The organism is Pinisolibacter sp. DMC100 (assembly GCF_056313705.1).
This window is the reverse complement of sequence record NZ_JBQUZT010000001.1, coordinates 1775513-1887209: the sequence shown is the minus strand read 5'-3', so window position 1 is coordinate 1887209 and position 111697 is coordinate 1775513. Positions and strand designations below refer to the sequence as shown.

105 protein-coding genes and 1 tRNA gene (1 of these 106 only partly in view) are annotated in these 111697 nt (G+C 70.0%); 53 read left to right on the top strand and 53 right to left on the bottom strand.

Annotated elements, in window-relative coordinates; translation table 11 throughout:
* The first annotated feature begins 181 nt into the window (after positions 1-181).
* Positions 182-2089: an ABC-F family ATP-binding cassette domain-containing protein gene (locus ACT541_RS08735; protein WP_476135940.1), complete on the top strand. Its 1908-nt coding sequence runs from the start codon at positions 182-184 to the stop codon at positions 2087-2089.
* Between the two features lie 35 nt (positions 2090-2124).
* On the opposite strand, the gene ACT541_RS08730 is transcribed toward ACT541_RS08735, so the two are convergent.
* From ACT541_RS08730 to ACT541_RS08695, 8 genes are all read right to left on the bottom strand, one after another.
* Positions 2125-2526: a DUF2023 family protein gene (locus tag ACT541_RS08730; RefSeq protein WP_476135938.1), complete on the bottom strand. Its 402-nt coding sequence runs from the start codon at positions 2524-2526 to the stop codon at positions 2125-2127.
* Positions 2505-2987, bottom strand: coding sequence for a flavodoxin FldA (gene fldA, locus ACT541_RS08725; protein ID WP_476135936.1), 483 nt, complete (start codon positions 2985-2987; stop codon positions 2505-2507). The genes ACT541_RS08730 and fldA overlap by 22 nt, the downstream gene beginning before the upstream one ends.
* A gap of 561 nt (positions 2988-3548) precedes the next feature.
* Positions 3549-3929, bottom strand: a complete 381-nt coding sequence (locus ACT541_RS08720) for a GlcG/HbpS family heme-binding protein (protein ID WP_476136070.1) — start codon at positions 3927-3929, stop codon at positions 3549-3551.
* A gap of 551 nt (positions 3930-4480) precedes the next feature.
* Positions 4481-5563 (bottom strand): glycosyltransferase, encoded by a 1083-nt coding sequence (locus tag ACT541_RS08715; protein ID WP_476135934.1) that lies wholly within the window; start codon positions 5561-5563, stop codon positions 4481-4483.
* Between the two features lie 182 nt (positions 5564-5745).
* Positions 5746-6324: a TetR/AcrR family transcriptional regulator gene (locus tag ACT541_RS08710; RefSeq protein WP_476135932.1), complete on the bottom strand. Its 579-nt coding sequence runs from the start codon at positions 6322-6324 to the stop codon at positions 5746-5748.
* Positions 6325-6527: 203 nt separating this feature from the next.
* Entirely contained in the window at positions 6528-7247 is a 720-nt protein-coding gene (locus ACT541_RS08705) for a cysteine hydrolase family protein (protein ID WP_476135930.1), read from the bottom strand.
* 150 nt (positions 7248-7397) lie between these two features.
* Positions 7398-7847, bottom strand: coding sequence for a DNA polymerase III subunit chi (locus ACT541_RS08700; protein ID WP_476135929.1), 450 nt, complete (start codon positions 7845-7847; stop codon positions 7398-7400).
* Between the two features lie 49 nt (positions 7848-7896).
* On the bottom strand, positions 7897-9396 hold the full coding sequence (locus ACT541_RS08695; protein WP_476135927.1) for a leucyl aminopeptidase: 1500 nt from the start codon (positions 9394-9396) through the stop codon (positions 7897-7899).
* Positions 9397-9796: 400 nt separating this feature from the next.
* On the opposite strand from ACT541_RS08695, the gene ACT541_RS08690 reads away from it, so the two are divergent.
* The 7 genes from ACT541_RS08690 to ACT541_RS08660 all read left to right on the top strand — a co-directional run bounded on the left by ACT541_RS08690 (position 9797) and on the right by ACT541_RS08660 (position 18124).
* Complete coding sequence (locus ACT541_RS08690; protein WP_476135925.1) at positions 9797-11008, top strand: LptF/LptG family permease; 1212 nt, start codon at positions 9797-9799, stop codon at positions 11006-11008.
* The gene (lptG, locus tag ACT541_RS08685) at positions 11005-12099 is read left to right on the top strand and encodes an LPS export ABC transporter permease LptG (protein ID WP_476135923.1); all 1095 of its coding nucleotides are present in this window, start codon (positions 11005-11007) and stop codon (positions 12097-12099) included. Before ACT541_RS08690 ends, lptG begins: the two co-directional genes overlap by 4 nt.
* 1 nt (position 12100) lies before the next feature.
* Positions 12101-14614, top strand: coding sequence for an LPS-assembly protein LptD (locus ACT541_RS08680; RefSeq protein ID WP_476135921.1), 2514 nt, complete (start codon positions 12101-12103; stop codon positions 14612-14614).
* A gap of 132 nt (positions 14615-14746) precedes the next feature.
* Complete coding sequence (locus ACT541_RS08675; RefSeq protein ID WP_476135920.1) at positions 14747-15700, top strand: SurA N-terminal domain-containing protein; 954 nt, start codon at positions 14747-14749, stop codon at positions 15698-15700.
* Between the two features lie 7 nt (positions 15701-15707).
* Entirely contained in the window at positions 15708-16742 is a 1035-nt protein-coding gene (gene pdxA, locus ACT541_RS08670) for a 4-hydroxythreonine-4-phosphate dehydrogenase PdxA (RefSeq protein ID WP_476135918.1), read from the top strand.
* Complete coding sequence (gene rsmA, locus ACT541_RS08665) at positions 16742-17593, top strand: 16S rRNA (adenine(1518)-N(6)/adenine(1519)-N(6))-dimethyltransferase RsmA (RefSeq protein WP_476135916.1); 852 nt, start codon at positions 16742-16744, stop codon at positions 17591-17593. The genes pdxA and rsmA overlap by 1 nt, the downstream gene beginning before the upstream one ends.
* Positions 17594-17656: 63 nt before the next feature.
* Positions 17657-18124 carry a VOC family protein gene (locus tag ACT541_RS08660; RefSeq protein WP_476135915.1) on the top strand — a complete coding sequence of 156 codons (468 nt, stop codon included), beginning with the start codon at positions 17657-17659 and terminating at the stop codon, positions 18122-18124.
* A gap of 18 nt (positions 18125-18142) precedes the next feature.
* Here ACT541_RS08660 and gmk read toward each other — a convergent pair whose 3' ends face one another.
* The 7 genes from gmk to fabD all read right to left on the bottom strand — a co-directional run bounded on the left by gmk (position 18143) and on the right by fabD (position 25213).
* Positions 18143-18814, bottom strand: coding sequence for a guanylate kinase (gmk, locus tag ACT541_RS08655; RefSeq protein ID WP_476135914.1), 672 nt, complete (start codon positions 18812-18814; stop codon positions 18143-18145).
* A 4-nt stretch (positions 18815-18818) separates the two neighbouring features.
* Positions 18819-19706, bottom strand: coding sequence for a YicC/YloC family endoribonuclease (locus ACT541_RS08650; protein ID WP_476135912.1), 888 nt, complete (start codon positions 19704-19706; stop codon positions 18819-18821).
* An 89-nt stretch (positions 19707-19795) separates the two neighbouring features.
* On the bottom strand, positions 19796-21064 hold the full coding sequence (mltG, locus tag ACT541_RS08645; RefSeq protein WP_476135910.1) for an endolytic transglycosylase MltG: 1269 nt from the start codon (positions 21062-21064) through the stop codon (positions 19796-19798).
* A 145-nt stretch (positions 21065-21209) separates the two neighbouring features.
* Positions 21210-22469 carry a beta-ketoacyl-ACP synthase II gene (gene fabF / locus ACT541_RS08640; RefSeq protein ID WP_476135908.1) on the bottom strand — a complete coding sequence of 420 codons (1260 nt, stop codon included), beginning with the start codon at positions 22467-22469 and terminating at the stop codon, positions 21210-21212.
* 349 nt (positions 22470-22818) lie between these two features.
* Positions 22819-23058: an acyl carrier protein gene (locus ACT541_RS08635; protein ID WP_476135907.1), complete on the bottom strand. Its 240-nt coding sequence runs from the start codon at positions 23056-23058 to the stop codon at positions 22819-22821.
* A 444-nt stretch (positions 23059-23502) separates the two neighbouring features.
* Complete coding sequence (gene fabG / locus ACT541_RS08630; RefSeq protein WP_476135905.1) at positions 23503-24240, bottom strand: 3-oxoacyl-[acyl-carrier-protein] reductase; 738 nt, start codon at positions 24238-24240, stop codon at positions 23503-23505.
* A gap of 10 nt (positions 24241-24250) precedes the next feature.
* Positions 24251-25213 (bottom strand): ACP S-malonyltransferase, encoded by a 963-nt coding sequence (gene fabD / locus ACT541_RS08625; RefSeq protein ID WP_476135904.1) that lies wholly within the window; start codon positions 25211-25213, stop codon positions 24251-24253.
* A 271-nt stretch (positions 25214-25484) separates the two neighbouring features.
* Here fabD and trhA point away from each other — a divergent pair, with 271 nt between their 5' ends.
* Positions 25485-26162, top strand: a complete 678-nt coding sequence (gene trhA / locus ACT541_RS08620; protein ID WP_476135902.1) for a PAQR family membrane homeostasis protein TrhA — start codon at positions 25485-25487, stop codon at positions 26160-26162.
* 115 nt (positions 26163-26277) lie between these two features.
* Here the strand turns inward: trhA and ACT541_RS08615 are convergent, their stop codons facing one another.
* Both ACT541_RS08615 and ACT541_RS08610 read right to left on the bottom strand, forming a co-directional pair.
* The gene (locus tag ACT541_RS08615; RefSeq protein ID WP_476135900.1) at positions 26278-28473 is read right to left on the bottom strand and encodes a methyl-accepting chemotaxis protein; all 2196 of its coding nucleotides are present in this window, start codon (positions 28471-28473) and stop codon (positions 26278-26280) included.
* Between the two features lie 283 nt (positions 28474-28756).
* A complete protein-coding gene (locus ACT541_RS08610) occupies positions 28757-29578 on the bottom strand; it encodes a class I SAM-dependent methyltransferase (RefSeq protein WP_476135898.1) in 822 nt (273 codons plus the stop codon).
* A gap of 403 nt (positions 29579-29981) precedes the next feature.
* Between ACT541_RS08610 and rpsF the strand changes: the two genes are divergently transcribed.
* From rpsF to ACT541_RS08570, 8 genes are all read left to right on the top strand, one after another.
* Positions 29982-30425, top strand: coding sequence for a 30S ribosomal protein S6 (gene rpsF / locus ACT541_RS08605; protein WP_476135896.1), 444 nt, complete (start codon positions 29982-29984; stop codon positions 30423-30425).
* Positions 30425-30670 (top strand): 30S ribosomal protein S18, encoded by a 246-nt coding sequence (rpsR, locus tag ACT541_RS08600; RefSeq protein WP_476135895.1) that lies wholly within the window; start codon positions 30425-30427, stop codon positions 30668-30670. Before rpsF ends, rpsR begins: the two co-directional genes overlap by 1 nt.
* Positions 30671-30844: 174 nt before the next feature.
* Positions 30845-31789, top strand: a complete 945-nt coding sequence (locus ACT541_RS08595) for a DUF2232 domain-containing protein (RefSeq protein WP_476135893.1) — start codon at positions 30845-30847, stop codon at positions 31787-31789.
* A gap of 35 nt (positions 31790-31824) precedes the next feature.
* Positions 31825-32385 carry a 50S ribosomal protein L9 gene (rplI, locus tag ACT541_RS08590; protein ID WP_476135891.1) on the top strand — a complete coding sequence of 187 codons (561 nt, stop codon included), beginning with the start codon at positions 31825-31827 and terminating at the stop codon, positions 32383-32385.
* 123 nt (positions 32386-32508) lie between these two features.
* On the top strand, positions 32509-33036 hold the full coding sequence (locus tag ACT541_RS08585) for a DUF2867 domain-containing protein (RefSeq protein WP_476135890.1): 528 nt from the start codon (positions 32509-32511) through the stop codon (positions 33034-33036).
* A 214-nt stretch (positions 33037-33250) separates the two neighbouring features.
* Positions 33251-33730: a MarR family winged helix-turn-helix transcriptional regulator gene (locus tag ACT541_RS08580; RefSeq protein ID WP_476135889.1), complete on the top strand. Its 480-nt coding sequence runs from the start codon at positions 33251-33253 to the stop codon at positions 33728-33730.
* Entirely contained in the window at positions 33727-34167 is a 441-nt protein-coding gene (locus ACT541_RS08575) for a hypothetical protein (RefSeq protein WP_476135887.1), read from the top strand. The genes ACT541_RS08580 and ACT541_RS08575 overlap by 4 nt, the downstream gene beginning before the upstream one ends.
* A 167-nt stretch (positions 34168-34334) precedes the next feature.
* Positions 34335-35825: a replicative DNA helicase gene (locus tag ACT541_RS08570; protein ID WP_476135885.1), complete on the top strand. Its 1491-nt coding sequence runs from the start codon at positions 34335-34337 to the stop codon at positions 35823-35825.
* A 16-nt stretch (positions 35826-35841) separates the two neighbouring features.
* Here ACT541_RS08570 and ACT541_RS08565 read toward each other — a convergent pair whose 3' ends face one another.
* Positions 35842-37068, bottom strand: coding sequence for an MFS transporter (locus tag ACT541_RS08565; RefSeq protein WP_476135883.1), 1227 nt, complete (start codon positions 37066-37068; stop codon positions 35842-35844).
* A gap of 136 nt (positions 37069-37204) precedes the next feature.
* On the opposite strand from ACT541_RS08565, the gene alr reads away from it, so the two are divergent.
* A complete protein-coding gene (gene alr, locus ACT541_RS08560) occupies positions 37205-38314 on the top strand; it encodes an alanine racemase (protein ID WP_476135882.1) in 1110 nt (369 codons plus the stop codon).
* A 4-nt stretch (positions 38315-38318) separates the two neighbouring features.
* Here alr and ACT541_RS08555 read toward each other — a convergent pair whose 3' ends face one another.
* Together ACT541_RS08555 and ACT541_RS08550 are read right to left on the bottom strand one after the other, a co-directional pair.
* Complete coding sequence (locus tag ACT541_RS08555) at positions 38319-38870, bottom strand: MOSC domain-containing protein (protein WP_476135880.1); 552 nt, start codon at positions 38868-38870, stop codon at positions 38319-38321.
* 66 nt (positions 38871-38936) lie between these two features.
* Positions 38937-39485 (bottom strand): NAD(P)H-dependent oxidoreductase, encoded by a 549-nt coding sequence (locus ACT541_RS08550; RefSeq protein WP_476135879.1) that lies wholly within the window; start codon positions 39483-39485, stop codon positions 38937-38939.
* A gap of 205 nt (positions 39486-39690) precedes the next feature.
* Here ACT541_RS08550 and ACT541_RS08545 point away from each other — a divergent pair, with 205 nt between their 5' ends.
* Entirely contained in the window at positions 39691-40074 is a 384-nt protein-coding gene (locus ACT541_RS08545) for a winged helix-turn-helix transcriptional regulator (RefSeq protein WP_476135877.1), read from the top strand.
* A gap of 10 nt (positions 40075-40084) precedes the next feature.
* Here ACT541_RS08545 and ACT541_RS08540 read toward each other — a convergent pair whose 3' ends face one another.
* A complete protein-coding gene (locus ACT541_RS08540) occupies positions 40085-40858 on the bottom strand; it encodes an isocitrate lyase/PEP mutase family protein (RefSeq protein ID WP_476135875.1) in 774 nt (257 codons plus the stop codon).
* A gap of 65 nt (positions 40859-40923) precedes the next feature.
* On the opposite strand from ACT541_RS08540, the gene radA reads away from it, so the two are divergent.
* From radA to ACT541_RS08510, 6 genes are all read left to right on the top strand, one after another.
* Positions 40924-42420 carry a DNA repair protein RadA gene (gene radA, locus ACT541_RS08535; RefSeq protein WP_476135874.1) on the top strand — a complete coding sequence of 499 codons (1497 nt, stop codon included), beginning with the start codon at positions 40924-40926 and terminating at the stop codon, positions 42418-42420.
* A 255-nt stretch (positions 42421-42675) separates the two neighbouring features.
* Positions 42676-43323, top strand: a complete 648-nt coding sequence (locus ACT541_RS08530; protein ID WP_476135873.1) for a CvpA family protein — start codon at positions 42676-42678, stop codon at positions 43321-43323.
* A gap of 90 nt (positions 43324-43413) precedes the next feature.
* Positions 43414-44883, top strand: a complete 1470-nt coding sequence (purF, locus tag ACT541_RS08525) for an amidophosphoribosyltransferase (RefSeq protein WP_476135871.1) — start codon at positions 43414-43416, stop codon at positions 44881-44883.
* Positions 44884-44932: 49 nt separating this feature from the next.
* Positions 44933-45661 carry an SDR family NAD(P)-dependent oxidoreductase gene (locus tag ACT541_RS08520; RefSeq protein ID WP_476135869.1) on the top strand — a complete coding sequence of 243 codons (729 nt, stop codon included), beginning with the start codon at positions 44933-44935 and terminating at the stop codon, positions 45659-45661.
* Positions 45662-45893: 232 nt separating this feature from the next.
* On the top strand, positions 45894-46451 hold the full coding sequence (locus ACT541_RS08515; RefSeq protein WP_476135868.1) for a manganese efflux pump MntP: 558 nt from the start codon (positions 45894-45896) through the stop codon (positions 46449-46451).
* Positions 46452-46554: 103 nt separating this feature from the next.
* Positions 46555-47046 carry a hypothetical protein gene (locus tag ACT541_RS08510; RefSeq protein WP_476135866.1) on the top strand — a complete coding sequence of 164 codons (492 nt, stop codon included), beginning with the start codon at positions 46555-46557 and terminating at the stop codon, positions 47044-47046.
* 37 nt (positions 47047-47083) lie between these two features.
* Here ACT541_RS08510 and der read toward each other — a convergent pair whose 3' ends face one another.
* From der to ACT541_RS08490, 4 genes are all read right to left on the bottom strand, one after another.
* On the bottom strand, positions 47084-48502 hold the full coding sequence (gene der, locus ACT541_RS08505; RefSeq protein ID WP_476135864.1) for a ribosome biogenesis GTPase Der: 1419 nt from the start codon (positions 48500-48502) through the stop codon (positions 47084-47086).
* Between the two features lie 7 nt (positions 48503-48509).
* Positions 48510-49862: an outer membrane protein assembly factor BamB family protein gene (locus tag ACT541_RS08500; RefSeq protein WP_476135862.1), complete on the bottom strand. Its 1353-nt coding sequence runs from the start codon at positions 49860-49862 to the stop codon at positions 48510-48512.
* Complete coding sequence (locus ACT541_RS08495; protein ID WP_476135861.1) at positions 49862-50530, bottom strand: tetratricopeptide repeat protein; 669 nt, start codon at positions 50528-50530, stop codon at positions 49862-49864. Before ACT541_RS08495 ends, ACT541_RS08500 begins: the two co-directional genes overlap by 1 nt.
* 247 nt (positions 50531-50777) lie before the next feature.
* Positions 50778-51347, bottom strand: coding sequence for an NnrU family protein (locus ACT541_RS08490; protein WP_476135859.1), 570 nt, complete (start codon positions 51345-51347; stop codon positions 50778-50780).
* Between the two features lie 132 nt (positions 51348-51479).
* Here ACT541_RS08490 and ACT541_RS08485 point away from each other — a divergent pair, with 132 nt between their 5' ends.
* From ACT541_RS08485 to ACT541_RS08475, 3 genes are all read left to right on the top strand, one after another.
* Positions 51480-51773: a DUF6156 family protein gene (locus tag ACT541_RS08485; protein ID WP_476135858.1), complete on the top strand. Its 294-nt coding sequence runs from the start codon at positions 51480-51482 to the stop codon at positions 51771-51773.
* A gap of 28 nt (positions 51774-51801) precedes the next feature.
* The gene (locus ACT541_RS08480; protein WP_476135856.1) at positions 51802-52458 is read left to right on the top strand and encodes a cation efflux transmembrane domain-containing protein; all 657 of its coding nucleotides are present in this window, start codon (positions 51802-51804) and stop codon (positions 52456-52458) included.
* Between the two features lie 73 nt (positions 52459-52531).
* Positions 52532-52873, top strand: a complete 342-nt coding sequence (locus tag ACT541_RS08475) for a Rieske 2Fe-2S domain-containing protein (protein ID WP_476135854.1) — start codon at positions 52532-52534, stop codon at positions 52871-52873.
* Here the strand turns inward: ACT541_RS08475 and ACT541_RS08470 are convergent.
* From ACT541_RS08470 to ACT541_RS08460, 3 genes are read right to left on the bottom strand one after another with little or no spacing between them, the layout of a single operon-like run.
* Positions 52865-54007 (bottom strand): acetyl-CoA C-acyltransferase, encoded by a 1143-nt coding sequence (locus tag ACT541_RS08470; protein ID WP_476135852.1) that lies wholly within the window; start codon positions 54005-54007, stop codon positions 52865-52867. The genes ACT541_RS08475 and ACT541_RS08470 overlap by 9 nt on opposite strands.
* Positions 54007-55527: an AMP-binding protein gene (locus ACT541_RS08465; RefSeq protein WP_476135851.1), complete on the bottom strand. Its 1521-nt coding sequence runs from the start codon at positions 55525-55527 to the stop codon at positions 54007-54009. The genes ACT541_RS08470 and ACT541_RS08465 overlap by 1 nt, the downstream gene beginning before the upstream one ends.
* Complete coding sequence (locus ACT541_RS08460) at positions 55524-55871, bottom strand: arsenate reductase (protein ID WP_476135849.1); 348 nt, start codon at positions 55869-55871, stop codon at positions 55524-55526. Before ACT541_RS08460 ends, ACT541_RS08465 begins: the two co-directional genes overlap by 4 nt.
* 137 nt (positions 55872-56008) lie before the next feature.
* On the opposite strand from ACT541_RS08460, the gene ACT541_RS08455 reads away from it, so the two are divergent.
* Positions 56009-56665 (top strand): lysozyme inhibitor LprI family protein, encoded by a 657-nt coding sequence (locus tag ACT541_RS08455; RefSeq protein ID WP_476135847.1) that lies wholly within the window; start codon positions 56009-56011, stop codon positions 56663-56665.
* Positions 56666-56792: 127 nt separating this feature from the next.
* A complete protein-coding gene (locus tag ACT541_RS08450) occupies positions 56793-57803 on the top strand; it encodes a glutathione S-transferase family protein (RefSeq protein WP_476135845.1) in 1011 nt (336 codons plus the stop codon).
* A gap of 56 nt (positions 57804-57859) precedes the next feature.
* Here ACT541_RS08450 and fdhD read toward each other — a convergent pair whose 3' ends face one another.
* Together fdhD and ACT541_RS08440 are read right to left on the bottom strand one after the other, a co-directional pair.
* Positions 57860-58690 carry a formate dehydrogenase accessory sulfurtransferase FdhD gene (gene fdhD / locus ACT541_RS08445; protein ID WP_476135844.1) on the bottom strand — a complete coding sequence of 277 codons (831 nt, stop codon included), beginning with the start codon at positions 58688-58690 and terminating at the stop codon, positions 57860-57862.
* Positions 58691-58693: 3 nt separating this feature from the next.
* The gene (locus tag ACT541_RS08440) at positions 58694-59800 is read right to left on the bottom strand and encodes an Mrp/NBP35 family ATP-binding protein (protein ID WP_476135842.1); all 1107 of its coding nucleotides are present in this window, start codon (positions 59798-59800) and stop codon (positions 58694-58696) included.
* Positions 59801-60272: 472 nt separating this feature from the next.
* Here ACT541_RS08440 and ACT541_RS08435 point away from each other — a divergent pair, with 472 nt between their 5' ends.
* On the top strand, positions 60273-61268 hold the full coding sequence (locus ACT541_RS08435; protein WP_476135840.1) for a LacI family DNA-binding transcriptional regulator: 996 nt from the start codon (positions 60273-60275) through the stop codon (positions 61266-61268).
* 4 nt (positions 61269-61272) lie between these two features.
* On the opposite strand, the gene ACT541_RS08430 is transcribed toward ACT541_RS08435, so the two are convergent.
* The 10 genes from ACT541_RS08430 to guaB all read right to left on the bottom strand — a co-directional run bounded on the left by ACT541_RS08430 (position 61273) and on the right by guaB (position 74628).
* Positions 61273-64440: an efflux RND transporter permease subunit gene (locus ACT541_RS08430; RefSeq protein ID WP_476135838.1), complete on the bottom strand. Its 3168-nt coding sequence runs from the start codon at positions 64438-64440 to the stop codon at positions 61273-61275.
* A gap of 25 nt (positions 64441-64465) precedes the next feature.
* Positions 64466-65578, bottom strand: a complete 1113-nt coding sequence (locus ACT541_RS08425) for an efflux RND transporter periplasmic adaptor subunit (RefSeq protein WP_476135836.1) — start codon at positions 65576-65578, stop codon at positions 64466-64468.
* A gap of 23 nt (positions 65579-65601) precedes the next feature.
* Positions 65602-66219, bottom strand: a complete 618-nt coding sequence (locus ACT541_RS08420) for a TetR/AcrR family transcriptional regulator (protein ID WP_476135834.1) — start codon at positions 66217-66219, stop codon at positions 65602-65604.
* Between the two features lie 264 nt (positions 66220-66483).
* Positions 66484-66957 carry a hypothetical protein gene (locus tag ACT541_RS08415; protein WP_476135833.1) on the bottom strand — a complete coding sequence of 158 codons (474 nt, stop codon included), beginning with the start codon at positions 66955-66957 and terminating at the stop codon, positions 66484-66486.
* Between the two features lie 577 nt (positions 66958-67534).
* Positions 67535-69106 (bottom strand): glutamine-hydrolyzing GMP synthase, encoded by a 1572-nt coding sequence (gene guaA, locus ACT541_RS08410; protein ID WP_476135831.1) that lies wholly within the window; start codon positions 69104-69106, stop codon positions 67535-67537.
* 88 nt (positions 69107-69194) lie between these two features.
* The gene (locus tag ACT541_RS08405; RefSeq protein WP_476135829.1) at positions 69195-70778 is read right to left on the bottom strand and encodes a glycosyltransferase family 39 protein; all 1584 of its coding nucleotides are present in this window, start codon (positions 70776-70778) and stop codon (positions 69195-69197) included.
* Entirely contained in the window at positions 70775-72094 is a 1320-nt protein-coding gene (locus ACT541_RS08400) for an RsmB/NOP family class I SAM-dependent RNA methyltransferase (RefSeq protein ID WP_476135827.1), read from the bottom strand. Before ACT541_RS08400 ends, ACT541_RS08405 begins: the two co-directional genes overlap by 4 nt.
* Positions 72091-72666 carry a hypothetical protein gene (locus ACT541_RS08395; protein ID WP_476135825.1) on the bottom strand — a complete coding sequence of 192 codons (576 nt, stop codon included), beginning with the start codon at positions 72664-72666 and terminating at the stop codon, positions 72091-72093. Before ACT541_RS08395 ends, ACT541_RS08400 begins: the two co-directional genes overlap by 4 nt.
* Before the next feature lie 37 nt (positions 72667-72703).
* Positions 72704-73126 carry an MAPEG family protein gene (locus ACT541_RS08390; protein ID WP_476135823.1) on the bottom strand — a complete coding sequence of 141 codons (423 nt, stop codon included), beginning with the start codon at positions 73124-73126 and terminating at the stop codon, positions 72704-72706.
* Positions 73126-74628, bottom strand: a complete 1503-nt coding sequence (gene guaB, locus ACT541_RS08385; RefSeq protein WP_476135821.1) for an IMP dehydrogenase — start codon at positions 74626-74628, stop codon at positions 73126-73128. The genes ACT541_RS08390 and guaB overlap by 1 nt, the downstream gene beginning before the upstream one ends.
* 344 nt (positions 74629-74972) lie before the next feature.
* On the opposite strand from guaB, the gene ACT541_RS08380 reads away from it, so the two are divergent.
* Both ACT541_RS08380 and ACT541_RS08375 read left to right on the top strand, forming a co-directional pair.
* Positions 74973-75317: a helix-turn-helix transcriptional regulator gene (locus ACT541_RS08380; protein ID WP_476135820.1), complete on the top strand. Its 345-nt coding sequence runs from the start codon at positions 74973-74975 to the stop codon at positions 75315-75317.
* Positions 75318-75321: 4 nt separating this feature from the next.
* Positions 75322-76698 (top strand): HipA domain-containing protein, encoded by a 1377-nt coding sequence (locus ACT541_RS08375; protein WP_476135818.1) that lies wholly within the window; start codon positions 75322-75324, stop codon positions 76696-76698.
* On the opposite strand, the gene ACT541_RS08370 is transcribed toward ACT541_RS08375, so the two are convergent.
* Entirely contained in the window at positions 76691-77083 is a 393-nt protein-coding gene (locus ACT541_RS08370; RefSeq protein WP_476135817.1) for a bacteriohemerythrin, read from the bottom strand. The two genes, ACT541_RS08375 and ACT541_RS08370, sit on opposite strands and share 8 nt — an antisense overlap.
* A gap of 229 nt (positions 77084-77312) precedes the next feature.
* Here ACT541_RS08370 and ACT541_RS08365 point away from each other — a divergent pair, with 229 nt between their 5' ends.
* Entirely contained in the window at positions 77313-77672 is a 360-nt protein-coding gene (locus tag ACT541_RS08365; RefSeq protein ID WP_476135815.1) for a hypothetical protein, read from the top strand.
* 66 nt (positions 77673-77738) lie between these two features.
* Here the strand turns inward: ACT541_RS08365 and ACT541_RS08360 are convergent, their stop codons facing one another.
* Positions 77739-78527 carry an RlmE family RNA methyltransferase gene (locus ACT541_RS08360; protein ID WP_476135814.1) on the bottom strand — a complete coding sequence of 263 codons (789 nt, stop codon included), beginning with the start codon at positions 78525-78527 and terminating at the stop codon, positions 77739-77741.
* 24 nt (positions 78528-78551) lie between these two features.
* Entirely contained in the window at positions 78552-79628 is a 1077-nt protein-coding gene (locus ACT541_RS08355) for a Ppx/GppA phosphatase family protein (RefSeq protein ID WP_476135812.1), read from the bottom strand.
* Positions 79629-80411: 783 nt separating this feature from the next.
* On the opposite strand from ACT541_RS08355, the gene ACT541_RS08350 reads away from it, so the two are divergent.
* Positions 80412-80485: transfer RNA gene (locus tag ACT541_RS08350), tRNA-Gln, on the top strand.
* Positions 80486-80730: 245 nt separating this feature from the next.
* Here the strand turns inward: ACT541_RS08350 and ACT541_RS08345 are convergent.
* Positions 80731-81063: a PepSY domain-containing protein gene (locus tag ACT541_RS08345; RefSeq protein ID WP_476135810.1), complete on the bottom strand. Its 333-nt coding sequence runs from the start codon at positions 81061-81063 to the stop codon at positions 80731-80733.
* A gap of 216 nt (positions 81064-81279) precedes the next feature.
* Here ACT541_RS08345 and ACT541_RS08340 point away from each other — a divergent pair, with 216 nt between their 5' ends.
* From ACT541_RS08340 to ACT541_RS08300, 9 genes are all read left to right on the top strand, one after another.
* Complete coding sequence (locus ACT541_RS08340) at positions 81280-81951, top strand: response regulator (protein WP_476135808.1); 672 nt, start codon at positions 81280-81282, stop codon at positions 81949-81951.
* On the top strand, positions 81948-83306 hold the full coding sequence (locus ACT541_RS08335; RefSeq protein ID WP_476135807.1) for a sensor histidine kinase: 1359 nt from the start codon (positions 81948-81950) through the stop codon (positions 83304-83306). Before ACT541_RS08340 ends, ACT541_RS08335 begins: the two co-directional genes overlap by 4 nt.
* Before the next feature lie 81 nt (positions 83307-83387).
* The gene (locus tag ACT541_RS08330) at positions 83388-83756 is read left to right on the top strand and encodes a hypothetical protein (RefSeq protein WP_476135806.1); all 369 of its coding nucleotides are present in this window, start codon (positions 83388-83390) and stop codon (positions 83754-83756) included.
* A gap of 38 nt (positions 83757-83794) precedes the next feature.
* The gene (locus ACT541_RS08325) at positions 83795-84265 is read left to right on the top strand and encodes a DUF2271 domain-containing protein (RefSeq protein WP_476136069.1); all 471 of its coding nucleotides are present in this window, start codon (positions 83795-83797) and stop codon (positions 84263-84265) included.
* Between the two features lie 14 nt (positions 84266-84279).
* On the top strand, positions 84280-86466 hold the full coding sequence (locus tag ACT541_RS08320; RefSeq protein ID WP_476135804.1) for a PepSY domain-containing protein: 2187 nt from the start codon (positions 84280-84282) through the stop codon (positions 86464-86466).
* Positions 86447-87418, top strand: coding sequence for an FAD:protein FMN transferase (locus ACT541_RS08315; protein WP_476135803.1), 972 nt, complete (start codon positions 86447-86449; stop codon positions 87416-87418). The genes ACT541_RS08320 and ACT541_RS08315 overlap by 20 nt, the downstream gene beginning before the upstream one ends.
* A gap of 191 nt (positions 87419-87609) precedes the next feature.
* Complete coding sequence (locus ACT541_RS08310) at positions 87610-88605, top strand: HlyD family secretion protein (RefSeq protein WP_476135802.1); 996 nt, start codon at positions 87610-87612, stop codon at positions 88603-88605.
* On the top strand, positions 88602-91343 hold the full coding sequence (gene rbbA, locus ACT541_RS08305) for a ribosome-associated ATPase/putative transporter RbbA (RefSeq protein ID WP_476135801.1): 2742 nt from the start codon (positions 88602-88604) through the stop codon (positions 91341-91343). Before ACT541_RS08310 ends, rbbA begins: the two co-directional genes overlap by 4 nt.
* 3 nt (positions 91344-91346) lie before the next feature.
* The gene (locus tag ACT541_RS08300) at positions 91347-92471 is read left to right on the top strand and encodes an ABC transporter permease (RefSeq protein WP_476135800.1); all 1125 of its coding nucleotides are present in this window, start codon (positions 91347-91349) and stop codon (positions 92469-92471) included.
* 219 nt (positions 92472-92690) lie between these two features.
* Here ACT541_RS08300 and ACT541_RS08295 read toward each other — a convergent pair whose 3' ends face one another.
* The gene (locus tag ACT541_RS08295; protein WP_476135799.1) at positions 92691-93923 is read right to left on the bottom strand and encodes a lytic murein transglycosylase; all 1233 of its coding nucleotides are present in this window, start codon (positions 93921-93923) and stop codon (positions 92691-92693) included.
* Positions 93924-94188: 265 nt separating this feature from the next.
* Here ACT541_RS08295 and modA point away from each other — a divergent pair, with 265 nt between their 5' ends.
* Entirely contained in the window at positions 94189-94995 is an 807-nt protein-coding gene (gene modA, locus ACT541_RS08290; protein ID WP_476135797.1) for a molybdate ABC transporter substrate-binding protein, read from the top strand.
* Positions 94996-95079: 84 nt separating this feature from the next.
* On the opposite strand, the gene ACT541_RS08285 is transcribed toward modA, so the two are convergent.
* Positions 95080-95730: a DUF2478 domain-containing protein gene (locus tag ACT541_RS08285; RefSeq protein WP_476135795.1), complete on the bottom strand. Its 651-nt coding sequence runs from the start codon at positions 95728-95730 to the stop codon at positions 95080-95082.
* 246 nt (positions 95731-95976) lie between these two features.
* Between ACT541_RS08285 and ACT541_RS08280 the strand changes: the two genes are divergently transcribed.
* The 5 genes from ACT541_RS08280 (at position 95977) to ACT541_RS08260 (ending at position 100480) form a co-directional block, all read left to right on the top strand.
* Entirely contained in the window at positions 95977-96843 is an 867-nt protein-coding gene (locus tag ACT541_RS08280; protein WP_476135794.1) for a xanthine dehydrogenase, read from the top strand.
* Positions 96840-97820 carry an ABC transporter substrate-binding protein gene (locus ACT541_RS08275; RefSeq protein ID WP_476135793.1) on the top strand — a complete coding sequence of 327 codons (981 nt, stop codon included), beginning with the start codon at positions 96840-96842 and terminating at the stop codon, positions 97818-97820. The genes ACT541_RS08280 and ACT541_RS08275 overlap by 4 nt, the downstream gene beginning before the upstream one ends.
* A 3-nt stretch (positions 97821-97823) precedes the next feature.
* On the top strand, positions 97824-98651 hold the full coding sequence (locus ACT541_RS08270; protein ID WP_476135791.1) for an ABC transporter permease: 828 nt from the start codon (positions 97824-97826) through the stop codon (positions 98649-98651).
* Positions 98651-99382 (top strand): ABC transporter ATP-binding protein, encoded by a 732-nt coding sequence (locus tag ACT541_RS08265; RefSeq protein WP_476135790.1) that lies wholly within the window; start codon positions 98651-98653, stop codon positions 99380-99382. The genes ACT541_RS08270 and ACT541_RS08265 overlap by 1 nt, the downstream gene beginning before the upstream one ends.
* Positions 99383-99631: 249 nt before the next feature.
* The gene (locus ACT541_RS08260; RefSeq protein WP_476135789.1) at positions 99632-100480 is read left to right on the top strand and encodes a DUF2336 domain-containing protein; all 849 of its coding nucleotides are present in this window, start codon (positions 99632-99634) and stop codon (positions 100478-100480) included.
* A gap of 12 nt (positions 100481-100492) precedes the next feature.
* Here the strand turns inward: ACT541_RS08260 and ACT541_RS08255 are convergent, their stop codons facing one another.
* A complete protein-coding gene (locus tag ACT541_RS08255) occupies positions 100493-102952 on the bottom strand; it encodes a glycosyl hydrolase 2 galactose-binding domain-containing protein (RefSeq protein ID WP_476135787.1) in 2460 nt (819 codons plus the stop codon).
* A gap of 82 nt (positions 102953-103034) precedes the next feature.
* Positions 103035-104021, bottom strand: a complete 987-nt coding sequence (locus ACT541_RS08250; protein WP_476135785.1) for a DUF1839 family protein — start codon at positions 104019-104021, stop codon at positions 103035-103037.
* 48 nt (positions 104022-104069) lie between these two features.
* Here ACT541_RS08250 and ACT541_RS08245 point away from each other — a divergent pair, with 48 nt between their 5' ends.
* The gene (locus ACT541_RS08245; protein ID WP_476135784.1) at positions 104070-104207 is read left to right on the top strand and encodes a hypothetical protein; all 138 of its coding nucleotides are present in this window, start codon (positions 104070-104072) and stop codon (positions 104205-104207) included.
* A gap of 47 nt (positions 104208-104254) precedes the next feature.
* Here ACT541_RS08245 and ACT541_RS08240 read toward each other — a convergent pair whose 3' ends face one another.
* From ACT541_RS08240 to ACT541_RS08230, 3 genes are read right to left on the bottom strand one after another with little or no spacing between them, the layout of a single operon-like run.
* Entirely contained in the window at positions 104255-105217 is a 963-nt protein-coding gene (locus ACT541_RS08240) for an amino acid--[acyl-carrier-protein] ligase (protein ID WP_476135783.1), read from the bottom strand.
* A gap of 5 nt (positions 105218-105222) precedes the next feature.
* Positions 105223-106413, bottom strand: a complete 1191-nt coding sequence (locus ACT541_RS08235; RefSeq protein WP_476135781.1) for an acyl-CoA dehydrogenase family protein — start codon at positions 106411-106413, stop codon at positions 105223-105225.
* A 4-nt stretch (positions 106414-106417) separates the two neighbouring features.
* Positions 106418-106663, bottom strand: a complete 246-nt coding sequence (locus ACT541_RS08230; protein ID WP_476135779.1) for an acyl carrier protein — start codon at positions 106661-106663, stop codon at positions 106418-106420.
* A 489-nt stretch (positions 106664-107152) separates the two neighbouring features.
* Between ACT541_RS08230 and ACT541_RS08225 the strand changes: the two genes are divergently transcribed.
* Positions 107153-107662, top strand: coding sequence for an EF-hand domain-containing protein (locus tag ACT541_RS08225; RefSeq protein WP_476135777.1), 510 nt, complete (start codon positions 107153-107155; stop codon positions 107660-107662).
* Positions 107663-107761: 99 nt separating this feature from the next.
* On the opposite strand, the gene lepB is transcribed toward ACT541_RS08225, so the two are convergent.
* Both lepB and ilvD read right to left on the bottom strand, forming a co-directional pair.
* The gene (gene lepB / locus ACT541_RS08220; protein ID WP_476135776.1) at positions 107762-108688 is read right to left on the bottom strand and encodes a signal peptidase I; all 927 of its coding nucleotides are present in this window, start codon (positions 108686-108688) and stop codon (positions 107762-107764) included.
* A 76-nt stretch (positions 108689-108764) separates the two neighbouring features.
* Entirely contained in the window at positions 108765-110621 is a 1857-nt protein-coding gene (ilvD, locus tag ACT541_RS08215) for a dihydroxy-acid dehydratase (RefSeq protein WP_476135774.1), read from the bottom strand.
* A gap of 231 nt (positions 110622-110852) precedes the next feature.
* Here ilvD and ACT541_RS08210 point away from each other — a divergent pair, with 231 nt between their 5' ends.
* A protein-coding gene (locus ACT541_RS08210) for an AEC family transporter (RefSeq protein ID WP_476135772.1) crosses the window boundary here: on the top strand, positions 110853-111697 show its 5' portion. Its footprint extends 97 nt past the window's final position; only the first 845 of its 942 coding nucleotides appear in the window; the start codon lies at positions 110853-110855; the stop codon falls past the right edge of the window.

The window sequence follows — 111697 nt, the reverse complement described above, 5'->3', positions numbered from 1 at the left end:
ACGAGGGCAGATTCGGGGCGAATCGGTTCGCATGATCGCCCTCCACCGGCCTGTCCACGACGGAGACGAGGCTGTTGCCGTCAGGCCACGGGCACGCCACGAAGGGGTCGCGTGCGGCCTCATAGCCGATCGGCCGACGCCGCGGTCGACGCCTCGCGTCGTCTCGGTTAGAGAAGTGGCCATGCTCGTCGTCCAGGACCTCACCTTCCGCATCGCCGGCCGCACCCTGCTCGAGGGGGCGTCCGTCGTGATTCCGACCGGCGCCAAGGCCGGCTTCGTCGGCCGCAACGGCACCGGCAAGACCTCGCTCTTCAAGATCCTGACCGGCGACTGGTCGGCGGAGAGCGGCACGGTGCAGGTGCCCAGGGGCGCCCGCATCGGCCAGGTCGCGCAGGAGGCGCCGGGTTCGGCGACCTCGCTGATCGACTTCGTGCTCGCCGCCGACAAGGAACGCGCGAGCCTGCTCGCCGAGGCCGAGACGGCGACGGACGCCGCCCGCATCGGCGAGATCCACGCCCGCCTCGCCGACATCGGCGCCCATTCGGCCGAGGCGCGTGCGGCGACCATCCTCTCCGGTCTCGGCTTCGACCATGCGGCGCAGCTTCGGCCCTGCTCGGAATTCTCGGGCGGCTGGCGCATGCGCGTGGCGCTCGCGGCGGTGCTCTTCTCCGAGCCCGACCTGCTGCTCCTCGACGAGCCGACCAACTATCTCGACCTCGAGGGCACGCTGTGGCTCGAGGAATACGTCCGGCGCTATCCGCACACCGTCGTCGTCATCTCGCACGACCGCGACATGCTGAACGCCGCCGTCGACATGATCGTCCATCTCGATCAGGGCAAGCTCGTCGCCTATCGCGGCGACTACGACGGATTCGAGCGGCAGCGCCGCGAGAAGATGATCCTGACGCAGAAGATGAAGGAGAAGGTGGACGCCCAGCGCGCCCACATGCAGGCCTTCATCGACCGTTTCAAGGCCAAGGCGACCAAGGCGCGGCAGGCCCAGAGCCGGATGAAGGCGCTCGCCAAGCTCCAGCCGATCGCCGCCCTCACCGACGAGAGCGCGCTTCCCCTCTCCTTCCCGCAGCCGGTGACGAAACTCGCCCCGCCGATCGTCGCGCTCGACGACGTCGCGGTCGGCTACGAGCCGGGCAAGGCGATCCTGAGGAAGATCACGCTGCGCATCGATCCCGAGGATCGCATCGCGCTGCTCGGCTCCAACGGCAACGGCAAGTCGACCTTCGCCAAGCTGCTCGCCGGCAAGCTCGAGCCGCAGGGCGGCCGGGCGGCGCGATCTGGCAAGCTGTCGATCGCCTATTTCGCCCAGCACCAGATGGACGAGTTGCGCCCCGAGGAGACGCCGTTCCAGCACGTCGCCCGCCTGGTGCCCGACGAGCCGGAAGCCAAGGCGCGGTCGCGGGTGGCGCGGATGGGGCTGTCGACCAGCCGCATGGACACGCCGGCCAAGGACCTCTCGGGCGGCGAGAAGGCGCGCCTCCTGCTGGGTCTCGCGACCTTCGCCGGGCCCAACCTCCTCATCCTCGACGAGCCGACCAACCATCTCGACATCGACAGCCGCGAGGCGCTGATCCGGGCGATCAACGAATACGAAGGCGCCGTCATCCTGATCAGCCACGACCGCCATCTGGTCGAGGCGACCGCCGACCGGCTGATGCTGGTGGTCGACGGCACGGTCAAGGAGTTCGAGGGTGACATCGAGGACTATCGCAAGCTGGTGCTCGAGGGCTCGAACGGCTCGAGGAACACCGACAAGGGCGGCGACGCCGACGACAAGGGTCGCGTCTCGGCCCTCGATCGTCGCCGGGCCGCCGCGGCGCTGCGCGAGTCGCTGGCGCCGCTCCGCAAGAAGATCAAGGACGCCGAGGCACGCATCGAGAAGCTCCAGAAGGAGCTCGAGAAGCTCGATCGCGAACTCGCCGCCCCCGACCTCTTCACCCGTGACGCGGCGCGCGGCACCAAGCTGATGAAGGCGCGGTCGGACGCCGAGAAGGCGCTGGCCGAGACCGAAGAGACCTGGCTCGAGCTCTCCGCCGAACACGAAGAGGCCGAGCGCGCGGCGCTCGACGAGTGAGGGCGAGAGGGCCGCGGGCCCTCCCCCGCCCGACCTCAGTGCACGAGGCCACGTCCCGCGTCCGCGGTGTCGACCGGTTCGACGCGGCCGCCTTCGGCGCGGGCGAGATAACGCAGGCACTGCTGCTCGCGGTCGTAGCCGAGCAGGATCCCCAGCATGAAGTCCTGTTCGGGCGTGAGGTCGCAGAGCGGCCGGGCGAGCAGCGTCGTGGCGGTGGCGACCGCCGACGGGCGGCCGAAGACCACGTTGACCTTGGCTCGGCACAGGTTCTGGACGTGATGGGCGACGCCGGAGGCGACCAGCTCGGCGATCACCGGCGCGGCTTCGTCCCGCGTCAGCGTCATCATCGCCAAGGGGCGGAGCCCCTTGGACAGTTCGTAGAGATGATGGTGACAGATCTTCAGCGTCGCCGCCTTCAGAGCAGACCGGCAATCCATGCCTCGATCCTCGGATTGGTCTTGGAAGACTGGGTGTCGGGGTCGAGCGCCAGACCGACGAAGCGGCCGTCGCGCTCGGCGGTCGAGGCGATGTGGGAATAGCCGGCGGTGTCGGTGAAACCGACGACCGTGGCGCCGCGCTCGACCACCAGGTCGTAGAGGATGCCCATCGCGTCGACGAAGCTCTCGGGGTAGGTCTCCTGATCACCGGTGCCGAACAGCGCGACGCGCCGGCCGGCGAGCTCGGCCGCCCGCAGCTTGCCGAGATGGGCCTCCCAGTCGGTCTGCAGGTCGCCGTTGCCGTAGGTCGGCGAGCCCAGGATCAGCAGCGAGCAGCTCTCGAAGTCGCTCCTGGTCGCGTCCTTGACGTCGATCGATCGCCCCTGGGCGCGCTTGGCGATGCGGGAGGCGATGCCCTTGGTCGCTCCGCCGTCGGAGCCGTAGATCACGTTCACGCTCATTCCGTCGTCTCTCTCTGCTCGGGCGACGGCGGCCACGTCGCGGCAGCCGTCCTGTCGTGGGCAGATCGAGCTTCGCAATGTTGCGAATGAGTTGCAAGAGCAAAAATGATACAGAACGGCGCCGTGGACGGGCGGGAGCGCGGGAGCGACTCGGGCTTGGAACCTGCGCCGAGCGGATGGCGCGCTCGACACGACATCTGCGCTGCGACTCTCGCGCCCTGCTCACATCTCGATTCGACGGGCGGATCTCCATCGTCCCCTCCCCCCATGAGGGGGAGGGACAGGGAGGGGGGTAAAGGGCCTCTCCCCGCGCGCGGAGCCGAGAGCGAACCGAAGCTGCCCCCCCCCCTCTCTGTCTCTCCCCCTCGAGGGGGAGAGGACCGGAGGCGAGCGTCATCGGACAGCAGGCGCTTCTACGAAAGGAGCCGATGCGAGCCCCCTCGCACCGGCGGCTCGCATGGACGAGAGGTCGAAAACGACATCGGGCGCGGGGGCTCTCGCGCCCCGCGCCCGACGATGGTTAGGGTCGACCGGCTCGGGGCCGGTCGTCTCTGCGTCGGATCACTGACCGGCGACCGCGGCACCCGCCTGGGCGACGGCCATGTCGTTCTCGACCGACGAGCCCGAGACGCCGATGGCGCCGATGATCATGCCGTTCTTGTCCTTGATCAGCTCGCCGCCGCCGAAGACCACCAGACCGTCGTTGGTCACTTCGATGCCGTAGAGCGGCTGGCCGACCTGAGCCAGCGCGCCGAGGTCCTTGGACGGCATGTTGAAGAGGCGAGCGGTCTTGGCCTTCTTGATCGAGATGTCGACCGAACCGAGGAAGGCGCCTTCCATGCGGGCGAAGGCCTTCAGGTTGCCGCCGGCATCGACGATCGCGATGTTCATCAGCGTGTCCTGCTGCTTGGCCTTGGCCTTGGCGGCGTCGATGGCCTTCATCGCCTGCTCGAGCGTGATGTCGCCGGGCAGGACGAGCTTGGAAGTGTCGGCAGCGAGCGCGCCGAGGGTCGTCGCGGCGAGAAGGGCGAGAGTGGTGAGACCGATCTTCATCATGGGGATGGCTTTCCTTGTCGGGACGATGCCCTGATCCGACGTCTCGACGATTCGTCTTCCGCGATCGTCTGCCCACCGATCGCCGAAAGGTTCGGACACGCGACCGTCGCGTCGTTCCCACGACGTCCAGGTCGGTCTCTTCTTCCATTGCCCAAATCGAATCGACACGTCTTCTTTGCGAAAGACGACGTTGTTCGCCGCCGCCCTCCGTTCTTTTTTGTCGCATACGGCCGTCTTCGCCGCTCGACAGCGTCGGTATAGGCCCGAGACCGCGACGAAAGAATGCGTCATCTTGCCGGATGTCGCGAATTTGTACTTTCGGTCGGCCTTGCCGAGACACGACGCGAAGAAAAATCGACTGCAATCCATGCAGTCTATGCATGTCGCAATTTGCGAAATTCTGGATTTTTGGAAATCGACGACGATCGCCGGCGGTTTCAGCGCAGCGGACCGGCGATGACGCGCTCGAACAGCGCCTCGTAGCGGTCGACGGCGGCGGCGACGGAGAATTCGCCGGCGCGTGCCATGCGCGGCGCGGGGTCGCCCGGATCGGCGAGGCTTGCGTCGAGCGCGCGGGCAAAGGCCTCGACGTCGCCCTGCGGCACGATGACGCCCAGTCGGGGATCGTCGAGAATCTCGGTCGGGCCGTCGCAGGCGGTGGCGACGACGGGAAGACCGTGGGCCAGCGCCTCGACCACGACGTTGCCGAAGGCCTCGACCTCCGACGACAGCGCGAAGCAGCGCGCCCGGCCGTACCATTCCCAGGGGGCGGCGACGTAGCCGGGCAGTTCCAGCCGGTCGGCGACGCCGAGACGGACCGCTTCGGCCAGAATCGCCTCGCGCTCCGGTCCGGCGCCGAGGATGACGAGACGGGCGTCGCGATCGCGCATCGCAGCGAAGGCGCGGACGAGGAAGGGGAAGCCCTTGACCGCGACGAGGCGGCCGACGCCGACGACGATCTTGTCGCGGCGGGCGAGCCCCTCGGCAGTCAGCCCCGGGTCGGTGCCTTCGACGGCGATCGGGTTGTAGATGCGGACGCAGCGAGCGGCGACGGCGTGCCAGCGCTCGATCACGTTGCGGCGCAGGCCGTCGGAGACACAGACGGCGGCGAGCGACCACCAGGTCCACAGCCGCGCCAGCATGAAGTGCAGGAAGCCGAAGAGCCGCGATTCGTTGGCGAGATAGCCGTGGAACGAAGTCACCACCCGACGCCGGCCGAAGGGCAGCGAGGCGAGCAGCGCCTTGATGTCGGACCCGCCGATCGCCGAGATCACCAGTTCCGGATCTGTCTCGGCGATCAGCGCACCGAGCGCCAGCACCGAGCGGAAGTGGCGGACGCCGAGCACCCGCACCTTGACCTCCGGCGCGATGAAGCCGCGGTTCTCCGAGGCGTCGAAGTCGAGCGCCAGCGTCACGTCGTGGCCACGGCGCGCGAATTCGGAGGCGAGAACGGCCCATACCCGTTCCGCGCCGCCGCCCGACAGCGATGTCGTGTAGAAGACCAGTCGACGCCGGATCATCGTCCCCGCCCGGGAGGGCGCCTCGTGCATGCCGCGTTGCGCGACGGGCGGCGATCCGATGGCTCGGTGGCTCAGTCGGCCCGTACGAGATCGAATCTAAACCGCGGGTCGGCGCGCCACAACGTCGAAGCTCGACGCGTCGCTATCGATTCGAATTGTTGGTTTCCGTTTCATGCTCTCGATCAACGACCGGCGAGGAAGGCGGCGACCAGACGGCGGGCGAGATCGGCCGGCGGCGTGGCGGTGACGAAGCCGAGCTTGTTCTTCTGCGCGAGCGCCGCGATGCCGTGGACGGAGGCCCACAGCACCTCGACGTCGGCGCGCGCCGCCGCCGGATCGCTGCCGCCGAGGAGGGGCGCGGCGACCGCCGCCACCGAGGCGACGAGGCGTTCGATGCGCGCGACGTGCCAGGCGGGCGTCGGGCGATCGTGGCCGGGCTCGTGTTCGAAGACCAGCGCCCAGATCCGGCCCTCGCGCTCGGCGAAGACGACGTAGCGCAGGGCGATCTCGATCAGCGCCGCGGCCGGCTCGGCCGGGAGCGGCGGACCGAAGAGCGCCGCCTGCATGTCGTCGACGACGGAGGCCGCGACGTGCAGCACGAGGTCGTCGAGATCGACGAAGAGATTGTAGAGCGAGCCGACCGAACAGCCGAGCTCGCCGGCGACGCGGCGGGCGGTGAGCGCCGGGATGCCGCCTTCGGCCACCGCGGCGCGGGCGGAGGCGACGGCGCGGGCGCGCATCTCGTCGTGATCGTGGGGCATGCGGCGGGGCATCGGCGGGTCCTCTCGAGGCCGCCATCATGGTGAGCGCCGTTCACCACCGCAAGGGGCGAAACGGGCGCCGTCGCGGGAGGGACGGCGCCCGTTCGGGGGACCCGCGACGCGGCGGGAGGGTCGTCGATCGTGCGTCGCGGGGCGCGCGGTGCGTCCGGGCCTGCTCGGGGGATGAACCCGGACGCCCGGTCTCAGAGCCCCATGGCCTTCAGCGCCTCGGCCGTGGTCAGTACGCCGTTGGCGATCATCGAATAGTCGACCAGCGCCGCCTTGTAGGCGTCGGCACCGGGCGCGCCGACCGCGTCCTTGACCACCCAGACGCGGAAGCCGTTCTCCATCAGCGCGCGCATGTGGCTGTCGACGCAGAGGTTGGCGACCATGCCGCCGAGCACCACCGTGTCGATGCCGCGCGAGCGCAGCTGGTAGACGAGGTCGTTGCTCTCCGGGCCGTACATCTTGTGCGGCGCCACGACCACGGTCTTGCCGTCGTGGATGTAGGGCTTGTAGCGGTCGAAGAAGTCGGCGCCCGAACCCTCGAAGCCCTTGGGATCGGCGAGGGCGGTGCGATGCAGCGCCTTCATGTCGAGGAGCTGGCGCTGCAGCGCGCCGGCGTTCTTCCAGGTGCCGTCGAGCTCGGTGTAGACGAGCGGATCGACCGCCAGCGTCATGCCGATCTTCTTGGTGCCGGCCATCAGCTTCTCGATGTTGTCGACCGTGCCGAGCTCGGCGAGGTTCTCGGCGAGCAGCTTGTGGAGCTTGCCCTTCTCCGAGAGGAACTCGTTCTGCGGATCGGTGATGAGGACGGCGGTGTGTTCCCTGTCGAACTTCGGCAGGGGCGCGTCGCCCGCCATCGCCGCGGTGGCGAGGACGACGGGCAAGGCGACCGCGACGGACTGGAGCAGCTTCTTCATGACGTGACCTTTCGCTTGGCTCGCCGGACGCGGCCGTCGCCCGGCATGCGAGAAGGTCTAGGCCCGTCACCCCTCGTCGGGATGTGACCGAAGTTCCGGTGCGACGCCGACTTTGGGCGCGCGACCGACGGTCGCGGCAAGGCGGAGGGCTCAGCCCTTCTTCGCCCAGCGGCCGCGGTCGTCCTGTATCCAATAGGTCGGGGCGACGCCCGCCGCCTTGACGGTCTTCCAGTTCTCGCGCGCATCGACGAGGGCTTCGGGGTCGTTGCCGTCGAAGAGGAAGACGAGGCGCTGGTAGACCGTCCAGTCGCCCGGCGGGGCGGCGCGGTCGACGAGGAAGCGCACGGCGGCGCCTTCGGCCGGATCGGCCTCGGCGGTGAGCCGGACGGCGGTCTCGGTCAGCTCCTCCGGGCGGATGCCGTGGGGCAGGAAACTGTCGTCGGAATAGGCCCAGAGATGGGCGTCGAGCGCGTCGCGGCGCTCGACCGATCCCGCCTGCACCACCGTCTTCCAGCCGCGTTCCAGGCATTTCTCGAGCAGACCCGGCAGGGTCTCCTCGAGGCTGCGGGTCTGGAGATGGTAGAAGAGGACTTCGGTCATCGCGGGCTCCGAGGGGGCCGGGAGGCGGAGACCGCCTCCCGAACCCGCCTCACTTCTCCCAGTGGTCGGCGACGAGGCGGTCGAGCAGGCGCACGCCCCAACCCGAGGTCCAGGCCTTGTTGAGGTCGGTCGCGGGCGAGCCCATCGCCGTGCCGGCGATGTCGAGGTGGGCCCACGGCACGTCGCCGACGAAGCGCTTGAGGAACTGCGCCGCGGTGATCGAACCGGCGTCGCGGCCGCCGGTGTTCTTCATGTCGGCCCAGGTGCTGTCGATCAGCTTGTCGTACTCGGGGGCGAGCGGCATGCGCCACACGGTCTCGCCGGTGGCGAGGCCGGCGGCGGTGATGTTGCCGGCGAGCGTGTCGTCGTTGGAGAAGAGGCCGGCGTTGATCTTGCCGAGCGCGATCAGGATGGCGCCGGTCAGCGTGGCCAGGTCGACGATCGCCGCCGGCTTCACCTTCTCCTTGACGTGCCAGAGCACGTCGCAGAGCACGAGACGGCCCTCGGCGTCGGTGTTGATGACCTCGATGGTCTGGCCCGACAGCGACTTGACGATGTCGCCGGGGCGCTGGGCCCCCGCGTCGGGCATGTTCTCGACGAGGCCGATGGCGCCCACCACGTTGGCCTTGGCCTTGCGGGCGGCGAGCGCGTGCATCAGGCCGGTGACGACGGCGGCACCGCCCATGTCGCCCTTCATGTCCTCCATGCCGGCGGCCGGCTTGATCGAGATGCCGCCCGAATCGAAGACCACGCCCTTGCCAACGAAGGCGATCGGGGCGGCATCCTTGTCGCCGCCGTTCCAGCGCATGACCACCACGCGCGGCGGACGCTTGGAACCCTGCGCGACGCCGAGGAGGGCGTTCCAGCCGGCCTTCTTCATGTCCTTCTCGGTCAGGATCTCGATCTCGACACCGAGCTTCTCGAGCTTCTTCGCCCGGTCGGCGAATTCCTCGGTACCGAGCACGTTGGCGGGTTCGCAGATCAGATCGCGGGTCAGGGTGACGCCGTCGGCGATCGCCTCGCCGCGCGCCTTCCAGGCCTTCTTGGCGGCGGCGTGGCCGGCGAGCGCCACGGTCAGGGCGAGCTCGACCTCGGGTTCGTCGTCCTTCTTCTTCGCCTTGTAGCGGTCGAAGGCATAGGCGCGCATGCGGGCGCCGAGGGCGACGTCGACGGCCTGCGCCGCCTCGACGGCGACGGCGTCGGCGCGCTCGAGCAGGACCGTCGCGGCGGCGGCCTTGAGTTCGACGAGCCTGCCGGCGATCACGCCGCCGAGGCGCAGCCAGTCCTTCTCGACCCATTCGGCCGGCTTGCCGATGCCGACGAGCAACACGCGGTCGAGCTCGGTACCGACGGGCGCGACGACGTCGAGGGTGGCGAAGCCCTTGCCCTTGAAGGCGGCCTTGGCGACGGCGCGACCGATCGCCCCGCCGATCGCGGTGTCGAGGGCCGCGGCCGTCGGCGACAGGACCAGATCCTCGGCGACGAGGGCGACGAGGACGCCGGAGGCGGGAGCCTTCGGTTCGGCGAACGAGATCGAGGGACGAGACATCGAGGCGACACTCCTGGGAAATCGACGGGCCCGGCGCGAGCGGCCGGAGAGAAGTCCGAGGCCGAAGATCGGCCGGAGAGACGAGATCGGCCGGAAAACCGGTCGGGAGGCGGCGTCGCGCCGCGAGGCGGGCGACGAGTTCGATGGAATGTGGCGCGCGCGAGCCTCCGGGGCAAGCGTCTCGCCGCCGATCGCGCCGCGCGCGACGACACGGGAAAGTCGGGTTTGCCGCGTTAACCATGTTTCCAAGCGATGCGTTAGGCATTCTCGGCGTTTGATCGATCCTTGGGGACAGACGACGTTCCGGGGTGAACAAGCCGCGCGAAGCGGCTATGTCGTCTCGGTGGAGGCCGCGGCGCGCGATCCGTGCCGGCGGACGGTGGAGGACGAACGGAAGAGAATGAAGCTCGTCGAGCGCTACATCTTCCGTCGTGCGGCCGGCGCCTTCCTGATGTCGCTCGGGGCGCTGATCGGCGTCGTCTGGGCGACGCAGGCGCTGAGGCAGATGAACCTCGTCACCGCCAAGGGCGCCGCACTTCTCACCTTCCTCAAGATCACCGCCCTCGCCCTGCCCTTCCTGACGATCGTCGTCGCCCCCTTCGCGCTGTTCATCGCCTGTCTCCAGACGCTGAACTCGGTCAATTCCGACAGCGAGCTCGTCGTCCTCAACGCCTCCGGCGCATCGCGATTCGTCGTGCTGAAGCCGCTCCTGGCACTGGCGGGGATCGTGGCGGCGACGATGATGTTCCTCTCGGTGTGGGGCTCGCCGACCTCGCTCCGGGTGCTGCGCGAGAACCTCGCCCGGATCAACGTCGACCTGGTCGCCAACATCGTCCAGCCCGGCCGTTTCATCTCGATCGACAAGAACCTGACCTTCCACATCCGCGCCCGCGCGCCCGACGGCTCGCTCGGCGGGCTGTTCGTCGAAGACGCGCGCGATCCGGCGGTGTCCTTCACCTACATCGCCGACAAGGCGTCGATCATCGAGATGTTCGGCAAGACGCTGCTCGTCATGCGCGACGGCGTCATCCAGCGGCGCGCCACCTCGGACGGCAATCTGTCGCTGATCGACTTCCAGTCCTATGCCTTCGACCTGTCGGCGCTGACGCCGACGACCTCGGCGCCGGTCTTCCGTCCCTCCGAGCGCTCGACGCCGGAGTTGTGGACGGCGGGCGGGCCGAAGCCGGACGACTATGCCCGCAACAACGCCGGCCGGCTGCGCTCCGAGCTGCACGACCGGCTGACCCAGCCGTTCCTGCCGATCGTCTTCGCGCTCTTCGCCTTCCTGGCGCTCGGCGACGCGCGCACCACGCGCGAGAATCGCGGTCTGCCGATCATCGGCGCGATCGTCGCCGTCGGCGTGCTGCGCGGCCTGCATTTCGCCGCGACCTCGGCTGCGGGCGCCTCCGACGCGGCGCTGGCGATCCTGTGGGTGCTGACGCTCGGAACGATCGGCTGGTGCGTCTTCGTGGTGGCGACCGATCGCCGCGTCGAGGCGCCGGCCTTCGTCGACCGGGCGATCGACGCCGTCGGCGAACGGGCGTCGGGCCTCGTCGGCCGGATCGTCGAGAAGCTCGGCCTCTCCTCCAACCGCGAGGAGGACGCGCCGTGATCGGACCGACGCTCGGACGCTATTTCGCCAAGCGCACCTTCCTGGCGGTGGCGTCGATCTTCGCCATCGCCTTCCTGATCGTGTTCCTGTTCGACTTCCTCGACATGGTCCGCGCCAACATCGACCGGCCGAACTTCCGCTGGGGGACGGCGCTCGCCGCCTCGCTGTTCCGGGTGCCGGCCTTCTCCGAGCAGGTGCTGCCCTTCGCCACGCTGTTCGGCATGATGGCGGGCCTGCTCGCGCTGTCGCGCAAGCTCGAGTTGGTGGTGGCACGTGCCGCCGGCATCTCGGTGTGGCAGTTCCTCGCACCGCCGCTCGCCGTGGCCGTGGCGCTCGGCATCGTCGCGACCGTCGCCTACAACCCGGTCGCCGCGCATCTGAAGGGCCGGTCGGAGGAGTTGCAGGCCGAGCTCGCCGGCAACGCCCAGCGGCGGTCCGAAGACAACGCCCGCGAGGTCTGGCTGCGTCAGAGCGGCGAGGACGGCGAATCGATCGTCCATGCCCGTCAGGCGACCCGCCGGGGCCTGCACCTGTCGGGTGTGACGATGCATGTCTTCGACGCGCGCGGGCATTTCCAGAGCCGAATCGAAGCCGCCGTCGCCGACCACGAGCCCGAGGGCCGCTGGCGTCTCTCCGACGTCGTCGTCTCGCGTCCGGGCGAGGCTCCGGAGCATCACGACACCTGGCTCGTGGCCACCCGGCTGAAGGCCGAACAGATCGGCGAGAGCCTCGTCGAACCCGACACCGTGTCGTTCTGGGCACTGCCGTCCTTCATCGAGACGGCGCGTGCCGCCGGTCTTCCAGCGTTCCAGTTCGAGCTTCAATATCAACTGCTTCTCGCCCGGCCGCTGCTATTGGTCGCAATGGTCCTGATCGCCGCGACGGTTTCCTTGCGAGTGTTCCGGTTCGGCAACATAGGACGCATGATTCTCGGTGGCGTCGCGTCCGGCTTCGTGCTTTATGTCGCCGGAGAGGTGGCTCGGGGAATGGGAGGCGTGGGAATCGTCCCACCTGTCCTGGCTGCCTGGACACCGGCTGTGGTCGCATCTTCGATCGGTTTCACGATTCTGCTTCACCAGGAGGACGGCTGACATGACCCGCACCGTCCCCGACGGTAGAACCGTGTCGATCGTCGCCCGCCGGTCGGCCCGCCTCGCGGCGGGCGTCTCGACGCTTCTTCTCGCGCTTCTTCTCGCCCATCCGGCGACCGCCGCCTCGTCCAAGGGGACGGGCGGATCGCTGAACGTGGCGCCCAAGGTCTCCGCGCCGAGCCTGCCGCCGGGCGATCGCATGGTGCTCGAGGCCGATCAGGTCGTCTACGACGACAAGGCCGACACGGTGACGGCGATCGGATCGGTGGCGATCTACTACCGCGGCAACGTGCTGACGGCCCGCCGCGTCGTCTATGTCCGCTCGTCGCAGCGCGTCGTCGCCGAGGGTGACGCCCGCATCGTCGACAAGGACGGCAACGTCATGACGTCGCCGAAGATCGACGTGACGGAGGGTTTCTCCGACGGTTTCGTCGAATCGCTGCGCATCGACACGATCGACCGCTCGCGCTTCGCCGCCGAGAGCGCCAAGCGTTCCGAGGGCAACAAGACGGTCTTCGAGAAGGGCGTCTATTCGGCCTGCCAGACCTGCGTGAACGAGCCCGACAAGCCGCCGTTCTGGCAGATCAAGGCGGCCAAGATCATCCACGATCAGCAGGAAAAGACGATCTACTACGAGGACGCCAAGCTCGAGCTCCTCGGCACGCCGATCGCGTGGGTGCCCTTCTTCATGCATCCCGATCCGTCCGAGCGGCGCAAGACCGGCTTCCTGCTGCCGCGCGTGATCAATTCCAATTCCCTCGGTCTCGGTGTGCAGGTGCCCTTCTACTGGGCGCCCACGGCGGATTGGGACGCCACCTTCTCGCCGGTCGCGCTGTCGCGGCAGGGTGTGCTCGCCGACGTCGAGATGCGTCACCGCATCGATTCCGGCCTGATCACCGCACGCGGCTGGGGCATCTCGCAGATGCATCCGGAGGCCTTCGTCGCCACGTCGGGCGATCGTCGCGAGCGCGGCGCCTTCAACACCACCGGCACCTTCTCGCTCTCCGACAAGTGGAGCTGGGGCTGGGACGTCACCGCGGTCTCCGACCGTCGCTTCCTCGACCAGTATCACCTGACCACCAGCGCCCAGGACCGTTCGATCTCGACGGTGTTCCTGCGCGGCGAGGGGATGAAGTCGTGGTTCGAGGCGCGGGCCTATCGCTTCACCGTGCTGAACGACGACAACCCGCTCGATTCGGCCGGCAACAACATGCTGTTCGGCGCCGGCACCCAGCTGCAGGACAAGCAGCCGGTCGTCCATCCGGTGGTCGACTGGGACAAGGTGGCCGACAATTCGGTGCTCGGCGGCGAGCTCTCGCTCAAGGCCAACCTCACCAGCCTGTCGCGGTCGAAGACCGACATCGACACCGCCGGGCGGGTCTACGGCATCGCCGGCACCTTCTCGCGCGTTTCGGGCATCGTGGCGTGGCGACGCCAGTTCATCGATCCGTTCGGTCAGGTGTTCACGCCGTCGGTCAATCTGCGCGGCGACGTCTTCTACAACCATTCGAACGACGAGCAGCGGGTCGGCTTCGTCACCGACGGCACGCTCGGCCGCGTCACGCCGACCGTCGCCTTCGACTATGCCTATCCCTTCGTGATGGGCACGACGATCGGCGCCCACACCTTCGCGCCGATGGCGCAGCTGGTGCTGCGGCCGAACGAGCAGTGGTCGGCGCGCCTGCCCAACGAGGACGCGCAGAGCGTCGTCTTCGACGACACCACGCTGTTCCGCGCCGACAAGTTCTCCGGCTGGGATCGCGCCGAGGGCGGCACCCGCCTCAACGTCGGCGGCCGTTATTCGTTCCACGGTCCGGCCGGCGGTTCGATGTCGGCACTGTTCGGCCGCTCCTACCTGCTGTCGGGCACCAACTCCTTCGCCTATCCGGGCTACGACCAGTTGCTGTCGGAAGCGGCGGCGGGTCGCGCGGTGCCGCTGACCGCCTTCGGCTCGGGCCTCGAGACCAACGTCTCCGACTGGGTCGGCGGCCTCGCACTCGACAGCTCGATGGGCTTCCGGGTCGGCGCGCAGGCGCGTCTCGATGCCCGCAGCCTCGCCCTGCAGCGCTCCGACATCCAGGCATCCGGTGCCTCCGGCCCGCTGTCGGCCTCGGTCACCTGGGCCTACAAGCGGACGCCGCGGCAGATCTTCGATCTGCTCGACGCCTATGCCGCCTCCGGTGCCTACGGCACCACGCCGGTCGCCATTCGCAACTCGCTCAAGGCCGACCGCTCGGAGATCCAGACCGCGGGCAACCTGCGCCTGTCGCCGACCTGGCGCCTGTTCGGCGGCGTGCGCTACGATCTGGTCGACCGGGCCATGGCGGGCGCCAACGGCGGCATCGGCTACGACAACGACAGCTTCTCGATCTCGCTGGCCTATTCGGAATCGACCTATTGGTCGGTCGATTCCGGCCTGCTCAAGCAGATCCACGACCAGACGATCTTCCTCCGCTTCGGCCTGAGGACGCTGGGCGACGGCAGTCTGTCGAACAGCCTCGCCTCGTCCAACTGACCGAACGGCGGATCGACCACACATCCGCCATTTCCGCCTTGCAGGAAGACGGTCGGACCCGCAGACTTCGCATCGCCGTCGGCCATCGGCCGCCGGCGGTTGTGTCGCGTATCGCCCCGAGGAAGCATTTCGATGTCGAGAGCCCGCCGTCCGTTCGTCGTCGCCGCCGTTGTCGCCGCCCTGGCCGGCGGACTGATCGCCGCGACCGTCCCTGCGCGGGCGGCGTCGCAGATCCGCGTCGTCGTCAACAACGAGCCGATCACCTCCAACGAGATCTCGGAACGCGCCCGCCTGATGCAGCTGACCGCGCGCACCTCCGCCGCCTCGGTCGAGCGCATGGCGATGGAGGAGCTGATCGACGACAAGCTGAAGCTCCAGGAAGCCAAGCGCGTCGGCGTCGCGGTCTCCGACGCGCAGGTCGAGGCCGCCTTCGCCTCGATCGCCTCGCGTCTGAAGATCACCCCGGCGCAGCTCGCCCAGGGCCTCGGCCAGCGCGGCATCAGCCCGAAGAACCTCAAGGATCGCCTGCGCGTCCAGATCATCTGGCAGCAGCTGGTCGTCGGCCGCTTCAACCGCACCGTCCAGATCTCCGATTCCCAGGTCGTCGACGCGCTCGCCAAGAAGGAAGGCACCTCCAAGGAGAATGCCGGCAAGAACGACGGCAAGACCACCGAGTACACGCTGAAGCAGGTCGCGCTGCTGATCACCAAGGGCGGCAACGACGGCGGTCGCATGAAGGAAGCGGAGGCGCTGCGCGCCCGCGTCACCTCCTGCGACGGTCTGGTCGACGCGGTGAAGGGCGTGCCGGAGGCGCTGGTCAAGAACCTCGGCAAGCGCACCGCCGAAGAGCTTCCCGAACAGTTCCGCGGCCTCATCTCCGACGTCGCCGTCGGCCACCTGTCGAAGCCGCAGCGCTCGCCGGTCGGCATCGAGATGGTGGCGGTCTGCGAGAAGCGCGATCTCTCGGGCGACTTCCAGATCCGCAACCAGGTCGAGGACGAACTGCGCGCCAAGGAGGGCGAGGTCTTCGCCCGTCGTTACGTCAACGATCTGCGCCGCATCGCCATCATCGACTATCGCAAGTGAGGCTGTCTTGGCCGAGCGTCCCGCGGGCGGTCGACGCCCTCCCCTCGCGCTGACCTGCGGTGAACCGGCGGGCATCGGCCCGGACCTGACGGTGCTGGCCTGGACCCGTCGCCACACCTCCCGCCTGCCGGCCTTCCTGGCGATCGGCACGGCCGATCTCTTCCGCCGCCGCGCCGACCTCCTCGGCCTCGACGTGCCGATCGAGGTGGTCGCGCCGGAAGAAGCGGTGGAGGTCTTCGACCGCGCCCTGCCGGTGCTCGACCTCGGCCAAGACGTGCCCGGCGTGCCGGGTGTGCTCGACGTGCGCGACGCGCCGCTGGTGGTCGCGGCGATCGAGAAGGCGGTGGAACTGGTCGGCGCCGGCCGCGCTTCGGCGATCGTCACCAATCCGCTCAACAAGCACGCGCTCTATGCGATCGGCTTCTCGCACCCCGGCCACACCGAGTTCCTCGGCGCCCTCGCCGCGACGCTGGCGCCGCCGCCCGACGGGGTCGCGTGGCGGCCGGTGATGATGCTGGCGGGGCCGGAGATGCGCACCGTGCCGGTGACCGTCCACGTCTCGCTGGCGCGCGCCGCCGCCGAGCTCGACGCCGACACGATCGTCGCGACCGGCCGCATCGTCGCCCACGACCTCGCGACCCGCTTCGGCATCGCCCGGCCGCGCCTCGCCGTCGCCGGCCTCAACCCGCATGCCGGCGAGAACGGCGCGATGGGGCGCGAGGACATCGAGGTGATCGCCCCGGCCGTCGCGCGGCTCAGGGCCGAAGGCATCGACGCGCGCGGGCCGCTGCCGGCCGACACGCTGTTCCACGCCCGGGCGCGTGCGACCTGGGACGCGGCGCTCTGCGCCTATCACGATCAGGCGCTGATCCCGGTGAAGACGCTCGCCTTCGACGAGACGGTCAACGTCACCCTCGGCCTGCCCTTCGTGCGCACCTCGCCCGATCACGGCACGGCGCTCGACATCGCCGGCAAGGGCGTGGCGCTGCCCGACAGTCTCGAGGCGGCGCTGCGGATGGCCGCCGCCATGAGCGAAGCGTGATGGCCCAGATCGACGACCTGCCGCCGCTGCGCGACGTCATCGCCGAGCATCAGCTCTCGGCGTTGAAGTCGCTCGGCCAGAACTTCCTGCTCGACCTCAACCTCACCGCCCGCATCGCGCGCGCCGGCGGGCCGCTCGAGGACACGCTGATCGTCGAGGTCGGCCCCGGTCCCGGAGGTCTCACGCGGGCACTGCTCGCCGAGGGCGCCGGCAAGGTGGTGGCGATCGAGCGCGATCGGCGCTGCATCGCCGCGCTCGCCCAGATCGCCGAGCGCTATCCCGGCCGGCTGCACGTGATCGAGGGCGACGCGCTGGAGCAGGACATGCCGGCGCTGGTCGCCGAGCACGGCTTCGGCCGCCCCGCCCGCCTCGTCGCCAACCTGCCCTACAACGTGGCGACGCCGCTGCTGGTCGGTTGGCTGCGTGCCGAGCCCTGGCCGGCGTGGTGGGCTTCCGCCACACTGATGTTCCAGCGCGAGGTCGCCGAGCGGATCGTCGCGACGCCCGACGACGACCACTACGGCCGCCTCGGCGTGCTCGCCGGCTGGCGGACGGAGGCGCGCATCCTGTTCGATCTCGCCCCGTCGGCCTTCACGCCGCCGCCCAAGGTGACGTCGTCGGTGGTGCGGCTGATCCCGCGCGCCGAGCCGCTGGCGGTCGATCCCGACGTGCTGGAACGGGTGGTCGCCGCCGCCTTCGGCCAGCGCCGCAAGATGCTGCGCCAGTCGCTGAAGAGCCTCGGCAACGCGGCCGCGCTGCTCGAGGCCGCCGGCATCGAGGCGACGCGCCGGGCGGAAGAGATCGACGTCGCGGGCTTCGTGGCGTTGGCGAATGCGCTGAAGGCGCGGTAGAGTCGCCTCGCGTGGAAACGCCGCCTCACGGGCGGCGTCGGCGGTCGCGACGGAGACCGGCCCATGGATTCCCGATTCGACGTTCGAACCTGTCTGTGGTTCGAGAAGGACGGCCTGGCGGCGGCACGCCTTTGGGTATCTCTGTTGCCCGACAGTCGCCTCGAGACGGCGTGGAACGGCACGGACGAACCGATGGTCGTGCTCTTCACGCTCGTCGGCGTGCCCTACATGATCCTCAACGGCGGGCCGACCTTTCGGCAGACGCCGGCCGTCTCGATCTCGGTCACCACGCCCGATCAGACCGAGACCGACCGGCTGTGGGCGGCGCTCGTCGCCGACGGCGGCGCGGAGAGCCGCTGCGGCTGGCTGACCGATCGCTGGGGCGTCTCGTGGCAGATCGTGCCGGAAGCTCTGCCGCGGCTGCTCGCTTCGCCCGACCGGGAGGCGGCCGGACGCGTGCGCGCCGCGATGATGGGCATGCGGAAGCTCGACGTGGCGGCGCTGGAAGCGGCACACGCCGGCCTACCCTGACGGCGGAAGGCCCTGCCCTCACCCCTCCGTCAGCAACCCGTCGACGAAGCGGTCGAGGCCGGTCTGGCGGAAGCGCTTGAGGCGTTCGGTGCGCAGGATGGCGCGGATGTCGTCGTAGGCGCGCGACAGGTCGTCGTTGACGATGACGTAGTCGAAACGGCGCCATTCGGCGATCTCGACCTTGGCGTTCTCCAGCCGCTTGGCGATCACCGCCTCCGAATCCTCGGCGCGGCGGTGGAGACGGGCGGCGAGCTCCTTCATCGACGGCGGCAGGATGAAGATCGCCACGACGTCGTCGGGCAGCTTCTCCTTGACCTGGACGGTGCCCTGCCAGTCGATGTCGAAGAGGACGTCGCGGCCGTCGGCGAAGGCCTGTTCTACCGCCTCGCGCGGCGTGCCGTAGAAATTGCCGTGGACCTCGGCCCATTCCAGCAGTTCGCCGTGCTCGCGCAGGTTCTGAAAACGGTTCTTCGCGATGAAGTGATAGTGCACCCCGTCGATCTCGGAGGGGCGGCGCTCGCGCGTCGTGACCGAAACGGAAAGCGAGATCTCGCGCTCCTGCTCGATCAGCAGGCGCGACAGCGTCGACTTGCCGGCGCCCGAGGGCGAGGCCAGCACGAGGCCGAGGCCGCGGCGGCCGGTGGTGGGGGTGCCGGGCATCGACGAGGCGGGCTTGGGGGCGGCGATCATGCGGTCACTCGATGTTCTGGATCTGCTCGCGCAGCTGGTCGACCACGGCCTTGAGGTCGAGACCGATGGCGGTCAGCTCGCGGTCGTTGGCCTTGGAGCAGAGCGTGTTGGATTCGCGGTTGAATTCCTGGGTCAGGAAGTCGAGACGGCGGCCGATGGCGCCGCCGCCCGCGAGCATCTTGCGCGCTTCGGAGACATGGGTCTTCAGCCGGTCGAGTTCCTCGCGGATGTCGGCGCGGGTGGCGATCATCACCGCCTCCTGCGCCAACCGCTGCGGGTCGAGCGCCGGGACCGCGTCCATCAGCTCGGCGACCTGGGCGGCGAGCCGGGCGCGGATCGCCTCGACGGTGCGGGCGGGGTGGGTCTCGGCGGCGAGCGTCAGGCGCTCGATCTCGTCGATCTGGCCGAAGAGCACGCGGCCGATCGCCTCGCCCTCGCCGGCGCGCGCGGCGAGAAGGTCGGCGACGGCGTCGTCGAGGCCGGCCAGCAGCGCCGCGTCGAGGGCCGCGCGGGTCTCCTCGTCCTCTTCGGTCTCGGAGGTCTCGAGCACGCCCTTGATCGCGAGGATGCCGTCGAGGGTGGGGGCGGTGGCGTCGATCTTGTCGGCGATGCGGTTCATCGCGGCGAGGACGGCGGCGAGCACCTCCTCGTTGATGCGCAGCGTCGTCGCCGCGGTCTCACGGGCGAGCGTCAGCGTCGCCTGGACGTTGCCGCGGGTCAGGCGGTCGGTCAGGCGCTTGCGGGCGGCGATCTCCAGCCGGTCGAGGCCGGGCGGCAGGCGCAGACGGACGTCGAGGCCCTTGCCGTTGACCGATCGCAGTTCCCAGCTCCAGCGCTGGCCGGCGACCGAGCCGTCGCGGCGGGCGAAGCCCGTCATGGAATAGAGCGCCATCGATCACGACCCCCCGATGCACGGCGGGGGTCGCCGGACCGGCGCCCCCGTCTGATGTTCGACGATGCGGCCGGCCGCGGTTCGGCCGGTCAGTTGGCGCCCGAGCCCTCGGTCGCCTTGCGGTTCTGCTCGATCTGGCGCCAGCGCGCGACGTTGCGGTTGTGCTCCTCGAGCGTCGTGGCGAAGATGTGACCGCCGGTGCCGTCGGCGACGAAGAAGATCTCGTCGGTGCGCGAGGGATTGGCGACCGCCTCCAGCGCCGCGCGGCCCGGATTGGAGATCGGGCCCGGCGGCAGACCGGCGATGCGATAGGTGTTGTAGGGGTTCGGCGAGGCGAGGTCGGCGCGGGTGATCGTCCGCCCCTCGAGCCAGGCCTTGCCGCCGTAGAGGCCGTAGAGCACGGTCGGGTCGGTCTCGAGCCGCATGCCGCGCTTCAGCCGGTTGATGAAGACGGCGGCGACGCGCGGACGCTCGTCGGCCTTGCCGGTCTCCTTCTCGACGATCGAGGCGAGGATCACCAGATCGCGCGGGGTGGCGAGCGGCAGGTTCGGCGAACGATGCGCCCAGACGTCGGCGACGCGGCGCTCCATCGCCTTCTTCATCTGCTCGATGATCTGCTCGCGCGTGGTCGAGCCGATCGAGAACGAATAGGTGTCGGGCAGCAGCGAGCCCTCGTCCGGGATCACCGTGATCTTCTTGCCCGAGATCGTGGCCGTGTCGTTGAGACGGGCGACGATCTGTTCGCTCGACCAGCCTTCCGGGAAGGTCAGGCGATGCTGGACGGTGCGGCCTTCGGCGATGTCCTCCATCACCTCGCGCATCGAGGCACCGGGGGCGAACTCGTATTCGCCGGCCTTGAGCTTGTCGGTGGTGGCGCCGAGCTTGGCGGCGAGCGAGAAGGTGGTCGCGTCGGAGATGACGCCCTTCTTCTCCAGGATGTCGGCGATCACGCCGGTCGAGGCGGCGTTGGGGATCAGCACCACGGCCGGGGCGGTCAGCGGGCCCTTGGCGTCGAAACGCTGGCGCGCCAGCCAGGCGAAGCCGCCGAGGCCGAGAACGATCACCGTCAGCACCGTGAAGATGCCGTTGAGGAAGTTCACGGTCGAGGAACGCGCCCTCTTGGAGCGCTTGGGCGGCGGCGGCACCTCGGTCGGCTCGATCGCGGCGCGCGGGCTCTTGGGCACCGTGCGGGCGGGCTCTGCGGGCGCGGCCTCCGGCGCCGCCGGAGCGGCGGCGGGCGCAGGAGTCGGAGCCGGCGCCGGCGTGGCGGCCGTCTCGGCGGTGGAAGCGGGAACTTCGGTCGAATTCGGCAGAGGAACGCCCCCGGCGCCGTTCGACTCGTTGTTGTCAGACGTCATGACACCTCGCGGCGCGAATGGCCGAATCGACCCGTGGTCGGCGACGACACAACGGGAGGAACATGGCAAAACCACGTTCCGCGGGCGGGACGGCGGGGCGGACCCCGCCGCAGGCTCGTCCGAGGGGGCGTGCCCCCTCGCCGGCTCATTCCGGTTTGCGGAAGATCACGGTGGCGTTGGTGCCGCCGAAGCCGAAGGAATTGGAGAGGACCACGTCGATCTTCTTCTTCTTCGGCACGTGCGGCACGAGGTCGAGCTTCGTCTCGACCGAGGGATTGTCGAGGTTGATGGTCGGCGGGCAGATCTGATCGCGGATCGCCAGGATCGAGAAGATCGCCTCGATCGCGCCGGCGGCGCCGAGCAGGTGGCCGGTCATCGACTTGGTCGAGGACATCGCCGCCTTCTCGGCATGGTCGCCGAGGATGCGCTCGACGGCGCCGAGCTCGATGCCGTCGGCCATGGTCGAGGTGCCGTGGGCGTTGATGTAGTCGATCTCGGAGACCGCGATGCCGGCCCGCCTGATGGCCGCTTCCATGCAGCGATAGGCGCCGTCGCCGTCCTCGGACGGGGCGGTGATGTGGTGGGCGTCGCCCGACAGGCCGTAGCCGATGACCTCGGCGTAGATCTTGGCGCCGCGCGCCTTGGCGTGCTCGTACTCCTCGAGCACGACGATGCCGGCGCCCTCACCCATCAGGAAGCCGTCGCGGTCCTTGTCGTAGGGACGCGAGGCGCGGGTGGGCTCGTCGTTGTAGGAGGTGACCAGCGCGCGGGTGGCGCAGAAACCGGCGATCGACAGGCGGTTGACCGCCGATTCGGCGCCGCCGGCGACCATCACGTCGGCATCGCCCAGCGCGATCAGACGCGCGGCATCGCCGATGGCGTGGGTGCCGGTCGAGCAGGCGGTGACGACGGCGTGGTTCGGGCCCTTGAGCCCGTGCTCGATCGACACGTAGCCGCCGGCCAGATTGATCAGGCGGCCGGGAATGAAGAAGGGCGAAATGCGGCGGGGACCGCGTTCCTTGAGGGTCAGCGAGGCCTCGTAGATGCCGCCGAGACCGCCGATGCCGGAACCGATCAGCACGCCGGTGGCGAGCTGGTCCTCACGGCTCTCGGGATGCCAGTCGGCGTCGGCGAGAGCCTGCTTGGCGGCGGTCATGGCGAAGACGATGAACTCGTCGACCTTCCGCTGCTCCTTGGGATCCATGAAGAGGTCGGGATTGTAGGTGCCGTTCGTGCCGTCGCCGCGCGGGATGCGCGCCGCGATCTTGCAGGGCAGATCGTCGACCTCGAAATCGGTGATGCGAACCGCGCCGCTCTTGCCGGCGAGGATGTTCGACCAGGTCTCCTCGACACCGCAGCCCAGCGGCGTGACCATGCCCAGACCCGTGACGACCACTCGACGCATCGCGACCTCGCTTCTCTTCTCCCGCCGATCGTCGACATGCATCCGCGCGCGGGCGGACCGGGGAGGAGCATCGGAGGAACGCGACGGAAGGGTCGAAGCGCACGTCGCTCGGCGGGCGGCGGGAGCCCCGACGATGCGATCGCGGTCGACGCCGTCCGCGCCCGTGGGCCCGAGCGAGCCGATCGAAAGGACGATCCGCCGCAGGAAGCACGAGGCATCCGCGACGGTTCGGCGATCGGGCGGGCGCCCACGGCAGGGATCACCCGACACATGCACGCCGGCCACGGGGGCCGGCGCGCGGATTCTCGTCAAGAAACGCCTTGGTCCGCGGGAAGCGGACCCGACGGGATCAGGCCGAAACGTTCTTCTCGAGGAACTTGACCGCGTCGCCGACGGTCAGGATGGTCTCGGCGGCATCGTCCGGAATCTCGACGCCGAATTCTTCCTCGAACGCCATGACCAGCTCGACCACGTCCAGCGAGTCGGAGCCGAGGTCGTCGATGAAGCTCGCGTTCTCGGTCACCTTCTCGGCGTCGACGCCGAGGTGCTCGACCACGATCTTCTTCACGCGTTCAGCGATGTCGCTCATGTGCTCTTCTTCCCAGTACAGGATAAACCGACCCCGAAAACACCGACCTCATGCCGGCGCCCCGATGCGAAACTCCAAAGACGCGGTCACGGCTGGCGCCGCTGCCGCGGGCGCTCTCCGCGGAGGAGGAAGGATCTCCCCCCGACCGCCGTCGCGCGCCTTGCCCGTTCGGTCCGCGACGCCCTTCGGCGACCGACCGCTCACGGAATGTTCGACGATCTCGCCCCCCGGCCGAAGAATCGGAACCCTGCGGGTCCCTCCCCCTCGTGATCGTCATGCCGTTCCTTCGAAACGCTGCTCTCGCATCTCGTCCCGAAGGTCCGACGGCCCCGCCGCTGAGGGCGGGACCGGGGTGGTTGCTAGCACACTTTCCCGACCTTGACCAGTCGCCGGAACGCATCGGGAAAACGGCGGAAAACCCCGAAAGCTCGGGAGTTTTCCTTGTCAGATCATGGCCATGCCGCCGTTGACGTGGAGCGTCTGGCCGGTCACGTAGGACGCCTCGTCGCTGGCCAGGAAGACCACGGCGGCGGCGATTTCCTCCGGCGTGCCGAGGCGGCCGGCGGGAACGGCACCGAGGATGCCTTCCTTCTGCTTGTCGTTCAGCGCGTCGGTCATCGGCGTGGCGATGAAGCCCGGCGCGACGCAGTTGACGGTGATGTTGCGGCTCGCCACTTCCTGGGCGAGCGACTTGGACATGCCGATCATGCCGGCCTTGGCCGCGGCATAGTTGCCCTGGCCCGGGTTGCCGGTGACGCCGACCACCGAGGTGATCGAGACGATGCGGCCGTGGCGGCGCTTCATCATGCCCTTCACCGCGGCGCGGGCGAGGCGGAAGGTCGAGCCGAGGTTGACCTCGAGCACCTGATCCCACTCCTCGTCCTTCATGCGCATGAAGAGGTTGTCGCGGGTGATGCCGGCGTTGTTGACCAGCACGTCGAGCCGGCCGAGCTTGGCTTCGACCGCCGGGATCAGGCCGTCGACCGAGGCACGGTCGGAGAGATTGGCGACGAAGACCTCGGCGCGCTCGCCGAGGTCGGCCTTGAGCGCCTCGAGGACGGCCTCGCGGGTGCCGGAGAGGGCCACGGTGGCGCCGCGGGCATGCAGCGCCCTGGCGATGGCGGCACCGATGCCGCCGGTCGCGCCGGTGACGAGGGCGACCTTGCCGGTGAGATCGAACATGGGCTTCTCCTCAGACGTTGGATTCGCCGCCTCGGACGAGGGCGGCGACCATCTTCTCGACGTCGTCGGGCGTGCCGACCGGCACCGCCTCGACGCCCTCGACGATGCGCTTGACCAGACCGGACAGGACCTTGCCCGAGCCGATCTCCAAGAGACGCGTCACGCCCTGGCCGGCGAGATACTGCACGCTCTCGCGCCAGCGCACCGTGCCGGTGACCTGCTCGACGAGACGGCGGCGGATCTCTTCCGGATCGGAGATCGCGGCGGCGAGCACGTTCGACACGACCGGGACCACCGGGCGGACGATCGCGACCTTCGCCAGCGCTTCCGCCATGGCGTCGGCGGCGGGCTGCATCAGCGCGCAGTGGAAGGGGGCGGAGACGTTCAGCATCATGGCGCGCTTGGCGCCGCGGCCCTTGGCGATCTCGACGGCGCGTTCGATCGCCGCCTTGGAACCGGAGACCACCACCTGACCGTCGGCGTTGTCGTTGGCGGCCTGACAGACCTCGCCCTGGGCCGCTTCCGCGGCGACCGCCACGGCGTCGGCGAAGGAGAGGCCGAGGAGCGCCGCCATGGCGCCCTGGCCGACCGGCACGGCGGCCTGCATGGCGCGGCCGCGGATCTTGAGGAGGCGGGCGGTGTCGGCGATCGACAGGCTGCCGGCGGCGGCGAGCGCCGAATATTCGCCGAGCGAGTGGCCGGCGACGAAGGCGGCGTCGCGGGCGACCGAGACGCCCTTCTCCTCGAGCACGCGCAGGGCGGCGAGGGAGACGGCCATCAGCGCCGGCTGGGCGTTTTCGGTCAGGGTCAGCTCGGTCTCCGGACCCTCCCACATCAGGGTCGAGAGCTTCTGGCCGAGCGCGTCGTCGACCTCGGCGAAGACGCGCGCGGCGGTCGGATAGGCGTCGGCCAGCGCCTTGCCCATGCCGACGGCCTGGGAGCCCTGTCCGGGGAAGGTGAAAGCGGTGCTCATGGACGCTGCCCTCGTGGGATCGTTCTTCTTCGTCCGCGGCCACATCGGCCGTCGGGAGGCGACAGGCCCGCCTCGGGAGCGGGAGAGACCCTCAGACGGGGCAAGAGTCAAGTCGAACCGCCGCTCAAGCCGCCTCGACGAGCATTTTCCGACGAAAATCGCATGGGCGGCCTCCGCTCACGTCGTCTCCTGTCATATACGTATTCGTCATCCTCATGCCGGTTCCGATGATGTATGCTGGCATTGGTCGTCATTCTTCCGAGGGGTCGGCATGTCGCTTCCCGAGAACCATCCGCGTCTGTTCAAGCGTGTCTACAGCCAGGGCGAACTGGTCGCCGACGGCGTGGTGCACGGTCTCGCCATCATCGCCGGCATCGTCGCCTTCCCCGTGCTCTTCGCGCGGGTGGTGGCGACGGGGGCGGCGAGCGACGCGGTCGCGCTGGGCATCTACGCGCTCGGCTTCTTCCTGATGTTCGGCTTTTCGTGTGCCTACAACATGACGCCGCCGTCGTCGCTGAAGTGGCTGCTGCGTCGATTCGACCATTCCGCGATCTACGTCATGATCGCCGGCACCTACACGGCGCTGCTGGTCCGGCTCGACGACCGCTTCTGGGCCTGGACGCTGATCGCGCTCGTGTGGATCGGCGCGCTCGGCGGCACCATCCTCAAGCTCGCCCTGCCCGGCCGACTCGATCGGCTGTCGATCGCCCTCTACCTGCTGCTCGGCTGGGTCGTGGTGATCGCGCTCGGACCGCTGATCGCCTCGCTGCCGACGGCGACGATGATCCTGGTGGCGATCGGCGGCGCGCTCTATTCGATCGGCGTCGTCTTCTACAAGTGGGAACGGCTGAAGTACCAGAACGCCATCTGGCACGGCTTCGTCGCCGTCGCCGCCGGCTGCCACTGGGCCGGCATCGCCGTGGCGCTGGGCGGCCCGGCCGGCGCGTGAGCGACGCCTCGTCCGCGAGACGAAGCCCCTCCCCCGAAGAAACGAAGAAGCCGCCGGAGGTCTCCGACGGCTTCTCTGTTTCCCGGCGTCGCGCGACGAGGAGGAAGTCGCGACGTCAGGCTGCGCGAACCGTCGCGAGGAAGCGGTTCAGCACCTCGCGCAGCGTGTCGGACTGGCGCACCAGGCCTTCGGCCGAGTGCATGACGACGTCGGCGGCCTCGGCGGTCTCGCCGGCGGCACGATCGATCGCGCCGACGTTCGAGGTGACCTGCCGGGTGCCCGACGACGCCTGGGTGACGTTGTGGGCGATCTCGCGGGTGGCCGCGCCCTGCTGGTCGACCGAGGCGGCGATGGTGGCCGCGATGCGGTTCATCTTGTCGATCGTGCCGGTGATCTCGACGATCGCGGCGGCCGAGCCCTGCGTCGAGGTCTGGATCTCGCCGATCTGGGTGGCGATCTCGGAGGTGGCCTTCGAGGTCTGGTCGGCGAGCTGCTTCACCTCCGCGGCGACGACCGCGAAGCCCTTGCCGGCTTCACCGGCGCGGGCGGCCTCGATGGTCGCGTTGAGGGCGAGCAGGTTGGTCTGACCGGCGATGTTGGAGATCAGATCGACCACCAGACCGATCTTCTGCGCCGAGTTCGACAGTTCGCGGACCTTGGCGGCGGTGGCTTCGGCGTCGCGGGCGGCGATCGAGGCGACATGGGCCGATTCGTCGACCTGACGCTTGATCTCGCCGATCGAGGCGGAGAGTTCCTCGGCCGCCGAGGCGACGGTCTCGACGTTGACCGAGGCCGCGCCGGAGGCGGTCGCCGCCATCGAGGACTGGGTCTGCACGCGGGCGGTGGCGCCGGTCATGGTGGTGGCGGCATCGCGCAGGTGGCCGGAGGCATCGACGACGCCGGTGACGACCTCGCCCATGGTGCGTTCGAACTCGTCGGCGAGCCGCGCCATCGTGTCGCGACGCTCGGCCTCGCGGCGCAGACGCTCGGTCTCGGCCTGGGCGTTCTTCTCGAGCGCTTCCTGCTCGACGCCGACGCGGATGCGGTCGACGGCGCGGGCGATGTCGCCGATCTCGTCGCGACGGTCGGAACCGGCGATCGAGTCGATGGTCTCACGGGCGGCGAGCTTCTCGAGCGCCGCGGTGAGGCGACGGATCGGATCGGCGATGCCGCGACCGACCAGGGCCATGGCGATCAGCGCGGCGACGGCGACGGCGAGACCGACCATCAGCTGGTTGCGCAGGTCGGCGTTCGACTGGTCGGAGAGGGTCTGCGACAGACGCGCGGCCTCGGCCATGACGTCGGCACGCGGCACGTCGACCATGACCGACCAGGTGTCGCCGGTGCGGCCGAGCGGGATCGGCGCGAAGATGGTGAGGGCGTCGGACGCGGCGTCGTGCTTGATCAGCGCCTTGCCGTCCTTGATCGCCGCGAGATCGGTCGAGGCGTTCTTGTCGATCGCCGAGAGCGGGCCGCCGATCGCGTCCGGGTGCCCCGAGGAGGCGATCACCAGACCGGTCGAGCTGACGATCGTGACCATGCCTTTGCCGTCGTAGATCGAGGCGTCGACCTTCTCGGCCAGACGCTGGACGAAGGAGAGGTCGAAGTCGGCACCGGCGACGCCGGCGAAGTGGCCGCCGACCTTGATCGGAACCGACATGGTGGCGAGATAGACCGCCTTGCCCTGCACGATGTAGGGCAGCGGCGCCAGGATGTTCTCGCGACCGGTCTCCTGCGGCTTCAGGAACCAGCCGCCCTTCATCACGCCGTTCGGGTGGAGGTCGCGGCTGTCGTATTCGACCAGCGGCTGCAGCGCGATCTTGCCGGCGGCGTCGCGCGTCCAGTAGGGCAGCGCGCGGCCGGTGTCGTCGGAGCCGACCTTCTTGGCGCCGACGTTGGCGAAGTCGTTGCCGTCGAGCGCGTTGGGCATCCAGGCGCTGTAGGTGCCGTTGAAGCGCGGGTTGTCCTCGAGCACCTTCAGCAGCAGCGTGTTGAGCTGCTTGCGGCGCAGGCCGCGCTCGGAGCCGCCGCTGGCCTCGTCGGCGGCGACGGTCTCGAGGGCGCGCGCCATGTTGCGGGCGGCGTCGAAGGCGCTGTCGACCTCGGTTCGGATCGTGCCGGCCTGGCTGGCGGCGAGGCGCTCGAGCGACTCGCGGCTGGACCGGTCGAGCAGATCGCCGACCGTGGTGTCGACGTTGCGGGCGCTGCGATTGCCGGCAACGATGCCGTAGCCGAGCAGCGCGCCGGTCGCGGCGAGGACACAGACGGTCGAGAGGACCATGACGCGCGTGCCGATGGAATGAATGTTCATGGTGAGGAATCCGCTGCTCATTGACTTGCCGGATCCTCCGCCCCATTCGATTAACCAATCGTTTACATGATGGTTTCACGTACTGAAATTCCGGGGCTCAGATGATAGTCCATACCAATTGACAATGGAGCGGCGAAGAAATTCGCACGCCCCGTGTGGTTCATACGTAGAATCAAATCGAGAACAACCTCGAATTGCACGAAAATGGTGTATTTGACGTAATCGTCACAATCCATGATACGGGCAACTTGGAGTCCGTGCCGCCTATCCGAAGCGTCATGCATCATGCGCGCGGCTCGGAGCGCCCGCCATGCGTCTTTACGAGCACGACCTGCTGGTAGGCGCGCAGGATCCGGCACGAGCCGGCCTTGATCCGCACCAGCGCGGCGACGGCGGCGGCCGGGTTGTCGAGCGGGTTGCCGTAATAGCGCCAGAGATAGTCGTCGAAGATCATGACGCCGCCGACCTTCAGCGCGGCGAAGGCGGCGAAGGCGTCGTGGACCACGTCGTCGACGAAGTGCGAGCCGTCGACATAGATGAAGTCGAAGCGTTCCTCGTCGCGATGAGCGGCGAAATAGTCGTGCGAATAGCCCTTGAACTTGACGATGCGGCCGGCATGGGGGGCATTGTTGCGATCGAAACGGGCCTCGACGCGGGACATTTCGGCGACGACGCCGTGATCGGCGTCGTGGTGCTCGTCGCCGCCGCTCCAGGTGTCGACGCAGGTCAGGCGCGCCTGCGGCAGGGTGTCGAGCAGGAAGAGGCTCGACATGCCCTCCCAGCTGCCGATCTCCAGCGCCTCGACATGGTCGCGGCGATCGAGCCCGGTCTCGCGGACGACCGACAGCCACATCGGCACGTGGTCGACGAACCAGCGGCCGGAGAAGTCGAGCGTCTCGGTCTTGGCGACGAAGGCCGCCTTGGCGTCGAAATACTCGCGTTCGATCGCCTCGCGGGCGAAGCCGTCGACGAAGTTGCGGGCGACGAGCGGCCAGGGTGCGCCCGTGCGCAGCATGAACCACAGGGTCTTGCGCAGGAAGCGCGAGAGGTTCCAGACCCTCTTGTGCAGCCGATGGAACGGTCCGCGCGCTCTGTTGCGCTTCATGGCGTCTCTCCCCCTCGTCGGCGACGACGGCATGCCGCCCCACCACGTCCCTCGAAACCGATGTAGCGAGAAGCCTCGCGCGCGTACATGCCGCGATCGTCTAGAGCGACGGCGGCGCGGCGGTGCCTTTCCCCTTGCATTCGGCCGAAAAATCCGTAGAACCCACCCATTCCGTCGGACGTTCGGCCGGGGGCTGAACGGACGGTCGTGCCGTTTTTCGGGAGAAATCCTCGAAGAATCGTCGCGGCAGGGTCTCAATCGAGACCCGTCGTCCCGTGTCTCCGCTCTCCGACAGGTCAATGGTTTTCGGGGTCTTCCTCGTGAGGCTCCCCGAGAGGCTATGCGCCGCGATCGACGGAAGACGGACCCGACGGGTCCGTCGAGCAACGAGGAAGGAACATCCATGCCGCTCTACGAGCACGTTTTCCTGGCGCGCCAGGACGTGTCGACGCAGGCCGTCGATACGCTGATCGCGCAGTACAAGTCGATCGTCGAGGGCCTCGGTGGCCAGGTCACCAAGGTCGAGAACTGGGGCCTCAAGTCCCTCGCCTATCGCATCAAGAAGAACCGCAAGGCGCACTACGCGCTGATGAACATCGACGCGCCGGCCGCCGCCGTCGCCGAGATCGAGCGCCAGCAGCGCCTCTCGGAAGACGTCCTGCGTTCGCTGACCATCCGCGTCGACGAGCTCGAGGAAGGCCCGTCCGTCATGCTGCAGAAGCGTGACCGCGACGAGCGTCGCGACGACCGCCGTGGCGGCGATCGCCCCGACCGCGGTGACCGTGGCCCGCGCCGCGATCGCGGCCCGCGTCGTGACGAAGAGTTCGGTGACGAGGAGAACGCGTGATGGCCGAATCGACCCAGCAGGCCCGCCGGCCCTTCTTCCGTCGTCGCAAGACCTGCCCGTTCTCGGGCGCCAATGCGCCGAAGATCGACTACAAGGACGTCAAGCTCCTGCAGCGCTTCGTTTCCGAGCGCGGCAAGATCGTCCCGTCCCGCATCACGGCGGTCTCCGCCAAGAAGCAGCGCGAGCTCGCCAAGGCGATCAAGCGCGCCCGCTTCGTCGGCCTTCTGCCGTTCGTGATCAAGTGACGACGCGCGGCTCTCGGGCCGCGTGACGACATCGGGGGAGCGGACACCGCTCCCCCCTTTCCTCCTCGCGAGGCGGCGAACACGACGGGCCGCAACACGTCGTCGGAACGATCGGGCTGGGGTGCGTGGCGCCTCTAACCGCTCTCGGGCACGAGACGGGACAGCTGGACTTCGATGAAGAACACGAACACCGCAACATCCATCGTGATCGGCGTCGGCGCGGGCCTCGGCTCGGCGCTCCTGTTCGCGTCTCTGGTCGGCGGAAGCGTTCTCACCGTTCCCCTCTTCGCCGCCTCGCCGCTGCCGATCATGGCGGCCGGAATCGGCTTCGGCCCGATCGCGGCGGTCGCCGCGGTCATGGCGGCCGCGCTGGTTCTGATGTTCGAACTGGGCACGCCCGCCGCCCTCGTCTCGCTCGGTGCCGCCGGTCTGCCGGCGCTGATCCTCTCCGGCCTCGTCGAGCGCCACGACAACGACACCTGGTTCCCGGCCGGCCGCATCGCCACGGTCGCCGCCGTCGTCATGGCGATCGCCACGGCGCTCGGCGCGCTCGGCATCGGCTTCGATCCGGTGCGCACCGGTCACGAAGTGGTCGCCGCCTTCCGCGAGATGCTGGTCGCCGCCGGCACGCCGGCCACCCAGATGCCCGAAGCGACGGCGATCGAACCGCTGATCTTCGCCTCCGTCCGGCTGATGCCGGCCTTCTTCCCGGCCTTCTGGACGCTGGTGCTGGCGCTCGATCTGGTGATCGCGCTGCGCGTCCTGCGCCGTTTCGGCCGGGTCGAGCGGCCGCGCGAGGATCTGGCGATGGTCGAGATCTCGCCGATCGTCGGCCTCGTCTTCGCCGCCGCCTTCGCCGGCGCCTTCCTGCCGGGCTCGCTCGGCGTGCTCGCCTCGATCGCCGCGGGCGCCGCCTTCGCGCCGCTGTTCCTGGTCGGCATGGGGCTGCTCACCCACGTGACGCGCGCCACCGACATGCGGTGGATCCTCAGGGCGACGGCCTACGGCCTCGTCCTGCTCTTCCCCGTCGCGGCGCTGGTCATGGCGCTGGCGGGGATCGCCGAAACCTTCCTCGGCCTGCGCCGGCGCCCGACGCCCGGCGACGCCGACCGAACCTGAAATCCAAATCCCTCACATCGAAACGGAGAAGACCCATGGAAGTGATCCTGCTGGAACGTGTCGGCCGCCTCGGCCAGATGGGCGACGTCGTCAAGGTCAAGGACGGCTATGCCCGCAACTTCCTGCTGCCGCGCGGCAAGGCCATGCGCGCCAACAAGGCCAACCGCGCCTATTTCGAGACCCAGAAGGTCCAGCTCGAAGCCCGCAACCTCGAGCGCAAGGCCGAGGCTCAGGCGGTGTTCGAGAAGCTCGACGGCAAGTCCTTCATCGTCGTGCGTTCGGCCGGTGAGATGGGTCATCTCTACGGCTCCGTCTCGGCCCGCGACGTGGCCGACATGGTGGCTGCCGGCGGCTTCACCGTCGAGCGCGGCCAAGTCGAGCTCAAGGCCCCGATCAAGGCCATCGGCCTGCATCAGGTCGCCATCCTGCTGCACCCGGAAGTCGAAGCGACCGTGACCGTCAACGTCGCCCGTTCGGCCGACGAAGCCGAGCGTCAGGCCCGCGGCGAGGAAGTGCTGGTTCGCGAGGACGACAACCTGTTCGAGCGCGAAGTCGGCCCGATCACCGACGAAGAAGGCTATCACAGCGAGGACTGATCGCGCCGGCCGAAGGCCCCCGCGATCCCGACTGTGGGACGAGACGAGAGAGCCGGGCGGCGACGCCCGGCTCTTTTCGTTTGGCGGCGACCGTGCGATGCCGTGGGCGAAGGAGATCCGCCGATGCCCTCCCCCGATCGCGTGACGAGCCGCCCCGTTCCGCAAGCCTCGCGCCTCGCCGCGGCGGCGCGCGACTGGGCCGACTGGATCGACTGCTGGGAAGCACCTGTGTCGCACCCCGAGGTGACGCCGATCGAAGTCTTCCGCGCCACCATCGGGCGCGCGCCGGTCTGGCTCGACGCGGCGCTGCGGCTGCGCGACCGCATCGTCGCGCCGTTCGGCCTCACCACCGTCGGCGCCTTTGCCGACCGGCCCTTGCCGACGGCGCCGGCGGTCGGCGATCGCGTCGGGATCTTCCCGGTCGTCGCGGCCCATCCCGACGAGCTGATCCTCGGTATCGACGACGCCCATCTCGACTTCCGCCTGTCGATCCTGCGCTTCGCCGAGGCCGGCGAGGAGAAGGCGGCGATCGTCATGGTGTTGAAGCGGCACAATCTCCTCGGCCGGCTCTACATGCTGCCGGTCGGGCCGATCCACCGCCGGCTGGTCCGCGGCATGATGCGCCGCGCCGTGGCCGAGGGCGCGATCTGAGGGCGCGGTGATGCGCGCCCCAGGCACGGGTGTCGGCGGCCCCCTGAGCCTCGCTCGCCGTACCCGTCCCTCGCCTCGCGGTGCCCGCGCCTCACCCCTTCGGCCCCTCCGCCCCTCCTACCCTCACGACTTGCTCCCGACCCTGCCCGATGGTCTCGACTCCATATAGTTCGTGTGCTACCTAATTTGTGTCGCACGAACCCGGGAGACCCCGATGGCCGACGCAATCACCCCCCTGCCCTCGCTCAGGCCCGAGCAGTCGCTCGGCTACATGATCCACTACGTCGGCCGCCTGTTCGCCCGCGCCATGGGGGCGGAGGCGGCGCGTCACGGGGTGCAGCTCGGCGCCGTGCCCGTGCTCCTCGCACTGTGGGAGGCCGACGGCCAGACCCAGGCCGAACTCGCCGACCGGGTGCAGATCGAGCATCCGACCATGACGGCGACGCTCGGGCGAATGGAGCGCGACGGTCTCGTGACGCGCAAGACCGACACCGCCGATCGCCGCGCCCGCCGGGTCCACCTCACGCCGCGCGGCGCGGCGCTGAGGCCGGCGATCATCGGCGCCGCCCACGCCATCAACGCCCGCGCCGTCGCGCGGCTGGAGTGCATCGACGGGGCGGTCCTGCTCGACGCGTTGCACGACGTCGCCGCGGCGCTCGAGGCGCCGACCGTTCCTGCGGGAGATCCGACATGATCCGCACCGTCCATCGCATCGCGGCCTTCGCCGCACCGACGATCATCGCGACGTTCTGGCTCTCGACCGTCGGCGCCGAACTCTTCGGCACGCCGGCGACGGTCGCGACCGTCAAGCTCGCCATCGCCTGGTGCCTGCCGCTGCTCGCCGCCGTCATGGCGACGGCCGGGATCACCGGCAAGCGTCTCGCGGGTGCGTGGACGGCGCCGGTGATCGTCGCCAAACAGCGGCGGATGAAGCTGATCGCGGCGAACGGCGCGCTGGTGCTGATCCCCTGCGCCCTCTTCCTCGCGGTGAAGGCGTCGGCCGGGCAGTTCGACACGCTCTTCGCGATCGTGCAGGGGATCGAACTCGTGGCGGGGCCGGTCAATCTCGTGCTCGTCGCGACGAATGCGCGCGCCGGGTTGTCGATGACCGCACGGCGGCGCGTGGCCTGAGCCACCGCCATCTGCAGCCTGCACGGGTCAAGGCGTCTCGAGGGCACGGGCGATCAATCCTGTGGACGAGCGGGTATGACGGCGGGATGACTTCCGCGGGCGGCCGGGCGCGGTTAAGAAACCGTGAACCCGAAAAATGCCGGTCTCCCGAGAAAGCCGCCCGCCCGATGAAGCCGCCCGTCCGCCGCGTCGAGGACACCGTCCCGGCGCTCGCCCGTACCGCTCCGCACAACGTCGAGGCCGAACGCCAGCTGCTCGGCGCGATCCTGGTCAACAACGAGACCTATTATCGCGTCTCCGACTTCCTCGAGGCGGCGCATTTCTTCCTGGAGCCGCACAAAGAGATCTACGAGCGCATCGGATTGATGATCCGCGCCGGCAAGACCGCCTCGCCGATCACGCTCAAGACCTTCTTCCCGGCCGACCAGATCATCGCCGACATGAGCCCGACGCAGTATCTGCTGCGTCTCGCCTCCGACGCGACGACGATCATCAACGCCGAGGACTACGGCCGCGTCGTCCAGGAACTCGCCACCCGACGGAACCTGATCCGCATCGGCGAGGACATGGTCAACATCGCCTATGACGCGCCGGTCGACATGCCGCCGCGCGCCCAGATCGAGGACGCCGAGCGGCGGCTGTTCGAACTGGCCGAGGCCGGGCGCTACGACGGCGGCTTCGTCACCTTCTCGGACGCGCTGCGCGGTTCGATCGAGATGGCGGCGGCGGCCTTCCAGCGGCAGGGCAAGCTCTCGGGCATCTCGACCGGCATCTCCTCGCTCGATGCCCGTCTCGGCGGTCTGCAGCGCTCGGACCTGGTGATCCTCGCCGGCCGTCCCGCCATGGGCAAGACGTCGCTCGCCACCAACATCGCCTTCAACATCGCCGCCGCCTATCGCGCCGAGGAGCGCGCCGACGGCACGCTGGAGACGATCGACGGCGGCATCGTCGGCTTCTTCTCGCTGGAAATGAGCTCCGAACAGCTCGCCACGCGTATTCTCTCCGAGCAGGCCGAGATCCCGTCGAACAAGATCCGCCGCGGCGACATCTCCGACGCCGAGTTCGAGAAACTGGTCGGCGCCTCGCAGATGATGCAGTCGGTGCCGCTCTACGTCGACCAGACCGGCGGCATCTCGATCGCCCAGCTCGCCGCCCGCGCCCGCCGCCTCAAGCGGCAGAAGGGGCTCGACGTGCTGATCGTCGACTACCTCCAGCTGCTCACCGGTTCGTCCAAGAAGGGCGACAACCGCGTGCAGGAGATCACCGAGATCACCACCGGCCTCAAGGCGCTGTCGAAGGAGCTGAACGTGCCGATCGTGGCGCTGTCCCAGCTGTCGCGTCAGGTCGAAAACCGCGAGGACAAGCGGCCGCAACTCGCCGACCTTCGCGAATCCGGCTCGATCGAGCAGGACGCCGACGTCGTCATGTTCGTCTATCGCGAAGAGTACTATCTCAAGAACCAGGAGCCTCAGGAAAAGGGCACCGACGCCTGGTTCAAGTGGGAAGAGAAGTTCAACCGCATGCGCGGCATCGCCGAAGTCATCGTCGGCAAGCAGCGTCACGGACCGACCGGTTCGGTCGAACTGCACTTCGCCGGCGAATACACCCGCTTCTCCGACCTCGCCCGCGAGGACTTCGTGCCCGACCGGCACGAGTAAGGGGGACCGCGTCGCCTCACGCCCCGCGGCGCGTCACCACGCGGGCGGCGGCCAGTTGCCCGACGTGGAGCAGGCCGACGAAGCCGACCACGCCGGCCCAGGCGCCCCATTCCCAGAAATGGCCGCCGAGCGCGCCGAGAACCGACGAGCCGAGGTAGTAGGCGAGCAGGTAGAGCGAGGAGGCGTGCGCCTTGTCGGCCTTCGCCCGCGCCCCGACCCAGCCGCCGGCGACCGTGTGGGCGGCGAAGAAGCCGGCGGTCAGCAGCGCGATGCCGACGACGACGATCGCCAGGGGAGCGGCGAGCGTCAGCAACAGGCCGGCGCCCGACAGCGCGATGCCGGCGGCGAGCACCTTCGCCCGGCCGAAACGGTCGGCGCTCGCGCCCGCCAGCGGCGAGGCGACGATGCCGGCGAGATAGACCGTGAAGATGGCGCCGACCGCCGCCTGACCGAGCCCATAGGGCGGCGCCATCAGGCGGAAGCCGACGTAGTTGTAGACGCTGACGAAGCCGCCCATGGCGAGGAAGGCGATCGCGAAGAGCGCCAGGAGGCCGGGGTCGCGCAGGTGGCGGCCCCAGGCGGCGACGTGGGGCGCGAGCCCGCGGCTCGGCTCCGGGCGGAAGTTGCGCGAGGCCGGCAGGAGCGCGAGGAAGCCGAGGGCGGCGAGGAGGCCGAGCCCGCCGATCGCGGCGAGCGCCATGCGCCAGTCGGAATGTTCGGCGACGAGGCCGGTGACGACGCGCCCCGCCATGCCGCCCGCCGCGTTGCCGCCGATGTAGAGGCCCATCGCCGTGCCGAGGCCGGCGGGCTCGATCTCCTCGGCGAGATAGGCCATGGCGACGGCCGGCGCACCGCCGAGCGCCAGACCCTCGAGCGCGCGCAGCAGCAGCAGCACCGGCCAGGTCGGCGCGAAGGCGACCGCCACTTCGAGCAGCGCCGCGACGATCAGCGAGGCGAACATCAACGGCTTGCGCCCGAGGCCACGCGACAGGGCACCGGCGACGAAGATCGAGGCGGCGAGGCAACCGGTCGAGACCGACAGGGCGAGCGAGCTCTCGGCCGCCGAGAGCGAGAAGACGCGGGCGAGATCGGGCAGCAGCGGCTGGACGCAGTAGAGCTGCGAGAAGATCGCGTAGCCCGAGAGGAACAGCGCCACGTTGATGCGCAGGAAGGCGACGGAGGCGCGCCGCGTCCATACGGGCGCGGCAGCGGACGGTTCGGGCGGGATATCGGGCGTCGTCATGGGCTCTTCCTCGACCCCGAACGGATCATGTTCGCGCGGGCAGGAAAAGAGGCCGCGTGCAGATCCGCTTCCCGCGACGGCGAGATCGGCGCCACTTCGCCTTGACGTCGCCGGTTTTTGGACGCTCCCTCCCGCCATGACCGACGCCTGCCCCCGCCCGACTCGCCTCCTCGTCGACACCGCCGCCATCGTCGCCAATCGACGACGCATCCTCGCCGAGACCGGCGGCGTGCCCGCGGCCGGCGTGATCAAGGCGGATGCCTACGGCACCGGCGCGGCGGAAGCGGCACGCGCGCTCGCCGCCGACGGCTGCGACACGTTCTTCGTCGCCCATGTCGGCGAGGGCGTCGCGGTGCGCGCGGCGCTGGGTGACGCGACGGCGCGGATCTTCGTCCTCAACGGTCTGCTCCCCGGCACCGAGGCGACGCTCGCCGAGCATCGGCTCGCGCCCGTGCTCGGTTCGATGCCGGAGATCGAGGACTGGGCCGCCTTCGGCCGGGCGCACGGCGCGCCGCATCCCTCCGCGATCCATATCGACACCGGCATGAACCGCCACGGACTGAGCCTCGCGGAAGCCCGCGCCTTCGCGGCACGCGGCGATCTCGTCGCGGCCAGCGGCGCCGTCGTGGTGATGAGCCATCTCGCCTGCGCCGACGAGCCGGATCATCCGCTGAACCGCATGCAGCTCGAGCGATTCCGGTCGATCCGGCCGCTCTTTCCCGGGCTCGCGGCGTCGCTCGCCAATTCGGCCGGCGTGTTCCTCTCGCCCGAGTACCACTTCGATCTGGTGCGACCCGGCGTCGCGCTCTACGGCGGGGCGATCCGCTCCGGCGAGGCCTCGCCGATGCGGCCGGTCGTCACCCTCGAGGCGACGATCCTGCAGATCCGCGACGTGCCCGAAGGCGAGAGCGTCGGCTACGGCGCGCGGCGGACGACGACACGGCCGACGCGGCTCGCCGTCCTGTCGGTCGGCTATGCCGACGGCTTCCATCGCACGGCGTCGTCGTCGGATGCCGGCGGCGGCGGACGCGGCGTCCTCCACGGGGTCTCGGTGCCGATCTTCGGGCGGATCTCGATGGATCTCCTGGTGGTCGACGTCACCGACGTGGGCGCCGCGGCGCGGGGCGACCGGGTCGAACTGATCGGGCCGACCGTCACGCTGCAGGAGGTCGCGAGCGCCATGGGCACGATCGACTACGAGGTGCTGACCGGCCTCGGCCGGCGTTACGACCGCGTCCGGCGCTGACGCGTCAGACCCGTTCGAGCCGCGCCCATGGGCGCGGTGGCCGCTCGACCGCGATCCGGTCCGCGGGCCGAACGACGCCACCGACGACGACCAGCCCCATGACGCCCGCCTTGCGCAGCAGCGTTCCGTCTTCGGCGCGATCGAGCACGGCGGCGAGCAGACCCTTGCGGAAATGTTCGATCTGAGCGCAGGGGTTGCGCAGGCCGGTCAGCGTGACGACGGCGGTGGCGCCGATCGTCAGACGCGTCCCGACGGGCAGGGCGAGGAGATCGACCCCGCGCGTCAGCACGTTCTCGCCGAGATCGCCCGGCGACAACACGAAACCCTTCGGCGCGAGTTCGTCGAAGAGTTCGCTCTGGATCAGATGAATCTGCCGGAGATTGGGCTGCGTCGGATCGACGGCGACGCGCGAGCGATGCCGTACCGTCCGACCGCAATGGGCGTCACCTTCGACGCCGAGACCCGCGAGAAGGCGGATCTCCGCCATCGGACGTTTGGAAAAGGCATGGGCGTCGTGCGCCGCCACCGCCAGCACCTCGCCCTCGTCGCCGCTCATCTCGCCCCCCGTCGTCGAACGGGGGCCGTACACCCATTCGACGACGGTTCGACGACGATGATCCGATCACGCGGCGAGCGCTTCCTCGCGGTCGGCCAGCCAGTCGACATAGGCGTCGGCGCTGGCGGCGATCTGGTCGTCGGAGAGGCCCCACATCGCGCCCTGCAGGGTGAAGACCGGCAGATATTCGGCGCGGACGAAGCGAGCGATGCCCTGGATCGGACGCAGCAACTCGTCGAGCGTCCAGGCGTTCTGGGCGCCGGCGCGATAGGCGTCGGCCTTGCCGCCGGTCGAGACCGCGACGCCGATCGCCTTGCCCTCGAGCGCGTCGCCGCCGGGTCCGTAGACGAAACCGTAGGAGAGCACGTCGTCGAACCACTGCTTGAGCAGCGCCGGCGTCGAGAACCAGAACATCGGGAACTGGAAGATCACGCGGTCGTGGGCGCGCACCAGCGCCTGCTCGGCGGCGACGTCGATCTTGCCGTCGGGATAGGCGCGGTAGAGGTCGTGGACGGTGACGTCGCCGAGCGCGTCGGCGGCCGTCGCCCAGGCGGCATTGATCTTCGACTTCGACAGGTCGGGATGGACGAGGACGACGAGGGTCTTCTTGCTCATGGGGCTGCTCTCGCTTCGGATGAGGAATACGGTTCGGGATCGACTTACGGTTCGTATGTCGGTATACATTTGGAACCGATCGACGCACCGGCCGCAAGAAGGGCGAGAAAAGTTCGTCGGTATCAGCGGCGTAACCGAAGGCCGTGATGCCCTGCAGGCCTGCGGCATCGCGGCCGCCGACGGACGGGTGGGGAGGAGAAGGACCATGACGTTGCATCGTTCCAAGGCCTGCGACGCGGAGAAGTGTCCGATCCGCGACGTGCTCGATCGGCTCGGCGACCGCTGGACCGTGCTGGTGCTCAAGGTGCTGGCGGACGGGACGCTGCGCTTCACCGAGATCCGCCGCCGCATCGACGACATCTCACAGCGCATGCTGGCCCAGACGTTGCGGCGGCTGGAGCAGGACGGGCTGGTCAGCCGGACCGTGCACCCGACCATTCCGCCGCGTGTCGACTACGCGCTGACCGATCTCGGCCGCTCGATGCAGGAACCGCTCGGCGCCATGGTCGCCTGGGCGGTGGAGAATCACGCCGCGATCCGCGCCGCCCGCGCCACCTACGTGCCGCCACCGGTCGCGACGGCGCTGTGACGGCGTCGCCTCAGCGGAACGCCGGACCGCGCGGGGCGACGCGCCCTTCCTCGACGAGCAGCCGCACGGCACCGTCGAAACCCTTCCAGGCGGCGGCGGCGAGCGCCCCGCCGAGGCTGACACGGCGGACGCCTGCCCGTGCCAGATCGTCGACCCGGAGATCGGCCCAGAGCAGCACGTTGACCGGCTTCGGCGCCACCGCCGCGACCACTTCGGCGACCGCACCGAGGTCGGAGAGGCAGGGCGCGTAGAGACAGTCGGCGCCGGCCTGGGCATAGGCGACGAGCCGTTCGACCGTGTCGGCCAGCGTCGCCGTGCCGAGCAGGATCCCCTCGGCGCGGCCGATCAGCATCACGTCGGCGCCGGTCGCCGCGATCGCCTCGCGCGCCACGGTCAGCCGTTCGACCGCTTCGCCGGCGTCGTGGAGCCGCCCGCCGCGCTGATCCTCGATCGACAGGCCGGCGATGCCGGTCGCGACCGCCGCGGCGACATTGGCGGAAAGCTCGTCGAGCCCCGCCGCGTAGCCGTCCTCGAAATCGGCGTTGACCGGCAGATCGGTCGCGGCTGCGAGGCGGGCGAGGTGATCGAGCACCTCGTCGCGGCTCACCTCGCCGTCGGCCCTGCCGAGCGACCAGGCGAGGCCCGACGAGGTCGAGGCGACGGCGGAGAAGCCCGCGACCTCGAGCCGCCGCAGGCTGCCGAGGTCCCACGGGTTGGGCAGGACGAAGCAGCCCTCGCCGTGGAGGGCGCGAAAGCGGGATCGTTTTTCTTCCACCGCGATCATCGTCGCCCCCTGTACAAAACAAGAACATCATGCCAATCTCGGCGCCGACGTCAAGAGGAGATCCCATGGCCAAGCGCACCACCCGTTTCGTCTGCCAGAACTGCGGTTCGGTCACCGCGCGCTGGGCGGGCCGCTGCGACGGGTGCGGCGAATGGAACACGATCGTCGAGGAGGTCGACGGCGGCGCGGGCGGCGTCGGCGGCGCGCCGACGGCGATCGCGGTCTCGACCAAACGCGGCCGCGTCGTGCCGCTGGTGGCGCTGTCGGGCGAGGCCAAGGAGGCGCCGCGCATCGCCTCCGGCATCGGCGAACTCGACCGGGTGACCGGCGGCGGTTTCGTCCGCGGCTCGGCGATCCTGGTCGGCGGCGATCCCGGCATCGGCAAGTCGACGCTGCTGATCCAGGCCGCCGCCAAGCTCGCCGACGCCGGCCACCGGGTCGTCTACGTCTCGGGCGAAGAGGCGATCGGGCAGGTGCGGCTCCGGGCCGAGCGGCTCGGCCTGTCGGCGGCGCCGGTGGCGCTCGCCGCCGAGACCTCGGTCGAGGACATTCTGGCGACGCTCTCGGCCGGGCCGACGCCGGCGCTGGTCGTCATCGATTCCATCCAGACGCTGTGGACCGAACTCGCCGATTCGGCCCCCGGCACCGTCACCCAGGTGCGCACCGCGGCACAGGCGCTGATCCGCTACGCCAAGGGCAGCGGCGCGACCGTCGTCCTCGTCGGCCACGTCACCAAGGACGGCCAGATCGCCGGCCCGCGCGTGGTCGAGCACATGGTCGACGCCGTGCTCTATTTCGAGGGCGACGGGGCGCGGCAGTTCCGGGTGCTGCGCTCGGTCAAGAACCGATTCGGCGCGACCGACGAGATCGGCGTCTTCGAAATGTCGGGCGCCGGCCTGCGCGAGGTCGCCAATCCGTCGGAACTCTTCCTCGGCGAACGCGACGGGCGCTCGCCCGGCACCGCCGTCTTCGCCGGCATGGAGGGCTCGCGGCCGCTGCTGGTGGAGATCCAGGCGCTGGTCGCCCCGACGGCGCTCGGCACGGCGCGGCGCGCCGTCGTCGGCTGGGACGGCAATCGCCTGTCGATGATCCTCGCCGTGCTCGAGGCCCATTGCGGCCTGAGGCTCGGCAGCCACGACGTCTATCTCAACGTCGCCGGTGGCCTGCGCATCGCCGAGCCGGCCGCCGATCTGGCGGTTGCCGCGGCCCTCGTCTCCTCGCTCTCGGGCGTTCCCCTGCCGCCGGAGAGCGTGTTCTTCGGCGAGGTCGGGCTCTCCGGTGCCGTGCGGCCCGTGGCGCGCGGCGACGCGCGGCTGAAGGAGGCCGAGCGGCTCGGCTTCCGCGCCGCGGTCGCGCCCACCGGCTCGACCGGCGAGAAGAGCGGCGGCGAGGAGCGCAAGGGGCGCCCCGAGCCCGCGACCAGCCTCGACGTCGCCGAGATCGACGTGCTCGCCGGCCTCGTGGCGCGGATCGCCGCCGGATCGGGCGGGCGCATCGTCCATCGCACCGCCGAGGAGCGGCCGCGCGTGGCGGCGCGGGGCGAAAACATCCGCTCGGTGTGACGGCTCGGGGGCCCCGTCGACGGCTCCTCGCGTCGCAGGAACGTCACAGGGACGCGAGACCGACGTTTTCGGGCTGGACCGGCGGCGCCGCGTCGCGTATCGAAACGTCGGCGAAAGGCGACGGAGGGCTCTCCACCGCCGCAATCGTCGTTGCCTCCGTCGCGGCGCCGTCGCCGACGGGCGGTTCGGGGAACGAGATCGATCGACGGGTCCTGGGCGACCGGGCGGCGATCGGGTCGGACGAGGTCTGAAACGATGGATTTCATCACGCTTCTCGACGGAATCGTCGTCGTCGTCGTGCTGGTCTCGGCGCTGCTCGCGATGTACCGCGGTTTCCTGCGGGAAGTGCTGTCGATCGGCGCCTGGGCCGCGGCCGCGATCGTGGCGGTGCTGTTCTACAAGCAGATGCTGCCGACCGTGAAGGTCTACGTGCCCAACGACATGGTGGCGACGATCACCACGATCGGCGGCCTGTTCCTCGTCACCCTGCTCTTCGCCAGCTGGCTGACGATGAAGATCTCCGACTTCGTGCTCGACAGCGCCTTCGGCGCGCTCGACCGCACCTTCGGCTTCATCTTCGGCGCGGCGCGCGGCCTGCTGCTGCTGGTCGTCGCCATCCAGTTCTTCAACGGCTTCGTTCCGGCCCAGCAGCAGCCCCACTGGGTGGCGGCGGCCAAGTCGAAGCCGATCCTCGATGCGCTCGGCGCCAAGTTGCTCGCGGCCCTGCCGGAGAACGCCGAGGAGATCATCCTCAAGAAGCTCAAGCCCAAGGCGCCGGCCGACGAGGGCGCGCCGGCCGAGCCGGGCGTGGCGCCGGGCAAGACCGGCGAGGCGCCGATCTATCGCAACGGCGAGAAGAAGCAGCTCGAGCAGATGATCGGATCCCAGGGCCGCACGCCCTGATCGGATGCACGAAACGACGGACGCGTCGCTCGGACCCGGGCGGCGCGATCGGCCATTGAAGACGACCCACGGGCGAAGGCGAGAGGCGAGATGACGGATCGCGACGGCTGGACGTTCGGCGACGAGCACGACGACCATTTCCACGACGAATGCGGCGTCTTCGGCGTCTACGGGCACCCGGAGGCGGGCGCGCTGACGGCTCTGGGGCTCCATGCCCTGCAGCACCGCGGCCAGGAGGCGGCCGGTATCGTCACCTACGACGGCCAGCACTTCCACGTCGAACGCCACATCGGCCTCGTCGGCGACAACTTCGCCAAGCCGGCGGTCATCGCCCGGCTCAAGGGCAACCGGGCGATCGGCCATACCCGCTATTCGACGACCGGCGCGCAGGTGCTGCGCAACGTCCAGCCGATGTTCGCCGAGTTCCACGGCGGCGGCTTCGCCGTCGCCCACAACGGCAATCTCACCAATGCCCTGACGCTGCAGCGCCAGCTCCAGCTGCGCGGCTCGATCTTCCAGTCGACCTCCGACACCGAGACGGTGCTGCATCTGGCGGCGACCTCGTCGAAGGGGCCGCTGGTCGACCGTTTCGTCGACGCGCTGCGTCAGATCGAGGGCGCCTATGCCTTCGTCGCCATGTCCGAGAAGAAGATGATCGGCGTGCGCGATCCCCTCGGCGTGCGCCCGCTGGTGCTCGGCGACGTCGACGGCTGCTTCGTGCTGGCGTCGGAGACCTGTGCGGTCGACATCATCGGCGGCACGGTCATCCGCGAGGTCGAGCCGGGCGAGATGGTGGTGATCACCGACGAGGGGCTGGAGAGCTTCCGCCCCTTCGCGCCGACCGCCTCGCGCTTCTGCATCTTCGAATACGTCTATTTCGCCCGGCCGGACTCGGTCTTCGGCGACACCAACGTCTACACCGTGCGCAAGCGCATCGGTGCCGAACTGGCGCGCGAGGCGCCGGTCGCCGCCGACGTCGTCATTCCGGTGCCGGATTCCGGCAATCCGGCCGCCATGGGCTTCGCCGAAGCCGCCGGTCTGCCGTTCGATCTCGGCATCATCCGCAATCACTACGTCGGCCGTACCTTCATCCAGCCGACCGACGCGATCCGCCACATGGGCGTCAAGCTGAAGCACAATCCCAACCGCTCCGTGATCGAGGGGCGTCGCGTCATCCTGGTCGACGATTCGATCGTGCGCGGCACCACGTCGCAGAAGATCGTGCAGATGGTGCGCGACGCCGGCGCCAAGGAGGTGCACATGCGCATCGCCTCGCCGCCGACCACCGACCCGTGCTTCTACGGCGTCGACACGCCGGAGAAGGCCAAGCTGATCGCGGCGCGGATGTCGCTCGAGGAGCTCGCCACCTACATCAATGTCGACAGCCTCGCCTTCCTGTCGATCGACGGTCTCTACCGCGCCGTCGGCGAGACCGACCGCAACGCCAAGTGCCCGCAGTTCTGCGACGCCTGTTTCACCGGCGACTATCCGACCCGGTTGACCGACCGGGCGCTGGCCGGCGACGTGCGTGCGCTCGATCTGCTGGTCGAATCCCAGTGACCGGAGGGCGAGAGCCCTCCCCTCCCCGCCTGCCGGAGTGATCCCGCCGATGACCGACAAACCCCTCGCCGAGCGCATCGCGCTCGTCACCGGTGCCTCGCGCGGCATCGGCTACACGCTGGCCAAGGAGTTGGCGCGGGCCGGCGCCCACGTGGTGGCGGTCGCCCGCACCCAGGGCGGTCTCGAGGAACTCGACGACGAGATCCGCGGCTTCGGCGGCACGGCGACGCTGGTGCCGGTCGACCTGACCGACGGTCCGGCGATCGACCGGCTCGGCGGCGCGCTCTTCGAGCGCTTCGGCAAGCTCGACATCCTGATCGGCAACGCCGGCACGCTCGGTCCGACGGGGCCGCTGTCGCATGCCGCGCCGAAGGACTTCGACAAGGTCGTCGCCGTCAACATCACCGCCAACTGGCGGCTGGTGCGCTCGATGGAGCCGCTCCTGAAGCTCGCGCCGGCCGGCCGCGCGGTGTTCCTGACGTCGTCGGCCGCCCGCCGCATCCGCGCCTTCTGGGGCCCCTACGCCATGTCGAAGGCCGCCCTCGAGGCGATGGTCGCGACCTGGGCGAAGGAGCTCGAGATCACCGCGGTCAAGGTCAACTGCATCAATCCGGGGCCGCTGCGCACCGCGATGCGGGCGGCCGCCATGCCGGGCGAGGACGCCGAGACGCTCGACCGGCCGGACGTGCTGGTGCCGAAGCTGATGGAGCTGGTCGCCCCCACGCTCGACGTCTCGGGCAGGGTCTGGGACCACCCGTCGCAGAGCTGGCTCGCCTGAGGCGACTGCCCGCGATATCGGCAAATGGCGACTTGACCCGCGGCCGGCGAGCCTTCATGGTCCGCCCCGTCGGGGAGTAGTCGCCGCTGTCTTCAGCGGGGCCACGTCAACAGGCTCGCGGGGCGACCCGCGTGGTGTGGCCATCCCAATCGGATGACGAGACCGGCGCCGTCCACGCTCCTTTCCGGGGGGCGGGAACGTGCGCCCGTCGTCCCGGAATGCGGATCTCCCGATGACTCTCCTCTCCCTCTTCGTGCTCGCTCTCGGGCTGTCGATCGACGCCTTCGCCGCCGCCATCGGTCGCGGCGCCGCCAACGGCGCACCGCATTTCGGCGCGGCGCTCAAGGGCGCGGCGATCTTCGGCATCACCGAGATGCTGACGCCGATCATCGGTTGGACGGTCGGCTGGATGTTCTCCGACTGGGTCGAGGCGGTCGATCACTGGATCGCCTTCGGCCTGCTCGCCGCGGTCGGCGGCCACATGGCCTGGCACGCCTGGCAGCGCGACGAGGACGAACCGCCGCCGGCGACCACCCTCCTCGGTATGATCGGAACCGCCATCGGCACCTCGATCGACGCCATGGCGGTGGGCGTGTCGCTGGCGCTGCTCGACGTCGACATCCGCGTGGCGGCGCCGATCATCGGCGCGACCACCTTCGGCATGACGCTGATCGGGCTTCTCGCCGGCCGCCGCATCGGCGAGGCCTTCGGCCATCGCGCCGAGATCGCCGCCGGCATCGGCCTCGCCCTGATCGGCTGCGGCATCCTGTGGAGCCACACGATGGGCTGAGGCCCGCCGTCTGCGCCGTTTTTGCGTCTCGGTTCAACGGACCTTAACGAATTCGTCGTCCAATCGTCGCGGGTGTTCGGGGGAACACGGCGAGGATCGCCCCATGACCAGCATCGCGACGAATCCGACTGCGTCCACCGGGGGGGCGAGCTCGACCGACAAGATCGGCGTGCGCCACGTGCTTCGCGCCGAGGTGGACGAGGGCAAGATCTCGAAAGCCGATTTCACGGCCACCACGACGGCGCTGAAGGCGATCCGAACCGCTCGGGCCGAGCAAGAGAGCGCCGAGCCGACGTCGAGCGAGGGCCACGGTAAGCAGCCGCGTTTCGACGATCTGGTCGCAGCTCAGGTCGAGGCCGGCAATCTGACGGCGGATCAGGCCAAGATCCTGATCGACGCCAAGGCCACGGCGAAGGCGGCCAAGTCGGGCGAACAGGCCGGCGGCACCACGCAGGAGGCAGCCGCCATGCAGCAGTTCGCCGCTGCGCTCCGCGGCGCCGGCACGACGACCGCGCCCTATGACAGCAACGGCAGCAATGCCGCCGGGTCGAGCACCGACGCGTCCTCGGCGCTCCTCGTCGACACGGTCGCCTGATCGCGACGCGGCCCGATCGGACCTGAAGAGCGGCGCCTCAGCGCCGCTCGTTCTTGTCGTGATAGGGGTTGTCGCCGCCGCGCAGACTGAGGCGCACCGGGATGCCGGTGAAGCCGAAGCGTTCGCGCAGGTCGTTGACCAGATAGCGCGTGTAGCTCTCGGGCAGCACCTCGGGGCGCGAGCAGAAGACGATGAAGTGCGGCGGGCGGGTCTTGGCCTGCGTCGCGTAGCGGATCTTGACGCGGCGACCCGACACCGCCGGCGGCGGATGACGCTCGAGCACGCCTTCGAGCCAGCGGTTGAGACGCGAGGTCGAGACGCGGCCGTTCCAGGTCTCGTGGACCTGATCGACCGCCTTGAGGAGCTCGTCGAGACCGTCGCCCATCAGGCCGGAGATGCGGACCAGCGGCACGCCGCGGACCTGCGGCAGCAGGCGGTCGCAGGTCTCGCGGGCGTCCTTCCAGGCCTTGACCCGGTCCTCGATCAGATCCCACTTGTTGAGCGCGATGACGAGGGCGCGGCCCTCCTTCACCACCAGATCGACGATCTGGAGATCCTGTTTCTCGAAGGGGATGGTGGCGTCGAGACAGACCACCACGACCTCGGCGAAGCGGATGGCGCGCAGCGCGTCGGCGACCGAGAGTTTCTCGAGCTTGTCCTGGACGCGCGACTTGCGGCGCAGGCCGGCCGTGTCGAACAGCTTCACCGGACGACCGCGCCACTCCCAGTCGACCGAGATCGAATCGCGGGTGATGCCGGCCTCGGGGCCGGTCAGCATGCGGTCCTCGCCGATCAGCTGGTTGATCAGCGTCGACTTGCCGGCGTTGGGGCGACCGGTGACGGCGATGCGCAGCGGCATCTTGCGGCGCTTCTCGCGCTCGGCGGCCTCGTCGAGTTCATCGTCGGCGTCGAAGACGGCGACGTCGGTCTCGGCCGCTTCGCCGTCGGCGGCCGCATCGTGCAGATCCACGAAGGGCTGGAGCGCGCCGTAGAGATCGGCCATGCCCTCGCCGTGCTCGGCGGAGATGGCGATGGGATCGCCGAAACCGAGTTCCCACGCCTCCCAGGCACCGGCCTCGCCGACCTTGCCTTCCGCCTTGTTGGCGACGAGCACCACCGGCACGTCGGTCCGGCGCAGCATCTCGGCGAAGGTGTGGTCGAGCGGCAGCAGGCCGGAACGGGCGTCGATGACGAAGAGGCAGACGTCGGCGGTGCGGATCGCCTCCTCCGTCTGGGCGCGCATGCGGCCCGACAGGCTCTCGGCGTCGGCTTCTTCCAGGCCGGCGGTGTCGATGGCGGTGAAGGTGAGGTCGCCGAGCTTGGCCTCGCCGGGACGACGGTCGCGGGTGACGCCCGGCGTGTCGTCGACGAGGGCCAGCTTCTTGCCGACCAGACGATTGAACAGCGTCGACTTGCCGACGTTTGGCCGGCCGACGATGGCTACGATTGCGGACATGAACGACTCACTCCCAAGCCGAGAGCGTGCCGTCGGCGGCCAGCGTCAGAATCTTGCCGGAAACGGCGATGGGCGAAATCATCACCGGCTTGCCGCCGGTCTGCGTGCCGCTGACACGGCCGGAGACGGCGTCGACGGCGATCAGGCCGCCCTCGTTGGAGGCGAGCCAGAGATTGCCGCCGGCGAGCACCGGACCGGCCCAGAGGGTGCGCTTCTTCTTGGCCTTGGTGGCCGGAAGGCGCGTCGCCCACAGGACCTCGCCCGACTTGCGGTCGAGGGCGGTCAGCGAGTTGTCGAGGTCGACCATGAAGACGGCGTTGCCCGAGACGACCGGCGTATGGGCCGAGCCGAAGGCGACGTCCCAGACGCGACGGCCGGACTTCAGCTCGATCGCCACGGTGCGGCTGCCGACACCGGTGGCGTAGACGACGCCGTCGGCGACGACCGGGCTCGCCGAGATGGTCGAGAAGCCGGAGACCGCATAGGCGCGGCCGGCGCGGGCGAGGCTGTCGTTCCAGATCGGCTGGCCCTTCTTCTCGTCGAGCGCGACGAGCTCGCCCGAGGTGAAGGGAACGACCACCACGCCGCCGACCACGGCGGGCGAGTTGGTGGAGAGCAGGTTGCCGTTCTCCGGCACGCCGCGATAGTTCCAGACCTCCGAGCCGTCGGCGGCGGAGAGCGCCAGGACGGTGTTCGACTGGGTCACGACGTAGATGTGGCCGCCGGCGATGGTGGGGGCCGAACGCGCCGGCTCGCCGAGCTTCTTCTCCCACAGCTTGGCGCCGGAATCGGCGTCGAGCGCGACGATGTCGCCCCAGGCGGTGGCGGCATAGACGCGGGCGCCGTCGGAGCCGAGGCCGCCGGTGGTGGCCTGGTTCTCGCGGTCGCCCGGACGCAGGGCGGCGGTCCAGGAGGTGCCGCCGGCGAGCGAGACCGCCGTCACGTTGCCGTTGGGATCGAGCACGTAGGCGCGGCCGCCGACGGCGATCGGGCCGACGAAGGCGCGGACGTCCTCGCGCATGAAGGAGCCGGAGCCGACGTTGCCGGCGCGGGTCGACCAGGCGTTGGTGCCGCCCGAGCCGTTGAGCGCGACGTTGCCGGCATCGTTGCCGGCCGGGCCGCCGACCGAGGTCCAGGCGGAGACCGACCGGGCGCCGCCGATCGAGACCGGCTTCTGCTTGGCGTTCTGCAGCGGGCTCTGGTCGGCGAGAACGTCGACGCGATCGCCCGGCAGCGGCTTCTTGCTGTCGCCGAACGGATTCACCGCGGCGATGGCGTCCTGGACGTCGTCGGTGGAGGAACAGGCGGAGAGCGGCGCGGCGAGGGCGGCGAGAAGAGCGAGGCGACGGAGACGGGACATCAATCGGCCTTTCCGGCAGAACCTTGCGCCTTGATCAGCGCGCTGATGACGGCGAGACGCTCGAGAACGTCGCGGGGCGTGTCGGCGGCGGCTTCGAGCTCGCCGATCCGACGGGCGGCGGCGGCGACGTCGCCGGCCTTCCAGGCGGCGAGCACGAGAACCTCGGCGGCCTCGGCGCGATAGGGATTGCCGGCGGCGGCGAGCGGCGTGGCACGGGCCTCGATCGCCGCGCGCTCCTCGACGTCGAGGGCGAGATAGGCGGCGCGGATGCGGGCCATCTCGGCGACGCGCTTCGGCGTCGACGAATTGGCGGCGAGCGCGTCGAAGGCGGCGAGCGCCTTGTCGAGTTCGCCGGCCTCGGCACGGGCACCGGCGGCGCGCATGCCGGCGAGCGCGGGATAGCCGCCGGAGCTCCTGGCGGCGATCGCCAGGAAGGCCTCTTCGGCCGCCTTGGCGTCACCGGCCTCGGCCTGCCGGGAGGCCGCGACGAAGGCGTCGCCGAAGCTCTCGGCCTGCTTCATGCGGTTGTGCTCCCAGAAGCGCCAGCCGGCGACGGCGAGAACGATCGCGACGGCGACCACCAGGATGAAGACCCCCCAGCGATCCCAGAGCTTCTTCAGCTTCTCCTGGCGAAGTTCCTCGTCGATCTCGTTGAAGATGTCGGCCATATGCTCCGCCCGTTCGCGTCCGTGCCCCCGTCGGGGGCGAGTTCCGGTGTCGCGTCGCAGGCCGGGATCGGGTCCCGGCGGATACGACGAAATATGTCCGGCGAAGCGTGGCCTGCCGGATGCCGGCGCACCATACCCTTTCCCCACGCCCCCCGCAAACCCGGCGAGACGCGGGGACGAGCCACCCGCGTCGCCTCATTCCCTGCCAATCGCAGCGATTTCGTGGCGAAGGGCGCGCAGGTCGACCTCACGGCAGAGGGGCGATGCCGATCAGCCACAGGTGGCCCTTCCACAGGAGGAGCCCCCAGACCGCGACGCCGGCGACGATCGCGACGAGATCGGCCCGGCCGAAGGGCGGGATCGGGCCGGTCGCCGGCTTGCGGCGGGCGAGCGACAGCCGCGCCGCGATCCCCCAGACGAGGAAGGTGCCGGCGAGCAACACCGCCGGCGCCGAGGAGACGGCGAGGAGGTGGCCGGCTGCCCACAGGACGACGCCGGTCACCATCGGATGGCCGACTCGCCTCGCGATCCAGCCGGGGCGGAACGAGGCGAAGATCAGCGGAAAGACCGGCAGCAGCACCAGGAGCGCCGCATGCCGCAGGCCGACCTGCGGCATCAGCCAGGGGTCGGGTCCGGCGGCGCGGGCGCGGGCGAAGCCCCAGACGATCAGCACCATGCCGAGGAGCGCGATCAGCGAATGGATGCCGCGCCACGGATCGGCGCCGACGCGGGCGACGAGGGCGGCGCGGAGCGGCGGCACCATCGGCACGGTGTGGACGATGACGAAGAGGGCGAGACCGAGGACGAGGAGGGTCATGGCGGGCTCCGTACGCGGCGACGATTGCCCCGAGACGACCACCGCGCCGACCGCCCGGCAAGTCCGAAATTGCGGCATCGACCTTGCTTCGCCTCGCGCGCCGACCCGTCGGCACCACGAGAGGAGACACCGATGTCGCATCCGCCGCCCCCCGAGGAGGGCCAGACCATCCGCCACTTCGTCACCTATTCCGGCATCCGCCCGCCGGTCCGGCTGGTCGAGCCGATCGACGAGGGTGCGATGGACCACCGCAACACCTTCGTCCGCGCCGTCTTCGACGCCGCCGACCGGCTGGTGCGCTTCGACAAGATGGTCTACGGCGCCTCGGAGTTGACCCACGTCTACGTCTGGGGCGACGATGGGCGCCTCGCGTCGGCCGAGATCACCGCCGGCGAGGAGACGACGCGGCTCGACTTCACGCCCTGAGGCGGCCGGACCAGAAGAGGACGACGACATGGCCTGCGCCTGCGGCAGCTCCTGCGCTTCGGAAAAGGCGGCGCCGCGCGGCGTCGATCCGCGTTGGACGCGGGCGCTGTGGATCGCCTTCGCCGTCAACGCCGGCATGTTCGTCGCCGAGATCGGGGCGGGTCTCGTCGCCGGATCGACGGCGCTGCAGGCCGACGCGCTCGACTTCCTCGGCGACGCCGTCAACTACGCCATCGCGCTGTGGGTCGCCTCGCTCGCCCTCGTCTGGCGGGCGCGGGCAGCCCTCCTCAAGGGCATCGGCCTCGTCGTCCTCGGCCTGTGGGTGGCGGGCTCGACCGTCGCCCATCTCGTCGCCGGCACGGTGCCGCAGGCCGAGATCATGGGTGTCGTCGGCTTCGCCGCGCTCGTCGCCAACGGCGCGGTCGCCCTGATGCTGTGGCGCTTCCGCGACGGCGACAGCAACATGCGTTCGGTCTGGATCTGCTCGCGCAACGACGCGATCGGCAATCTCGCGGTGCTCGCCGCCGCGGCCGGCGTCTTCGGCACCGGCGCCGGCTGGCCCGACGCGATCGTCGCCGCGATCATGGCGGCGCTGTCGATCTCCGGCGGCCTCGCCATCGTCCGCCACGCCCGCGCCGATCTCGCCTCCGTCGCCGAGCCGCCGATCGCCGCCTCGGCCGAGTGATCCGCCCGGCATCGAACTTGCTCGTTCCTCGCGGGATCCGACGCGTCTGTCGGACTTGCGACAGGAGGGAGCGATGTTCCACCGGGTGATGGAGGCGTCGGCGCTGGCGGAAGGGGCGATGGAGGTGGTGGCGATCGAGCGCAAGCGCTGGCTGATCGTCTGGCCGACCGGCGGCGAACCGCGCGCCTATCGGGCGCTCTGTCCGCACAACGAATCGAGCCTCGTCGAAGCGAGTTTCGACGGCCGCAACATCGTCTGCCCGCATCACGCCTGGCGCTTCGAGGGGACGAGCGGGGCCTGCGTCTCCGGCCAGCGCTGCGACCCGGTCCGCGCCTATCCGCTGAAGATCGAGGACGGCGGCATCTTCGTCGACGTGCCGGAGAAGAAGAAGCGCGAGGTGGTCGCCTCAGTCTGAGAGCGTCACCGCCTCGACCAGCACCGCGGTGCCGAGCCCGCCGGCCGCGGCGATCGCGACCAGCGCCGTCTCGCCCGGCGCCAGCCGATGGGCGAGGTCGGCGAGGATCACCGCGCCCGAGGCGCCGATCGGATGACCGCGGGCGAGCATGCCGCCGTGACGGCAGGCGACGGCGGCCGGAACGGCGAGGTCTTCGAGGAAGACCATCGCCTGGACGGCGAAGGCCTCCATGATCTCGACCGCGGCGAGATCGGCGATCGTGACACCGGCCTTCTCCATGACCCGCCGCGCCGCGGCGATCGGCGCCAGCGGCGGCATCGCCGGATCGCCGCCGAGCCGCGCCGAGGCGAGGAGCCGCAGGACCTTCGTCGCGCCGAGCGCCTTCGCTCGCTCGGGCGAGACGACGACGAGGGCGGCGGCGGCATCGGCCTCGACCGCGGTCGTCGCGGCGGTCGGCCCGTGGACGGCGTCGCCGGCGATGACCGGCAGGCGCGCGGCGAGCGCCGGCGACAGCGCACGAACGAAGGCGTCGCGGTCCTGCCCTTCCAGCGCGACGATCGCCGGCGAGGGGCCGGCGGCGCGGGCCTGGGCGTGCGAGGCGACGGCATGGGCCTCCTGCGCCACGCGGGTGATGCGACGCGCCGCGGCGAGCGCGGCGGCGGCGTCGAGCATGTCGGGATCGCGGTCGGCGAAGGGAGAGAAGGGCGGCCGGTCGTAGGCGACCGGCGCCTCGTCGCGGCTCTTCGACCGGCGCATGCGGATCGGCGCGCGGGAGAAGCTCTCGACGCCGCCGGCGACCACCGCATCCGCGTCGCCCACCGCCACACGATCGGCGGCGAGGAGCACGGCATCGAGGCCGGAACAGCACTGGGTGTCGAGGCTCGAGGCCGGGACGTGCTCGGGCAGCCCGGCGGCGAGGGCGGCGAGGCGGGCGGGATTGCCGCCGGCGCCGAGCGCGTTGCCGAAGATCACCTCGTCGACCGCTTCCCGCGCGAGACCGGCGTCGGCGAGGGCGGCGCGGATCGCCGGGGCGGCGAGCGCGTGGGGATCCAGCCCGGCGAAGGCGCCGCCGCGCGGGACGACGGCGGTGCGCCGGGCGGCGACGATCAACGGTCGGGCGGAGCGAGCCTGCATCAGACGATCTCCTCGACCTCGCCGCGGGCGAAGGCACGGGCGACCGCCGGGAAGTCGGTCTTGCCCGAAGCGGTCAGCGGCCAGGGAGCGAGACGATACCACCGCGTCGGCACCATGGCAGCCGCCAGCCGCGCCCGACACCAGGCGACGAGATCGGCGCGATCGAGCACCCCCTCCCCCGGCGCCACCACCGCGGCCAGCCGTTCGCCGCGGCGGGCGTCGGTGAGCCCGAGCACGGCGCTGGCGGCGACGCTCGGATGGGCATCGGCGACGCGTTCGACCTCCTCGGGGAAGACGTTCTTGCCCGAGGTGACGATCATCCGCTTCCACCGGCCGCAGAGGTGGAGGAAGCCGCGCGCGTCGAGGAAACCGGCATCGCCGACCCCGACCTCGTCGCCGAAGCGCAGACAGGCCTCGCCGTCCTCGTCGCCGCAGGCGTAGTCCATGAAGACGAAGTCGGAGACGACATGGACGAGGCCGCGCCGGCCGCGCGGCAGCCGGCGTCCCGCCCGGTCGCGGATCGTCACCTCGACGCCGACGAAGGGCCGGCCGACCGAACCCGGCGGCACGTCCTCGTCGCGACGGGCGAGCGCCACGAAGGAGAGCTCGGAGGCACCGTAGAACTCGGCGAAGAGGGCGTTGGGCGCGCGAGCCGCGAGCCGCGGCGTCTCGCGCTCCGGCCATTTGGCCCCCGAGGCGAGGACGAGGCGGAGGCCCTCGAAGGTCTCGCCCGCCCGCTCGGCCCGCTCGATCACGAACGCGATCTGGGTCGGCACGCCCCAGAGCACGGTCGCGCCCCCTTCCCGCACCAGCCGTGCCGCCGCCTCGGGGCGGAAGCGCGGCAGGGCGAGGACGGTCGCCCCGGCATGGAGGCCCGACAGCACCGCATAGAGGAAGAGCGAATGGGTGAAGTGACCGGGCGCGGCGACGACGTCGCTCGGCCCGATCGCGAATTCCCGCCGCTCCGACAGGAAGGAGGCGACCCACGAGCGCTGCGAACGGCGGTAGCCCTTGGGCATGCCGGTCGAGCCGGAGGTGAAGCCGACGTAGAAGGCGCATCCCCAATCGGGCGCGGCGAGCGGGCCCGCCACCGGTTGGGCGAGTTGCGGCCAGTCGGCGAAGGGAAGCCCCGGGGGGACGACATGGACGCGGGCGGGATCGATGCCGCCGCCGGTCCGATCCGCTTCGTGCTCGCCGACCAGCACCGCCGGGGCGAGACGGGCGAGGACGCTCGCCGCGGTCGCCGCCGGCCAGGCGGGATCGAGCACCTGCGCCTCGCGCCCAGCGCGCGCCGCGGCGAGCACCAGCACGATCATTCCGGCCGAATTCGTGAGCCGCAGCGCCACCCCGCCCGGCGGCAGGGCGGCGATCTCGCGCGCACGGTCCTCGACGGCGGCATGGAGCGTGGCCCAGGTCAGGCGGTCGTCGCCGAGATGGAGCGCGAGCGCGTCGGGCCGCGCGGCGGCATGGGCGGCGAGCGGGGCGACGAGGTGGTCCGTCGTCGAAGGCGCGAGCGTCATCCGACGAATCGCTCCCATTCCTCGGGGCGGAAGCCGACGAGGATCGCGTCGCCGCGGGTCGCGACCGGGCGCTTGATCATCGACGGCTGGGCGACCATCAGCGCGATCGCCTTCGCCTCGTCGAGGTCGGCGCGGGCGTCGTCGGGGAGCTTGCGGAAGGTGGTGCCGGAACGGTTGAGGAGCTTCTCCCAGCCGACCTTGGCCGCCCAGCCGGCCAGCCGCTCCGCCGTCACGCCCTCGAGCTTGTAGTCGTGGAAGACATGGGGCACGCCGCGCGTCTCCAGGAAGGTCCGCGCCTTCTTCATGGTGTCGCAGGCCTTGATGCCGAAGATCTCGATGGTCATGCGCGAAGCCCCTGCCGCGGTTGCCGTTGCGGCCCGACCATAGCGCGGCGAAATCCGATTCCAATGCGCGCGTCCCTCTTCCGCGCGCCGATCCACACGCCATAATCGTCGCGGGGCGTCGGACCTCGGGGGGTATCATGGCGAAGTTCGGACTGGTCGCTTTCTCGTTTTGGGTCGCGCTGCCCGCCGCCGCGCTCGCCGGCCCGCCGTCCTTCGACTGCGCGGCGATGAACGGGGCGGCGGAGAAGGCGATCTGCGCCTCGGCATCGCTCTCGGCGCTCGACGTCAAGATCGCCGACGCCTACGGCCGCGCCCGCGCCGGGCTGACCGCCGTCGGCCGCGAGGTCCTGAAGCGCCATCAGAAGATCTTCCTCGACGTCCGCGATCAGGCCGCCCTGCAGAAGGGCGACCTCCAGCCGCTGCTCGCCGAACAGCTCGCCTTCCTCCGGACGATCGACACGCGGCCGCGGACGGGCGTCGGCGGCGCCTGGCGCAACGCCTTCGGCACGGTGACGGTCACGGGCCAGGGCCCCGCCGCGAAGGCCGCGGTCTCGACCGCCGAGCCGCAGACCGGGCGCTGGGTCTGCGAGATCGAGGGCGGCGTCACGGCGACGGCGAACGGCTGGTCGGTGAAGCTCGATCCCGACCTCGCCGAGGGCTGGAGCCTCAGGCTCGCGCCGCACGACGGCGTGCTGCGCGTGGTGGCGCTGCCGCCGAAGTCGGAGACCCCGCAGGCGCCGTTCTGCGGCAATGCCGGCACGGTCGAAGGCGACTATCTCCCGATCGTCGAGTGAACGACGCGCGGTGCCCTACCCGCGATCGTCGTCCGAAATCGAACGATCCGTCGTCGTCCGCCGGGCTTTCGCCGTGGGCCGTGATCGCCGATCGTCCTCGGCAGAAACGCCTGCCGAGGACACTTCCATGCCGCAACTCCTGAACGGTCGCTGGGTCGAGGACGAGGTCGCCGCATCCGAGATGCGCGACGGAGCCTTCCACCGCGAGCCGACCCGCTTCCGCCGCTGGATCACCGCCGACGGCGGTCCGGTCGATCCGAGCCTCCTGACGCCGGAACTCGCCGGCACCTCGCCCGAGACGCTGCCGGCGGAGGCCGGGCGCTATCGCCTCTATGTCGCGAAGATCTGCCCCTGGGCGAGCCGCACGCTGATCTGGCGGGCGCTCGAAGGGCTCGAGGACGCGATCTCGGTCGTGGTGGCGAACCCGGAACTCGGCGAAAACGGCTGGAGCTTCCGCGACGCCGACGGGACCTCGCGCGACGAGGTCGAGGGCATCGACCACCTCTGGCAGCTCTATCTGAAGGCGGATCCGGCCCTGACCGGCAAGGTCTCGGTGCCGGTGCTGTGGGACACGAAGACACGCACGATCGTCAACAACGAGTCCGCCGACATCGTCCGCATGCTCGACACCGCCTTCGACGCCTTCGCGAAACATCCCGTCGATCTCTATCCGGTCGAACATCGCGCGGCGATCGACGGCTGGAACGCCCGGATCTACGGAAGCCTCAACAACGGCGTCTACCGCGCCGGCTTCGCCAAGACGCAGGCCGCCTACGAGGCCGCGTTCGACGACGTCTTCGCCACGCTCGACGCGCTCGACGCGCATCTTTCGACCCGCCGCTTCCTGGTGGCGGAGCGGCCGCTCGAGGCGGACTTCCGCCTGTTCGTGACGCTGGTGCGGTTCGATGCCGCCTATCACGGGCTCTTCAAGTGCAACCTGCGCCGGATCGCCGAATATCCGGCGCTCGCCGGATACATGCGCGATCTCCACCAGTGGCCGGGCGTCGCCGAGACGGTGTCGATCGACGCGATCAAGCGCGGCTACTGGTCGATCCGCCACCTCAACCCGACCGGCATCGTGCCCAAGGGCCCGGCCTTCGACTTCGACGCGCCGCACGGACGCGGGCACTTCGGGTGAAAGTAACCGAATTTCGGTTCATCGAACGAAGAATGATGAATGAACCTGAATTCAATTCATTCGAAGCGATCGGATGCCGCATAGACGGTGAAACGGGCATCGCGGGCGAAGGCGGCGAGGCCGACGCCGAGTCTTTCGGCGAGATCGATCGCCAGTCCCGTCGGCGCCGAGACCGAGACGATGGCGCCGCAGCCGGCGGCCGCCACCTTGTGGACCATCTCGTAGGAACAGCGGCTCGACACCACGACGAAGCCCGTGGCGGCATCGATGCCCACCGTGGCGAGACCGCCGACCAGCTTGTCGACGGCGTTGTGGCGCCCGACGTCCTCGCGCACCATGACGATCCGGCCTTCGACGTCGGCGAAGGCGGCGGCATGGGTGGCGCCGGTGGCGCGGTTGAGCGGCAGGTCGGCGCCGAAGCCGTCGACGGCGCGATGGATCGCCTCGGCCGAAAAGAGCGCCGTCGTCGTCGGCCGCGACACGGGGCGCATCGCCTCGGCGATGGTGTCGACGCCGCAGAGGCCGCAGCCGGTGCGGCCTGCGAGTGCCCGGGTGCGGGCGCGCAGCGCCAGGCCGCGGGCCTCCGACACGGTCAGCCGCACCTCCCAGCCGCGCGTGACCTTCTCGGTCTCGACCGCCTCGCACTCGTCGATCGCCTCGACGATGCCCTCGGTCAGGGCGAAGCCGCGGGCGAAGTCCTCGAGGTCGGCGGGCGAGGCCATCATCACCGCGAAGGCGTTGCGATTGACCACGAGGGCGATCGGCACCTCCTCGGCGACGGTCTCCTCGAGGCGGCGGCGGCCGTCGCCGTCACGGCGTTCGGCGACGCGCGTCGACGAGCCGGCCGCGACGACCGCGGGGTTCGAAGGCCGCACGTCGCCGTCCATCGCTCACTCCATCACGATCCGCGGCCGGACACGGCCGGCGGTGCCGAAGAGACGATCCCGCACGGCACTGGCGATGGCGCCGTAGACCTTGGCGTGCGGGCCTTCCGGATCCTCGACGACGATCGGACGGCCGCCGTCGGAGCCCTCGCGGATCGCCATGGCGAGCGGCACTTCGCCGAGGAAGGGCACGCCCATCTTCGCCGCTTCCGCCCGGGCGCCGCCGTGGGAGAAGACGTCGTGGCGGGTGCCGCAGTTCGGGCAGACGAAATAGGACATGTTCTCGACGACGCCGAGGATCGGCACCTCGACCTTCTCGAACATGGCGACGCCGCGGCGGGCGTCGATCAGCGCGAGGTCCTGCGGCGTCGAGACGATCACGGCGCCGGCGAGCGGCACCTGCTGGGCGAGCGTCAGCTGGGTGTCGCCGGTGCCGGGCGGCATGTCGACGACGAGCACGTCGAGGGCGCCCCAGGCGACGTCGCGCAGCAGCTGGGTGACGGCGCTCATCACCATCGGGCCGCGCCAGATCATCGGCGCGTCCTCGTCGACCAGGAAGCCGATCGACATGACGGAGATGCCGGCGACCTGGATCGGCAGGATCTTGCCGTTCACCATCTCGGGCTGACGGCCGGTCAGGCCGAAGATCTTCGGCACCGAGGGGCCGTAGACGTCGGCGTCGAGCAGGCCCACCTTCAGGCCGAGGCGCGACAGCGCCAGCGCGAAGTTCGCCGAGGTGGTCGACTTGCCGACGCCGCCCTTGCCGGAGGCGACGGCGACGACGTGACGGACGTCGGGCACGAGGCTCGGCTTGTCGGCGGCTGCGGGACGGGCGGCGGCCTGGGGCGCGGGCGCCTGCGAGGCGGCACGCTCGGCGGTCAGCGAGACCAGCGTCGACTCGACGCCGGGCAGCGCGGCGACGGCCGCCTCGGCCGCCTTGCGCATCGGCTCCATCGCCGCGGCGCGGGCCGGATCGACGGCGATCGAGAAGCAGACGCGGCCGCCCTCCACCAGGATCTCCGACAGGGCACCGGAGGCGGAGAGCGAGTGGCTGCCGTCGGGCCCGGCAACGGTGGCCAATGCTTGCAGGACGGCTTCGCGGGTAATGGGCATGGAGGATCTCCGGACATCGGATGCGCATCGGGCGCTCTCGCCTCCGATAGACACTCCCCCGGCGCGGGCGTCAACGGTCGATGCAGCGCGGTGCGTTCAAGTGACGGTTACGTCGAGGTGCGTCCTGCGAAGTTCTACCAAGGGTAAAAGATCGAAGGTCAGCGAAGTCACATGACGCAGGGGCATGTACGGCAAGCTGCCGACCAGACCGGCCATTTCGACGCAGTGCAGCTAATCCTTTTGCATTTGGCCCGACCTCGAGTCAATATTCAGCCAGATGAGATCATGTTTGTCGTCATTTTGAGAAATTTCACAAGAATGCATTGGGCTCATACCTGGGATTCCAAGGCGCTATTTTGATTGACCTCGCTTCAACGCGTCAATAGACAAGAAAATTACATAAAATTCGCCGATCGCACGAGCTTACCCGGGACGTTTCATGGCCCTGCGCGACATTGCACTGAAACTCGGCTTGAGCGTTACGACGGTGTCGCGCGCGCTCGCCGACTATTCGGACGTCGCGGCCGAGACTCGCCGCCGCGTCCGCGCCGAAGCCGAGCGGATCGGCTACGTTCCCAACGCCATGGCCCGTCGGCTGCGCAAGGGGCGCACCGACGCGATCGGTGTGGCGGTTCCCTGCGGGGCGGGTACGCTCGAGGACACGTTCCTGTCGACGGCACTGGTCGGCACCTGGTCACGGCTGGCCGAGTTCGAGCAGGATCTGATGTTGTTGCCGTCGGCGGACGGCGCCTCCTGCGGCGACGATCGCGACAGCCTCGCCTTCCGGCGCGCGGTGGCGGAGCGACGGATCGACGGCATGATCATCGTGCGACCGCGGCGCGACGATCCGCGCATCGCCACCCTGCGGGCGGCGGGCATGCCCTTCGTGCTGCTGGACGGTTCCGCTTGCGGGCACGACGACGTCGCGGCGATCGGCTCCGACGAGGCGCGCGCCGCGCGGATGGTATGCGAGCGGTTGGCAGCGCTCGGCCACACCGGCCTGACCTGTGTCGGTCCGATCGAGGACTTCGACTTCGCCCTCGCCCGTTTCGAGCAGTTCGAGACGGCCGCCGCCGAACTGGGGCTGCGCTTCGACAAGGCGACGGCGCCACTCTCGGCCGCCGGGGGACGCGAGGCGACCGAACGCCTCGTCGCCGGGCCCGGCCCGGTCCCGACCGCCCTCGTCTTCCTCACCAACCGCATGGCGATCGGCGGCATGGCGGCCCTGACGCGGAGCCGACACGAGATCGGACGCGACGTCTCGACGATCACCTTCGGCGACAGCCACGCGCTGCACCACGCGGTGCCGGAGGTCACGGTCGTGCGGCCGCAGACGCACGACATGGCGCGTCACGCGGTCGACGCGCTTCTGGCGATGCGCGACCGGCGTCCCTTCGATCTCATCCGCCACTGGGTGCCGACGCTCGATCTGCGCCAGTCCGACCGACGGATGCGGCGGGAGGCGTGAGGCCTCACGCCCCGTGGCCGCCGTGCTCGGCGCGGTGGATGTCGAGCTCGTCGATGCCGACCTCGAAGGATCCGGCGTCGTCGAGGGCCTGGTCGGGCAGATCCGGCGCCGGCTCGTGCACCCGGAAGAACAGCGCATAGGCGGCCGGCAGGACGACGATGGTCAGGACCGTCGCCGCGAGGATGCCGCCCATCATGGCGTAGGCCATCGGCCCCCAGAAGGCCGACTGGGCGATCGGCAGGAGCGCCAGCACCGCCGCCGCCGCGGTCAGCATGATCGGACGGAAACGGCGGACCGCCGCTTCGATCGTCGCGTGCCAGGGATGGTGGCCGGCGGCCATGTCCTGGTCGATCTGGTCGATCAGGATCACCGAGTTGCGCATGATGATGCCGGCGAGCGCGATGACGCCGAGGATCGCCACGAAGCCGAAGGCCGACTGGGTGACGAGGAGCGCCGCCGCCGCGCCGATCAGGCCGAGCGGCGCCGTCATGAAGACCAGCATGGTCTTGCCGAAGTGCTGCAGCTGCAGCATCAGCAGCACCATCATGACGAGGATCATGATCGGCGCCTTGGCGTTGATCGAGGCCTGGCTCTTGGCCGATTCCTCCACCGCGCCCTGCATCTCGATGGTGTAGCCGGGCGCCAGGCTCTGGCGCAGCGGCTTCAGTCCGTCGTAGATGCGCTGCGTCACGTCGTTGGAGGGCACGCCGTCGGGGATGATGCCGCGCACGGTGATCGAGGGCAGCCTGTCGCGCCGCCATTCGACGCCCGGCTCCATCACCGGCACGACGCGGGCGACCTGGGTCATCGGCACCGAGCGACCGGCGGCGGTCTGGACATAGGTCTCCTCGACCGCGGTCAGCAGGTCGCGCCGTTCGCCGCCGCCGCGAGCGACGATGGCGATGGTCTCGTCGCCGTTGCGGAACTCACCGATCGAGGCGCCGGAGAGCGCCACCTGGAGGGTCTGGCGGATCGCCTGCGAGGTCACGCCGAGGGCGCGGGCGCGGTCCTGGTCGACGACGAGACGCAGCGCCGGGACCGGCTCCAGCCAGTCGTCGTGGATGGTCGAGAGCAGCGGGTCGGCGCGGAAGGCGAGCTTCACCTCGTCGGCGATGCGGCGGACCTCTGCGCGTTCCGGGCCGGTCACCCGCATCTGCACCGCCCAGCCGACCGGCGGGCCGTTGTAGAGGCGATCGACCTTGAAGCGGATCGTCGGGTAGTCGCGGGCGATCAGAGTGCGCAGCGACGTCACCAACCGGTCGCGGGCCTTGAGGTCCTTGGAGACGATGACGAACTGGGCGTAGTTCGGGTTGCGCAGCTGCTGGTCGAGCGGCAGGTAGAAGCGCGGCGCGCCCTCGCCGACGAAGGTGGTGACCATCGCCTGATCGGGGTCCTGCATGATGCGCTTCTCGAGCTCGCGCGCCTTGGCGTCGGTCTCGGCGATGCCGGTGCCTTCCGGGAACCACAGGTCGACGAGAAGCTCGAGCCGGGTCGATTCCGGGAAGAAGCTCTTCGGGATGAACTTGAAGCCGGCGATACCGACGAAGAAGGCGACCAGCGTCAACGCCAGCACCAGGATGCGACGCCGCACGCCCCAGGCGATCGTCGCCCTGAGGGCGCGATAGAAGGCCGTGTCGAAGGCGTCGTGATGCTCGCCGGCGTGGGGGCGCGACTTCAGCACCATGTTGCCGATCCACGGCGTGAAATAGACCGCCGCGATCCACGACGTGACCAGCGCGATGCCGACCACCCAGAACAGCGAGTTGACGTACTCGCCCGCCGTCGACTTGGCGAAGCCGACAGGGATGAAGCCGGCGGTCGTCACCAGCGTGCCGGTCAGCATCGGGAAGGCGGTCGAGGTATAGGCGAAGCTCGCCGCGGAGATCTTGTCGAGGCCCTCGTCGAGTTTGCGCTCCATCATCTCGACCGCGATCATGGCGTCGTCGACCAGCAGACCGAGGGCGATGATCAGCGCGCCGAGCGAGATGCGCTGCAGGTCGATGCCCATCACCTCCATCACCGAGAAGGTGGCGCAGAGCACCGTCGGGATGGTGATGGCGACGACCAGACCGGCACGCAGGCCGATCGACAGGAAGGACACCGCCAGCACGATCGCCAGAGCCTCGAGCAGCGCCTCGAAGAACTCGTCGATCGAATGGGCGACGATCTCGTGCTGGTCGGAGATCTTGCCGATCTCGGCGCCGAGCGGCAGGGCGGCGCGGACGCGGTCCATCGTCTCGGCGACCGAACGGCCGATCTTGGTGACGTTGCCGCCCTTGTTCATGACGAGGCCGAGCACCACGGCGTCGCGGCCCTGGAAGCGGAAGCGGCGATCGGGCGGATCGATCAGGCCCGACGAGATCGAGGCGATGTCGCCGAGACGGATGACCTCGCTGCCTGCGCGGATGCGCAGTTCCTTGAGGTCGTCGAGGGTCTTCAGATTGCCGTCGACGGCGATGCGCACCGAGCGTTCGCCGGTCTCGACGCGGCCGGCGGGCACCTGCGAGTTCTGGCGGGCGAGCGCGTCGGCGATCGCCTCGACGCCGATGCCGCGGGCGGCGAGCGTGCGGGAGGAGACGTCGATGTAGATCTTCTCGTCCTGGTCGCCGAGGATCTGCGCCTTCTCGATGCCGGGGATGCGCAGCGCGGCGTCGCGGGCGCGCTTGGCGAAGGTCTTGAGCTCGGGATAGGAGAAGCCGTCGCCGGTGAAGGCCCACAGGCCGATGTAGGTGTCGCCGAACTCGTCGTTGAAGTAGGGGCCCATCACGCCCGAGGGGAAGCTCGACGAAATGTCCGAGATCTTCTTGCGCACCTGATAGAAGGCGTCGGTCACGTCGCGGCCGAAGACGTCGCCGCGGATCGACACCATCACCACCGCCGAGCCGGCGCGGGTGTAGGACTTGACGTTCTCGAGGCCGGGCGTCTCCTGCAGCTTGCGCTCGATCTTGTCGACGACCTGATCCTGCATCTCCTCGAGGCTGGAGCCCGGCCACGCGGCCTGGACGACCATGACGCGGAAGGTGAAGTCGGGATCTTCCTTCTGTCCCAGCGACAGGACGGACGTGATGCCGGCGACCACCACCAGCACGAAGAAGAAGCGCGTCAGATGGGCATGACGGATCGCCCAACGTGACAGATTGAAGCCCTGACCGGGAACGGAACTGCGCAGCATCGGTGTCACTCGCCGGTTCGAGGGCTCAACGGGTCGCCGCCGCCTGGGCGGCGGCATCCGGCAGGTGGACCTTGCGGCCCGGCACCAGGAACTGGGTTCCGGCGGTGACGATCACCTCGCCCGCCGCGAGCCCCGAACGGATCCGCACGCCCTCGGGCGCCACGGCGCCGAGTTCGACCTCGCGCGGCTGGACGGTGGCGGTGGCGGGATCGACCACCCAGACGCGGGGGTGATCCGGCGCACCGGACAGCGCCGCGACCGGCACGACGATCGTGCCCTCGGCGACCGGCACCGTCGCCTCGACCGTGGCGGTCATGCCGAGGCGGACGCGGGCGTCGTCGTCGAGGGCGACGCGGATGGCGTAGGTGCGCGAGGCGGGATCGGCCGAGCCGGCGATCTCGCGGATGCGGCCCGACAGCGCCAGATCGCGATCGGCGAAGAAGCGCAGGGCGACGACCTGATCGCGGGCAAAGCGGGTCACGTCCTGCTCGGGCACGGCGATCGCCACTTCCTTCTCGCCGTCGCGGGCGAGCGTCACGACGGGCGTACCGGCGGCGACCACCTGGCCGACGTCGGCGCGGATGTCGGTGACGATGCCGTCGCCGTCGGCCTCGAGGGCGGCATAACCGATCTGGTTGACGGCCTGATCGCGGGCATAGACGGCGGCTTCCAGCGCGGCGCGGGCCTGATCGGCCTCGAGATCGGCGCGGTCGAGGCCGCTGTCGGCGAGGAAGCCCTTCTTGTTGAGCGCCTGGGCACGGGCGCGACCGTCGTCGGCGACCTTCACCCGGGCACGGGCGGCGGCGACGTTGGCGTCCGCGGTGCGCAGCTGCAGCTCGAGGTCGGTGCGGTCGAGACGGGCGAGCACGGCGCCGACGGTGACCTTGTCGCCGACGTTGGCGAGGCGCTCGACCATCTTGCCGGGGACGCGGAAGCCGAGGGCGGTCTCGACGCGGGCGCGGACCGATCCCGAATAGATCAGCGTGCGCGTCTCGGATCCGGCCGAGACGGTCATGACGCGGACGGGGCGGATCGGTTCGCCGCTCTCCGCCTTCTTCTCTTCCTTGCAGGCCGCGAGCGGCAGAGCGAGGACGAGGGCGGCGAGCGCGAGGCGCGCGGCTCTGGACGAGGCGAACATGCAGTGGGTCTCCTCGGTTCCGGTCAGGCCGGACGACCAGCGGGGCCGCGCAGGGCGGCGATCAGGAAATCGGCCAGTTCCTCGGCACCGGCCCGTTCGGGGTCGTTGCCGCAATGGACGATCAGGATCGGGTGGATGTGCGAGGCGAAGGCCTGGCGCAGGCAGACGGCGGTGCGGCGGGTGTCGGCGACGGGGGCGAACTCGCCCGTCTCGATGCCGGCGCGGATCATCTCTTCGATGACGTCGCAGAAGTTGGCGAGATGCCGGTTGATCGACGGCCATTCCTGACGGATCGCCACCTCGGCGATCTCGTGGACCTTGCGATCGTGCACCAGCGTGGCGACGGTGTGGGCGTGATCGTCGATCAGCAGACGGCGCAGCCGTTCGGACGGGCTACCCGGCCCGTCGGCGATGGCGCGATACATCCGCCGCCGCTCGGCGAACAGGCGTTCGGCGATGCCCTCGACGATGGCGATCTTGGAGGCGAAGAAGCGATAGACGTTGGCCGGCGACATGCCGAGCTCGCGGGCGATGTCGGCGACGGTGGTCTTTTCCCAGCCGTAGTGGCGGAACAGCCGATCGGCGACGTCGAGCACGCGCGTCGCCGTGTCCACCACCTCGGGAGCGTTCTGAGCCGTCATGCCCGTCTCCGGAACCCTGAATTCTGTGCACTGACGAATTTCATAATTCGTCAGTCGTAAGGAAAGGGTGAACGGGTGTCAACGGGGGGGGGGAAGTTGTTGGAAGAGGGGGCGTTGCAAGACTTCACTCACAGAAATAATAGCAGATCGAAATCCTACCAATGAGGGTCAATGATAACGAATTCAGTAACGAGATTAATTGGCCCCACTAGCCGTTTGGTCTACCGCCAATCACCCATTGGGGAGTTGCTGCCGGGTTGTGAGTTAGCTCCAACGATGGCCTCCTCCGGACACCGCCAGAAACCATGCGATGAACGTCGCCAACAAAAGTGACCAACGACAAATTTCTGGCACGATTCTTCCGACCAACTTACGTCGACTCCCCCTCGGCCGAGAAAGAGCATCAACAACAGAGACCGGATGGCGGGGATCTCTCTTCAATATTTCCAATATAATATCCAGCTTCTCACTTGACCTCATCAGAGCAGATGATAACAAAAATACAATAATAGTACCAAATGACAAAATTATAGACACCAAGTATGGTGAATTTCTTCCATTTATTGCCCCAGCTATCACTAATCCGAAGAAAACCAACATAAAATTTAGCCGCTGACCGACCAGCATTTCAACAAACATACGCTCCTGGCTAATATCCCATCGCGGCGAGATGAGATTTTTTTCTTCTACAATATTTGAATTATCGCGAACTATGCGCCTCGCTTCATCGTAATCCATTACTAAATCCTTTGGCTAAAAATTACATATACACCTCAGGTGAAACTTCACACTGAATTGACCGAAATCGCAATAATATGAAACCTACGTCTAGGGGAGTAGGCAACGGTGTCATCCGGAATATCCTGGACAGAGCCTCACCTCTTCAGCGCGAACAAATGAATTCAATCAGAGGTAAATACTTTGTTTTTCGGCTTGGGACAACAACGGAACTTCGGCTTTGGGTCGCATGCCGTTGGACGCACCGTGCCGAATCCGGCAGGCTGAGCGGAACCCGATCGTGCCTTTTCGTCCTTCCAAGCCCAGGAGGGTGCCCCACCGGCACGGACTAGAATCGAACGGCGAGGATCAGTTGCTGCACGCCGACGAGCCATTGGATCTATCGCCGGGAAGGCGCAAGACGCCGGCCCCAGCAACCATTTCCAAAACGAGTTAGACTCGCCGGAGACGACAACGGAAACCGGATCGTCTCACGACGATCCGCGACCACTCTCTGCCCCTCGCATGGCTCGGGGCGTTCGCCACCGGCCGTCGATTCACTGGATCGACGGCTCGCCGCTTCGCGGCGACCGGTGGCTCATTCCCACTCGATCGTGCCCGGCGGCTTCGACGTCACGTCGTAGACCACCCGGTTGACGCCCCTCACCTCGTTGATGATGCGGGTCGCGGTGCGGCCGAGGAAGGCCATGTCGTAGGGGTAGAAGTCGGCCGTCATGCCGTCGACCGAGGTCACGGCGCGCAGCGCGAGCACATAGTCATACGTCCGGTAGTCGCCCATCACGCCGACCGTCTGCACCGGCAGCAGCACCGCGAAGGCCTGCCAGATCACGTCGTAGAGGCCCGCCTTGCGGATCTCGTCGAGGTAGATCGCGTCGGCCTTGCGCAGGATCTCCAGCTTCTCGCGGGTGATGCCGCCCGGGCAGCGGATGGCGAGGCCGGGGCCGGGGAACGGGTGGCGGCCGATGAAGCTGTCGGGAAGGCCGAGCTCGCGGCCGAGGGCGCGGACCTCGTCCTTGAAGAGCTCGCGCAGCGGCTCGACGAGCTTCATGTTCATGCGCTCGGGCAGGCCGCCGACGTTGTGGTGGCTCTTGATCGTCACCGACGGGCCGCCGGAGAAGGAGACGCTCTCGATCACGTCCGGGTAGAGCGTGCCCTGGGCGAGGAAGGTCGGGCGGCCCTTGCCGTCGGCCTCGATCTTCTTGGCCTCGGCCTCGAAGGTCTCGATGAAGAGACGGCCGATGATCTTGCGCTTGGTTTCGGGATCGACGACGCCCTCGAGTTCACCCAGGAACACTTCCGAGGCGTCCACGTGGACCAGCGGGATGTTGTAGTGGTCGCGGAACATGCCGACGACCTGCTCGCTCTCGCCCATCCGCATCAGGCCGTGGTCGACGTAGATGCAGGTCAGCTGATCGCCGATCGCCTCGTGGATGAGGACGGCCGCGACCGACGAGTCGACGCCGCCGGAGAGGCCGCAGATGACGCGTTCCTTGCCCACCTGGGCGCGGATCTTGGCGATCATCTCGGCGCGATAGGCCGACATCGACCAGTCGGACTTCAGCCCGACGATCTCGTGCACGAAGTTCGCCAGCAGCTTGCCGCCGTCGGGGGTGTGGACCACCTCGGGGTGGAACATCGTGGTGTAGTAGCGGCGCTTCTCGTCGACGGCGATGGCGAAGGGCGCGTTCTCCGAGGTGCCGACCACTTCGAAGCCTTCGGGAAGCACGGTGACGCGGTCGCCGTGGCTCATCCACACCGGATAGCGGCTGCCCTTCTCCCAGAAGCCTTCGAAGAGCGGGCTCGCCTTCAGGATCTCGACGTCGGCGCGGCCGAATTCGGCGGCATGCCCGCCCTCGACCTTGCCGCCGAGATCGGTGCAGAGCGTCTGCTGGCCATAGCAGATCGCGAGGATCGGCACGCCGGCCTCGAACACCGCCTTCGGCGCGCGGGGGGAGCCCTCGTCGGTCACCGAGGCCGGGCCGCCGGAGAAGATGACGCCCTTGGGGTTCAGCTTGGCGAAGGCCGCGTCGGCCGACTGGAACGGGTGGATCTCGCAGTAGACGCCGGTCTCGCGGACGCGGCGGGCGATCAGCTGGGTCACCTGCGAACCGAAGTCGATGATGAGGATCGAATCGTGGGTCATGGTCATCCCTCGGGGTCGCGGGCGCCGGGCGCCGGAAATGGCTGTGGATCGGCGGGCCGTGGGGTCCACCGGGAACGTTGCGGATGGCTCTAGATCAAGCCGGCCTCTCGGGCAAGCGCAGGAAGAGCCGGACGGTGAGCGGTTTCAGGGCGATGCCGAACCAGTGCTTGGCGACGGTCACCTCGCGCGGCGTCGGGTCGGCCTCGAGCATGGTGCGGGCGGAAAGGGCGCAGGCGTCGTCGTCATGCGCGCAGACGACGGCGATGCCGTCGCGGCGGGTGCGTTCCGCCGTCGCCCAGGGCGATTTCAGCCGATCGAACTCGATCAGCATCGACGGGCCCTCGGGCGCATAGAACGAGACGTTGGAGGCGAGATCGAAGGTGCCGGCGACGAAGGCGAGCGGCGTGCCGGCGGCCTCGCGCCAGATCCGGGAGACCTCGCGGCCGAGCTCGGCGCGCGGCTCGACGGCGACCTTCGAACCATGGAGCGTCGTCACGACATCGATCACCGGCGCCGCGGCGATCAGTGCGCTCCAGACGAGACCGACGAGGAGGGCGACGCGATCGAGCCGGAAGCGGCGATCGTCGAGGCCGGGGGTCGAGGTGGTGAGCCAGCCCCAGGGGAACATCAGCGGGAAGCCCCATTGCGAGGAGAGCTTCACCCATTTCCAGGTGCCCAGCGCCGCCATGGCGACGAAGGAGAAGAGGCCGACGCCGAGCACGGCGCGGCGGCCTTCGTCCGAGCGCCGCCAGGAGAAGACGGCGCGGAGCCCGCGCCAGTCGGACCGCGGCAGGGCGACGAGCACGGCGGCGATCATCGGCGCGAGGAAGAGCACCATTGAGAAGGGCAGCCGCACCAGATAGTTGACGAACTGGGCGGTGGAGGCCGCCTGCTGCTTCTCGGCATAGGCGAGCGTGCGGAACTCGGTCGCGACCATCCACCAGAGATGCGGCGCCAGCGCGAGAAGGCCGACCACCGCGGCGGCGATCATCGCCGGCGAGGCGAGGATCGCCCGGCGGCGCGGATCGAGCAGGACGGTGACGATCATGCCGAGGATCAGCACCACCGAGACGTATTTCGACAGCATCGCCACGGCGAGCAGCAGCCCGAGAACGGCGCCGTTGACCGCCGTCGGCGCGCGCATCGCCCTGAGGAAGGCCCAGGTCGCCCAGGGCCAGACGGCGAGCAGCACGGCGTTGGCGTTGAACTTGACCGCGAGGAAGCCCCAGATCGGCGTCAGCGCGAGGCCGGCGATCGCCAGCAGGCGGCGGCGGGCGGAGGTGTCGACGACGCCGGTGAGCGCCCAGGTGCCGGCGAGGCCGACCGCGGCGTTGACGGCGGAGAGCAGGTAATAGGCCCAGTCGGCGCGCGGCAGGAGCGCGAACCACGCCCCCGTCACCCAGGCGAAGAAGGGCGGATGCTTCCAGTAGCCGAGCTGCCACTCGCGGCCCCAGGTCCAGTTCTCGACCATGTCGACACTGTCGGCGAGGTTGTTCTGCGACAGCAGCGGGACGAGCGTCCAGACGACGACGTGGCCGGCGAGGAGCAACAGCACGAGCAGCCAGGCGCGGTCGTCGCGCTCGGCGAAGCCGAAGCGGCGGGCGGCGAGCGCGTCGAAGGCGTCGGCGAGCGCCATCACCCGATCGGTCGCGTCCTGGAGCCTCTCACGCAGCCTCATCCGTTCCTGCTCCGCGTCAGCACGGCGGCGAAGAAGCCGTCGGTGCCGGAAGTGGCGGGCGTGAGCCGCAGGCAATCGCCGAGCCCGGCGCGCGGGGCGACGAAGGGCGCGAGCTTCGCACGCGATTCGCCGGCGAGGCGGGCGAGCGGATCGGCGAGGCGGAAGCCGTCGTGACGGCCGAGGAAGGCGGCGACGCGGTCCTCGTTCTCCTCCGGCAGCACCGAGCAGGTGACGTAGACGATGCGGCCGCCGGGCGCCACGAATCGGGCGGCCTCGTCGAGCACGGCATCCTGATCCTTCATGCGCTCGTCGAGCGCGTTGGGGCGCAGGCGCCACTTGGCGTCGGGCCGGCGGCGCCAGGTGCCGGTGCCGGTGCAGGGGGCGTCGACGAAGACGCAGTCGATCGAACCCTCGAGATCGGCGAGCACGTCGGCGTCGCGCTCCGGCGGGCGCAGGGTGACGATCGAGGCGCCGGCGCGGGCGGCACGGTCGCGGAAGTCGCCGAAGCGGCGCTTGTCGACCTCGTAGGCGAAGATCGCGCCCTCGTTCGCCATCTCGGCGGCGAGCGCCAGCGACTTGCCGCCACCGCCGGCGCAGAGATCGAGCACGCGTTCGCCGGCCTCGGCACCGGCGACGAGGGCGGCGAGCTGCGAGCCCTCGTCCTGGATCTCGACGACACCGTCCTGATAGGCGGCCTCGGAGGGGACATGCACGGGCTTGGCCGTCGGCCCGCCCTCGGGCAGGCGCAGACCGTGCGGGGCGAGCGGGGTCGCGGTCACGGCGAGGCCCGCCAGCGCGACGAGAGCGTCGGCGCGGGTCGCCTTCAGCGTGTTGACGCGGAGATCGACCGGGGCGCGCTCGGCGAGCGCCCTGCCCTCGTCGACCAGCCGTTCGCCCCAGACCGAGGCGAGCGAGGAGACCAGCCATTCCGGCAGGTCGGCGCGGACGTGATCGGGGGCGTCGGCGAGCGCTGCGGCGGGATCGGCGGCGAGGCGCTCGCGCTCGGCGGCGGCGAGCGGCTTCGGCGCATGCGGATCGGCGAGCGCCGCCTCGAGGCCGGCGACGCCTTCGCCCCAGAGGATCGCATAGGTCGCCAGCACCGCGGCGCGCGGGGCCGCATCGCCCATGAGATGGGCGAGCGAGGCCTTGCGGCGCAGCGCATCGAAGGCGAGCGAGCCGATGGCGTTGCGGTCGCCGGAGCCGGCGAAGCGATGGGAGAGGCCCCAGTCCTTCAACGCGTCGGCCAGCGGGCGACGGCGCTTCTCGACGTCCTCGAGCACTTCGATCGCCGCCTGGAGACGGCCGCCGGTCTTCATTGTTCGTATTTCCTGTCGATGCGGCGATTGGCGAGGACGAGGCCGAGCGCGGCGGCCACGAGGCCGAGCGCGGCGAAGAGCCACTTCAATTGCGTGCGGAAGGAGGCGGCGGAGACGGTCGCATCGGCGATCGCATCCGGCGGGCGGCGCAGCATCTCGGCGATCGCCGCGTTCTCGGCGATGTCGAAGGCGGCGGTGGGCAGGACGATCGCCACGGCCAGCAGCAGCGCGTGACGACGCGCCATGCCGGCGTGGACGAGGATCTCGGCGAGGAAGAGGCTGAGCGACACCGCGTAGAGCGGCGCGAAGACGTCGTCGAGGCGGAGCTGGACGAGGAGATAGTCGAGCCGCCCCTCGGGGCCGAGCGCGCGCAGCAGGTCGACCGCGTCGCGCCGATCGTAGCCGAGCACCCGCATGTCGAAGATCGGCAGGCCGGCGGTGACCGTCGTCAGCCGCGGCACGACGACGAAATGCATCACCGCGAAGATCACGACGGTCGCGGTGAGCAGCGCCACCAGCGCGCCGAAGCGCAGGCGGGCGAGATCGACGAGCGGTTTGCGGCCTTCGGCCATGGATCCCCCTCCCCGGTCGGTCGCGCGTCGCCCACCCTCAGGCGCGGACGACGGTCGCGATCATGTCGATCAGCATCACGATCACCGCCACGACGCCGACGAAATAGGCCGGCGCGCGGAAGCGCAAGTCGTTCGGCCCGCAATGGGCGATCGCATGGGCGATGCGGCTCGCCACGAAGACCACCGCCGCCACGACGAGGACCGGGCCGACCGCCTTCAGCCACAGCGCGAGGAGGGCCAGCGCATAGAACAGCACCGGCACCTCGAACTGGTTGGAGAAGTTGTTCGACGCCGCCCGCGCCTGCTTCGGCCAGCCTTCCGGCGAGAGCATCACCCCCGGGCCGACCTTCTTCTCGGCGACCGCGACCTTGCGCGTCCAGCCCAGCCAGAAGCCGACCGCAATGGTCAGGACCATCTGGGCGAGGACGGCGAGGATCAGCAGTCGCTCGAGCGCGGTCATCAGATGTTGCTCGGGTAGTTCGGGCTCTCGCGGGTGATGGTCACGTCGTGGACGTGGCTCTCGCGCAGGGAGGCGCCCGAGATGCGGACGAAGCGGGACTTCTCGGAGAATTCCGGCAGCGTCTTGGCGCCGACATAGCCCATGGCGGCGCGCAGGCCGCCGGCGAGCTGATGCAGCACGCCGGAGAGCGGACCCTTGTAGGGGACCTGGCCCTCGATGCCTTCCGGCACCAGCTTCAGCGTGTCGCGCACTTCCGCCTGGAAGTAGCGATCGGCCGAGCCGCGCGCCATGGCGCCGACCGAGCCCATGCCGCGGTAGGCCTTGTAGCTGCGACCCTGGTGCAGATAGACCTCGCCGGGGCTCTCCTCGGTGCCGGCGAGCAGCGAGCCGATCATGGCGACGTTGGCGCCGGCGGCGAGCGCCTTGGCGAGGTCGCCCGAATACTTGATGCCGCCGTCGGCGACCACCGGCACACCGGCGGCGCGGGTGGCCTCGACGGCCTCCATGATGGCGGTGAGCTGCGGCACGCCGACACCGGCGACGATACGGGTGGTGCAGATCGAGCCCGGACCGATGCCGACCTTGACGGCGTCGGCGCCGGCGTCGATCAGCGCCTTGGCGGCGTCCTTGGTGGCGATGTTGCCGGCGAGGACCTGGGTCGAGTTCGACAGCTTCTTGACGCGCTCGACCATCGCCAGCACGTGCTGCGAATGGCCGTGGGCGGTGTCGACCACCAGCAGGTCGACGCCGGCGTCGATCAGGCGCTCGGCACGCTCGAAGCCCTTGTCGCCCGTCGTGGTGGCGGCGGCGACGCGGAGGCGGCCCTGGGCGTCCTTGGAGGCGTTGGGGTTCAGCTGCGCCTTCTCGATGTCCTTGACGGTGACGAGACCGGTGCAGCGATACTGCTCGTCGACCACCAGCAGCTTCTCGATGCGGTGGGAGTGGAGCAGGCGCTTGGCCTCCTCCTGGCTCACGCCTTCCTTCACCGTCACCAGATTCTCACGCGTCATCAGTTCGTAGACGCGCTGGTTCGGGTTGGAGGCGAAGCGGACGTCGCGGTTGGTCAGGATGCCGACCAGGCGGCCGATGTGGGAGCCGCCGAGTTCGGCGTCCTCGACCACCGGAATGCCGGAGATCTTGTAGCGGGCCATCAGCGCGAGCGCATCGGCGAGCGTGGCGTCGGGGCCGATGACGATCGGGTTGATGACCATGCCCGATTCGAACTTCTTGACCTGACGGACCTGCTCGGCCTGCTCGTCGGGCTCCATGTTGCGATGGACGACGCCGATGCCGCCGGCCTGGGCCATGGCGATGGCGAGACGCGCCTCGGTGACGGTGTCCATGGCGGCGGAGAGGATCGGCAGATTGAGCTCGATCTCCTTGGTCACGCGCGAGCGGACGTCGACCTCGCCCGGCATGACCTCGGAGTGACCGGGCAGCAGGAGCACGTCGTCGAAGGTGAGCGCTTCGGCGGAATAGGAGGGTTCGTAGAAGGTCGCCATCGGCCAACGTCCTCATCAGAAATGCGGAAAGGCCGGCCGGCGGATCACAGGGTCACCCGCAGCCGGTTCCGATATGTGGTTCATCGGAGTTGGCGGCGGTCGTTAACACGGAAATGACGAAAGGGGAAGAGAGCGACGAAATCTCGTGGGTGAAGGTCGGCCATGCGCGGGATGTGGGGGTGGAGAGGAGCACCGCTACCGTGCGGGAGCAAAGCCCACACAAGACGCCCGGGAGTATTTCATTGATCCCGAACGGGAGCATATCTTGACATGGACCGGGTATCGACGTCATCATGATCCCGAACGGGAACGTACGTCGATAAACCCCTTCGAAGGCGATCACCATGCCGTCCTCACCTCGCCTCCCGCTCGCGACGGGCGCCCTGTCCGCCGCCCTGCAGCCGGCAACGCTGGTGGCCGCAGGGCAGTCGATCGCCACCGGTCGGATGCGGCCGGACATGTTCGACCTTCCGGGGACAGATGCCATCGCCTCCCCCGCCGACCTCGGAGCCCTCGTCCGTGCCGTGCGCAAGGCCGCGGGGCTCGACCAGCAGGGGCTCGCCGATCTCGCCGGTGTCGGGCGGCGCTTCGTCTCCGAGCTGGAGAACGGCAAGCCGACGCTCGAGTTCGGCAAGGTCCTGACGGTCGCCGCTGCTCTCGGCATCGACCTCCTGGCGAGAAAGCGGTGAACCGATGGTCGCCCGTCTCCTCGACGTCCGCCTCGAGGCCTTCGACGATCCGGTCGGCCGGCTCGCCTCCGACGACCACGGCGCAATGGCCTTCGCCTACATGGCCGAGCATCTCGCCCGCGCCGATGCCCTGCCGCTGTCGATGTCGATGCCGCTCGGCGACGCACCCTTCGGCGACGTCGCGGCGCGGGCGTGGTTCGACAACCTGCTGCAGGAGAACGACCAACTGGCGCAGGTCATGGCGCGCGAGGGCGTGGCGCGCGAGGACATCGCCGGGCTCCTGTGGCATCTGGGTGGCGACTGCCCCGGCGCCGTGTCGTGCCTACCGGCCGGCTCCGAGCCGACCAAACGACCGGGACGTCTCGACCGCGACTACGACGAGATCGACGAGGCGACGCTGAACGACCTCGCGCGGCGGCTGCACGACCGCGAGCCCCTGCCCGATGTCGCGCGCGATCCCTCGCCGCTCGCCGGTGTGCGGCGGAAGCTGGCGGTGACGGTCGACGGACCCCGCCTCTATCTGCCGAAGCCGGGGAGCCGGGCACCGACCACCCACATCCTCAAGGTGCCGCCGCGCCACGCGCCGCGCGAGGCCGGGCTCGAAGCGGCGGCGACGCTTCTGGCGCAAGAGGCATTTCTCACGCTCGCCTATGAACGTCACGTCGCGGTTCCGGACGCCGCCAACTCGTTCTTCCTCGACATCTCGGGCATTCCGGCGCTGCTCATCCCCCGCTTCGATCGCCGTTTCACGACCGAAGGCGAGATCTTCCGCCTGCATCAGGAGGATTTCGCCCAGGCACTCGGCCTGCCGGCGGGCCTCAAATACGAGCGCGACGGGTCGCCCGGCCGGCGCTTCGATGCCGCGGCGATCGCCGACCTGTTGCGGCGGACGCGCGATCCGGCGGTGGCGATGCGGCAGTTCCTGATCGCGAGCTTCTTCGATCTGGCGATCGGCAACACCGACAACCACGCCAAGAACCACGCGCTGCTGTGGGACGCCGGGCGGACGCCGCGCCTCGCGCCGCTCTACGACCTCGGCCCGACGCTGCTCGATCCGGGCGTCGTCCACGACCTGTCGTTCGCGATCGGCGCGGCCCGGCTTCCCGAAGACGTGAAAGCCGAAGACGTCGCCGCCTTCCTCGCGACCTTCGGCCTCCGACCGGCGGCGCAGCGCCGCTTTCTCCACGACGTCGTGACGACGCTTCTGCGCGCGATCGACGAGGAGGCGGCAGACCTGACGGCACGCGGCATGAAGGATTTCGACGACCTGATCGGCCGCGAGTCCGGTCGGCTCGTCGAAACACTCGGTCTCGCCGTCGACCTGCGACCACGGGATCTCCTCCCCGAAGGCCGCGGCGGCGGCTGGGGCGGCCTCAGCTGACCCCCGCCAGCTTCGCCACCCGCGCCACCTCGCTGTCGAACATCACGACGTGGCGGCGGAACCAGTCGGGGACCAGGTCTTTCGCATAGGCCCGCGCCATCATCGTGCGGCCGGCGGCGATCTGGGCGACGAAGCGGCGGCCCTCCGCCACCACACGACGGTGCTCGGCCTCGTGATGGGCGATCTCCTTGTAGGCGATCGCCTTCATCAGTGCCTCCTCGCGGGCGAAATGCGCCTCGAGGTCGTCGACGAAGGCGGTGAGCTTCTCCAGAAACGCCTCCGGTGCGGCGTCGCGTGCCGCCTTCCAGGCGACGATGGTCCGAGCGTGGTCGTCGTCGATCGCGGCGATGCCGAGAACGAGGTCTTCGAGGGGCGTTTCGCTCATGTCGCATGTCCGACGTCGGAGGGCTCTCGGAGAGGTCGCAGCAAGCGCCGTGCCGCGATCGTTCGAATTGGAGCGATCCGGGCGACGGCTCCTTCACCGCGACGGCGGAAACCCGTGGCGAAACCGCAGTTCCGACGCTGCGTAAACCCGATCGCCATGCCTCCCGCGGCAGGGTTCCGGCAACACGCACGGGCAGGCATACGTTTCACGACACCGGGGGGGGCAGACGATGTTTCAGAAATCCATTCTGGCGATGGGCGCGATGGCGGCGATCGGCGCGGCGATCCTGACGACGCCGGCCAGGGCCGGCATCTTCGGTCTCTTCGAGGGCTCGAGCGGATCGGGCTTCGTCACAGGGCCGGCGCCGACCCGCGTCGGTGGTCATGTCGTCGACGACACCTACGGTGCCCGCTGGCTCGGTGCACCGGGTTGGCAGCGGCCGCAGCGCGCCGTGGTCTCGCCGTGGGCGCGCGCCGACGGCACCATGGTCGGCCCCGGCCGCCACGTCGTCTGCGCGCTCGAGCCGCGCTACGACCGGCGCGAGCGTTACGTCGGATCGCGGCAGGTGTGCTGGAGCGAGGCGCGCTGAGCGCCGATCGATCCCGGACATGCGAAGGGCGCCCGCGGGCGCCCTCTTCTTTTCGACGGTCGGGCCTCAGCCCTTGGTCTTCTCGCCCTTGAGATCGGGCATCCAGGCGACGTGGTCGCGCGGATCGCCTTCCGGATCGATCTCCTCGATCAGGCCTTCGCCGCGGAAGCCCTTGGCGATGACGTAGAGCTCGGACGAGTCCGCACGGCTCGCCGGCGGCTTGATGTGCAGGACCTGGGCGAAGTCGCGCTTGAGGTTGGCGAGCAACTCATTCTCGGTGCCGCCGCGCAGCACCTTGGCGAGGAAGTGGCCGCCGGGGCGCAGCACCGAACGGGCGAAGTCGATCGCCACCTCGCACAGATGCATGATCTTGAGGTGGTCGGTCTTCTTGTGGCCGGTCGCCGGCGCCGCCATGTCGGAGAGCACGACGTCGGCCTTCTCGCCGCCGAGCGCCGCGAAGAGGGCCGCGGGGGCGTCCTCGTCGAGGAAGTCCTTCTGCAGGAAGATCGCGCCGGGGACGCCGCCCATCTCGAGATAGTCGATGCCGACGACACGCGGCGCCGTGTCGGACGACTTCACCCGCTGCGCCGCCACCTGACACCAGCCGCCCGGCGCGCAGCCGAGGTCGACCACCCGGTTGCCCGGCTTCAGGATGTGGTACTTGTCGTCGATCTCGATCAGCTTGTAGGCGGCGCGCGACCGCCAGCCGTCCTTCTTGGAACGGACGACATAGGGGTCGTTGAGCTGGCGCTGCAGCCAGCGCGTGGAGGAGGCGGTGCGGCGCTTGGCCGTCTTCACCTTCACCTTCAGCGCGCGCGGCGCGCCGTTGCCGCCATCGGAGCCATTCTCGCTCACGGTTCGTCCTCTTCTTCCTCGGTCTCAGCCGCGCTTCGGCCAGCGGTTGCCCCGCCGCCAGACGCCGTCGCCGAGCATCAGTTCCGTCAACATGCCCTCGCGCAGGCCGCGATCGGCGACCCTGAGACGATCGGTGCGCCAACGCCGCCGGATCGCCTCGAGAATGGCACAGCCCGCCAGCACCAGATCGGCGCGATCGCCGCCGATGCAGGGGTTGGCGACGCGATCGTCGAAGTCCATGTCGAGCAGGCGTTCGATCATCGCCCCCACCTCGGCGTCGGCGAGCCAGGTGCCGTCGACCCGGCGGCGATCATAGCGCGCGAGGCCGAGATGCACACCGGCGAGCGTCGTCACGGTGCCGGAGGTGCCCAGCATGTGCCAGCGCTCCGGCACGATCTTCTCGTCGATCGCCGTCCACGGCGCGTGTTCGGCGAGGAGCTCGGCGACGTCGGCCACCATGTCCTCGAAGATCTCGCGCCCGACCGCGACGCCGCCGTGGCGTTCCGACAGGGTGACGACGCCGACCGGCAGCGAGGTCCAGGCGCGGATGTGCCGCGTCGGGTCGCCGCCGCGGCGGGCGCCTTCGGAGAAGTCGAGCCAGACCAGTTCCGACGAGCCGCCGCCGATGTCGAAGAGCAGCACGCCCTCGGCGGCACGGTCGATCAGGTTGGCGCAACCGGCGACCGCCAACCGCGCCTCGGTCTCGCGCGTCAGGATCTCGAGCGCGAGGCCGGTCTCGGCGCGGACGCGGGCGAGGAAGTCCTCGCCGTTCTCCGCGGCGCGACAGGCCTCGGTGGCGACGAGGCGCGAGCGGACGATGCCGCGCGCCTGCAGCTTGCCGTGGCAGACCCTGAGTGCGTCGATGGCACGATCCTGCGCGGCGTCCGACAGCCGTCCCGAGCGCGACAGGCCCTCGCCCAGCCGGACGATGCGCGAGAAGGCGTCGACGACGCGGAAGCTCTGGTGCCAGGGTTCGGCGACGAGGAGGCGGCAGTTGTTGGTGCCGAGATCGAGCGCGGCATAGAGCGGCGCGTCGCGCTCGTCGCGCGCGCCCCAGCGCCGCATACGGCCGGAGCGATCGCGATCGCCCGATCCGCGCACCTCGTCGCGTCGATCGGGCCCGCGCTGCGGGCGGGCGGCGGAATCGCGGGTGGACGCATCGCGCGAGGCCGTGTCGGCGCCGCGATCCGTGGTGCTCCGCTCGGAGGCGGCGCCATCGGATGGCGCACGACCGCCCTCACGGCGATCGGCGACGTCACGGTCGGAACCCGACGGCGCCGCCGGAGGCGCTCCGGCGCCGCGACCTCGCGAATCACTCGGCTCCGCGGCGCGCGCGCCCGTATCCGGCGGTGACGGCCGCGCGGGCGAAACGTTCTGTGCGTCGGATGCCGTCTGCGGACCTGCCGTCGTCGGCCGTCCGGATTCGGGGGGGCGTTCGCCGCCTTTCGGCGTCGGCTTGGCCACCGAGGCCCAGCGCGTACGCTTTCCCCGCCGGCGACGGCGTCGGTGCTTGGTCGGCCCCGATCCGCGCGCGCCTGCGTCCGGACGCCCCGCCGCCGGCGGTTCGTCTCCGTTCTCAGCCAAATGTCATCTCCACGCCGCGTCAGCGGTGATCGCGCGCACGGCGTACGTTTCCACAAGTCGGAACCAGTCTAACAGGGGTTTGGCCTCCGACAAAGCGTCGTCGGCGGGAAATGGCCGTGCGCGGGCGAGATTTCACGGTTTCCGCGGCCGGTTCCGGCCCTGCGCCGGGGATCTGGCGGAGCGGTGGAGCGCGCATCGGAGACCTGCGTCGGCAAAAGGCTGACGAGGGCACTTGCGCGGCGCGGTTCGATCGGCTAGTTAGGCCCGCACCGGCCGGCAGCGCTTCGCCGCTCCGCCTGCTGGGGGATAGTTTAACGGTAGAACAGCGGACTCTGACTCCGTTAGTCTTGGTTCGAATCCAGGTCCCCCAGCCAATTTCCGACCCAGTCGAAGAGACGTGTCGTTCGATCGCCAGGGTCGCGCGATCGTCTGCGTTCACGCCCCATGCGGTGCGCCGGACGCTCCCCCCATCGGACAATTCGAGTCCGTCTCTCTTCCGCATCGTCCTGCCGTTCGATCGCAGACGGAGACGTCCAGCTTCGGGTCGCGGGGAAAACGGAGAGCGGTCGCTTCCCACCACCGCCTTCGACGGCAATCGCGAGGCCTTTCCGAAGAGCGCTCAGTCGCGGTCGTCGTCGCCGTCGTGGCCGTGGCGATGACCGTGGCCGTCGTGACCGCCACCCTCGACGCGTTCGAGAGTCGCCGGGTCGAAGCGGGACTTCACCGTGCGGCCCTCGGGGTCGACCGCCAGGACCTTGTAGCAGCCGTCGTCGGCGCGGATCTTGAGGACGCTCCAGCCGGCCCCCTCCAGCTTCGCCTTCAACGCCTCGCGCGGCTGCCAGTCGGCGAGCGGCACGGCGCAGCGGTCGTCGGCGCGCGCGGCGGACGGCGTCGCGACGGCGAGCACGGCGGCGAGGACGGCGAATGCGAGGGTGGGCGGACGACGGAACACGCGCATGATCTCCCTGATCGCGGCCATAGGAGCACAGTCACCTGACGCCGACCTGAAGGATCTCGACAAAATACCCGACGCGGGCGCCGTCCGCCCGTATTATTGAAGAGATCGGCCGATCGTGCGCGATGCGGCCGATTCCCGCGCGTCGTGCGGGAGGTCCGGGCCCCGCGCCCGGGCTCCGGGGAGCAGACGAGAAGGCGTTCGAGGCGGACCATGCGCATTCTGGTGATCGAAGACGACCTCGTTCTCGGCCAGGCCGTGAACGATCACGTCGTCGCCGAGGGCCACTCGGCCGACCGCGTCACTCGCCTCGCCGATGCCGACGCGGCGCGGCGCACCGGCGTGTTCGATCTCGTCCTGCTCGACCTGATGCTGCCCGACGGCCGCGGCCTCGACTTCCTCAAGGCGCTGCGGGCGGCGGGCGACGTCACCCCCGTCGTGGTGCTCACCGCGCGCGACCAGATCTCCGACCGCATCGCCGCGCTCGACGCCGGCGCCGACGACTATCTGGTCAAGCCCTTCGATCTCGCCGAACTCTCCGCCCGCATCCGCGCGGTCGGGCGGCGCTATTCCGGCAATCCCAATCCGCTGGTGGTCGTCGGCGATCTCGACGTCGATCTCGCCGCCCGCTCGGTCCACCGTGCCGGCAAGCCGATCCGGCTGACCCAGCGCGAATGGTCGCTGTTCGAAGCCTTCGTGCAGAGCCCCAACCAGCTGATCTCCAAGGCGCGGCTCGAGGAACGGCTCTATTCCTTCGACGCCGAGGTCGAGAGCAACACGATCGAGGTCCACGTCGCGCGGCTGCGCAAGAAGCTCGGCGCCAATGCGATCGAGACGGTGCGCGGCATGGGCTATCGCCTCGGCACGCCGGGAGAGGAGGCATGAGCGCGCCGCGTTCGGGCAGCCTCGGCCGGCGGCTCGGCCTCGGCCTCTCGGTGGCGATCGTGCTGTCGTGGCTCGCCGCGGCAGCGGTCGCCGGGCTGGTGCTGAAACACGAGATCGACGAGGTCTTCGACAGCGCCCTGCAGGAGGTCGCCCAGCGCATCCTGCCGCTCGCCTATTCCGAAGTGCTTTCGCGCGAGGACGGCGAGCAGACGCAGCACCTGCCGCCGCTCGGGCCGCATCGCGAGGCGATCACCTACGTGGTCCGCGACGCGGCGGGCAACGATCTCCTCCAGTCGAGCGACGCCACGCCGGCGCGGATCCCCAAGGATCTCGCCGACGGTTTCACCACGGTCGACGGGTTGCGGCTCTATTCGGTGGCGGCCGTGAAGGGCTCGATCCGGGTGACGACGGTCGAGCCGATCGCCCATCGTGCCGCGGCGCTGCGCGGGGCCGTCCTCGGCCTTCTCCTGCCGCTCGCGGCTCTGGTGCCGATCGCGCTCCTCGCCGTCCATCTCGTCGGCCGCGCGACGCTCAGGCCGGTCCTCGCCTTCCGCGACCGGATCGGCTCGCGCGGACGCGGCAATCTCGAGCCGCTCGGCGAAGCCGGCCTGCCGACCGAGATCGCGCCGATCGCCGAGGCGGTCGACGCGCTGATGGAGCGGCTGCGCGGTGCGCTCGAGGCCGAACGCAGCTTCACCGCCAATGCCGCCCACGAGCTCAGGACGCCGATCGCCGCGGCGCTCGCCCAGACCCAGCGCCTCGCCGCCGAGATCGAGGGCAACGACCCGCGCGCGCGGCTGCGCGCCGTCGCCGCCTCGCTGCGGCGGCTGTCGTCGCTCTCCGAGAAGCTGCTGCAACTCGCCAAGGCCGAGGGCGGCGGGCTGCTCGCCGAGAAGCCGGCACAGCTCGGCGCCGTGCTCGCCCTCGTCGTCGAGGAGGTCGACCGGCGGCGCGACATCGCCGACCGGCTGACGATCGAGACCCCGGAAGATGGCGGCGCGGCGCTCGACGTCGATGCCGACGCCTTCGCCATCCTGGTGCGCAACCTCGTCGAGAACGCCGCCATCCACGGCGACCCGGAGGGCCGCATCGTGCTGCGCTTCGACGGGCGGGTGCTGGAGGTCGAGAACGACGGGCCGGCGCCGGCACCCGACGTGCTCGCCCGGCTCGGCCGGCGCTTCGAGCGCGGCGGCAGCACCGCCGAGGGCTCGGGCCTCGGCCTCGCCATCGTCGCGGCGATCTGCCGGGGGGCGGGGGCGACCTTCGAGATGCTGTCGCCGGTCCCCGGCCGCAGCGACGGCTTCCTCGCCCGCGTGCGTTTCGCCGATCCGGCCGCGAAGCTGACGCGAAGCTGAAGGCGTTCACACGCCGACGTCAGGTCGGCGTCAGGTCGCGGGGTCAGGGTGTTCCGGTCCAATCAACCGGAGACCACCCCGATGAAGACCTCCCTCGCTCTCGTCGCAGCCCTCCTCGCCGGCACCGCCGCCGGCGCCGCGATCGCCTCGACCACGGACGTCGTCGACCACCTCGCGCGTGGCGAGCACCATGCCGCCCGCGCCGAGACCTCCGACGACACCCCCTTCCGCGTCGCCGGCGACCATCGCCGCGACCGCGATCGCGACCATCACGGCCGCAAGCACCACCGCGACCATCACGACGACGACGACGACGACGACGACGGCGCGCGCGGCGAAGGTCGCGGCGGCGGTCGCATGCCGACGACCGGTCCGAGCGATCCGACGACGCCGGTGCCGGACAACGGCCTCTTCCAGGGCAAGGCCCGGCCGAAGGTGGAGGTGAACTGATGACCGACCGTACCGCCACCGCCCGAGGAGTTCACGCCATGAAGTTCGTTCTGCCCGTCGCCGCCGCCACCGCCGCCTTCGTCGCCCCGACGATGGCCGCCGCGCGGTCCTTGACGATCGAGACGACGATGAAGGCCTACGGCGGCCCCGGCGCCTATGCCGTCGTCTGGGTCGCCGATGCCTCCGGCAAGTACAAGGGCACGCTGTGGATGGCGGGTGACCGCGCCAAGTACTGGCGCCATCTCGCCGATTGGCAGCGCGCCTCCGGCGGCCGCGCGACCGAGGTCGACGGCATCACCGGCGCCAGCATCGGCTCCGGCCGGACGCTGAAGATCACCGTCGACGTCGCCGACGCCCTGATCGACGCCGGCTACGTCGTCCATGTCGACACCTCGGTCGAGGACGGCCGCGACGTCTCCGCCGACGCCGTGGTGCCGCTCTCCGCCGACCAGTCGGGCAAGCCGGTCGCCGGCAAGGGCTACGTCAAGTCGCTCAAGGTCACGTTCTGAACCGAGGATCGATCATGCTCCGCCGCCTCCATTCGCTGCCCGGTCTCGTTCTCGCCGTCGCCCTCGCGGTCACCGCCGCGACGGGCGCGGTGCTCTCCGTCGTGCCGGCGCTCGACCGGCTGTCGACGCCCGCGATCACCCGCGGCACGTCGGTCGCCGACCTCGCCGCCGCCGTCTCCGCCCGTCACGAGGCGGTCGCCTCGATCCGGGTCCGGGCGACCGGCGTCGTCACCGCGAGCGTCACCGACGGCGAGGCGTCGGGCGTCGAACGGATCGACCCGGCGACCGGGGCGGGCCTCGGCCCCTATGCCCCGTCGTCGAGCCTGCGTTTCCTGACCGATCTCCACCGCGCCTTCGGCTTCGGCTCCGATGGGCGGATCGCCGCGGCGATCTCGGCTCTCGCGATGATCGTCGTCGTCGTCTCCGGCCTCGCGCTGCTCGCCCGCCGCATGGGCGGCTGGCGGGCGCTGACGCGGCCGGTCCGCGGCTCGACGGCGGAGCGGCTGCACGGCGAGGCGGCGCGGATCGCGGCGATCGGCCTGATCGTCTCCTCGCTCACCGGCCTGTGGATGTCGGCCTCGACCTTCGGCTTCCTCCCCGAGGCGGCGTCGGTCGAGACCGCGACGGCGAGCGGCGGCACCGCCCTGCCGATCGGGCGCCTCGCGGCGCTCCGCACCGTCGACGTCGCCGATCTGCGCGAGCTGACGCTCGCCGATCCGACCGACCCGGCCGACACGCTCCGTCTGCGCACAGCCGCCGGCGAAGCGGCGATCGATCCGGCGACCGGCCGGGTGATCGCGTCGGCTCCCGCGACGCTCGTCGACCGGATCGACGGCATCGTCCGCATGGTCCACACCGGCCGCGGCGCCGCGGCGCTCGGCCTGGTGCTCGGGCTCTCGGCCGCCACCGTGCCGCTGCTGGGCGCCACCGGCGTTCTCCTGTGGTGGCGTCGCCGCCGGCCGGCCGCGACCCTCGCCTCGGTCGCGGTGGAAGCCGCCGACACGGTCGTCCTCGTCGGCTCCGACGGCGGCTCGACCCGTGGTTTCGCCGCGACGCTCGCCGCTGCACTCACCGCGCAGGGCCATGCCGTCCACGTCGCCGACATGAACGCCGCCGGCGAGGCGCATTTCCGCAGCCGGCGCGTGCTGATCCTCGCCGCCACCTGGGGCGACGGCGGTGCGCCGGCCTCGGCCGCCCGCTTTCTCGACCGGCTGGCGACGATCGAAGCGCGGCCGCCCGTCGCGGTCCTCGGCTTCGGCGATCGCACCTTCCCCGACTTCTGCGGCTATGCCCGCACGGTCGCGGCGGCGCTCGAGGCGAAGGGCTTCCCGCTCCTCGTCGAGACCAAGCGCATCGACCGCCGCTCGGCCCAGGAATTCGCCCAGTGGGGCCGCGATCTCGGCCGTGCGCTCGGCCACGAGCTCGTGCTCGAACACGTCGCCGAACGGCCTGCGACCACCGAGCTGGAACTCGTCGAGCGCGAGGACTACGGCGAGGCCGTCGGCGCGCCGGTGGCGATCCTGCGCTTCGCCGCACCGCGCGACGACGCCCGCGGCCGTCCCGGCAAGCTCCCGGCCTTCGAGGCGGGCGACCTCCTCGGTGTGATGCATACGGAAGCCGCCATCCCGCGCTTCTATTCGCTCGCCTCCTCGGCGCGCGACGGGATCGTCGAGATCTGCGTCCGCCTGATGCCCGGTGGTCTCGTCTCGACGGCGCTGCATGCGCTCCAGCCCGGCGACCGGATCGAGGCCTTCGTCCGCGAGAACCCGTCGTTCCGGCCGAGCGTGGCCGCCCCGTCGCTGATCCTGATCGGCGCCGGTGCCGGGCTCGGGCCGCTCGCCGGCTTCGTGCGCGAGAGCGACGGATCGCGCCCCGTCCATCTCTACTGGGGTGGCCGGTCGCCGGCCTCCGACTTCCTCTACGAGGACGAGTTGGTCCAGGCGCTGGCCGAGAAGCGGCTGACCTCGCTCGTCACCGCCTTCTCCCGCGACCCGCGCTCGGGTGCCTATGTCCAGGACCGCATCGCCGCCGACGAACTCCGCTTCCGCGAACTCGTCCGCCACGGCGCCCAGATCCTGGTCTGCGGCAGCCGCGACATGGGGCAGGCGGTCGCCCATACGCTCGACCGCATCGTCCGCCCGCTCGGGCTCGACCTCGCCACGCTGCGCGCCGGGGGCCGTTATGTCGAAGACATCTACTGAAGGCGCACAGCCCCTCGTCCGCCGGGCCCTCTCCGGCCCGGCGATGGGGGCGCGCTGGTCGGCGGTCTTCTTCGCCGCCGAGGATTTCGACGTCGCGGCGCTTTCCGCGGCGCTCGCCGCCGAGGTCGAGGCGGTGGAGAACGAGGCTTCGAACTGGCGGCTGGACTCGGTCGTCGAGCGGCTCGTCCGCGCGCCGGTCGGTGAATGGCTGGTGCTGCCGCCCGGTCTCTTCACGGTGCTCGATACGGCCCTGGCGATCGGCGACCTCTCGGACGGTGCCTTCGACGTCGGCGTCGGCGATCTCGTCCGCGCCCACGGCTTCGGCCACGGGCGGCGGACGCCCGACCCGCAGGGCATCGCCGCCCTTTCCGGAGGGGCGCGGATCGTCTCGCCGAAGGCGCTGCAGCTCGATCCGGTCGGCGGTCGTGCCCGCCGCCTCGCGCCGATCGACATCGATCTCGCCGGCATCGCCAAGGGCCACGGCGTCGACCGCATGGCCGACGTGATGGAGGCCTTCGGCATCGCCTCCTTCCTCGTCGGCATCGACGGCGAGATGCGGGCGGGCGGGCCGAAGCCGGACGGCAGCCGCTGGATCGTCGGGCAGGAGCGACCGGATCGGAACGAACGCGCGCTCTCCGGGGTGCTCGAACTCGCCGACATGAGCATCGCGACCTCGGGCGACTATCGCCACGTCCACGAGATCGACGGGCAGACGGTGAGCCACACGATGGATCCGCGCGCCGGCCGGCCGGTCATCGGCGACGTGGCGCAGGCGACGGTTCTCGCCGAGCGCTGCATGGTGGCCGACGCCTGGGCGACGGCGCTGATGGTCGCGGGGCTGGAGGCCGGCATCGCACTGGCGCGGCGTCACCGCATCGCGGCGATCCTCGTCGGCCACGACGGGACGACGCGCTCGACCCTCGACGAGGCGGGCGCCCCCGACCCCGCATGAGCGCCACGGCCGGCGCCGCCCTGCCCTCTCGCACCTCGTCCGCCCTATCCCGATCCGGGTTCGAGCCAATGGGAGGGCTCGCGGCAAAGTAATATGTCTCGGTGGACGTATTCGGTCCCGTGTGCACATCGTGCCCGGGAAAGGCGCCGGGACGGTCGCGCCCCGAGCGAGCGTGTGCGCGGGAGAGTGCCATGAAGAAAACCATCGCCTGGGTCCTCGCCGGAGCATCGCTCGTCCTCGTGATCGTCGGCGTGCAGCTCGCCACCACCTCGACGCGCGGCCCGGCGGGGGTCACCGCCACCAACGGCCGGCTCGAGGTCGAGCGACGCGACATCGCCACCAAACTGGCGGGGCGGCTCGCCGTGCTCAACGTCTCCGAAGGCGACATGGTGGCGAAGGGCGCGGTCGTCGCCGAGATGGACGTCTCCGATCTCCTCGCCCAGCGCGCCTCGGCCAGAGCCAACGTGGCGCGCGCCGGTCAGGCGATCGCCAAGGCGCGCACCGACGTCACCGCGGCCGAGGCCAATCTGGCGCTCGCCGAGATCCAGATGCATCGCTCGGCCGATCTGCTCGACAAGGCGGTGAGCCCGCAGGCCCTCCTCGACCAGCGCAGGGCGCAGCGCGACGTCGCCGCCGCGACCGTCGCCGCGGCGCGTGCCGGCGTCGGCGACGCCGAGGCGATGCGCGACGTCGCCGAGGCGCAGGTCGCCCAGATCCAGGCCAATCTCGACGACATGGTGCTGAAGGCGCCGGTCGCCGGCCGCGTCGAATATCGTCTCGTCGATCCCGGTGCGGTGCTGGGCGCCGGCGGCAAGATCGTGACGCTGCTCGACCTCACCGACGTCACCATGACGGTGTTCCTGCCGACGCGCTCGCTCGGGCGGGTGAAGCTCGGCGCGCCGGTGCGCATCGTGCTCGACGCCGCGCCCGACTGGGTGATCCCGGCGACGGTCTCCTTCGTCGCGGCGGAAGCGCAGTTCACGCCGAAGTCGGTGGAGACCGCCGACGAGCGCGACAAGCTGATGTACCGGGTCAAGGCGCGGATCGACCCCGCCCTGCTCGACGCCTGGCGCGACTACGTCAAGTCGGGCCTGACCGGCACCGCCCATTTCCTGACCGAGCCCGGCGCCGGATGGCCGGCCTCGCTCGAGCCGAAACTGCCGCCGCGGCCGGAGACCGGACGATGACCACCGCCGTCGGCGAGCCGCGCCCGGTGCTGGCGCTCGCCGGGGTGGAGCATCGCTACGGCGATCGGGCGGCGCTCGCCGGCGTCACGCTCGCCTTCGAGGCCGGCACCGCCACGGCGATCATCGGCCCGGACGGCGTCGGCAAGTCGACTCTGCTCGGCCTGCTGGTCGGCGTGCGGCGAATGCAGGTCGGCACGATCGACGTCTTCGGCGGCTCGATGCGCGAGGCGTCCTGGCGCGACGCGGTCGCGCGGCGCGTCGCCTACATGCCGCAGGGGCTCGGGCGCAATCTCTATCCGACGCTGTCGGTCGCCGAGAACATCGACTTCCACGCCCGGCTCTTCGGCCTCGACGCGGCGGCGCGCGGTGCCCGCATCGAACGGCTGCTGCGTGCGACCGGGCTCGATCCCTTCCCCGACCGGCCGGCGGGCAAGCTCTCCGGCGGCATGAAGCAGAAGCTGTCGCTCTGCTGCGCGCTGGTCCACGACCCCGATCTGCTCGTCCTCGACGAGCCGACGACCGGCGTCGACCCGCTGTCGCGCCGCCAGTTCTGGGACCTCGTCGGCGAGATCCGCGCCTCGCGACCGGGCATGACCGTGCTGGTCGCCACCGCCTACATGGAGGAGGCCGCCCGTTTCGACCGGGTCGTGGCGATCGACGACGGTCGCGTCATCGCCGACGGCGCGCCGGCGGAGATCGTCGCCAAGACCGGAGCCACCGACCTCGAGGGCGCCTTCGCGACGTTGCAGTCGGGGCCGGCGGGTGCGACGGCCGGCTTCGTCATGCCGCCCTTCGCCGGCAGGAGCGACGAGATCGCCATCGAGGCGCACGGGCTCACCCGCCGCTTCGGCGACTTCGTCGCGGTCGACGACGTCTCCTTCGCCATTCCGCGCGGCGAGATCTTCGGCTTCCTCGGCTCGAACGGCTGCGGCAAGACGACGACGATGAAGATGCTGACCGGGCTGCTGCCGGCGTCCTCCGGCCACGCGACCCTGCTCGGCCGGCCGATCGAGGCGAACGACGTCTCGGTCCGGCTGCGGGTCGGCTACGTCTCGCAGAGTTTCTCGCTGTGGGAGGAACTCTCGGTCGTCGAGAACCTGCGCCTCCATGCCCGGCTCTACCGCGTGGCGGAAGACGACGTCGCCCCGCGCGTGGCGGAAGCGCTCGAGCGTTTCGACCTCGTGGAGGATGCCGACGCCTCGCCCGCCGCGCTGCCGCTCGGCCGGCGGCAGAGGCTGCAACTCGCCGCCGCCTGCCTGCATCGGCCCGAGGTGCTGATCCTCGACGAGCCGACCTCCGGCGTCGACCCACGGGCGCGCGACGCCTTCTGGCGCCATCTCGCCGAACTGTCGCGGCGCGACGGCGTGACGATCTTCGTCTCGACCCATTTCATGAACGAGGCCGAGCGCTGCGACCGCATCTCGCTGATGCATCAGGGCCGCGTGCTGGCGGTCGGCCGACCGCGCGATCTCGTCGAGAAAGCCGGTGCCGCGAGCCTCGAAGACGCCTTCATCGACGCACTGATCACGGCCGGCGGCGGGCGCGAGGATCGTCCGGTCGACGCGCCGCTCGCCGCGGCGGCGGACCCCGCCTCGACACCCGGCAACGCCGGGACGATCGGGCGGACGCTGGCCTTTGCCCGGCGCGAGGCGCTGGAGATCCGGCGCGATCCGGTGCGGCTCTCCTTCGCGGTACTCGGCTCGCTGCTGCTGATGGTGCTCTTCGCCTTCGGCGTCTCCTTCGACGTCGAGCATCTGCCCTTCGCCGTCTTCGACCGCGACCAGTCGATCGAGAGCCGCCGTCTCGTCGAGGCCTTCGACGGCAGCCGCTGGTTCCTGCGGCAGGCGCCGGTCGCGAGCGAGGCGGAGACCGACCGCCGGCTGAAGAACGGCGAGCTGCGCTTCGTCCTCGCCATCCCGCCTGGCTTCGGCCGCGACTTCCTCGGCGGCAGACGGCCGGCGGTGGCGGTCGAGATCGACGGCGCCAACACGTTCCGCGCCGAGACGGTGCGCGGCTATGTCGAGGGCGTGACGATCGACTTCGCCACCAAGCTCTCGGCCGAGATCCGCGGTCCCGGCACGGCGTCGACGAGCCTGGTCTCGGTCGTGCCGCGCTTCGCCTACAATCAGGCCTTCCGCTCGGTCGACGCCATCACCCCCGGCGTCATCATGCTGCTGCTGGTGCTGATCCCCGCCGCGATGACCGCCGTCGGCGTGGTGCGCGAACGCGAGGTCGGCTCCTTCGCCAACGTCCAGGCCTCGCCCGCCCGCGTCGCCGAGTTCCTAATCGGCAAGCAGCTCCCTTATGTCGCCGTCGGCATGGTGAGCTTCGCGACGCTGACGCTCGCGGCGATCGCCTTCTTCGGCGTTCCCTTACGCGGCTCGGTCGCCACCCTGACGCTCGGGGCGCTGCTCTACGTGCTGGCGGCGACCGGCTTCGGCCTGCTGGTCTCGACGCTGGTGCGCAGTCAGGTCGCGGCGATCTTCGCCGTCGCCATCCTGTCGGTCGTCCCGGCGGTGAACTTCTCGGGCTTCCTCAATCCCGTAGCCTCGCTCGAGGGAGCCGCCAGGATCGTCGGCCTCGCCTTTCCGACGGCGTGGTTCCAGACCATCTCGATCGGCGTCTTCGCCAAGGGGCTGGGGATCTTCGATCTGTGGCGCGAGGCGCTGACCATCGCCGGCTTCGCGGGCCTCTTCATCGGCGTCGCCTGCCTCCTCCTCGACAAACAGGAGCGCTGAACCATGCGCTTCCTCCTCGACCTGTGGCGTCTCTCGCTCAAGGAACTGGCGAGCCTCCGGCACGATCCGGTGATGCTCGGGCTGATCGTCTATGCGCTGTCGGTGGCGGTCGTCACCGTGGCGACGGGCGTCAAGCTCGAGGTCGTCGGCGCGCAGGTGGCGATCGTCGACGCCGACCGCTCGGTGCTGTCGCACCGCATCGTCGACGCGCTCAGGCCGCCGTGGTTCAAGCCGCCGGTCGTCGTCGGTCCGGCCGAGGCGGCGCGCGGGCTCGATCTCGGGCGCTGGGGCTTCGTCGTCGAGTTCCCACCGGATTTCGAGAAGGACACGGTCGCCGGCCGGTCGCCGTCGATCGCTCTGACCGTCGACGCCACCGCCATGGTGCAGGCCGGCAACGGCTCGATCCTCGTCCAGAACATCGTCGCCGAGGAGGTCGCGACCTGGGCGAACGCCGCCGGCATCGAAGCGTCGCTGCCGATCGAGGTGGTGCCGCGGGTGCGCTTCAATCCCAACATCGAGGGGCGCTGGTTCAACGCCATCATGCAGCTGGTGAACTCGATCACCATCCTGTCGATCATCCTGGTCGGCGCGGCGGTGATCCGCGAACGCGAGCACGGCACGATCGAGCATCTGCTGGTGATGCCGATCGGCGCGGTCGAGATCGCGCTCGCCAAGGTCGTCGCCAACGGCGCGGTGATCCTCGCAGCCACGCTCGCCTCGATGGAGATCGTCGTGCGCTGGTGGCTCGGCGTGCCGATCGCCGGATCGCGGGTGCTCTTCGCCCTCGGCACGGTGATCTACCTGTTCTCGACCACCTCGCTCGGCATCCTGATCGCCACCGTCGCCTCGTCGATGCCGCAGTTCGGGCTGATGGCGATCCCGGTCTTCACCACCATGCTGCTGCTCTCCGGCAACATGACGCCCCTCGAATCCATGCCGGCGGTGCTGCAATGGGGCATGCACGCATCGCCGTCGGTCTGGTACGTGCAGTTCTCGCAGGCGTTGCTCTATCGCGGCGCCGGGCTCGACATCGTCTGGCCGCAGCTCGCGGTGATGGCGGTGCTCGGCGTCTTCTTCCTCGGCTGGGCCTCGGCGCGCTTCAAGACGATGCTGTCGCGGATGGGGTGAGGAAAAGCCATCGGGCTCCGGCCGGTAGGTCCCTGTCGCAGAGGCCCTTCATGCTGAGGTGCGAGCGCCAGCGAGCCTCGAAGCGCGAAGGGCCGAGTGGCACGGCCCGTCGAGGCTTCGCCCTTCGAGGCTCGGCTTCGCCGAGCACCTCAGGGTGAAGCCGAACAGAGGCTGCAAGCCGGGACCTCGACGCCCGAATGCGCCGTGAGCGCCACCCCCTCACGGCGTCGCGGCGAGGGATCTCGCCACGCTCTCGCTCGGCCAGCAGTCGACGGGGGCGCCGGTCGCCTTCTGATAGGCGCCGACCGCCGAACGGGTCAGCATGCCGGCCTTGCCGTCGATCTTGTCGCGATAGAAGCCGAGCCGGGCGAGATGGCGCTGCACCGTCTCGACGCCGGCGGTCTCGAGCCGCGTCGTCGCCGCCCAGGGCGTGGCGAAGCGCTCGGCCCCGCCGATGCGGTCGGCGAGATGGCCGACGAAGAGCACGTAGAGATCGGAGAAATTGTATTCCTTGATGACGAAGTAGTTCTTCGTCGTGAGAAACGCCGGGCCGCGCGCGCCCTCGGGCTGGAGCAGCGAGGCGGGTTCCGCCCGTTCGGCGGCGGTGAGCGCCCGCCCGCGCGTCGGCACGAAGCCGGCGTCGACCCACTCGCCGATCGGCCGGCGATTGTCGGGGACGCCGAGGGTGCAGTCGGTCGCGGCCGGCGCGCGCACCTCGATCGCCCAGGGGGTGCCGGGCTGCCAGCCCTTGTCGGCGAGCTGCTTGGCGGCGGAGGCGAGCGCGTCGGGGACCGAATGCCAGATGTCGACGCGCCCGTCGCCGTCGAGATCGGCGCCGTGGCCATAATATTCCGAAGGCAGGAACTGGGTGAGGCCGGTCGCGCCCGCCCAGGACGAGCGGAACTCCGACCGCTTCACCGCGCCCTCGTCGAGGATCTTCAGCGCGAGGATGAACTCGTTGCGGAACTGCGCCTTGCGTCGACCGACGAAGGCCTGGGTCGCCACCACCCGCAGTGCGTCGAGCCTGTCGGCGGCGCGGCCGTAGCTGGTCTCACGGCCCCAGATCGCCAGGACGACGTTGCCCGGCACGCCGAAGCGCTCTTCCAATCGGGCGAGTGCGTCGGCATGGGTCGCGGCGAGGCGACGGCCGGTCGATGCCAATCCGGCGATCGTCGTCTCCTTCACGTAGTCGGCCGGCAGGCTGACGAACTCCGGCTGCTTCGACGCCCCCGTCGCCGGGCGACCCGGCAGGGCGAGGTCGGGCAGTTTGTAGTCGGGCTCGAGGCCGCGGGTCTCGCGGTCGAAGGTGGCGCGCGAGACGCCGGCGGCTTCCGCCTCGGTGCGGATCTCGGCGAGGAAGCGCTCGAAGGCGGCATCGGCCGCACGCGCCGTGACCGAGGGGCCGGCGGCGAGCGCGACGCCGAGAGCGAGGAGACGAATGAGGGTCTTCAAGGCGCCATCCCGGCTCGGTTCGACGTCGATCGGAGCGCGAGGCTAGCACGACGCCACCCTGCACGGAATCCCGATACCCGCGTCGGCTGCGGCTCTGCAACGCCGTCGTCGTATACCTCAGATATATATTGCGTGTTGAAAATCGCCGTTCTGCCGTCCAGAATGCCAGCATTCGGCATTCGAATTGCATTGCGGTCGTGCAGCCGGTCGATGTCGGACATCGGCCACGACGTTCCGCTTCCCCTACCCAAGGAGATCCCTCGACATGCACGCGTTCCGCACCGATTTCGCCGCCCTGACGCGTCGCGCCTTCGCGCTGGCGGCCGTCGGCGTCGTCTCGCTCGGCCTCTCGGTCGGCGCTGCGACCGCCCAGTCGGCCGGCCCGACCGTCTTCGCCGCCGCCTCGATGAAGACCGCGCTCGACGAGATCGACGCGCTGTGGACGGCCAAGTCGGGCAAGACGGTCACCGTCTCCTATGCCGCGTCCTCGGCGCTGGCCAAGCAGATCGAAGCCGGCGCGCCGGCCGATCTCTTCATCTCGGCCGACATCCCGTGGATGAACTACGTCGCCGAGAAGGGCCTGATCAAGACCGAGACCCGCTCCGACCTGCTCGGCAACGCGCTGGTGCTGGTCGCCCCGGTCGCCAATCCGGAGAAGATCGAGATCGGCCCCGGCGCGCCGCTCGCCGCCAAGGTCGGCGACGGCAAGATCGCCACCGGCGACATCGCCTCGGTGCCGGTCGGCAAGTATGCCAAGGCCTCGCTAGAGAAGCTCGGTCTGTGGAAGGACGTCGAGCCGAAGATCGCCGGCGCCGAGAACGTCCGCGCCGCCCTCGGTCTCGTCGCCCGCGGTGAGGCCAAGTACGGCATCGTCTACGCGACCGACGCCAAGGCGGAACCGAAGGTCGTCGTCGTCGGCACCTTCCCGGCCGACAGCCACCCGCCGATCGTCTATCCGGTCGCCGTGACCAAGGACGCCAAGAGCCCCGACGTCGCCGACTATCTCGCCTTCCTGAAGGGCCCGGAAGCCCGCAAGATCTTCGAAGGTCAGGGCTTCACCGTCGTGAAGTGAGGCAGCACCTCACCACGCATCGAAAACGCGATCGCCCGCCCCTCACGGGGCGGGCGACGTCGTCTCCGGCCCCTTTCGGCCCGATCACTTCCAGGCGCTGCAGGCCGATTCGCGGGCACGCGGCGCCGCGGAGGTCTCCAACGAGTGCCACCAGCGCTCGAGCCCCGACGCGGTCGGGCGGATGCGCACGGCGAGACCGGAGGCGGCGGCGAGCCAGTCGCCGAAATGGGTCTCCGGCACCGCCGTCACCATCGGCAGTTCCAGGGCGACCGCCCGTTCCATCAGCCGCCAGAGCCCCGCACCGGCGATCTCGCCGCGGCCGAAGCGGTTGAGCACCAGCAGTTCGGGCCGGCGGGCGAGCACCGCCTCGAGCCGGCTGCCGAGATCGGCGACGACGTCGACGGCGCGGGCATGGGCCGGCGGCACGGTGACCTCGTCGTCGACCGGAGCGTCGTGGACGAGACGCAGCGCGGCACCGCGGCGCGAACCGTCGGGCGACGGACGGCGGGTCTGGAGAATGCCGACGACGTCGCGACCCTCGTCGATCCGCCGGTCGACGAAGGCGCGCATCAGCGCGTCCGGGTCATCGTCCGGGCCGTAGACCAGCGCACCGACGTCGCATTCGGCATGGATCGGCAGGCGACGGGCGACGGAGGGGGGCGAGGACGGGCGCCGTGCGACGCCCCATGCCGCGCTCCGTCCGGCGATCGAGATTTCCGCATCGGCGATCGACATGGCTGCCTCCGTTCGCAATCACCCTAACCTATACGACGATGTCGGTTTTCCGACAATCGCCTCTTCGGCCGATCGATGCCGAAAGAGCGCGCCTTCATGCCTGATTTTGCGCCATTTTTCGACATGTCGGCGCACTTCCGGCGGCCATGAGCCGCGGCCGGAGCCGCTGGTACGGCGGTTGCTTTGCGCCTCATGATGTAATTCAATTACATATATCGAGGGCGACTGCCCGACGGAGTGCCGACGATGCCCTTTTCCCCCCGCCCGCCGCTGGCGGTGCTCCTCGGCACCAACGAGGTCGCCTCGGCGATCGCCGTCCATCTCGGCCATGCCGGTTGGGGCGTCGTGCTGTCGCACGATCCGATGCCGCCGGTGCTCCGGCGCGGCATGGCCTTCCACGACGCGCTGTGGGGCGAAGGGCCGGCGCTCGAGGGCGTATCGGCGATCGGCGTCGAGAGCCTGATCGAGATGCTGGCGGTGACGGCGTCGACGGAAGCGGTCGCGGTGACGCGCATGGGTCTCGTCGACCTGATGCCGCTCGGCCGCTTCGATCTCCTCGTCGACGCGCGGCTGCAGAAATATGCCGTCACGCCGGATCTGCGCCCCTTCGCGGCGGCGACGATCGGGCTCGGACCGGGCTTTTCCGCCGGCGTCGACTGCGACGTGGCGGTGGAGACCCGTCCGGATCGCCTCGGCTGCCTCCTGACCCGAGGCACGACCGCAGCGCCGGACGGGTCTCCTCCCCTGCTCGGCGGCCACGGCGAGGAGCGTTTCGTCCGCGCCGCGGAATCAGGCGTCTGGCGCACCGCCTTCGCGATCGGCACCCGGGTGTTCCGCGGCCAGATCGTCGGCCGGATCGGCCGGGAGCCGGTTCCTGCGCCGATGGACGGCGTGCTGCGCGGCCTCCTGCGCGACGACACCGAGGTGCCGGCGGAGACCAAACTGATCGAGATCGACCCGCGCGGCCGGTGGCAGGCGCAGTGGTCCGGCATCGACGCGCGCGGCGCCACCATCGCCCGCGCCGTGGTGCGGGCCGCCGCGGCGCTCGACGTCGACGTCCGCGCCCGCACCCTCTCCCTCGCCGCCCCCTTCTCCCACAGGAGCCCCCGATGACCGCCTTGCTCGATCGCCGTTCCCTACTCCTCGGCGCCGCCGCCCTCGCCGCGACGCCGCGGGCCTTCGCCGCGCCGGTCGCCGGCGTCGAGGTGCTGCTCGCGCCCAACGGCTCGTCGGTGGTGCTCGCCGATCTGATCGAGGCGGGCGGGCTCGCCGGTGCCGCGCCGGGGGCGTCGTTCCGCACCTGGCGGACGACCGACGACCTGCGCGCCGGCATCGTCTCGGGCCGCTCGCGGCTCTTCACCACGCCGAGCCACGTGCCGGCGAACCTCGTGGCGCGCGGCATGCCGCTGAAGTTCCTCTGCATCCTCGGCATGGGCCATCTGTCGATCGTCACCTCGGACGAGACGATCCGCAGCTTCGCCGATCTCGCCGGCAAGCCGATCCTCGGCTTCTTCCGCCACGACATGCCCGACCTCACCTTCCGGGCGCTGGCCAAGATGGAGGGCATGAACCCCGACAAGGACTTCGTGCTGACCTACGTCCAGACGCCGATGGAGGCGGCGCAGATGCTGGCGGCGGGACAGGCGACCACCGCCGTCCTCTCCGAACCGCCGGCGACGGCCGCCATCGCCATGGCGGCGGCGCAGGGCAAGAGCCTCAGGCGTGCCTTCGACCTCAACGACGTCTGGGGTCGCCACAAGGGCAAGGCGCGGATCCCGATGGCCGGCATCGCGCTCCACCAGAGCCTGATCGACGAGAGCCCGGAAATCCTCGCGGCCCTGCGCGCCGGGCTTCCCGCCGCCAAGGCCCGTGTCCTCGCCGATCCGCCGGCGGCGGCGAAACTCGCCGAACGCACCATGCAGATGAAGGCGCCGATCTTCGAGAAGTCGTTCCCGCATCTGAAGATCGACCTCGTCTCGGCCAAGGCGGCGAAGGACGAGCTGATCGCCTTCTATTCGGCGCTGCTGGAGCTCGAACCCGAGGCGGTCGGCGGCAAGCCGCCGCCCGACGACTACTATCTGGATCTCTGAGCCATGAACGAGCGCCGCGGCTTTCTCCGTGCGGTCTGGCCGACGCTGGGGCTCGCGGCCCTCGCCGCCGGCTGGGCCTTCGTCCATGCCCGATCGGGGCCCTTCGTGCTGCCCTCGCTCGGCGACACCGGGGCGGCGCTCGCGCGGATCACGGCCTCCGGCGAGGCCTTCGTCGCGCTGGCGACGACGCTCGTCCATGCGGTCGGCGGCGCGCTCCTCGGCGCGGCGCTCGGCTTCGTGCTGGGGCTCGCCGGCGGGGCGGTGCGGCCGATCGGCGGCATGCTCGCCGCGCCGATCACCGCCATCCTCGGCGTGCCGCCGGTCGCCTGGATCGTGCTCGCCTTCCTGTGGTTCGGCACCGGGCTCGCCGCGCCACTCTTCACGGTGACGATCACCGCGCTGCCGATCGTCTTCGCCGCGACGCTGCAGGGGATGCGGACACGCGACGCCGGCCTCGCCGAGATGGCGACGGTCTTCCGTCTGCCGCGGCACACCCGGCTTCTGCGCATCGTGCTGCCGGAACTCGCCGTCCATGTCGCCCCGGCGCTCTCCACCGCCTTCGCGATCTCGTGGAAGGTCGCGCTGACGGCCGAAGTGCTCGGCGACGGATCGGGCGTCGGCGGCGCCTTCGCCACGGCGCGGGCGCATCTCGACCTCGCCGAGGCGATGGCCTGGATCGTCCTCGTCGTCGTCTTCCTGCTCGTCACCGACGCGCTGGTGCTCGGGCCGCTCCGGCGCTGGATCGCCGGGCACCGCGAGACGGCACCGGGCAAGACGGCCGTCGGCGGCGCGCGCTGCGTCGGCATCGGCGCCATGCGGGAGGTCGCGTGATGCTGACGTTCGACGGCGTCTCCTGGGGTGCGGACGGCCGCGCCATCGTCTCCGACGTCGACCTTTCGGTCGGCCGCGCCGAACTCGTCGCCCTGCTCGGGCCCTCGGGCGTCGGCAAGACGACGCTGCTGCGGCTCGCCGCCGGCCTGATCGCGCCCGGCCGCGGCCGCGTGTCGAACGACGGCGGGCGCACCGCCATGATCTTCCAGGAGCCGCGCCTGCTGCCCTGGGAGAGTGCCCTCGACAATGCCGCCCTGCCGCTCTCCGCCGACGGGCTGGCGCGTCCGGCGGCGCGCGAACGGGCGCGGCACTGGCTCCTGCGGCTCGGCCTCGGCGAAGGCGATCTCGCCAAGCGGCCGGCCAGGCTCTCCGGCGGCATGCAGGCGCGCGTGGCGATCGCCCGCGCCTTCGCCATCGAGCCCGATCTCGTCCTGCTCGACGAACCCTTCGCCGCGCTCGATCCGGCGCGGCGGCAGGCGTTGCAGGGCATGCTGCGCGATCTCGTCGTCGGCACGCGGGTCGCGGCACTCTTCGTCACCCACGATCCGAGCGAGGCGGTGCGGCTCGCCGACCGCATCGTCGTGCTCTCGGGTACGCCGGGGCGGGTCGCCGCCGACATCGCCAATCGCCCCGTCGACCAGCCGGCGGAGATCTGGTCCCGCGTCGCCGAACTGGCGCGACGGTCGGAGCTGGCGAGCCTGTGGCGCCACCCGGCCACCGCATGCGGTTGAGCGGACCGACATCCGCATTGTTTCGGATCCGTGTCGGACAAGCCGGCGAATAAGCTTTCCTCAACCATCTGGCGCCTATCGTCGCGGAAGGAGAGGAAACGAAACATGCGCGAGCGACGTCTGAGGGAGCTCTATCGGGATTGGACGGGCGGTCAACGACCGCATCCCGAACTGCTCAAACGACTGGCCGAAGAACTGATGCGGCACAGCGGCGAAATGACTTCCCCCGAGGCCCAGATTTTCTCCAAATTGGCCCTGGTTCTTCTCGACAAGGTGGGGTTGCTCGATCGTTTCGCCTTTGCCCGCAACGTTTCCGGCCATCCGCACGTGCCGACGTCGGTGGTGGCGCGGATGCTCGACGACGACCATCTCGTCGCCTCGGCGGTGATCGAACATGCGCCGCTCTCCGACGTCGACCTGCTCAAGCTCATCACCACGCGCGACAACGACCGCGTCCAGAGCGCCATCGCGCGCCGGCGCGACGTGTCGGAATCGATCACCGACGTGCTGGTCGCCCGCGGCCGTCCGGACGTGCTGGCCGCCCTCGCCGGCAACCAGACCGCCCGCCTGTCGCAGTCGAGCCTCGAGACGCTGTGCGACACCGCGGTGCGCCAGTCGGCGATGGGCAAGGCGCTCGCCCGCCGTCCCGATCTGCCGCCGCAGGTCTCCTCGTTGCTCAAGCGCCGGCTCGAGGCGCGCCATCTGGTGGCCGCGGAACTCTCCGACGACGAGCTGGTCGAGATCATCGCCGCCAACGAACGCGAGGCGGAGGAAGTCGCCATCGCCTGGCGCAATCCGCTGTCGATGGGGATGACCGACTTCCTGATCGATCGCGGTCGTTCGCGCGTGCTGCTGACGGTCGCCGGCAACATCGGCGCCAAGATCTCGACGCGCGGCTTCGATCTGCTCTCGGCGATCGCCACCCATCAGCCCGAGATGGACGACGCGCTGGCGCGCCGCGGCGACCTGCCGCCGGAGATCGCCCGCTTCCTCCATCGCCGCGTCGGCGAGCGCATGCGGCTCCGGATCGATCAGCTGATCGCCCGCGATCTGGCGCGCGGCCGGCGCCCCTTCGTGCTGCGTCAGAAGCCGGCCTGAGATCCGCCGCCGTCAGCCGTAGCGCGCGACCTCGAGCGCATCGAGGGCGCGCACCTCGCCGTGCGGGGTCGCATCGGCCGGTGCACTCGGCCGGAGCCGCAGCGCGATCGTCCGTTCGCCCGACGCCAGATGGAAGTGATCGTCGACCGCGACGAAGGCCTCGTCGACGATCGTCACCGCGGTGACCGCCACCGCCGTTCCGACCACCAGCCGCCAATCGCCCGCATCACCCTCGAGCCGCGCCACGAGACCCGCCGCGCGCTTGACCGCGCTGCGGCCGAGCGGCCAATGGAAGGCTTCCGCCATCGTCGTGCCGTCGGCGGCGACGAGCCGGGCGTGGGTCAGGTCGTGGGCGGCGGGGCCGAAGCGATAGGCCCGCGTGGTGTCGAAGAAGCCGCCGAAGAGATCGGTCGCGGCGATCGAGACGTGACCGCGCGCCGGGATCTCGACGTCGCGGGCGCCAGACGCCGCCGGGCGGCGACCTTCGGCGAGAGCCGCGAGTTCGATGCGGCCGGCGACCGGCTCGGCGGTCTCGTTGACGAGGTGGACGACGAGGCCGTTGACGCCCTCGTCCGACAGGATCACCGCGATCGGCGCCGAAGCGCGGGCGAGGCCGTGGAAGCTCGACTTCGCCACGCCCTCGGCATCGACGAAGCCCCAGCCTGCGCCCATCCGGGTGTCGCGATGGAGGAAGACCAGCGCGCCGCGGGTCGGCGAGCCGGGGCGGCGCAGCGTACGGATCGTCTCCTCGACCACATGGGCGGTCGTCGCCCGGCCGACGGCCAGCGCGCGCGCCGGGTCTTCCTGGCGCAACGCCGGATCGAGGCGGAAGATCTCCATCTCGTAGTGGATGCGGGTATCCTCGAAGTCCCAGGCGGCACCGGAATCACGCGGCACGCGTTCCTTCCACTTCGGGTGATGGACCGGCGACACGGGCAGCCCCTTCGCCAGCGACACCTCGTCGGGCACATGGGCGAAGGCGAGGCATTCGGCGGCGAAACGGACGTTCGCGAGGCGTGCGTCGTCGAGCGGGCGGCGATAGGCGCCGACGCCGAACCAGTGGCCGACGCCCTCGTCGACGACGAAGGGCATGGGGCCGCCGTCGGGTGTCGAGCGCAGCCGCGGCAGCGTCGGCAGCCGGCGGGCGAGGATCTCGGGGAGAACGTCGTCGAAGAGGGCGTTGCCCCACATCGACGGCGGCAGGCCCATCATCGCGGCCTGCTGCGTCACTTCCGATCCGCCGCAGGCGACGACCGTCGAGGGCGACAGCGCCAGCCGCGCCGCGACCTCCTCGGCCTCCGCCGCGCACAGTGCGACGAAGTCGGGATCGGCGGCTGGATAGTCGAAATTGGCGAACATCAGGTCCTGCCAGATCATGATGCCGAGCTCGTCGCACAGCGCGTGGAAATCCGGCGGCGCATAGAGGCCGATGCCGGCGACGCGGACCATGTTGAGGCCGGCCGCCGCCAGCCGCTCCAGATCGGCGACGAAGGCCTCGCGCGTCGCGGGGAGGTGGACGAGGTCGGCCTCGGTCCAGACGACGCCGCGGGCGAAGACGTCGACACCGTTGACGCGCAGGCCGAAGCCGCGGCCGTCGGTGCCGCGATCGAGCTCGATGCGGCGGAAGCCGACGCGGCCGAGCGGGGTGGACAGACAATCGCGCACGAGGGCGACGTCGTGGAGGGTCGGTGCGCCGTGGGTCGCCGGCCACCAGGGGGCGATGCCGGCGAGGTTGAGCCGCGCCGTCCACGTCCCCTCGCCGCTCGCCACCACCGGCGCCTCGCAGCCGGCGCAGCGGACGATGCCGTCCGGCCGGGCGGCGGGGTCGCGCGGGGTGATGGTGACGTCGAGATGGCCGTCCATGCCGTCGAAACCGGCGACGAAGGCGACGTCGACGATCGGATTGGCGGCCGGGTCGATCAGGCGGATCGGCCGGAAGGGGCCGACGGCGTCGACCGGCGGGCACCAGCCCGGCATGTGGCCGAGGAGCGTGGTGCGGATCGCCCGGAGCCGCTGATCGGGCACCAGGGTCGAACGCCAGCGGGCGCGCTTGGGCTTCACGGTCTCGAGCGCGGCGGCGAGCGAGCGGAAGACGATCACCAGTTCCATCCCCGGGCGGCAATCGATCGCCACTTCGCGGGCGACGAACATCGAGCGCGAGCGCAGGATCTCGACACCGTCGAGGAAGACCTCGGCGATGGTCGCGAGCCCGTCGAAGCGCAGGATGCGGTGGCCGGTCGCCTCGAGCCGCGTGCGGTACCAGTGGTCGCGGTCGTGGAGCGGCGTCGGCGCTTCGAGGTCCCAGCGGCCGGCCGCGGAGAGCGCCGCGGCGACGGTGCCGGGGGCAGTCGCGGGGACGCTTTCCAGATCGCCCGCGAGATCGGCCGGCGTCGCAGCGGCGCCCGGCGCGGTCGAGACGAGGCTCCAGCCGGTGTCGAGGAGGGTCGAGGTCTCGAAGGGGCGGAAGGGCACGGGCAGGTCTCCGGCGACTCGGGGGTGCGTGTCGCCAGAGCCTAGCGCAGAGCGCGGCGGCGCGTGAGGCGCCGCCGCAGCCTCACGCCGCGTCGCGGACGCTCGTCCCGAGGTACTTGGCGTCGAGATCCGTCATGATGCGATCCCACGCCGCGGCCATGGTCTCGATCATCTCGGAGAGGCCTTCGAACTTCTTCCGCGCCATGGCGCGGGCGAGCTTGAACTGGAAGACCTTGGCCGTCTCGGCGATCTCCTCGGCCGCGGCGATCGCGCGGTCGAGACCGGTCTCGCCGTGGTCCTTCAGCCAGGCGAGATGGCTCGCCAACAGTTCGAAGTTGGCGCCGTACTGGCGCGGCAGGTTGAAGGCGTAGGTGTGGAACCACTCCGGCGGCCGCGTCGCGAGGTCGGCCGCGTGGCGGTCGAAGTCGGCGGCCCAGGCGGCGAGCGGGTTCGAAGCCGGGCGGCGGGCGAGATGATGCTTCATCAGCGCCACGGCTTCCGTGACGAGATCGACGCGCGGGGCGCGCTCCGGGATCTTCAGGAACTCGGCGTAGGGGAAGAGCTTCGCCGGGTCGACGACCGCGTCCTTCGCGCCGAAGATGCCGTCGTAGTCCTCGCCCTCGAGCGAGGAGACGACGTCGTTGTGGAAATAGACGAGGCGGCGGGCCTCCGGGTCGATCGCGTGGATGCCGATCGTCGTCTTGGGATGCGTCGTGCGATAGGAGACGCCGAGCGTGTCGGGCAGGAAGTGCCCGTCGACCTCGACGACGACGATGCGGCCGCGCTTCGCCTGTTCGACCACATGCGCCTCGAGCCGGTCGAAGATCGACAGCTCCAGCAGGCGGAAGCCGTAGAGGCGTTCCATGTCCTCGGTCGGCACCTTGAAGAAGGTCGCCTGATCGCCCTCGTAGTCCTGCGTCACGGTGAAGCCGAGCATGGCGAGGGGATCGTGGCCGTGGGCGGCGACGATCTCGATCCACAGATCGGTCCAGCAGTTGGTCTGCGGCCAACGGCGATCGGGCCCGTGGAGGGCATGGGAGCGATGGGTCGCGGGGTCGAGAGCGAGCATGGAATGTCCTCGATCTGGCGAAACGCGTGACGTGCCGCGAGCGGTGCGATGCGCACGACGCCCGACCGGCTTCATCCTGAGGTGCTCGCGCGCGTCGCGCGAGCCTCGAAGGGCGAAGCCGCCACGGCGTCGCCCGTCATCCCTTCGCCCTTCGAGGCCCGGCTCGCGCCGGGCACCTCAGGGTGAAGGGGGCGGTGCATGCGGCGGGACGTGCCCCCCGCCGTCCGGGAGCCTCAGCCCCAGAGCACCTTGCGGACCGACGCCGGCCACTTGGCGACGTCGTTGCCGTGGTGCTTGAACAGCGCCAGCGTGATGCGCTCGAGGCCGAAGCCGACGCAGGCCGAATGCGCCTTCTCGCCGTCCTCGCGGACGAGGTTCCACAGGGTGCCGAAATGGTCCTGGTGGTAGTTGAACGACAGGCAGGCGGTCGGACCGAGGCCGTCGTTGACCGGCACGAGAAGCTCGAACTTCAGCTGCTGGTCGCGCTGGTTGCGCGCCATCAGCTTGCCGCCGCGGCCGAAGAACGGGTCGTTGGCGACGTCGAGTTCACAGGGCAGACCCAGGCTCTCGATCAGCTTCGGACCGCGCTCGAGCCAGCGCTCGCGGAAGTCCTGAACCTGCTCGGCGGTGCCGATGCGGACGTTCTCGCGCATGCGGAAGAACTGCATGCGGGTCGGTTCCTTGGAGGGCTCGTGGCGGAAGCAGTAGCTCTTCAGGTCGAAGAGCAGACCGGCATCCGGCACCGCGCCCCTGGCGGCGACCGCCGGGTAGAGCGGGTAGCAGGCGGCGGGGGTGAGGACGAGGTCCGTCGCCTGCTGGAACTGCGACCAGTCGCCGCCTTCCGCGATCGCGGCGATCAGGCGGCAGTGGTCCATGTCGTTGCCCATGAAGGAGTGCACGGAACCGGCGAGCTGCGGGAAGCTCTTCAGGTAACCGGACTTCTCCATGTTGACGCGGGGCATGGCGGGGGGGAAGTGGATCTTCACCGCCCCGTCTTCCCGGGAGAAGCGCTCGACGAGCGCCTCGAACCGGTCGATCACGTCCTCGAAGTCGCCGGAGCGGCCGTAGAGGCCGTCGACGCCCGAGGGGATCAGGACGCCGTCCGCGAACAGCGTGTCGAGGAACGGCTTGGCCGAGGGGGTCTCGGCCTCGTCGGCGGTCTCGACCGCCTCGAAGTTCGGGGGAACGGCGTTCATGCGGATCACGCTCCGATCGAAGTGTCGATCTTGCTCATGAGGAGCAGGCTCGAGGTGTTGCCGAGGATGCGATCGTTGTTGATCATGATCGCGGCCGAGAGGAGATCGCGGTAGTTGCGGCAGATCGACCACGGGCTGTCGTTGCGATAGCCGTTGAGGCCGAGGATCATCAGCGACTGCTGGGCGATCTCGGTGCCGAGTTCCGACGCCGACACCTTGATGGTGCAGAGTTCGGCGATGAACATGAGGCTGTTCATCAGGTTCTCGTCGACCAGCGCGGCCTCGTAGTGGGCGATGCCGGCGGTCAGCAGCGACTTCATCTTCTGCAGCGTCGCGGAGACCTCGGCGAGGCGCAGGGCGCCCGGCGGGATGACGCCCGGACGCTTCTTGGCCTCGGCCTTCACGAAGGCCTGGGCCTTGACCACGGTGTCGGCGGCGATGCCGTACCAGGTGGCGCACCAGATGATGTGGGCCATGGCGAGCATGGACTGGGCGGCGATCTCGCCGAAGGGCTGGACGAAGATGTGGGCCGCGTCACCTTCCGAGATCAGCTCGAAGCCGATCGACCGGGTGCCGCGCATGCCCATCGTGTCCCAGGTGACGGTCTCGCGCAGGGTGTAGTCTTCCTTGCGGCACACCACCATCACCTGATCCGACGAGGCGGCGTCGGGATGACGGCGGCAGGTGGCGAGGATCGCGTCGCTCTCCCAGCCGTAGGAGATGCAGGTCGCCTGCTTGGTCAGCCTGTAGCGACCGTCCTTGACTTCCACCGCGCAGATCGAGTTGCGCAGATCGCCGCCGATGCCGCCTTCGGTCGTCGCCGAGCCGAGCAGGAGCTGATCGCGGGCGCATTCGCGCATGAATTCGATGTGCCAGTCCGACCCGACCGAATGCTGGATCAGCGACGACATCTTGATCTGATGCATGCCGTAGACCATGGCGGACGAGCCGCAGGCCTGGCCGAGACGGGCGACGAGGCCGCAGATCTCGGTGAAGGAGAGGCCTTCGCCACCGTATTCCTTCGGGATCCAGCAGCCGAGCAGACGCTCGCGCTTCAGAGCCTCGAAGGTCTCCTTCGGGAAGCGACCGACGGCATCGACGTCGGCGGCGTACTTGGCGGCCACTTCGTCGGCGACGCGCGCCATGCGCGTCAGGGCGGACTCGGTCAGCGACGTGGGATCGATGGCGATGTTCATGGGATCAAGCCCTTCCGGCAACGAGTTCGGACACGGAACGGTCGATCGAGGCGATCGACTGGAACGTCTTGCGGTTCAACATGCGTTCCGGGAATTCGATGTCGAAGGCTTCTTCGAGGGCCAGCATCAGCTGTACCGACGCAAACGACGTCATCCCGAGATCGTAGAGATCGGCCTCGTCTGGGACGTTGTCGACCGGAACCGGGATGATCTTGTGACTGCCGAGAAGCTCGCGAATCTGAATGGCCATGACACTCCCCTTTGGAAATGACCGATGGCCGGACCCTGACACGAATTCTGAAAGATAGAGTGAAGCGAGATGCTTACCCGCAAGTTGACGAAACGATTCGTCTCGTCGGGTTCATCCGCGACCGGCGGTCGCGGCAGATCTTGCCTTTCGGTGGTTTTTTCCCGGCAAATCTTGCCGTTCCCCGACGTCGCCCGGACGCCTCGAGAGCGGTGAAGGCGCCGTATGTTTCCGAGTATTTTCTGATAATTTACCGAGACTTGCGCGAGACATCTAGAGGAAACAGGGCACGGTCCTTGTAGGGCGAGAGGCGAGCCGGACCATCCCGGACCGGCTGAGCATGAGGAGCCACCGACGATGATCGGTTCCTTGAACGCATCCTCCATGCAGACCTCGTGGAACAGTCGAACCTCCGGTTCGTCGAGCTCCACGCAGGCCATGCAGGAACCACCTCCCCCGCCCCCCTCCGCCAGCGATGCCGCCTCGTCGATCATGTCGTCGCTCGACAGCGATCAGAGCGGCGGGCTCTCGTCCACGGAACTGCAGTCCTTCGTCGACGGGCTCGACGATCAGACCCGCAGTTCGCTGTTGTCGTTGCAGGAGGATTCCTCCTCTTCGACGTCGTCGACCGACGAGACCTCCTCGACCGACGACACCTCGTCGAGCGACCTCGTCTCGCAGTTGATGGCGAGCCTCGACGAAGACGGCGACGGCTCGGTCTCGGAAGACGAGCTGTCGAGCTTCATGGAAGCCAACGCCCCGCCGCCGCCGCCCCCGCCGGAGGGCCGGAATGGTGAGCAGGCGTCCACGTCCTCGACGTCGTCGACCGACTCCTCGTCCTCGACTTCGACGGCGTCGACCGAGACGTCCTCGACCACGTCGTCGAGCGACACCGACACGTCGAAGTACACGCAGATGCTCGCTCAGATGCTGATGCAGTCCTACGGTCAGGCGGCGAGCAACATGACGCCGCCCGCTTCGACCTTCGACGCGGCCGCGTGAGGTCCCGTCGGAACGACGAAGGGCGGGAGTCCCCCCGGCTCCCGCCCTTCATCGTTTCCGGTGGTGCCGGCGGACCGGCGGACCGGCGGCAGCCCCCGGTCACTCGACCGCCCGGCCGAGGCGCGACCACGCGGACGGCCAGACGATCCATCCGGCGCGGCCGACGAGATCGGCACGCGAGATCGGTCCGAACATCCGGCTGTCGACGGCATTGTCGGTGCGATCACCGACGACGAACCACTGGTCGGTCGAAAGGGCGATCGGCGCCACGGTCCTGAGCCCCCCCTCACCGGGACCGCTGGCCATCCGCCAGCGGCGGCCATCGGGCGCCGTCACCGACAGGAAGCGCTCGCCGGGCACCTCGCCCGGGCCTTCGTCGACGACGGTCGGCGGTCGATCGTCGGCGATCGGGATCCCATCGCGCACCGCGACGGTGGAGCCGGGGCCGGCGACGACGCGCGAGACGGCGATGACGTCCGGTTCGCCCGGCCGGCGGAAGACGACGACGTCGCCGATCGCCGGCGGGGCGTCGTCGTAGGCGCGCATGTCGCACAGGACGATCTCGCCGGCGCGGATCGTCGGGTACATCGACGAGGACATCAGAGTGAAGGAGCGGGTGGCGTGCTCGTCCTCGGAGAGGCCCGGCAACCACGCCGAGACCAGCCCGGGAACGACGAGGAAGGCGGCGGCGCTCGCGTAGATCCACGGCCGGTTCCAACGGCCGGGCGTGAAATCGCGCGCCCGCAGGGCGCTCCGGACGATGTCGACGAACATCGCGACGGAGATCAGGGCAATCGCCGCAAAGACGGCCGGGCCGACGATCGGCCGGGCAAGGGCGCGGCCGATCGCCATCCAGGACGAGAAGACCGAGAGTTCGGTGAACAGCAGGGCCCCCAGCGCGGCACGCGGGCGCCCGACGTAGAGATAGCCGATCACCGGCGCCAGAACGCCGAGCGGCGCGGCGATCCACCATCGCCGCGGCCGGACGGCCGTCGCCGCTTCGATGAACTGTTCGCCGTCCGTCATGTCCGTCCCCGCCGTGCCGCCCTGACGATGAACGCAGGGTAGCACGGTCGGAGACTGAACGTGGCTTCGGCGCCGCTCAGCGTTCGATCTGGCTGACGTCGCGGACTGCGCCCTTGGCGGCCGAGGTCGCCATGGCGGCGTAGGCGCGCAGCGCCGCCGAGACCTTGCGGGCGCGCGGTTCGGCCGGCTTCCAGGCGGCCTTGCCCTTGGCCTCCATCTTCGCACGGCGATCGGCCAGCACCTCGTCGGAGACGAGGAGGTCGATGGTGCGGGCCGGGATGTCGATGCGGATGCGATCGCCGGCCTCGACCAGACCGATGGCGCCACCTTCCGCCGCTTCCGGCGAGGCGTGGCCGATCGACAGGCCCGAGGTGCCGCCGGAGAAGCGGCCGTCGGTCAGGAGCGCGCAGGCCTTGCCGAGGCCCTTCGACTTCAGATAGCTCGTCGGATAGAGCATCTCCTGCATGCCGGGGCCGCCCTTGGGGCCCTCGTAGCGGATGACGACGACGTCACCGGCGACGACCTTGCCGCCGAGGATGCCGGCGACCGCGGCGTCCTGGCTCTCGTAGATCTTCACCTCGCCTTCGAACTTCAGGATCGACTCGTCGACGCCGGCCGTCTTCACGATGCAGCCGTCGAGCGCGATGTTGCCGAAGAGGACCGCCAGGCCGCCGTCCTTGGAGAAGGCGTGGGCGGCGTCGCGGATGACGCCCTTGGCGCGGTCGGTGTCGAGGCTGTCCCAGCGACGGGCCTGCGAGAAGGCGGTCAGCGACGGCACGCCGCCCGGAGCCGCCTTGTAGAACTCGGCCACCGCCGGGTCGTTCGAGCGCACGATGTCCCAGGTGTCGATCGCCGCCTTCAGCGAAGGCGCGTGGACGGTCGGCAGGTCGGTCGTCAGCAGGCCGGCACGCTCCAGTTCGCCGAGGATGGCGAAGATGCCGCCGGCGCGGTGGACGTCTTCCATGTGGACGTTCGCGACCGCCGGGGCGACCTTGGAGAGGCAGGGCACGCGACGCGACAGACGGTCGATGTCGGCCATCTGGAAGTCGACGCCCGCCTCCTGCGCCGCGGCGAGGAGATGCAGCACGGTGTTGGTCGAGCCGCCCATGGCGATGTCGAGCGTCATGGCGTTCTCGAAGGCCGGCTTGCCGGCGATGGAACGCGGCAGGACGCTCTCGTCGTTCCCCTCGTAATAGCGCTTGGCGAGATCGACGATCAGCCGGCCGGCCTCGAGGAACAGGCGCTCGCGATCGGCGTGGGTGGCGAGCGTCGAGCCGTTGCCGGGCAGCGACAGGCCGAGCGCCTCGGTCAGGCAGTTCATCGAGTTGGCGGTGAACATGCCCGAGCACGAGCCGCAGGTCGGGCAGGCCGAGCGCTCGTAGGACTTCACGTCCTCGTCGGACACCTTGTCGTCGGCGGCGGCGATCATCGCGTCGATCAGGTCGACCGACTTGGTGTCGCCGGTCGACAGCAGCACCTTGCCGGCCTCCATCGGGCCGCCGGAGACGAAGATCGTCGGGATGTTGAGGCGCAGCGACGCCATCAGCATGCCGGGGGTGATCTTGTCGCAGTTGGAGATGCAGACCATGGCGTCGGCGCAGTGGCCGTTGACCATGTATTCGACCGAGTCGGCGATCAGGTCGCGCGACGGCAGCGAATAGAGCATGCCGTCGTGGCCCATGGCGATGCCGTCGTCGATGGCGATCGTGTTCATCTCCTTGGCGACGCCGCCGGCGCGCTCGATCTCGCGGGCGACCAGCTGGCCGAGGTCCTTGAGATGGACGTGGCCGGGCACGAACTGGGTGAAGGAGTTCACCACGGCGATGATCGGCTTGCCGAAGTCGCCGTCCTTCATGCCGGTGGCGCGCCACAGACCGCGGGCGCCGGCCATGTTGCGGCCATGGGTGGAGGTGCGGGAACGATAGGCGGGCATCGGCTCTTCCTTCGAGGAGGTCGCGGCGAGGCGCGACGGATTCCGGCGATCTCGGAGCGGTTCAAATAGCTCGATACGGGCGTCGAGACCAGAGGCAGACGACGGACTTCGACGCATGCCGCGACGGGAACCGTCCCATGCGAGGGCCGCCGTGTTCAAATCGAATCGATCGTGTTAGCGAAAACAGGACGATCCGCCCGGCATCCTGCCGTCGATCGATACGGGATGCCCATGCTCTTCGCCCTCGAAACCGTCGTGCCGATCTTCGCCTTCGTCGCCATCGGCTGGGTGATGGCGGTGACGCGCACCATCGGACCGCAGGCGGCGGACGGGCTGGCGATCGTCGCAGGTGCCGTCGGCATCCCGATGCTGATCTTCCGCACCATCGTCTTCGCCGACTTCGGCGCGGTGTCGCCCTGGGCCCTGTGGGCCTGCTACTTCCCGGCGGCGGCGATCTCCTGGGCGATCGGCCACGTCGTCACCGCCCGCGTCTTCGGCCGCGATCCCCGCACGGCGGTCGTCGGCGGCATGGGGGCGGCCTTCGCCAACACCGCCTTCGTCGGCCTGCCGCTGGCGCAGAAGGCCTACGGCGACCACGGCGCGCTGATCGTCACGCTGATCATCTCCGTCCACATGCCGATCATGATGACGGCGGCGACGCTGATGATGACGCACGCCTCGGGCAAGGACGCGCCCGGCGGGGCGCTCCGGACCGTCTGGCGGATCCTCAAGGCGCTGGCGACCAATCCGATCGTGCTCGGCATCTTCGCCGGCCTCGCCTTCCGCTTCTTCGCGCTGAAGCCGACCGGCGTCGCGCTGAAGACGGTGCAGTCGATCGCCGAGATGGCGAGCCCGGTGGCGCTGCTGTCGCTCGGCATGAGCATGCACTTCCGCGGCATCCGCGGCGACGTCGCGCCGTCGCTGGCGATCTCGACGCTGAAGCTGGTGGCGATGCCGGCGCTGGTGCTGGCGACCTGCCGGCTGGTCGGGCTCGACGCCGCCGACACCGGGCCGCTGGTCGTGGTGGCCGGCGTGCCGGCGGGCATCAACGTCTTCATGCTGGCGAGCCAGTTCGG

What these genes read in the sequence shown, in the direction of transcription:
- ACT541_RS08475 (WP_476135854.1), top strand. Translation starts at nt 52,532, where the DNA reads ATGTTCCACCGGGTGATGGAGGCGTCGGCGCTGGCGGAAGGGGCGATG.
- ACT541_RS08240 (WP_476135783.1), bottom strand. Translation starts at nt 105,217, where the DNA reads ATGAACGCCGTTCCCCCGAACTTCGAGGCGGTCGAGACCGCCGACGAG.
- trhA (WP_476135902.1), top strand. Translation starts at nt 25,485, where the DNA reads ATGTCGCTTCCCGAGAACCATCCGCGTCTGTTCAAGCGTGTCTACAGC.
- ACT541_RS08415 (WP_476135833.1), bottom strand. Translation starts at nt 66,957, where the DNA reads ATGGATTACGATGAAGCGAGGCGCATAGTTCGCGATAATTCAAATATT.
- ACT541_RS08570 (WP_476135885.1), top strand. Translation starts at nt 34,335, where the DNA reads ATGAAGCCGCCCGTCCGCCGCGTCGAGGACACCGTCCCGGCGCTCGCC.
- rpsF (WP_476135896.1), top strand. Translation starts at nt 29,982, where the DNA reads ATGCCGCTCTACGAGCACGTTTTCCTGGCGCGCCAGGACGTGTCGACG.
- ACT541_RS08695 (WP_476135927.1), bottom strand. Translation starts at nt 9,396, where the DNA reads ATGTCTCGTCCCTCGATCTCGTTCGCCGAACCGAAGGCTCCCGCCTCC.
- ACT541_RS08510 (WP_476135866.1), top strand. Translation starts at nt 46,555, where the DNA reads ATGACCAGCATCGCGACGAATCCGACTGCGTCCACCGGGGGGGCGAGC.
- ACT541_RS08595 (WP_476135893.1), top strand. Translation starts at nt 30,845, where the DNA reads ATGAAGAACACGAACACCGCAACATCCATCGTGATCGGCGTCGGCGCG.
- ACT541_RS08715 (WP_476135934.1), bottom strand. Translation starts at nt 5,563, where the DNA reads ATGATCCGGCGTCGACTGGTCTTCTACACGACATCGCTGTCGGGCGGC.
- guaA (WP_476135831.1), bottom strand. Translation starts at nt 69,106, where the DNA reads ATGACCATGACCCACGATTCGATCCTCATCATCGACTTCGGTTCGCAG.
- ACT541_RS08540 (WP_476135875.1), bottom strand. Translation starts at nt 40,858, where the DNA reads ATGATCGCGGTGGAAGAAAAACGATCCCGCTTTCGCGCCCTCCACGGC.
- ACT541_RS08500 (WP_476135862.1), bottom strand. Translation starts at nt 49,862, where the DNA reads ATGTCCCGTCTCCGTCGCCTCGCTCTTCTCGCCGCCCTCGCCGCGCCG.
- ACT541_RS08575 (WP_476135887.1), top strand. Translation starts at nt 33,727, where the DNA reads ATGATCCGCACCGTCCATCGCATCGCGGCCTTCGCCGCACCGACGATC.
- ACT541_RS08690 (WP_476135925.1), top strand. Translation starts at nt 9,797, where the DNA reads ATGAAGCTCGTCGAGCGCTACATCTTCCGTCGTGCGGCCGGCGCCTTC.
- ACT541_RS08520 (WP_476135869.1), top strand. Translation starts at nt 44,933, where the DNA reads ATGACCGACAAACCCCTCGCCGAGCGCATCGCGCTCGTCACCGGTGCC.
- ACT541_RS08300 (WP_476135800.1), top strand. Translation starts at nt 91,347, where the DNA reads ATGCGCTTCCTCCTCGACCTGTGGCGTCTCTCGCTCAAGGAACTGGCG.
- ACT541_RS08495 (WP_476135861.1), bottom strand. Translation starts at nt 50,530, where the DNA reads ATGGCCGACATCTTCAACGAGATCGACGAGGAACTTCGCCAGGAGAAG.
- alr (WP_476135882.1), top strand. Translation starts at nt 37,205, where the DNA reads ATGACCGACGCCTGCCCCCGCCCGACTCGCCTCCTCGTCGACACCGCC.
- ACT541_RS08310 (WP_476135802.1), top strand. Translation starts at nt 87,610, where the DNA reads ATGAAGAAAACCATCGCCTGGGTCCTCGCCGGAGCATCGCTCGTCCTC.
- ACT541_RS08660 (WP_476135915.1), top strand. Translation starts at nt 17,657, where the DNA reads ATGGATTCCCGATTCGACGTTCGAACCTGTCTGTGGTTCGAGAAGGAC.
- ACT541_RS08430 (WP_476135838.1), bottom strand. Translation starts at nt 64,440, where the DNA reads ATGCTGCGCAGTTCCGTTCCCGGTCAGGGCTTCAATCTGTCACGTTGG.
- ACT541_RS08675 (WP_476135920.1), top strand. Translation starts at nt 14,747, where the DNA reads ATGTCGAGAGCCCGCCGTCCGTTCGTCGTCGCCGCCGTTGTCGCCGCC.
- ACT541_RS08580 (WP_476135889.1), top strand. Translation starts at nt 33,251, where the DNA reads ATGGCCGACGCAATCACCCCCCTGCCCTCGCTCAGGCCCGAGCAGTCG.
- ACT541_RS08365 (WP_476135815.1), top strand. Translation starts at nt 77,313, where the DNA reads ATGTTTCAGAAATCCATTCTGGCGATGGGCGCGATGGCGGCGATCGGC.
- mltG (WP_476135910.1), bottom strand. Translation starts at nt 21,064, where the DNA reads ATGACGTCTGACAACAACGAGTCGAACGGCGCCGGGGGCGTTCCTCTG.
- der (WP_476135864.1), bottom strand. Translation starts at nt 48,502, where the DNA reads ATGTCCGCAATCGTAGCCATCGTCGGCCGGCCAAACGTCGGCAAGTCG.
- lepB (WP_476135776.1), bottom strand. Translation starts at nt 108,688, where the DNA reads ATGACGGACGGCGAACAGTTCATCGAAGCGGCGACGGCCGTCCGGCCG.
- rbbA (WP_476135801.1), top strand. Translation starts at nt 88,602, where the DNA reads ATGACCACCGCCGTCGGCGAGCCGCGCCCGGTGCTGGCGCTCGCCGGG.
- ACT541_RS08450 (WP_476135845.1), top strand. Translation starts at nt 56,793, where the DNA reads ATGCCGCAACTCCTGAACGGTCGCTGGGTCGAGGACGAGGTCGCCGCA.
- ACT541_RS08440 (WP_476135842.1), bottom strand. Translation starts at nt 59,800, where the DNA reads ATGCCCATTACCCGCGAAGCCGTCCTGCAAGCATTGGCCACCGTTGCC.
- ACT541_RS08320 (WP_476135804.1), top strand. Translation starts at nt 84,280, where the DNA reads ATGCTCCGCCGCCTCCATTCGCTGCCCGGTCTCGTTCTCGCCGTCGCC.
- fabG (WP_476135905.1), bottom strand. Translation starts at nt 24,240, where the DNA reads ATGTTCGATCTCACCGGCAAGGTCGCCCTCGTCACCGGCGCGACCGGC.
- ACT541_RS08490 (WP_476135859.1), bottom strand. Translation starts at nt 51,347, where the DNA reads ATGACCCTCCTCGTCCTCGGTCTCGCCCTCTTCGTCATCGTCCACACC.
- ACT541_RS08585 (WP_476135890.1), top strand. Translation starts at nt 32,509, where the DNA reads ATGCCCTCCCCCGATCGCGTGACGAGCCGCCCCGTTCCGCAAGCCTCG.
- fabF (WP_476135908.1), bottom strand. Translation starts at nt 22,469, where the DNA reads ATGCGTCGAGTGGTCGTCACGGGTCTGGGCATGGTCACGCCGCTGGGC.
- ilvD (WP_476135774.1), bottom strand. Translation starts at nt 110,621, where the DNA reads ATGCCCGCCTATCGTTCCCGCACCTCCACCCATGGCCGCAACATGGCC.
- ACT541_RS08545 (WP_476135877.1), top strand. Translation starts at nt 39,691, where the DNA reads ATGACGTTGCATCGTTCCAAGGCCTGCGACGCGGAGAAGTGTCCGATC.
- modA (WP_476135797.1), top strand. Translation starts at nt 94,189, where the DNA reads ATGCACGCGTTCCGCACCGATTTCGCCGCCCTGACGCGTCGCGCCTTC.
- ACT541_RS08460 (WP_476135849.1), bottom strand. Translation starts at nt 55,871, where the DNA reads ATGACCATCGAGATCTTCGGCATCAAGGCCTGCGACACCATGAAGAAG.
- ACT541_RS08235 (WP_476135781.1), bottom strand. Translation starts at nt 106,413, where the DNA reads ATGAACATCGCCATCGATCCCACGTCGCTGACCGAGTCCGCCCTGACG.
- rplI (WP_476135891.1), top strand. Translation starts at nt 31,825, where the DNA reads ATGGAAGTGATCCTGCTGGAACGTGTCGGCCGCCTCGGCCAGATGGGC.
- ACT541_RS08265 (WP_476135790.1), top strand. Translation starts at nt 98,651, where the DNA reads ATGCTGACGTTCGACGGCGTCTCCTGGGGTGCGGACGGCCGCGCCATC.
- ACT541_RS08370 (WP_476135817.1), bottom strand. Translation starts at nt 77,083, where the DNA reads ATGAGCGAAACGCCCCTCGAAGACCTCGTTCTCGGCATCGCCGCGATC.
- ACT541_RS08230 (WP_476135779.1), bottom strand. Translation starts at nt 106,663, where the DNA reads ATGGCCATTCAGATTCGCGAGCTTCTCGGCAGTCACAAGATCATCCCG.
- ACT541_RS08280 (WP_476135794.1), top strand. Translation starts at nt 95,977, where the DNA reads ATGCCCTTTTCCCCCCGCCCGCCGCTGGCGGTGCTCCTCGGCACCAAC.
- ACT541_RS08480 (WP_476135856.1), top strand. Translation starts at nt 51,802, where the DNA reads ATGGCCTGCGCCTGCGGCAGCTCCTGCGCTTCGGAAAAGGCGGCGCCG.
- ACT541_RS08340 (WP_476135808.1), top strand. Translation starts at nt 81,280, where the DNA reads ATGCGCATTCTGGTGATCGAAGACGACCTCGTTCTCGGCCAGGCCGTG.
- ACT541_RS08705 (WP_476135930.1), bottom strand. Translation starts at nt 7,247, where the DNA reads ATGAAGAAGCTGCTCCAGTCCGTCGCGGTCGCCTTGCCCGTCGTCCTC.
- ACT541_RS08395 (WP_476135825.1), bottom strand. Translation starts at nt 72,666, where the DNA reads ATGGCCGAAGGCCGCAAACCGCTCGTCGATCTCGCCCGCCTGCGCTTC.
- ACT541_RS08245 (WP_476135784.1), top strand. Translation starts at nt 104,070, where the DNA reads ATGCGCACGACGCCCGACCGGCTTCATCCTGAGGTGCTCGCGCGCGTC.
- ACT541_RS08615 (WP_476135900.1), bottom strand. Translation starts at nt 28,473, where the DNA reads ATGAACATTCATTCCATCGGCACGCGCGTCATGGTCCTCTCGACCGTC.
- ACT541_RS08375 (WP_476135818.1), top strand. Translation starts at nt 75,322, where the DNA reads ATGGTCGCCCGTCTCCTCGACGTCCGCCTCGAGGCCTTCGACGATCCG.
- ACT541_RS08565 (WP_476135883.1), bottom strand. Translation starts at nt 37,068, where the DNA reads ATGACGACGCCCGATATCCCGCCCGAACCGTCCGCTGCCGCGCCCGTA.
- radA (WP_476135874.1), top strand. Translation starts at nt 40,924, where the DNA reads ATGGCCAAGCGCACCACCCGTTTCGTCTGCCAGAACTGCGGTTCGGTC.
- ACT541_RS08485 (WP_476135858.1), top strand. Translation starts at nt 51,480, where the DNA reads ATGTCGCATCCGCCGCCCCCCGAGGAGGGCCAGACCATCCGCCACTTC.
- ACT541_RS08515 (WP_476135868.1), top strand. Translation starts at nt 45,894, where the DNA reads ATGACTCTCCTCTCCCTCTTCGTGCTCGCTCTCGGGCTGTCGATCGAC.
- ACT541_RS08720 (WP_476136070.1), bottom strand. Translation starts at nt 3,929, where the DNA reads ATGAAGGCCATCGACGCCGCCAAGGCCAAGGCCAAGCAGCAGGACACG.
- gmk (WP_476135914.1), bottom strand. Translation starts at nt 18,814, where the DNA reads ATGATCGCCGCCCCCAAGCCCGCCTCGTCGATGCCCGGCACCCCCACC.
- ACT541_RS08225 (WP_476135777.1), top strand. Translation starts at nt 107,153, where the DNA reads ATGTCGTCGCTCGACAGCGATCAGAGCGGCGGGCTCTCGTCCACGGAA.
- ACT541_RS08270 (WP_476135791.1), top strand. Translation starts at nt 97,824, where the DNA reads ATGAACGAGCGCCGCGGCTTTCTCCGTGCGGTCTGGCCGACGCTGGGG.
- ACT541_RS08405 (WP_476135829.1), bottom strand. Translation starts at nt 70,778, where the DNA reads ATGAGGCTGCGTGAGAGGCTCCAGGACGCGACCGATCGGGTGATGGCG.
- ACT541_RS08420 (WP_476135834.1), bottom strand. Translation starts at nt 66,219, where the DNA reads ATGACGGCTCAGAACGCTCCCGAGGTGGTGGACACGGCGACGCGCGTG.
- guaB (WP_476135821.1), bottom strand. Translation starts at nt 74,628, where the DNA reads ATGGCGACCTTCTACGAACCCTCCTATTCCGCCGAAGCGCTCACCTTC.
- fabD (WP_476135904.1), bottom strand. Translation starts at nt 25,213, where the DNA reads ATGAGCACCGCTTTCACCTTCCCCGGACAGGGCTCCCAGGCCGTCGGC.
- ACT541_RS08400 (WP_476135827.1), bottom strand. Translation starts at nt 72,094, where the DNA reads ATGAAGACCGGCGGCCGTCTCCAGGCGGCGATCGAAGTGCTCGAGGAC.
- ACT541_RS08250 (WP_476135785.1), bottom strand. Translation starts at nt 104,021, where the DNA reads ATGCTCGCTCTCGACCCCGCGACCCATCGCTCCCATGCCCTCCACGGG.
- ACT541_RS08550 (WP_476135879.1), bottom strand. Translation starts at nt 39,485, where the DNA reads ATGAGCAAGAAGACCCTCGTCGTCCTCGTCCATCCCGACCTGTCGAAG.
- ACT541_RS08285 (WP_476135795.1), bottom strand. Translation starts at nt 95,730, where the DNA reads ATGTCGATCGCCGATGCGGAAATCTCGATCGCCGGACGGAGCGCGGCA.
- ACT541_RS08470 (WP_476135852.1), bottom strand. Translation starts at nt 54,007, where the DNA reads ATGCAGGCTCGCTCCGCCCGACCGTTGATCGTCGCCGCCCGGCGCACC.
- ACT541_RS08555 (WP_476135880.1), bottom strand. Translation starts at nt 38,870, where the DNA reads ATGAGCGGCGACGAGGGCGAGGTGCTGGCGGTGGCGGCGCACGACGCC.
- ACT541_RS08390 (WP_476135823.1), bottom strand. Translation starts at nt 73,126, where the DNA reads ATGACCGCGCTCGAGCGACTGCTGATCCTCGCCGTCCTCGCCCAGATG.
- ACT541_RS08730 (WP_476135938.1), bottom strand. Translation starts at nt 2,526, where the DNA reads ATGGATTGCCGGTCTGCTCTGAAGGCGGCGACGCTGAAGATCTGTCAC.
- ACT541_RS08380 (WP_476135820.1), top strand. Translation starts at nt 74,973, where the DNA reads ATGCCGTCCTCACCTCGCCTCCCGCTCGCGACGGGCGCCCTGTCCGCC.
- ACT541_RS08635 (WP_476135907.1), bottom strand. Translation starts at nt 23,058, where the DNA reads ATGAGCGACATCGCTGAACGCGTGAAGAAGATCGTGGTCGAGCACCTC.
- ACT541_RS08465 (WP_476135851.1), bottom strand. Translation starts at nt 55,527, where the DNA reads ATGACGCTCGCGCCTTCGACGACGGACCACCTCGTCGCCCCGCTCGCC.
- ACT541_RS08325 (WP_476136069.1), top strand. Translation starts at nt 83,795, where the DNA reads ATGAAGTTCGTTCTGCCCGTCGCCGCCGCCACCGCCGCCTTCGTCGCC.
- ACT541_RS08530 (WP_476135873.1), top strand. Translation starts at nt 42,676, where the DNA reads ATGGATTTCATCACGCTTCTCGACGGAATCGTCGTCGTCGTCGTGCTG.
- ACT541_RS08455 (WP_476135847.1), top strand. Translation starts at nt 56,009, where the DNA reads ATGGCGAAGTTCGGACTGGTCGCTTTCTCGTTTTGGGTCGCGCTGCCC.
- ACT541_RS08710 (WP_476135932.1), bottom strand. Translation starts at nt 6,324, where the DNA reads ATGCCCCACGATCACGACGAGATGCGCGCCCGCGCCGTCGCCTCCGCC.
- purF (WP_476135871.1), top strand. Translation starts at nt 43,414, where the DNA reads ATGACGGATCGCGACGGCTGGACGTTCGGCGACGAGCACGACGACCAT.
- ACT541_RS08610 (WP_476135898.1), bottom strand. Translation starts at nt 29,578, where the DNA reads ATGAAGCGCAACAGAGCGCGCGGACCGTTCCATCGGCTGCACAAGAGG.
- ACT541_RS08650 (WP_476135912.1), bottom strand. Translation starts at nt 19,706, where the DNA reads ATGGCGCTCTATTCCATGACGGGCTTCGCCCGCCGCGACGGCTCGGTC.
- rpsR (WP_476135895.1), top strand. Translation starts at nt 30,425, where the DNA reads ATGGCCGAATCGACCCAGCAGGCCCGCCGGCCCTTCTTCCGTCGTCGC.
- ACT541_RS08315 (WP_476135803.1), top strand. Translation starts at nt 86,447, where the DNA reads ATGTCGAAGACATCTACTGAAGGCGCACAGCCCCTCGTCCGCCGGGCC.
- ACT541_RS08680 (WP_476135921.1), top strand. Translation starts at nt 12,101, where the DNA reads ATGACCCGCACCGTCCCCGACGGTAGAACCGTGTCGATCGTCGCCCGC.
- ACT541_RS08330 (WP_476135806.1), top strand. Translation starts at nt 83,388, where the DNA reads ATGAAGACCTCCCTCGCTCTCGTCGCAGCCCTCCTCGCCGGCACCGCC.
- ACT541_RS08735 (WP_476135940.1), top strand. Translation starts at nt 182, where the DNA reads ATGCTCGTCGTCCAGGACCTCACCTTCCGCATCGCCGGCCGCACCCTG.
- ACT541_RS08425 (WP_476135836.1), bottom strand. Translation starts at nt 65,578, where the DNA reads ATGTTCGCCTCGTCCAGAGCCGCGCGCCTCGCGCTCGCCGCCCTCGTC.
- fldA (WP_476135936.1), bottom strand. Translation starts at nt 2,987, where the DNA reads ATGAGCGTGAACGTGATCTACGGCTCCGACGGCGGAGCGACCAAGGGC.
- ACT541_RS08700 (WP_476135929.1), bottom strand. Translation starts at nt 7,847, where the DNA reads ATGACCGAAGTCCTCTTCTACCATCTCCAGACCCGCAGCCTCGAGGAG.
- rsmA (WP_476135916.1), top strand. Translation starts at nt 16,742, where the DNA reads ATGGCCCAGATCGACGACCTGCCGCCGCTGCGCGACGTCATCGCCGAG.
- ACT541_RS08335 (WP_476135807.1), top strand. Translation starts at nt 81,948, where the DNA reads ATGAGCGCGCCGCGTTCGGGCAGCCTCGGCCGGCGGCTCGGCCTCGGC.
- ACT541_RS08275 (WP_476135793.1), top strand. Translation starts at nt 96,840, where the DNA reads ATGACCGCCTTGCTCGATCGCCGTTCCCTACTCCTCGGCGCCGCCGCC.
- fdhD (WP_476135844.1), bottom strand. Translation starts at nt 58,690, where the DNA reads ATGGACGGCGACGTGCGGCCTTCGAACCCCGCGGTCGTCGCGGCCGGC.